This is a genomic window from Pseudomonas sp. S2_C11, from assembly GCF_054668395.1.
The window spans coordinates 4,463,629-4,578,971 of sequence record NZ_CP162765.1; the positions used below are offsets into that span (position 1 = coordinate 4,463,629).

Consider the following 115,343-nt stretch of genomic DNA (forward strand, 5'->3'; position numbering starts at 1 on the left):
AGCACGCCGGACCAGCCGGAACCCAGCACCACTGGCAAGGTACCGGCCGGCGCCGGAATCGCTTCAAGGTTGACCAGTGCCTGGCGCAGCGCTTCGCGGGCATAACCCATGGCGCGGTCTTCGGCGAGGAAGTAGCGGTAATCGGTACGCCCACCGCCGCCGTGCCCGCCGCGTTCGCGACGGCCATTCTGTTCGACGATGACGCTTACGTTGAAACGCACCAGCGGACGCACATCGGCGGCCAGGCCGCCGTCGGTCGAGGCCACCAGAATCCGCTCCCAGACCCCGGCCATGCTCACGCTGACTTGCTGAATCCGTGGGTCGAGCGCGCGGGTGGCGACGTCGATGCGTTTGAGCAACTCGACTTTTTCCGCGCGGCTGAGCACTTCCAGCGGGTTATCCGGCGCGTACAATTGCGCGACGTCCTGGCTGGTGAATGCCTGCACGGTGCCGTTCTGTCCGGCGCGGGAGATCGAACGCGCGGCGCGGGCCGCTGCGCCGAGGGCCTCGAGGGTGATCGCGTTGCTGTAGGCAAAACCGGTCTTCTCACCGGACTGTGCACGCACGCCGACACCCTGATCGAGGTTGAAGCTGCCTTCCTTGACGATGCCGTCTTCCAACGCCCATGACTCGGAAATCTGGCCCTGGAAATACAGGTCGGCGGCATCGATGCCCGGCCCGGCCAGATCGCCGAGCACGCCCTGCAGGCTCTCGATCGTGACACCGCCGGGTGCCAACAGGTGATCACTGACTGAGGACAACAACTCGCTCATAGGTTTACGCCTTAAATTCGTGTTCTGAAGCAGGCCGCTGGGCGCCCTGCGAGAAAAACCGCCGATGACGCGTCACCGGCATGCGCGCCCGGATGGACGCTTGTTCATCGCTGTCGCGGGCGGCCAGCAACACCGCCTCGCCTTGATCCTGTTGGGCCAGTACGCGCCCCCACGGGTCGACAATCGCCGCATGCCCGAAGGTTTCACGCGGTCCGGGATGGCTGCCGCCCTGCGCGGCCGCGAGGATATAACACTGTGTTTCGATGGCCCGCGCGCGGATCAGTACATCCCAGTGCGCGGCGCCGGTCACGGCCGTAAACGCCGACGGTGCGGTAATCAACTCGGCACCGGCGGCACGCAATTCACTGTACAGCTCCGGGAAACGCAAGTCGTAACACACGCTCAGACCGACTCGCCCCACCGGCGTATCCGCCACCACTACATTACCGCCATAAGCATAGTCATCGGATTCACGGTACCGGCCGCGATTGTCGGCGACATCGACATCGAACAGATGCAGCTTGTCATAGCGCGCGACCACCTCGCCGTGCTCGTTGATCAGCAATGAGCAGGCATTGGCTTTGGCCGTGGGTTGACCCAACGGTGGCAACGGCAATGTACCGGCGACTATCCATAAGGTGAGGTCGCGGGCGGTCTGTTTCAACCATGGCAGGATCGGCCCTTCGCCCAAGGCCTCGGCGCGGCCGATATCGGCGACGTCGCGACGGCCCATGGCGGCGAAGTTTTCCGGCAGCACCGCGAGTTTCGCTCCGCCGGCGGCGGCCTGTTCGAGCAGGCGCCGGGCCTGGGCCAGATTGGCCGGCACGTCGCTCTGGCTGACCATTTGAATCACCGCTAAAGACATGGCCGCTCCTCGGGATTTGCATATGACTGTGTAGGAGCTGCCGAAGGCTGCGATCTGTTGATTTTTTTTAAGAGCCAGATCAAAAGATCGCAGCCTTCGGCAGCTCCTGCACGGGTAGTGTCTGCTAGTTAAAAAGGCTTGTCGAAGGTGATTTTCGGCTCTTTCCATGGGCCTTTGACGGTGTACTTGACGCTGGCGAAGCGCGCGACGCGGTCGCCGATCAGCTTGTCGATGAGGAACAGCGCGCCGCCGACCGCCGGTGCGCCAACGAGCAGCGCGGCGATCGGCAGGTTGTTGGTCACCGGCAAGGTCACCAGCAATCTCGCATCGACCTTGTCACCGACCAGATCCAGCGTGCCGTCCAATTCCAGGTTGCTCGAAGGCCCGGTCAGGCGAATCGGCTCACGTGTCACGTAGACACCATTGTTCGCCACCAGCAAACCTTTGACCCGGTCGTAGCTCAGGCCTTTGCCGAACAGGTCGGAGAAGTCCAGACGCAGGCGCCGGCCGATCGAGTTGAAGTTGAGCAGGCCGAACACCCGCAGCGCCTGAGCACCGCCTTCCACTTCAACGAACTGGCCTTTGTTCAGCGAGGCATCGAGGGTGCCGGAGAAGCGCTTGGTCGCCAGCCACGCCGGCGAGCCCGGCCAACGGCCGTCGACATCCATATGGAATTCTTCGCTGGTCACGCTCGGCGCGAAGCCCCAGCCTTTGAGCACGTCGGCCAGATTCTTGCCGCCAATGCGGCCCTTGTACCAACTGCTGGTCGCCCCCGGCGCGCCTTCCCAGCCGCCGTTGCCTTGCAGCAGGATACCCTTGAGGCCCATGTCGAGGTTGTTCAGGGCGATGCCCTTGGCGGTCGGCCGCACTTTCAGCGACCAGCCACCGACCAGATCGGGGCCGAGGAACAACTGATTGAGGGTGATATCCAGCGCCGGGATTTTCGTCGGGTCGACCGACGCCAATGGATCCGGTGCATTCTCGTCAGCCTGCACCGCCGGGTCCGGCGCCGGCAGTTTCACGTATTGCAGATTCACCGCAATCGGCACGCCCTTGGCATCCGGCAGGCTGGCGCTGCCCTTGGCCTGTTGGCTGTCGAGCGCCAGGTTCCACGCGCCTGGCTTGCGATTGATCTGCACCGAAGCCTGATCCAGCGTGGTGCCGAACGCGGTCAATTTGCCGACCTTGATGTCAGCACTGCTCAGCAGTTGCTTGGCGCTGCCGCCCGGATCCCCGCCAGCGTACTTGCTGGCCAGATCCTGCCACGGCGCGACGTCCAGTTCCGACAGCACCCCGCGAATGCGCAGGCCCTTGGCGCCCGGCAACACCGCTTCGCCAGCGCCGAGAAACAGTTCGCCACGGCCGTCGGCGAAATTGCTCGGCGGCGCAGCAAAAGTGAAATTGGCCAGTTGATCGTAATTGAACCAGTAACGCCGCTCCTGCCCTTGCAGGGTCATGCGAAACACTGTGTCGCGCCCGACATCGGCGGTCATGCCGAACGGCGCCGGCAGATCCACCGCCACGCCTTTGAGGCTGGAGCTGACCAGCAACTGGCTGTCGGCCCCGGAAAGATTCAGCTGCAACTGATACGGAATCGTCCCGGACACCGGCAACGGCTGGGTCACACCCAGCCAGTCAGTGAGCTTCTTCACTTCGACCTGCCCCGACGCCGCAACTCGGGTCTTGATCTGGTTGGGGCTGCCATCAGCGAAGATCTGCGCAGTGACCGGTTTGTCGAAGGCCCGTGCAGAGATGTTCTGGCCGCTGAGGCCTTTATTGCTGTCGAAGCGGAAATCGCCCTTGAGCTGGCTCAGTTCGAGCTTCGGTTCGGCCAGTTTCAGCCGCGCGTTGGCGGTTTTGAAATCGACGAGGATTTTCGGCTGTTCGCCCTTGGCCAGCGGAATATCCAGCTTGAGCTTGCCATTCAGATCACCCGCACCCTCCCAACCAGCAAAGGTCTCACCAGTGCCGATCGGCGTATCCTGAAGAATCTTCAAGCCGTCGCCGAGACCACCGGCAAATGCGCCATCCAGGAACAAATGCGAGCTCTGCCCGGCCGGTACATGAGGAATATTGACGAAGACATCGCTGACTTGGGTGTCGAGCAACTGGCCTTTGCTGGCCCAGATGCGCACGCCGCTGTCTTCGATGAACACATCGCCGCTGACTTTGCTCACATGCGGCCAGCCCGGCTGAAACGCCAGCTCGGCGTCGTGCACTTTGAAGAACAGGCTGATGCTGCGATCAGCCTCGCCAGCGTTCTTGCTCAGCGAGCCCTGATACTGGAAGAAGCCCTGGTCCACTGCGCCTTTGAGGATCGCTGTGCGCAGCCAATCATCAAGCGCCGGGCTCAACACCGCCGGCAGGTATTTCGCGGTGTAGCGACCGTCGCCATCAACCAGGCCGACGCGCAGGTCCATGTAGTCTTCCTGGCTATGGTCAAAGTGCAGGCGAATGAGGAAATCGCCGGCAATCTTGCCCTCCTCGCCCAATACCTTGAGGTATGGCGCAATCAGGGTGAAGCCATCCTTGTCGAGCTTCCAGGTCAGCCGCGCATTGGCCTGCAGGTATTGCCATGGCTTGGCGAAAATCGGATCGAGGTGCAGGACGAAATCCTTGCTGTCGAGGCGCAACTCGCCGCCGTCGAGGTTGCCGCTCAGGCTGCCACTGACATTGCGCGCCGCCGGAGCGCCGTGGTAGGCATCGAAACCGACATTGTCGAGGTTGGCGGCAAAGCCGAATTTGCTGCCATCGGTGGCGGTCGGGCGGAAGTCCAGCAGCACATTACGCAGGCCGCCGGTTACCTTCAAACGCTCGACCACTGTGGCGAAGCTTTGTGGCAACGGCCCCAGCGCATTGAGCAGCGGCGTGATCGGGGTCAGATCGAGGCGATCGGCCTGCAGATGCCAGAGCTCTTCAGCCTTGGCGCTGGCGCGAGTCTGCTGCACCTGCACATGGGATTCCCAGCGGGTTTCGCCGAAGCTCATCGCCAGTGAATCGAGGGTGACTTTCACCCCTTCGGCTGTGTTGCGGTAATAGGCGTTGAGCGCCAGATTGTTGATCTGGATCGGCTTGCGCTCGGCGTAGGCACCGGTCACTTGCGGCGCATTCAGGCGCAACGCGGCGCTTTGCAAAGCGCCTTCGGACCAATCGACCCAGAGTTCGCCGCCGGCCTTGATCTCGGAAAAATTCCATTGCTGGGTCAGGCGCTCGGGAAGCCATTTCGCCCAGTCGCTCTGCGGCAGGCTGGCATAACCCTCGATGGCGCTGTTCTGCCATTGATCGGGACGCAGCTGGCTGCGCAGGCTCAGCGCGACAGGCTGGCCATCGGGCAAGGTCAGACGCGCGTCGAGACGCTGGCGGCTGGCGCCGGTACGCAGATTGAGGCCGACATAGGTGAGCGTCATGGGCGGGTGATCGAGCGGTTGCAGGGTCACCTGGCTGTCGAGCACCGACAATTGCCTGATCATCTGCGAGCGCTGGAACAGTTGCGCCGCATCGAACGGCTGATCCTTCTGCACCGGCAGCCCTTCCAGCGCCCAGGTACCGTCTTCGGCTTCCTTGAGGCTGATCTTCAAACCGTTGAGTTCGATATGCGCGAGACGGACTTCGCGGGCGAGCAAGCTGCCCCACATATCCGGCACTACCCGTACGCGGTCGAGGCGCAGCGCGTTGGCGCCGTCGCCGACCATCACGTCATGGGCCAGCAGGATCGGCGCGAAACCGCTCCAGTTGCCTTCCAGCTCACCGATCTGCAAGGGCATGCCGAGGGCGGCGCTGGCCTTGTCTTCGATGTCGGCGCGGTATTCGGCCACCAGTGGCGTCAGCTCGCGGCCGAGGCTGACGTACAACGCCATCAACACCAGAACCAACGCGCACAGGCCCAGCCCCCAGCGGGTGAGTGCGGCCAGAATGCGTGTCAGACGCTCCATGTCAGTTGGCTCCCATGGCAAAAAAACTGCGAAAAGCTGAGGCCAGCCGCGTTGAATGAAGGGTGATGCAGGGTTTCAGAGCAGCACCACGTCATATTGTTCCTGGGAATACATGGTTTCCACCTGGAAGCGTATGGTGCGACCGATGAAGCCTTCAAGCTCGGCGACGTTACCGGACTCTTCATCGAGCAGACGATCGACCACCTTCTGGTTGGCCAGCACCCGGTAACCCTCGGCCTGGTAGGCCCGGGCCTCGCGGAGAATCTCGCGGAAGATCTCGTAACAGATGGTTTCGGCGGTCTTCAGCTTGCCGCGTCCCTGACAACTGCTGCACGGTTCGCACAGCACCTGCTCAAGGCTTTCGCGGGTGCGCTTGCGGGTCATCTGCACCAGGCCCAATTCGGTGATGCCGATGATGTTGGTCTTGGCGTGGTCGCGCTCCAGCTGTTTTTCCAGAGTGCGCAGGACCTGACGCTGGTGCTCTTCATCTTCCATGTCGATGAAGTCGATGATGATGATCCCGCCGAGGTTGCGCAGGCGCATCTGCCGGGCAATCGCCGTGGCCGCTTCGAGATTGGTCTTGAAAATGGTTTCTTCGAGGTTGCGATGACCGACGAACGCCCCGGTGTTGACGTCGATGGTGGTCATGGCTTCCGCCGGATCGATCACCAGATAGCCGCCTGACTTCAGCGGCACCTTGCGCTCCAGCGCGCGCTGGATTTCGTCTTCGACACCGTACAGATCGAAGATCGGTCGTTCACCCGGGTAGTGTTCCAGACGATCAGCGATTTCCGGCATCAGTTCGGCGACAAACTGCGTGGTTTTCTGGAAGGTTTCCCGGGAATCGATGCGGATCTTCTCGATTTTCGGATTGACCAGATCACGCAGGGTGCGCAGGGCCAGGCCGAGATCTTCGTAGATCACGCTCGGCGCGGCGATGGTCTTGATCTGCTCGTTGATCTGGTCCCAGAGGCGCCGCAGGTAACGGATGTCCATGAGGATTTCATCAGCGCCGGCACCTTCAGCAGCCGTGCGCAGAATGAAGCCGCCGGCCTCCTTGATGCCTTCTTTGGCCACGCAATCACTGACCACCTGCTTGAGGCGCTCGCGCTCGGCTTCGTCTTCGATCTTCAGGGAAATACCGACATGAGCGGTACGCGGCATGTACACCAGATAACGCGAAGGAATCGACAGTTGTGTGGTCAGGCGTGCGCCTTTGGAGCCGATCGGGTCTTTGGTGACTTGCACCACCAGGCTCTGACCTTCGTGCACCAGCGAACTGATGCTTTCCACCGCCGGGCCTTCACGCAGGGAGATTTCGGCGGCGTGAATGAAAGCTGCACGATCGAGGCCGATGTCGACAAATGCCGCCTGCATGCCCGGCAGGACGCGAACGATCTTGCCTTTATAGATGTTGCCGACGATCCCGCGTTTCTGCGTGCGCTCGACGTGGACTTCTTGCAGCACACCGTTTTCGACCACCGCCACGCGCGATTCCATCGGCGTGATGTTGATCAGAATCTCTTCACTCATGGCAGGATCTCGTTCAGGCATGTTCACGATAGTGGCCGCATCTGGATTCGTACGACGCTCAGGGCGTGTTCAGGTTTTGCCAACAGGGTATGCCGAAATGGCCCAACACCTCGCAGGTTTCGCACAACGGCAAGCCGACCACCGCCGAATAGCTGCCGTCGAGCCCGGCGACAAACACCGCACCCAGGCCCTGAATGCCATAGCCGCCGGCCTTGTCGCGCGGTTCACCACTGGCCCAGTAGGCGCCGGCCTCATCGCAGCTGATGCTGCGGAAACGCACGCGACTGCGCACCACCCGCGACTCGCAGCGCTCACCTTCAAGCACGGCGATGGCGGTCAGCACTTCGTGTTCGTTGCCGGACAACATCATCAGCATGGCGCATGCATCGGCTTCGTCCACCGGTTTGCCAAGAATTTTGCCGTCGAGCACCACAGCGGTGTCGGCGCCAAGCACGCAGAACGGCTGATCAGAGACGACCGAACGGCGACCGGCCTCGGCCTTGCCACGCGCAAGGCGTTCGACATAGGCCGAAGGGGATTCTTCAGGAAGCGGGGTTTCGTCGATGTCCGCGCTGATGGCGGAGAACTGCACGCCGATCTGCGTGAGCAATTCACGGCGACGCGGTGAGCCGGAGGCGAGGTAAAGCAGTTTCATCAAAACATCTCCCTGTTCAGTGCCCTGCTTCACCGGCTCAATAGATTCTGTAGCGTCGGCACATCCCGCGAAGGGCGAAGCTGACCCACGGCCAGAGCAAGGCACTGACCAGCGCCGGCAAGACCAGCGCCAGGGTTGGCTGACGGTTGCCGGTCAGAGCGCTCAGCCACAGTTGCGCCAACTGTGCGAGGCCGAAGATCACCAGGATCACCAGGCACTGCTGCCACATCGGGAACATGCGCAGACGCTGCTGCAACGACAACACGAGGAAAGTAATCAGGGTCAGGATCAGCGCGTTCTGCCCGAGCAGGTCGCCCTGCAGGACATCTTCGGCCAGTCCCAGACAGAAGGCGGTGACCATGCCGACCGTGTGCGGCATGTACAGCGCCCAAAAAGTCACGAGCAAGGCCAGCCACAGCGGGCGAAGGATTTCCATGAAGATCGGCAACGGTGACACGCTGAGCAGGATGCCGACGAAGAACGTCAACCAGATCATCCAGCTGTTTCCGGATTTTTTCGCGCCGACCATTATTCTCGTCCCCCGGTAGTCGCTGGCGGTTTTGCCGGTGGTTTGCTCGCGGCCGGCGGTTTGGCAGCGGCCGGAGCGGCAGCGGGCGGTTTGCTCGCGGCAGGCTTGGCAGGCGTGGTGGCAGGCGCCGCTGCTTCAGCGGCCGGCGCTGCAGTAGCGGTCGACGGCGTGGCAGGCATGATCAACGGTTTCGGCACGCTGGCCGGCAACATCGGGCCGCCGCCGTGGGCATCGAGCTGTTCCTGCGCCTGGGCCGCGTCATTGGCGCGTTCTTCGGCAGTGCGGCTGTCGCTGAACACCAGCAGCAGGTAGCGGCTGCGGTTCAGGGCGGCAGTCGGCACGGCGCGGACAATGGCAAACGGTTGGCCGGAATCGTGGATGACTTCCTTGACCGTGGCCACCGGATAACCAGCGGGGAATCGCTGGCCGAGGCCGGAGCTGACCAGCAGATCGCCTTCCTTGATGTCCGCCGTGTCGGCGACATGGCGCAATTCCAGGCGCTCCGGGTTGCCGGTGCCGCTGGCAATCGCGCGCAGACCGTTACGGTTCACCTGCACGGGAATGCTATGGGTGGTGTCGGTCAGCAGCAGAACGCGCGAGGTGTACGGCATCAATTCGACCACCTGGCCCATCAGCCCGCGTGCATCGAGCACCGGTTGGCCGAGCACCACGCCGTCGCGCTCACCTTTGTTGATGATGATGCGATGGGTGAAGGGGTTGGGATCCATGCCGATCAGCTCGGCCACTTCGACCTTTTCATTGACCAGCGCGGAGGAGTTGAGCAACTCGCGCAGCCGAACGTTCTGCTCGGTCAGGGCCGCGAGCTTTTGCATGCGCCCCTGCAACAGCAGGTTTTCGGTCTTGAGTTTTTCGTTTTCGGCGACGAGCTCGGTGCGGCTGCCGAACTGACTGGCGACCCCTTCCCACAAGCGGCCGGGCAGGTCAGTGATCCAGTAGGCATCCATGAGCACCAGCGACGCTTGTTTGCGCGCGGGCTTGAGCAGGTCGAAACGTGCATCGACCACCATCAGCGCGACCGCGAGCACGGCCAGCACCAACAGGCGCACGCCCAACGAAGGGCCTTTGGTGAAAAGCGGTTTAATAAGCCGCTCCTCCCAGGCAAATGTTCTGTTTATTCATACGGCATCAAACCGGCCTGGATGAAGACTGACAGAAGATAAACGCCAACAGGCAGCACTGCAAAGTGCTGCCTGTGCGCTCACCCACGTATTGCATTCGAAGCTTATTCGCTCGAAAGCAGATCCATGGTGTGCTTATCCATCATTTCCAGCGCACGGCCACCGCCGCGAGCAACGCATGTCAGCGGATCTTCGGCAACGATCACCGGCAGACCGGTTTCCTGGGCCAGCAACTTGTCGAGGTCACGCAGCAGCGCGCCACCACCGGTCAGCACCAGGCCACGCTCGGCGATGTCGGAAGCCAGTTCCGGCGGCGATTGCTCCAGCGCGCTTTTCACCGCCTGAACGATGGTTGCCAGCGACTCTTGCAGAGCCTCGAGCACTTCGTTCGAGTTCAGGGTGAATGCGCGTGGAACGCCTTCGGCCAGGTTGCGACCGCGAACATCGACTTCGCGCACTTCGCCGCCCGGGTAGGCCGTACCGATTTCCTGCTTGATGCGCTCAGCGGTGGATTCACCGATCAGGCTGCCGTAGTTGCGGCGCACGTAGGTGATGATCGCTTCGTCGAAACGGTCGCCGCCGACACGTACGGATTCGGCGTAAACCACACCGTTAAGGGAGATCAGGGCGATCTCGGTGGTACCACCACCGATGTCCACGACCATCGAACCGCGCGCTTCTTCAACCGGCAGACCGGCACCGATCGCAGCAGCCATCGGCTCTTCGATCAGGAACACTTCACGGGCACCGGCGCCAAGGGCCGATTCACGGATGGCGCGACGCTCAACCTGGGTGGACTTGCATGGAACGCAGATCAGCACACGAGGGCTGGGCTGCAGGAAACTGTTTTCGTGAACCTTGTTGATAAAGTACTGCAGCATCTTTTCGCAGACGCTGAAGTCGGCGATCACGCCGTCCTTCATCGGACGAATGGCAGCAATGTTGCCCGGCGTACGGCCGAGCATGCGCTTGGCCTCGGTGCCGACAGCAACGACACTTTTCTGGTTACCGTGTGTCCGAATGGCCACAACCGATGGCTCATTCAGGACGATACCGCGCTCGCGCACGTAAATAAGGGTGTTGGCAGTGCCCAGGTCAATGGAAAGATCGCTGGAAAACATGCCACGCAGTTTCTTGAACATGGGAAAGGGACCCTAGGCAACGCGTGGGTAAAAAAGTGCGGCAAACTCTAACAACGACAGGGATTTTGGGCAAGGCGCCAATATGTTAAATTGGCCGCTTTTCTGTGCACCAAGCCCCACAATCGCGGCCTTATGACCGTAGAAGTGCGGTAGTGTTCCGACAATCTAACACACGGACGCCGTCCGTTCTGTTTTCCACTGGAGAATCCCGATGGCGCTAGAACGCTCCGACGTGGAAAAAATCGCGCATCTGGCCTGCCTTGGCCTCAACGATGCCGATCTTCCGCACATTACTTCCGCCCTCAACAGCATTCTCGGGCTGGTCGACGAAATGCAGGCCGTTGATACCGACGGTATCGAGCCGCTGGCCCACCCCCTGGAAGCCAGTCAGCGCCTGCGCGCCGACGTGGTGACCGAGACGAATAATCGCGAGGCCTACCAGTCCATCGCACCAGCGGTCGAAAACGGCCTGTATCTGGTTCCGAAAGTCATCGACTAAAGGGAAAGAGCCTGCAATGCATCAAATGACTCTGGCCGAGATCGCCCGCGGTCTCGCCGATAAAAAGTTTTCCTCCGAAGAGCTGACCAAAGTCCTGCTGGCGCGTATTACCCAGCTCGATCCGCAGCTCAACAGTTTCATCAGCCTCACCGAGGATCTGGCCATCGAGCAGGCGAAAGCCGCCGATGCACGCCGGGCCAATGGTGAGAGCGGCGCCCTGCTCGGCGCGCCGATTGCCCACAAGGATCTGTTCTGCACCCAGGGCATCCGCACCAGCTGCGGCTCGAAGATGCTCGACAACTTCAAAGCCCCGTATGACGCCACTGTCGTTGCGAAACTGGCCGCTGCCGGCGCCGTGACCCTGGGCAAGACCAACATGGACGAATTCGCCATGGGTTCGGCCAACGAGTCGAGCTGGTACGGCGCGGTGAAAAACCCGTGGAACCTGGAACACGTGCCGGGCGGTTCGTCCGGTGGTTCGGCCGCCGCCGTGGCCGCTCGCCTGCTGCCTGCCGCCACCGCAACCGACACCGGCGGTTCGATCCGCCAGCCGGCAGCATTCACCAACCTCACCGGTTTGAAGCCGACCTACGGTCGCGTTTCGCGCTGGGGCATGATTGCCTACGCGTCCAGCCTTGATCAGGGCGGTCCGTTGGCGCGCACGGCCGAAGACTGCGCGATCCTGCTACAAGGCATGGCCGGTTTCGACCCGAACGACTCCACCAGCATCGATGAGCCGGTGCCGGATTACTCCGCCGGCCTGGGCGAGTCGCTGCAAGGCCTGCGCATCGGCGTGCCGAAGGAATACTTCAGCGCCGGTCTCGACCCGCGCATTGCCGAGCTGATCCAGAACAGCATCCAGCAGTTGCAGAAGCTCGGTGCGGTGATCAAGGAAATCAGCCTGCCGAACATGCAGCACGCCATTCCTGCGTACTACGTGATCGCCCCGGCAGAAGCGTCTTCCAACCTGTCGCGTTTCGACGGCGTACGTTTCGGCCACCGCTGCGAAAACCCGGAAAACCTCATCGACCTGTACAAGCGCTCCCGTGGCGAAGGCTTCGGCGCGGAAGTACAGCGCCGGATCATGGTCGGTGCCTACGCGCTGTCCGCCGGTTACTACGACGCCTACTACCTGAAAGCGCAGAAGATTCGTCGTTTGGTGAAGAACGATTTCATGGCTGCGTTCAATGAAGTCGACATCATCCTCGGCCCGACCACGCCGAACCCGGCCTGGAAGCTTGGCGCCAAGAACAGCGACCCGGTCGCTGCCTATCTGGAAGACGTCTACACCATCACCGCCAACCTCGCCGGCCTGCCGGGCCTGTCGATGCCGGCCGGTTTTGTCGACGGTCTGCCGGTGGGCGTGCAGTTGCTCGCGCCGTACTTCCAGGAAGGCCGTTTGCTCAACGTTGCGCACCAGTATCAGTTGAACACTGACTGGCACACCCGCACCCCAACCGGCTTCTGAGGAGACACACATGCAATGGGAAGTCGTGATCGGGCTGGAGATTCACACTCAGCTCACCACCCGGTCGAAAATCTTTTCCGGTAGTTCCACCACATTCGGTTCCGAGCCGAACACCCAGGCCAGCCTGATCGACCTGGGCATGCCCGGCGTGCTGCCGGTGCTCAACCAGGAAGCGGTGCGCATGGCGGTGATGTTCGGTCTGGCAATTGACGCCGAGATCGGCCAGCACAACGTGTTCGCCCGGAAAAACTATTTCTACCCGGATCTGCCGAAGGGCTACCAGATCAGCCAGATGGAATTGCCGATCGTTGGCAAAGGCCACCTGGACATCGCCCTGGAAGACGGCACGGTCAAACGCGTCGGCATCACCCGCGCGCACCTGGAAGAAGACGCCGGCAAGAGCCTGCACGAAGAATTCAACGGTGCCACCGGCATCGACCTGAACCGTGCCGGCACGCCGCTGCTGGAAATCGTTTCCGAACCGGACATGCGCAGCGCCAAGGAAGCCGTGGCTTACGTCAAGGCGATCCACGCACTGGTGCGTTACCTGGGCATCTGCGACGGCAACATGGCCGAAGGCTCGCTGCGTTGCGACTGCAACGTCTCGGTACGCCCGAAAGGCCAGGTCGAGTTCGGCACTCGCTGCGAGATCAAGAACGTCAACTCGTTCCGTTTCATCGAGAAGGCGATCAACTCCGAGATCCAGCGCCAGATCGAGCTGATCGAAGACGGCGGCAAAGTGATCCAGCAGACCCGCCTGTACGATCCGAACAAGGACGAGACCCGTCCGATGCGTTCGAAAGAGGAAGCCAACGACTACCGTTACTTCCCCGATCCGGACCTGCTGCCGGTGGTCATCGAAGAGTCGTTCCTCGGTGAAGTGCGTGCCACCCTGCCGGAACTGCCACCGCAAAAGCGCGAGCGCTTCCAGAGCCAGTTCGGTCTGTCGGCTTACGACGCCAACGTGCTGGCCACCAGCCGTGAACAGGCGGATTACTTCGAGAAAGTCGCAGCCATCGGTGGCGACCCGAAACTGGCGGCGAACTGGGTGATGGTCGAGTTGGGCAGCCTGCTCAACAAGCAGGGCCTGGACATCGAGGATTCGCCAGTCTCCGCCGAGCAACTGGGCGGCATGCTGCAGCGCATCAAGGACAACACCATCTCCGGCAAGATCGCCAAGGTGGTGTTCGAAGCGATGGCCAATGGTGAAGGCAGTGCTGACGAGATCATCGAGAAGCGCGGCCTCAAGCAAGTCACCGACACCGGCGCGATCTCGGCCGTGCTCGACGAAATGCTCGCGGCCAACGCCGAACAGGTCGAACAGTACCGCGCGGCAGACGAAGCCAAACGCGGCAAGATGTTCGGCTTCTTCGTCGGCCAGGCCATGAAAGCCTCGAAAGGCAAGGCCAACCCGCAGCAGGTGAACGAACTGCTGAAAAGCAAGCTCGAAGGCTGACCACCAATGGAGCCAGATCCAAAGCCTGGCTCCATCCCCTGTGGAAGGGACCTGTGGCGAGGGGATTCATCCCCGTTGGGCCGCGAAGCGGCCCCAATTGCTGAGCTTGATTTGCACCAGATAAACCGAGTTCTCAGTTTTGGGACTGCTGCGCAGTCCAACGGGGATAAATCCCCTCGCCACAGGTCACTCCTACATTTGATCCGGGATACCTTTGAATGAAGCGTCTGTTGCTGAGCAGCGCCCTGCTCTCTCTGCTGGCCGGTTGCGCCAGTACCGACACCATCGACCCGCACGGTTATGACCAGACCGGCGTCGCCTCCTATTACGGAGCCAGGCATCACGGTAAACGCACCGCCAGCGGCGAAGCGTTCAACCAGCATTCCCTGACCGCCGCCCACCGCCAGTTGCCGTTCGGCACGCGGGTGAAGGTCACCAATCTGAAAAACGATGAATCAGTCGTGGTCCGCATCAATGACCGTGGCCCGCACACCCGTGGCCGACTGATCGATCTGTCACGCGAGGCCGCCGATGAAATCGGCATGCTGCGCAGTGGCACCGCACGGGTTCGCGTGCAGGCCCTGGACTGATGGAGCGCCGACCATTTTCGGACTAGCCGATCTGCCGCTGATCAACGTCATCGAACTGCTCAGCGGCCTGTGTCTTTTGCTCATCGGCGCCGAGCTGATGGTGCGCGCCGCCGTGCGTCTGGCCGAGCGCCTGCATGTGCGTCCGTTGATCATCGGCCTGACCATCGTCGCCCTCGGCAGCAGCGCGCCGCAGATGACCGTGAGCCTGCAAGCGGCGTTGACCGACAACCCGGACATCGCCGTCGGCAGCGTGGTCGGCAGCGGCATCTTCAATATCCTCGTAACCCTTGGCCTCTCGGCACTGATCATCCCGCTGCGCGTATCGCGGCAACTGGTGCGCCTGGATATCCCGTTGATGATCGGTGCCAGCCTGCTGGTATTCATCCTCGCCTGGAATAAAGACCTCGGGCGTTTCGACGGCGTCCTGCTGCTCGGGGCGTTGGCGCTGTACCTTGGCTTGTTGTTCCGCCAGTCGCGACACTCGACGCGACCTCATACAGTACGACCAACCGAGACGCAGCAATCCTGGCTGATCAGTGTGCTGATGATTCTCGCTGGCCTGGCCATGCTGGTGTTCGCCGGCCGTCTGCTGCTCGGCGCCGCCGTGGTCGTGGCCACCGACTTGGGCCTGTCCGAACGGGTCATCGGCCTGACCGTGGTCGCGGTCGGCACTTCGCTGCCGGAGCTGGCGACTTCGCTGATCGCTGCGTTGCGCGGGCAGCGCGACATAGCCGTGGGCAACGTGATCGGAGCCAATCTGTTCAACCTGCTCGGGGTACTCGGGCTGACCGCGCTGCTCGCACCGACGCCGCTTTCCGTCTCCCCCAACGCGCTGGATTTTGACTTGCCAGTGATGCTCGGCGTCGCTGCGCTGTGTCTGCCAGTGTTTTACTCGGGCTACCGCGTGACTCGAGCCGAAGGCTTGCTGCTGCTCGGTTTGTATCTGGTCTACGGGCTGCATGTGGTGTCGTTCACCACCGGCATGCCGCTGGCCGGCAAACTCGAGCGCTTGATGCTGTTTTATGTCCTGCCGGCGCTGCTGACGTTTCTGCTGTTCACGTCGATCCGCGCCTGGCGTCGCCAACACCACAAGAGAGATGTGCCATGAGCGAGTCGAAGCAGTCCGGGGTTGAAATCCGTCGTCAGGTCATGGGCGATGCGTTCGTTGATCGCGCCTTGGGCAACGCCACCGAGTTCACCCAGCCGTTGCAGGATTTCGTCAATGAACATGCGTGGGGCGGCGTGTGGAATCGTGAGGGGCTGCCGCTGAAAACCCGCAGCCTGATTACCCTCGCCGCGCTGACCGCGTTGAAGTGTCCGCAGGAGTTGAAGGGCCACGTGCGCGGTGCGCTGAACAACGGCTGCACGGTGGAAGAGATTCGCGAGGCGCTGCTGCATTGCGCGGTGTATGCCGGCGTACCGGCGGCGATCGATGCGTTTCGCGCGGCGCAGGAAGTGATTGATACCTACCAGAAACCTGAGTGATTCAGTGCTGCTGAAATAGCTTTCGCGAGCAGGCTCGCTCCCACACCTGGAATGCATTTCAAATGTGGGAGCGAGCCTGCTCGCGAAGAGGCCCTGACAGACACTGCAAATCCTTGGTCAGATCCACCCACCCCACTGCAACACAAAGATCCCGACATTGGTGGTAATCGCCGCCATCAACGTGGTCATCACGATGATCGCCGCTGCCAGCTCATGATTGCCCTGCGCCGCCCGGGCCATGACGAAACTCGCCGCCGCCGTCGGGCTGCCAAAGTAGAGAAACAGAATCCCCAATTCCGCCCCGCGAAAGCCCCACAGCCATGCCCCCAGTGTCGCCAGCACCGGCAGACCGATCATCTTCACCAGGCTGGAACTGAGCGCCATGTTGCCGCTCTTGCGCAGCGCCGCCAGTGACAGCGTGCCGCCGATACAGATCAGCGCCAGTGGCAAAGTGGTCTGCGCCAGATACTGGCCGGAGGTCTCCAGCCAGCCCGGCAGTCCGATCTTGAAATAGGCAAACGGCGCCGCCGAAATCACGCTGATGATCAGCGGGTTGCTGAACACGCTTTTGCAGATGCTCCAAGGATCGGACTTGATCACCGGGCTGTACACCGCCAGCACGATGGTCGACAGCGTGTTGTAGAACAGGATCACCAGCGCCGCGAGAATTGCCCCGAGGGAAATGCCGTAATCGCCGTACATGCTCGCGGCGAGCGCCAGGCCTATCACGCCGTTGTTGCCGCGAAACGCACCCTGGGTGTAGATGCCGCGATCTTCCCGCGGACACTTGAAAATCGCCCAGCCCCAGGCCACGGCGAAACTCACCAGGGTGGCGAGGGAAAAGTAGATGAGTAGCGAAGGTTGCAGTGCGGCGTGCAGGTCAGCGTGGAGAATGCCGAGAAACAGCAGCGCCGGCATGGTCACGTTGAACACCAGCGACGAGGCGGTGTGGATGAAGTTGTCGTTGATCCAGTCGATGCGCTTGAGCAGCACGCCGAGAAACAGCATGGCAAACACCGGCGCGGTGATGTTCAGGGTTTCAAGAAAGATTGCCAGCATGCCGGAGAGCCTTGGGTGAGCTTAGTCAGGGGGGCAATGATAAAGCAAAAGCCCCTCACCCTAGCCCTCTCCCAAAGGGAGAGGGAACCGATCGGGGGATATTTAAACAATCCACCGACCTGAAATGACATCGTCGAATCCATAATCGACCCGATTTGTCAGGTCGATGTATAGCGCCAAACAACTCGGTCGGCCCCCTCTCCCTCCGGGAGAGGGCTGGGGTGAGGGGCTTTTGATCTTCCATGAAACGATCAGGTAATCGGCGCCGGGTTGAACAAGGTGATGTCGTTGTGCAGCTTGTGCTTCTCCGCCCAGGTCTGTTGCTTGCCACTGGCAACGTCCAGGTAATAGTGAAACAACTCCCAGCCCAGTTCTTCGATGGTCGCGCGCCCGGTGGCAATGCGTCCGGCATCAATGTCGATCAGGTCCGGCCAGCGCTGCGCCAGTTCAGTCCGCGTCGATACCTTGACCACCGGCGCCATGGCCAGCCCGTAAGGCGTGCCGCGACCGGTGGTGAACACGTGCAGGTTCATCCCTGCTGCCAGTTGCAACGTACCGCAGACAAAATCGCTGGCCGGCGTCGCGCAGAAAATCAGGCCCTTGTGCTTGAAACGCTCGCCCGGGCCGAGCACGCCATTGATCGCGCTGCTGCCGGACTTGACGATCGAGCCCAGCGACTTCTCGACAATGTTCGACAACCCGCCCTTCTTGTTGCCCGGCGTGGTGTTGGCGCTGCGATCGGCCTCGCCCTTGGCCAGGTAACGGTCGTACCAGTCCATCTCGCGCACCAGCTCTTCAGCGACGGTTTGCGTTTGCGCCCGTGAGGTCAGCAGGTAGATCGCATCGCGCACTTCGGTGACTTCGGAAAACATCACCGTCGCCCCCGCGCGCAACAGCAAGTCCGAGGCATAACCCAGCGCCGGGTTGGCGGTGATGCCGGAGAACGCGTCGCTGCCGCCGCACTGCATACCGAGAATCAGCTCGGAGGCCGGCACGGTTTCGCGGCGGCGCTGGTCGAGTTTCTTCAAACGCACTTCGGCCAGTTCCATGATCTGCTCGATCATCTCGGTGAAGCCGTGACTGGAGTCCTGCAAACGGTACAGCCACGGATCGCTGAGATCCACCGAGGCATCGTCCTCGTGCATCACCTGCCCGGCCTGCAATTTTTCGCAGCCCAGACCGATCACCAGTGCTTCGCCACCCAGGTTCGGGTTGCGCGCCAGATTGCGCACGGTACGAATCGGGATGTAGGCATCGGTCGCGGTAATCGCCACACCGCAGCCATAACTGTGGGTCAGCGCCACCACGTCATCGACGTGCGGGTACTTCGGCAGCAGCTCTTCCTTGATGCGCTTGACCGCGTGATCGAGCACACCGGTGACGCACTGCACGGTGGTGGTGATGCCGAGAATGTTGCGCGTGCCGACGGTGCCGTCGGCGTTGCGATAACCCTCGAACGTGAAGCCTTCCAGCGGTGCCTGCGCATCCGGCACGTCGGTGGACAGCGGCAAGCTGTCCAGCGGCGGCGCGGTCGGCATGCGCAGTTGATCTTCCTTGACCCAACTGCCGCGACGGATCGGCTGCAACGCATAGCCGATAATCTGCCCGTAACGAATCACCGGGCCGCCCTCAGGAATATCCTCCAGGGTGACCTTGTGGCTCTGCGGTACGAAATCCAGTGTGACCAGGCCATCGGCAAACTCGGTACCGGCCGGTACGCCCTGATCGTTGACCACCACTACAACGTTGTCCCGCTCGTGCAGGCGGATGTAGCGCGGCGAGTCGGAATGTTCAATCAACTGCATGACGCCGCTCCTCAGGAATGCGCTTGAGACAAATTGCCGGTGGCTTCATTGCCGCCCTTGGCTGGCGGCTCTTTCAGGACCACACGCTTGATCGGGCCGACGATCACCAGATAGCTGAACACCGCGACCAGTGCGTTGGCACCGACAAACACCAGCGCCCACTTGAACGAGCCGGTGGAGCTGATGATGTAGCCGATGACGATCGGCGTGGTGATCGAAGCGATGTTGCCGAAGGTGTTGAACAAGCCACCGCTCAGACCGGCGATCTGTTTCGGCGAAGTGTCGGAAACCACCGCCCAGCCCAGTGCGCCAACGCCTTTGCCGAAGAATGCCAGCGCCATGAAGCCCACGACCATCCATTCCACTTCAACATAGTTGCACGCGACGATGCTGCTCGACACCAGCAGGCCGGCGATGATCGGCGCCTTGCGAGCGAAGGTCAGCGAATGGCCCTTGCGCAGCAGGTAATCGGAAATCACCCCGCCGAGCACGCCGCCGATAAAGCCGCAAATGGCCGGCAACGAAGCGATGAAACCGGCCTTGAGAATGGTCATGCCACGCTCTTGCACCAGATACACCGGGAACCAGGTCAGGAAGAAATAGGTGATGCCGTTGATGCAGTACTGGCCCAGATACACGCCGAGCATCATGCGGTTGGTCAGCAACTGACGGATGTAATCCCACTTCGGACCGTCGGACTTCTTGCCCTTCTGATCCATGTCGACCATGCCGCCGTTGTCAGCGATGTGCTTGAACTCGGCCTCGTTGACCCGTGGGTGTTCGCGCGGGCTGTAGATGACTTTCAGCCACACCAGCGAGAACACGATACCGAGGATACCCATGACGATGAACACGTGCTCCCAGCCGAAGCTGTAGACGATCCAGCCCATCAACGGCGCGAACAGCACGGTGGCAAAGTATTGCGCCGAGTTGAAGATCGCCGAAGCGGTACCGCGTTCAGCGGTCGGGAACCACGCCGCCACGATGCGCGCGTTGCCGGGGAACGATGGCGCTTCGGCCAGGCCCACGAGGAAGCGCAGCATGAACAGCGCAACCACTGCCGTGGACATGCCGAATTCACCGACGAAGCCTTGCAGCACGGTGAACAGCGACCAGGTGAAAATGCTCAGGGCATAGACTTTTTTCGAGCCGAAGCGATCGAGCAGCCAGCCACCGGGAATTTGCCCGGCCACGTAAGCCCAACCGAATGCGGAGAAGATGTAGCCGAGGGTGACGGCGTCAATGCCAAGGTCCTTTTGCAGGCTGGAGCCGGCAATGGCGATCGTGGCACGGTCGGCGTAGTTGATCGTGGTCACCAGAAACAGCATGAGCAGGATCAAATAGCGGACGTGAGTCGGCTTGGAGGATTGCATGCAGATGTACTCCCACTGATTATTTTTATGCGGGGTGAAGCTTCTTTGGTCTTGCATTTATTGCCTGTAGGAGCTGCCGAAGGCTGCGATCTTTTGATCTTGATCTTGAAAAAAAAGATCAAAAGATCGCAGCCTTCGGCAGCTCCTACAGGGGTATTGCGTGTATCAGGAGCCTACATAGGCGGTTTTCACCACGGTGTAGAACTCTTGTGCATAGCGGCCCTGCTCACGGGAGCCGTAGGACGAACCTTTACGCCCGCCGAACGGTACGTGGTAATCCACACCGGCGGTCGGCAGGTTGACCATCACCATCCCGGCCTGGGAGTGGCGCTTGAAGTGGTTGGCGTACTTCAGCGAGGTGGTGGCGATGCCGGCCGACAAGCCGAATTCGGTGTCGTTGGCCATTGCCAGCGCAGCTTCGTAATCGGCCACGCGGACAATGTTGGCCACCGGGCCGAAGATCTCTTCGCGGCTGATGCGCATCGACGCTTCGCTGTCGGCGAACAGCGTTGGCGCGAGGAAGTAGCCCTCGGTGTCGCATGTCACCACACCGCCGCCGCTGACCAGACGTGCACCTTCGGACTGGCCGATGTCGATGTACTTCATGTCCTGTTCCAGCTGCGCCTGGGAGACCACCGGACCGATGTCGGTGCCGGCCTTCAGCGCGTGGCCGACCTTGATCGACTTCATGCGCTCGGCCATCGCTTCAACGAACTTGTCGTGAATGCCGGCGGTGACGATCAGACGGCTCGATGCTGTGCAGCGCTGGCCGGTGGAGTAGAACGCGCTCTGCACCGACAGCTCGACCGCTTGCTTGAGGTCGGCGTCGTCGAGAATGATCTGCGGGTTCTTGCCGCCCATTTCCAGCTGCACCTTGGCCTGGCGCGAAACGCAGTTGACGGCGATCTGGCGGCCAACGCCCACCGAACCGGTGAAGCTGATGCCGTCGACTTTCGGGCTGTTGACCAACGCCTCGCCAACCACGCGACCGCTGCCCATTACCAGGTTGAACACACCGGCCGGGAAGCCCGCGCGGGAGATGATTTCGGCCAGCGCCCAGGCGCAGCCCGGCACCAGATCGGCAGGCTTGAGCACGACGCAGTTGCCGTAGGCCAGGGCCGGAGCAATTTTCCACGCCGGGATGGCGATCGGGAAGTTCCACGGAGTGATCAGACCGACCACGCCCAGGGCTTCGCGAGTGACTTCGACGTTGACGCCCGGGCGTACCGACGGCACGTAGTCACCGGACAGACGCAGGCATTCACCGGCGAAGAACTTGAAAATGTTGCCGGCGCGGGTCACTTCACCGATCGCCTCCGGCAGGGTCTTGCCTTCTTCACGGGCCAGCAGGGTGCCAAGCTCTTCGCGACGGGCGAGAATTTCCGTGCCGACTTTATCCAGCGAATCGTGACGAGCCTGGATGCCCGACGTGGAGTACGCCGGGAACGCAGCGCGGGCAGCGTCGATTGCGGCGTTGACCTGGGTCAGGTCAGCCTTGGCGTAGTCGCCGATGGTGTCGCTGAGTTCGGACGGGTTGATGTTGGCCGAGTAATCGGCACCGGCGACCCATTCGCCATTGATGTAGTTGTCGTAGCGTTTTGCAGTTGTCACAGGGCAGCCCTCAACTCTAAAAGCCTTCACGCAAAAAGCCGCTGATTGCTCAGCGGCCTCGCTTTTCTCGCTTATTGCGCGCCTTGCTTGTCGATCAGCGCGGCGAGCATTTCGTACTCTTCGCCGGTCAGGTCGGTCAGCGGCGCACGCACCGGACCTGCGTCATAGCCGGCGATTTTTGCACCTGCCTTGACGATACTCACGGCGTAACCGGCCTTGCGGTTGCGGATGTCCAGGTACGGCAGGAAGAAGTCGTCGATGATCTTGCCGACGGTGGCGTGATCTTCGCGAGCGATCGCGTGGTAGAAGTCCATCGCGGTTTTCGGGATGAAGTTGAACACCGCCGAGGAGTACACCGGCACGCCCAAAGCCTTGTAGGCAGCGGCGTAGACTTCAGCGGTCGGCAGACCACCCAGGTAGCTGAAGCGATCACCGAGGCGGCGACGGATCGACACCATCAACTCGATATCGCCCAGGCCATCCTTGTAGCCGATCAGGTTCGGGCAGCGCTCGGCCAGACGTTCCAGCAGCGGCGCGGTGAGACGGCAAACGTTGCGGTTGTAGACGACCACGCCGATTTTCACCGATTTGCACACGGCTTCAACGTGGGCGGCAACACCGTCCTGGCTCGCTTCGGTCAGGTAGTGCGGCAGCAGCAGCAGACCTTTGGCGCCCAGACGCTCGGCTTCCTGAGCGTATTCGATGGCCTGGCGGGTCGAACCACCAACGCCGGCGAGGATTGGCACGCTGGTTGCGCAGGTGTCGACGGCAGTCTTGATGATTTCCGAGTATTCGCTGGCGGCCAGGGAGAAGAACTCACCGGTGCCACCGGCGGCGAACAGAGCCGAAGCGCCATACGGAGCCAGCCATTCCAGGCGTTTGATGTAGCCCGCGCGGTTGAAATCGCCCTGCGCGTTGAAATCGGTCACCGGGAAAGACAGCAGGCCGGCAGAGAGGATGGACTTCAGTTCTTGTGGATTCATTATTCGAACACCCTGGTAGCAACGTTTTATTGTGAGTGGACCGTTCAGCCTTCGCCGAAGTTGTAGGTCATCGTACAACTTAAAAAATAACCGTCAACTGCATTTCATCGTTGGCAGGGCTTTTTTGTCGGACAAGATTGGCTTTTGCGCTTTATGAAATGGCTACAAGGCTCGTGCTTGACGCTTTCGAAGGCTGAAATATCCGGTCTGGATTCGTTTAATTCTGTAGCGACCTGCGGCTCGTAAAGTACGTCGACTGCCACGAAGGATCGTGGCGGACCACTCAAAGGAAGCCGCTATGTCGATGCATTTTGCCGCCCCCACCCTCACCCACGTCGCCCCAGCGCAAGACGATTGCGTGACGCTTCAGCTCTCGCAATTGCCGGACATCCTCACCGTGCAGGTCCCGGATTCCAGCGATTTCGCAGCAAACTGGAGCGTCTACGCGGTCCTCGGCAGCGATGCCGAGGAACCTGAATGGGAAGGTGATGAGGTGGACACTGGCGCCTGGGACGACGCCGAGGATGAAATGGAAAAGTTGCTCGACATCGAGGTGCAGCTGCCGAAAGAGGCATTGCAACCGTACCTGAACCGCGAGGTGGAGCTGCGTTACAAGTTTCGCGATGAGTCGAGCATGGAGCCGTATTCGCTGCCGCTGCGATTGCGCATAGAGGCGTAAGACTCAGCTTCGCTGCGCCTGCGCCTCTTCATGAGCCTGGCGCAGTCTTTCACGGCTATTGGTCAGGTGCAGACGCATCGCCGCACGCGCGGCATCGGAGTCCTGACGGGCAATCGCGTCGTAGATTTCCTCGTGCTCGCGGCTCAGGCGGCTCATGTAGTGCTGTTGATCATCGTGGGCCAGCCGCGCCGAGTTCAGCCGCGTACGTGGAATGATGCTGGTGCCCAGGTGCGTCATGATGTCGGTGAAGTAGCGGTTGCCGGTGGACAGGGCGATTTCCAGGTGGAAAGCGAAGTCCGACGACACCGCATCGCTGGCATGGGACGCGCTTTCGTTCAAGGCGTCGAGGGCGGCGCGCATGGTTGCCAGTTGCTCGGGGCTGCGGCGTTGCGCGGCAAGGCCAGCGGATTCGACTTCGAGGCTGATGCGCAATTCGAGAATCGCCAGCACGTCACGCAGGGTGACAACGGTGGCCGGATCAATGCGGAAACCGCTCGGGCTCGGCGTATCGAGAACAAAGGTGCCGATGCCATGGCGGGTTTCTACCTGGCCGGCGGCCTGCAGACGGGAAATTGCCTCGCGGACCACGGTGCGGCTGACGCCATGGGCTTCCATGATCGCCGACTCGGTGGGCAACTTGTCGCCACGCTTGAGCAGGCCATCGCGGATCTGCTCGCTCAACACCGTAACCAATTCCTGGGCGAGGCTGCGGCGCTTGCGGGGGAGGCGCGGGGTGTCGATCAGCTTTTCCATGGTCTGCATCTTGTCTCGAAAGTTCGGCTTGGCGCCATCATAGCTCAAGCGGGTTGTACGATCACCGTCAACACGACCTCCATGTAGGAGCTGCCGAAGGCTGCGATCTTTTGATCTTGATCTTAAAAACCAAAAGATCGCAGCCTTCGGCAGCTCCTACAAGGGATCCGTGGGGTCAGGCAGTTACGGGTTGCTCCACCAGGTGCCCGCTGTCGATCCGCACGTGCCGTGGATGGAATCGTTTCAAACTGCTTCGGTGACCGACGCTGACAATGCTCAACCCCGGAATCTCATCGATCAACGCCTGATACAAGGTCGCCTCGTCCTCTTCATCCATCGCCGATGTAGCCTCGTCCATGTACAGCCATTGCGGTGCGTAGAGAAGCGCGCGGGCGAAGGCCAGGCGTTGTTGCTCGCCCGGTGAAAGCATGCGCTGCCAGTGATTGGCTTCATCCAGCCGCCCGACCAGGTGTGGCAGACGGCAAGTTTCCAGCACCTGTGCATAACGTTCCGGCGCGTAGGTGTCGCCCGGTTGTGGATAACTCAACGCTTCACGCAATGTGCCGATCGGCAGATAAGGCTTCTGCGGCAGGAACAGATAACGCGCCGCCGGCAAACGAATATTGCCGTGCCCCGCCGGCCACAAATGCCCCATCGCTCGCAGCAGTGTCGACTTGCCGCTGCCGGACCGCCCGCTGAGCATAACGCGCTCACCCGGTTCAACGGTCATGTCGGCGTCGGTCAGCAGGTGACGACCATCGGCCAGATCGAGGCCGAGGTTGTGCACCTGCAACTCACTGCCCTGGTTCTGCACGTCAATGGCCGGGGTGCGTTGTTCGTTGTCGCTCATGGCCTGACGGAAACTCAGCAAACGATCACAGGTGGCGCGCCACGCGGCGAGATCCGAGTAGGCGGTGATGAACCAGCTGAAATTCTCCTGCACGTTGCCGAACGCCGAGTTGATTTGCATCAGCTCGCCCAGTTCGATCTTGCCGGACAGATAGCGCGGTGCGGCGACGACAAACGGGAAAATGATTGCGATCTGCCCGTAGCCGGAGGTGAAGAACGTCAGGCGCTTGGACACGCGCATGATGTCCCAGAAATTGTGCCAGACCAGTCCGAAGCGATTGCTCAAGCGGCGGTTTTCATTCGGTTCGCCGTTGTACAAGGCGATGCTTTCCGCATTCTCACGCACGCGCACCATGGAAAAACGCAGGTCTGCTTCGAAGCGTTGTTGCTTGTTGTTCAGACCGATCAGACGGCGACCGATCAAATGCGTCAGCCAACTGCCGACCGCCGCGTACAACAGTGCGCACCAGAACATGTAGCCGGGAATCTCGATGCCGAACACTTCGATACTGCCCGACACGCCCCACAAAATGATCGAGAACGACACCAGACTGACAATCGTGCGCAGCAGCCCGAGGCCCAGGCTCAGGGTGTTGGCGGTGTAAGTGTTGAGGTCTTCGGAAATCCGCTGGTCGGGGTTATCGGTATAACCGCCCTGCTCCAGCTGGTAGTAATTCTTGTGGTCCAGCCAGCGCTTGAAGTGCTTTTCGGTCAGCCACGCCCGCCAGCGGATCGTCAGCATCTGCGTCAGATACAACCGATACACCGCGCCGAGAATCGCCACGGTCGCGATGCCGCAGAAATACAGAATCAACTGCCAGAACGCGGCTTCATCCTTTCTCTGCAAAGCGTTGTAGAAATCCTTGTACCAACTGTTGATCCACACCGAAATCGCCACGCTGAACAGCGTCAGCGCAATTACGGCAATCAGCAACGTCCAGGCCTTGCCCTTCTCTTCGCTGCGCCAGTAAGGCGTGGTCATCGCCCAGACTTTGCGAAAAAACTGCCCGCGCACAGCATCGTTGACCGCGGAATATTCAGCGTTCTGATTCATGGATAAGGCTCGATAGTAAAAAGAACGGACACGCGCCGATCATAGATGATCGGCGCGATTCATCGCGAGGGCTGGCGATAGTCGTTCAGCGCAGGTTCAGCGACGCACCGGGCGCTTCTGCAGTTTGCGCTGCAGGGTGCGGCGGTGCATGCCCAGCGCGCGGGCCGTGGCGGAAATATTGCCTTCGTGCTCGGTGAGCACGCGCTGGATGTGCTCCCATTGCAGACGATCGACCGACATCGGGTTTTCCGGCACCAGACTGTCGAGATCGGCGTGCTCAGACAGCAGCGCGGCCAGCACGTCGTCGGCATCGGCGGGTTTGCACAGGTAGTTGCAGGCGCCACGCTTGATCGCCTCGACTGCCGTGGCAATGCTCGAATAACCGGTGAGGATCACCACGCGCATTTCCGGATCGAGTTCCAGCAGCTTGGGCAGCAGGACCAGACCGGAGTCGCCGTCCATTTTCAGGTCCAGCGCAGCGTAATCAGGCAGATCGGCCTGGGCGATGGTCAGGCCTTCTTCAGCGGAACCGGCAGTGCTGACGCGAAAGCCACGACGGGCCATGGCGCGGGCCATGACGCGGGTGAAGGTCGCGTCGTCGTCGACCAGCAGCAGATGCGGCAGTTCTTCACCTTCGACTTGGATTTCGTCACTCATGTTGGTCTCCTCGGGCGCCGTGGGGCAGGCGCAGCTCGGTGAGCGTGCCGCCTTCCTCATGACTATAGAGTTTCACTGAGCCGCCGGCGCGTGTCACGCTGGCCTTGCTCAAAAACAGGCCCAGGCCGAAACCTTTGCCCTTGGTGGTAAAAAACGGCTTGCCGATCTGCTCGGCGATGGCCAGCGGCACACCGGCGCCGTGGTCGCGAATGCTGATCGTCAAAGTCTCTGCGTCCCAGTCGAGGGTCACCTGGAGATTTTCCGGGCAGGCGTCGGCTGCATTGTTGAGCAGATTCAGCAATGCCTGGGTCAGATCCGGCGGCGGCGCCATGCGCGGCACCGCCCCCTGACCGAGACGCTGGAAGCGATAACTGGCTTCCGGGCGCATCAGGTGCCAGCGGTTCAGCGCTTCGTCGAGCCAGTCGGTAACGTCCTGCATCTCCACCGCCAGACGCCGATTGGCCTCGGCGGCACGGACCAGTTGCTGCAAGGTTTCCTTGCACAGCTTGACCTGATCCTGCAGCACTTTCAGATCGTCCTGCAGCAACGCATCGGGGTGATCCTGCTGCATTTCCTTGAGCAACACGCTCATGGTCGCCAGCGGCGTACCCAGCTCATGCGCAGCCCCGGCGGCCTGGGTCGCAACGGCGAGCAGCTGCTGATCACGCAGCCCTTCCTCCCTACGAATCGCCCGCAGCTCTTCCTGCCGACGTAGCTCTTCAGCCATGCGCGCGGCGAAGAAGGTGATCACCGCAGCGGCCAGGGCAAAGCTCAGCCACATGCCGTAGATCTGCAGATTCTCACGGGCGACCGGCAAGGTTTCCAGCGGATAGAAACGCGTCAGCATCAGCGTGTACAGCGCCAGCGCGATGCCCGACAGAATCACCGAATAACGCCACGGCAAGGTCACCGCCGCGATGGTCAACGGCACCAGATAATAGGAAACAAAGGGGTTGGTCGAACCGCCGGAGAAATACAGCAGCGCACTGTGAATCACCAGATCGCAGGCCAGTTGCAGCGCGTATTCGAGCTCGGTCACCGGCCACGATGTGCGCAGGCGCACGGCAGTGAACACGCAGAGCAGAATCGAGCAGCCGAGGGTCATCGCCAGTTGCACCCACGGCAACGGCAACAATTGCAGCCAGTAGGCCAAGCCAACGGAGCCGGCCTGCGCGGCGAGCACCAGGGTGCGGATGAAAGTCAGCCGCCAGAGGTTCTGGCGAGTGGCGGAAGTCAGTTGTACGGGGGCGAGCATGAGCTCTCCTGATGAGCGCTCCAGGCGGATCGCACGGAGTATAACCAACGCGCGGGGTTCAGAGGCGAAAGTGCGGCAAACGACCACATGGCGACGATGAAGAATTCATCTGAGTTGAAGAAAATTCCGAGGGCTATTGGAGATCATTGTGGCGAGGGGATTTATCCCCGCTGGGTGGCGGAGCCGCCCCAAATCATGCGACCTCATTTAACCAGACATACCGCATCAGCCGGATTTGCGACTGCTGCGCAGCCGATCGGGGATAAATCCCCTCGCCACAGAAGCACTCCCCACTGCGCGCAGGTATCTGTATAGAAGTTGTAACTGGGCGAACCGGATCATAGAAGTTAGAGTCTGATGGTTCACGCAGGCCGCGACTCATCACCTGCGCCTCATTCAAGGAGCCTTCATGCACACATTTCGCCGCAGCGCCGCCCTCCTCGCCCTGACCGTCGGCAGCGTCGCCAGCCTCCCGGCGCTGGCCGCCGATGAGCTGCACTACAACCAGATTTCCCTGCGCGCCGAAGTCAGCCAGGAAGTGGCCCGCGACCAGATGATCGTGACGCTCTACACCGAAGAGCAGAACACCGACCCGGCCAAACTCGCCGCCGCCATCAGCACCACCATGAACAAGGCCACCGCCCAGGCCAAACAAGTCAAAGACATCACCCTGCGCACGGGCAGCCGCAACAGCTATCCGATCTACGACACCAAAGGCCAGAAGATCACCGGCTGGCGCGAACGCGCCGAACTGCGCCTGGAAAGCACCGACTTCGCCGCTCTGTCCAAACTCACCGGCGAGTTGCTGACCGACCTGAAAATGGGCGGCATGGACTTCGCCATCGCCGACCCGACCCGCAAGGCCAGCGAAGACCAGTTGCTCAAAGAAGCCGTCACCGCCTTCAAGACCCGCGCCCAACTGGCCACCGATGCACTGGGCGGCAAGGGCTACAAAATCGTCAACCTGAACCTCAACAGCAACGGTTATCCACAACCGTACCTGCGCGCGCCGATGATGATGAAAGCCGCAGCCATGGATTCCGCACCAGTCACCCCGGAAGTCGAAGCCGGCACCAGTCAGGTCAGCATGACCGCCGATGGCTCGATTGAAGTGTTGATGCAGTGATTTGAGCTTGGCTGAATGAAGGACCGGCAATCAGCAAATGGTTGCCGGTTTTTTTGTGTCCGGGTTTTGTAGTGAAGGATCCACCGCTATCGCGAGCAGGCTCGCTCCCACAGGTTGAACGCATTTCCATGTGGGAGCGAGCCTGCTCGCGAAGAACGATGACGCGATCTCAAGCGTGCGGATCAACCCGATCCAGCGCCCGATTCACCGCCAGCTCCGCCAGCATGATGATCTGCTGAATCGCCAGCGCCGTATTGCGCTGCGGCCTACCAAGCTGATCGGCGAAATCGCTGGCCAGCGTATTGGCTGAAGCAAGGGACTCACAGGCGTGAGCCAGCAGGCTTTCGGTGTCGATGTCGGGCCGGATCAAAAACATCGTGCTGGGTGGATGGGGTTTGCCGGGTGGCGGGCAGAGATAGAAATCGAGGGCACGCTTGATGGCTTCGCGGTTCTTCGCGAAATCGTCGGCACGCAGCGCGGCTTCAAGGGGGGTTGAGGTTTCTTCGGGTGGGTCGGGGACTGGTTTGCTCATGCGCTTCACCTATGAGGTTGAGCCATCTCGATGCCGTTTCTCACACGACGAAGAGGTGGCAGCTTTGTGCGGGGTGAGAAAACCGGTCATAGGCACCCGGCCGGACATAGGCCCGCCCGCACAGAGCCGCCATAACGCACTTGCAGGCAGCAAACTTGCTGGCGGCAATTATGCGGACCTGGGCACTGAATGACTATGAATGTCGGGTTCTCACACCCGATCGCTGAACAACCAGCGACGACCCAAGCCTAGAGAGCGCACGTCCGACGGACAACCTGAAAACCTTGTGGGAAGGTTCTGGCTGTTTCGCAGCGGATTTAAACAGCCAAAAAGCAAACCCTCACCCTAACCCTCTCCCAGAGGGAGAGGGGACTGACCGAGGTGTTTGGGGGAGATACGCCAATGTGAAACTCCGAGTTGAACTCAGGATTTGAAAAGCACACAAATCAGCCCCCTCTCCTCGGGGAGAGGGCTGGGGTGAGGGGCAAATCCACAACAAAAATAACGCCGAACACCCGCTCTTCACCACTCAATAGGCCGAGTGTCAGCTCGCCTGCTCTTGATCTTGATCCACCGGCGACGTCGGAAGGCTGAGTGGAGGGATTGATCCGGGTGTGGGAGCGCAGCGACCGTTCGACGAAGTCGAACACAGCGGAAGGAGGTGCAGCGAAGCAAACCGGAGCCGCTGCGCCCGGATCAGTCCCGGAGCGAAGGAACCCGAGCCTGCGAGGGCCGAACGCAGGAGCTAGCGTTTTGGGTTACCTTTTTGGCGTTTGAAAAAGGTGACTCGCCGTAAGGGCGAAACCGCCAGCCGCCACACCGCAAAAAACGGATATTCACCTAAACCAACCAACACCCTGGTCGGCCCAAAGGCCGCCAAGGTGCCACCAATCGAAACACCCAGTTGCACCAAGTAAAACTCCCCAATCCCTGCCCCAATCCACCCCACCAAAGCCCACCGCGAAAACCCCTCAACCCCGCCCATCCCCAAGGGTATAAATAAGTAACACCAAGCCCCACCCAAGCGCACCCGACACCTCCAGCGCACCATTTCAGTGCCTCGAATGCACCGCAAAAACCACCCGCAAACGGTCAAATGCGTCAAAAGTTATACGGATGCGACATTAAGGTACGTTCGTGCCACCGTTTAACGCCGCCGACCGCTCTGGATCTTGCATTGGGTATGGGGCCTGCATAAGTATCCGCAGGCACGACTCACGAGGTCGTACCTCACAACTAAAAAATGACAACAAATCATGAGGCCAACATGCTTAAACACGCGGTCATTCCGTTTCTAGTCGGCGCAGGCTTGTTAGCCTCCGCACCTTTCGCCACCGCTGCGACTAACCTGGTGTTCTGCTCCGAAGGGAGCCCGGCCGGTTTTGATCCAGGCCAGTACACCACCGGAACCGACTTCGACGCCTCAGCCGAAACCATGTTCAACCGCCTGACCCAGTTCGAGCGCGGCGGCACCGCCGTGATTCCTGGTCTGGCGACCAAGTGGGACATTTCCGACGATGGCCTGACCTACACCTTCCACCTGCGTGAAGGCGTCAAGTTCCATACCACCCCGTATTTCAAGCCGACTCGTGAATTCAACGCCGACGACGTGCTGTTTACGTTCAACCGCATGATCAACAAGGACGACCCGTTCCGTAAGGCGTACCCGACCGAATTCCCGTACTTCACCGACATGGGGATGGACACCAACATCACCAAGATCGATAAAGTCGACGACCACACCGTCAAGTTCACTCTGAAAGAAGTCGACGCTGCGTTCATCCAGAACATGGCCATGAGCTTCGCTTCCGTGCAGTCCGCCGAATACGCAGCGCAACTGTTGAAAGAAGGCAAACCCGCCGACATCAACCAGAAGCCGATCGGCACTGGCCCGTTCGTATTCAAGAGCTACCAGAAAGACTCGAACATCCGTTACACCGGCAACAAGGATTACTGGAAACCTGAAGACGTGAAGATCGACAACCTGATCTTCGCCATCACCACCGACCCGTCGGTGCGTATCCAGAAGCTGAAAAAGAACGAGTGCCAGGTCACCCTGTTCCCGCGTCCGGCCGATCTGAAAGCGCTGAAAGAAGACAAGTCGCTGAAGATGCCGGATCAGGCTGGCTTCAACCTGGGCTACATCGCCTACAACGTGATGGACAAGGTCAAGGGCAGCAACGAGGCCAACCCGCTGGCTGACCTGCGCGTGCGTCAGGCGCTGGACATGGCCGTGAACAAGCCGCAAATCATCGATTCGGTTTACCAGGGCGCGGGCCAACTGGCCGTCAACGCCATGCCGCCGACCCAGTGGTCCTACGACACCACCATCAAGGATGCCAAGTACGACCCTGAGAAAGCCAAACAGCTGCTCAAGGAAGCCGGCGTCAAGGAAGGTACCGAGATCGTCCTGTGGGCGATGCCGGTGCAGCGTCCGTACAACCCGAACGCCAAACTGATGGCTGAAATGCTCCAGTCCGACTGGGCCAAGATCGGCTTGAAAGTGAAGATCACCAGCTACGAGTGGGGCGAGTACATCAAGCGCTCCAAAGGTGGCGAGAACCAGGCCATGATCATTGGCTGGAGCGGTGACAATGGTGATCCGGACAACTGGCTCAACGTTCTGTTTGGCTGCGACTCGCTGAGCGGCAACAACTTCTCCAAGTGGTGCGACAAGAAGTTCGACGGCCTGGTGAAAGAAGCCAAACGCACTACCGACCAGGGCAAGCGCACCGAGCTGTACAAACAGGCGCAACACGTCCTTAAAGATGCAGTTCCAATGACACCTATCGCTCACTCGACGGTGTATCAACCCATGCGCGCCAACGTGCAGGATTTCAAGATCAGCCCATTTGGCCTGAATTCCTTCTACGGCGTCAGCGTCAGCAAGTAAGACATTGCAACGGCGGCGTTTCTGACGTCGCCGTTGCTTTATCTACCGGGAAAAAAGGAAAAGTCCTACACCCAAATCCGCCGCAGATGATTGCTTCGGTATAGGCGCGTCGACTTTTCCTACGAGCATTAAGGCAATTACGTATTTACTGCCAGAGGCACGGTGCCTACCGTCGCGTACTGACCAGTGTCTGCGTGGGCCACCGGTTTTGCCGTACGTATTTGGATTGAGCTCAATGCGACCAGAAAGTCCCGGGATCGGGATCCAGGTGCATTGCATAACACTAAAAAAAGAGGGAGCGTCATGCGCCATACCTTGGTTTTTTCCGCACTGTTGGGCGCCGGCCTGTTGGCCGCCACGTCTGCAAGCTACGCCGCCAGCGACAGCCTGGTGTTCTGCTCGGAAGGCAGCCCGGCGGGTTTCGATACCGCGCAATACACGACGGCCACCGACAACGACGCCGCCGAGCCGCTGTACAACCGCCTGGTGGAGTTCGAAAAAGGCGCGACCAATGTCGTACCCGGTCTGGCAACCAAGTGGGACATTTCCGAAGATGGCCTGAAATACACCTTTCACCTGCGTGAAGGCGTGAAATTTCACACAACCCCTTACTTCAAGCCGAGCCGCGATTTTAACGCCGACGACGTGCTGTTCACGTTCAATCGCATGCTCGATGCGCAACAGCCGTTCCGCAAGGCCTATCCCACCGAGTTTCCGTACTTCAACGGGATGAGCCTGAACAAGAACATCGCCAAGGTCGAGAAGACCGGGCCGCTGACCGTGGAGTTCACGCTCAACAGTGTTGACGCCGCGTTCATCCAGAACATCGCCATGAGCTTCGCCGCCATTCTGTCTGCCGAATACGCCGACAAGCTGCTGGCCGACGGCAAGCCGAGCGACATCAATCAGAAGCCGATCGGCACCGGACCGTTCGTGTTCAAGAGCTACCAGAAAGACTCGAACATCCGTTACACCGGTAACCCGCAGTACTGGGATCCGAGCCGGGTCAAGCTGAAGAACCTGATTTTCGCGATCAACACCGACGCGTCGGTACGTGTGCAGAAGCTCAAGGCCAACGAGTGCCAGATCACCCTGCACCCGCGTCCTGCCGATGTTGAAGCGCTGAAGGCCGACCCGAAACTGCAACTGATTTCCAAGCCAGGCTTCAACCTCGGCTACATCGCCTACAACGTGCGCCACAAGCCGTTCGATCAACTGGAAGTGCGTCAGGCGCTGGACATGGCGGTGAATAAACAGGGAATTCTCAACGCTGTTTATCAAGGCGCCGGCCAACTGGCCGTCAACGCCATGCCACCGACCCAGTGGTCCTACGACGACACCATCAAGGACGCCGCCTACAACCCGGAAAAAGCCAAGGAACTGCTCAAGGCCGCCGGCGTGAAAGAAGGCACCGAGATCACCCTGTGGGCAATGCCGGTGCAGCGTCCGTACAACCCGAACGCCAAACTGATGGCCGAGATGCTCCAGTCCGACTGGGCCAAGATCGGTCTGAAAGTGAAGATCGTCAGTTACGAATGGGGCGAGTACATCAAGCGCACCAAGAACGGCGAGCACGACGTCAGCCTGATTGGCTGGACCGGTGACAACGGGGATCCGGACAACTGGCTGGGCACGCTGTACAGCTGTGACGCCATCGGCGGCAACAACTACTCCATGTGGTGCGATCCGGCTTACGACAAGCTGATCAAACAGGCCAAGGTCGTCACCGACCGCGACCAGCGCACCGTGCTTTATAAACAGGCCCAGCAATTGCTTAAACAGCAAGTGCCGATCACGCCTGTCGCCCACTCGACGGTCAACCAGCCGTTAAGCACCCGGGTCGAAGGATTCAAAGTCAGCCCGTTCGGCCGCAACGTGTTCTCGGGTGTCAGTATCGATTAAACCAACCGATTAGCCGCAATGCTGAGGGGAGCCGTCTACTCCCCTCACGCAAGCGCTTTGCCTAAATTCGCCAATCCGGCTTTTTGCAAACGTTTGCGATGTGTGAACGAGTTCTAAACCAATAACCGGCATACCAAAAAAAGCCGGGATAAAAAGAAAGTAAAGGAGCTTCACCCATGAAACTGAGCAGCACCGCGATACTGGCCCTGGCCATCAGCAGCATCACCGCCACGGCTTATGCGGAAACCCAGAGCCAGGCGTTCACCCCGGTGACCGTCAACACCAAGAGCGCCCAGGCTGAGGCCACTGGGTTCGTCGAAGGACAGTCGATCACCGGTACGACACGTAACTGGTACGCCAACGAGCAACTGAAGCGCGGCGGCAAATTCTCCTATAAAAAAAATGGTTCTCCGGCCGAAACTGACCGTCGGATCAACTGGGTGCAAGGGACCATCGTCAAGTACAACTCGGGTTTCACCGAGGGCACTGTAGGTATCAGCACCGAAGTTGCGGCATATAACGCAATTGCGCTTGAACGTGATCGTGAAAATCTGGCTTCCGGAAATGGCGGCGCCCCAAAGACGGGCGTGGGATCGGGTAACAACCGCACCCTGACGCACAAGAATAACGGTGAAGCCGTAGATCAGTGGAGCAAGGTAGGCCTTGCCAACATCAAGGCGCGCGTTTCCAACACCACTCTGACTGCCGGTCGTATGAGCTTCAGCAGCCCGCAGGTCGACGTGATCGGCAACCGTGCACTGCCTTCGAGCTTCGAGGGTGTCTCCCTGCACAGTGAAGAGTTGAACAATATGTCCTTCGACTTGGCCACTTTTGATCGCGTCTCGCCACGATCGGAACAAAGCCTGCAGAAATTCCGCGCCGAGTATGCCAACGGCCGTGTCGAATCCGACAAGGTCAACACCGCCGGTATCAGCTATCAGCCGCTCGAAAGTCTGAAAACCAGTCTATGGGGCACGCAAGTTGAAGATCTGTGGAACCAGTACTACTTCGGCGCCACCCATGAACTGGGTGACAGCAGCGTCCTCGCCCTGACTACCGGTTTCAACTACTACAAAACCGTCGACGAAGGTAAGAAGCTGCTGGGCGACATCGACAACGACACCTACTCGCTGTCGTTCGGACTGACCCACCAAGCGCATAACCTGACCTTCTCCTACCAGCAAGTAAACGGTAACGAGTACTTCGATTACCTGCACGAGACTAACGGTATCTACCTAGCCAACTCCCTGCTGTCGGACTTCAACGGCCCGAACGAGAAATCCTTCCAGGTTTCATACGCCATCAATATGGCCGAGTACGGTGTGCCGGGCCTGAAATTCAACATCTATCAAGCTCGCGGCTGGGGAATCGATGGCACGCACTACAACGGCAACAAAGGCGTTGAAGGCAAAGGCTACGACGGCATCCAGGAACAGGATGGCGAGCACCACTATGAATACGGCATCGGTGCGACCTATGCGGTACAAAGCGGTCCTCTGAAAGCCACCACGATTCGCGGCACCTACACAGCCCACCGTGCGAGCGAGTTCCAATCGGACGGCAGCATCAACGAGTTCCGCCTCGTAACCACCATCCCGTTCAACATTCTGTAAAAACGCCAACCAACGGCTGACTCATGATGAGTCGGCCGTTCGGTTTTCTGTCTTCAACCGATTGCAGAGGGTTATCGATGAAAATGCTTCCCCTACGTGCGGCCATCGCGGCTGCGTTGCTGAGTGTCGCTGTCGGCGCCTCGGCCAAACCCTTGGTGGTCTGCACCGAAGCCAGCCCGGAAGGCTTCGATATGGTCCAGTACACAACTGCAGTCACGGCGGACGCTGTGGCCGAAACCATCTTCAATCGCCTGGCCGATTTCAAGCCCGGCACCACCGAAGTGATCCCGGCGCTCGCCGAGTCCTGGGACATCAGCGAAGATGGCCTGACCTACACGTTCCACCTGCGCAAAGGCGTCAAGTTTCACACCACCGAATATTTCAAGCCGACCCGCGACATGAACGCCGACGACGTGGTCTGGAGCTTCCAGCGTCAACTGGACCCGAATCACCCGTGGCACAAACTGTCCAGCGTGGGCTTCCCGTACTTTGAAAGCATGGGCTTCAAGGAACTGCTCAAAAGCGTAGAAAAAGTCGACGACAACACGGTCAAGTTCACCCTGACCCGCCGCGAAGCGCCGTTCCTGGCCGACATCGCCATGGCGTTCTCGTCGATCTACCCGGCCGAATACGCCGACCAGTTGCTCAAGGCCAACAAAACCGGCGATCTGAACAACAAGCCGATCGGCACCGGCCCGTTCATCTTCCAGCGCTACGCCAAGGATGCGCAGGTGCGCTTCAAGGCCAACCCGGATTATTTCCGTGGCAAGCCACCGGCCGACGCGTTGATCCTGGCGATCGCCACCGACAACAACGTGCGCCTGCAAAAGCTCAAGGCCAACGAGTGCCAGGTCGCGCTGTATCCGAAACCGGATGACATCCCGAGCATCAAGAAAGACAGCAACCTGAAAGTCGACGAGCTGGACGCGATGACCGTTTCGTACATCGCCATGAACACCCAGCACAAGTACATGAGCGACGTACGCGTGCGCAAAGCCATCGACATCGCGTTCGACAAGGAAGCCTACGTCAACGCGCTGTTCGGCAAGGGCAACGCGTCGGTGGCGGTCAACCCGTACCCGCCGACCCTGCTCGGCTACAACCATGATCTGAAAAACCCGCCACGCGACCTCGACAAGGCGCGCGCGCTGCTCAAGGAAGCCGGGGTTCCGGAAGGCACTACCTTCACCCTGTTCACCCGTAACGGCGGCGGTCCGACCAACCCCAACCCGATGCTTGGCGCGCAAATGATGCAGGCTGACCTGGCGAAAGTCGGGATCAAGATCGACATCCGCATGATGGAATGGGGCGAGATGCTCAAGCGCGCCAAGGCCGGCGAGCACGACATGGTCTCGGCCGGATGGGCGGGCGACAACGGCGACCCGGATAACTTCCTGACGCCTATGCTCAGTTGCGAGGCCGCCAAGAACGGCGAAAACTACGCACGCTGGTGCAACGAGAAATTCCAGGCACTGCTGGATGAAGCGCGGGCTAAAGTAGATCCGGCCGAACGCGCCGCGCTCTACGAACAGGCTCAAGTGCTGTTTAATCAGGACCAGCCATGGATCAGCATGGCCCATACTCGGATGTTCACTGCAATGCGCAACAATGTAGAGGGCTACCACATCAGCCCTCTCACCACTAATAACTTCGCCACCACCCAGGTGAAGTAGATAAGAAACGCCCGGCGTCCCTTACCTGAGGGACGCCGGACACGCCTAACCGGCTGATGAGGTACCACACAAGATGTTTAGTTTTATTGCCCGCCGACTGGGGTTGTTGATCCCCACGTTTTTCGGCATCACCTTGCTGACTTTCGCGTTGATTCGCATGATTCCGGGCGACCCCGTGGAAGTGATGATGGGCGAACGTCGGGTCGACCCCGAAATGCACGCTCAGGCAATGGAACGCCTGGGGCTGAACAAGCCGCTGTATGCCCAGTATCTGGACTACATCGGCAAACTGGCCCAGGGCGATCTCGGTGAGTCGTTGCGTACCCGTGAAAGCGTGTGGACCGAGTTCACCTCTCTTTTCCCGGCGACCCTGGAACTGTCCATGGCCGCCCTGCTGTTCGCTGGCATCCTCGGGCTTCTGGCCGGGGTGATCGCGGCACTCAAACGAGGATCGCTGTTCGACCACGGGGTGATGGGCATCTCCCTCGCGGGCTATTCGATGCCGATCTTCTGGTGGGGCCTGATCCTGATCATGTTCTTCTCGGTGAGCCTGGGCTGGACCCCGGTGTCCGGGCGCATCGACCTGCTGTATGACATCGAGCCGAAAACCGGCTTCATGCTGATCGACACGCTGCTGGCCGATGACGTCGGCGCGTTCTTCGACGCCCTGCACCACCTGATCCTGCCGGCCATCGTGCTCGGTACCATTCCGCTGGCGGTAATCGCGCGGATGACCCGTTCGTCGATGCTCGAAGTGCTGCGCGAAGACTACATCCGCACCGCCAAGGCCAAAGGCCTGTCGCCGTCGCGCGTGGTGTTCGTGCACGGTCTGCGCAATGCGCTGATTCCGGTGCTGACCGTGGTCGGCCTGCAGGTCGGCACGCTGCTGGCCGGTGCGGTCCTGACCGAAACCATCTTCTCCTGGCCCGGCATCGGTAAATGGCTGATCGAAGCCATCGGCGCCCGAGACTACCCGGTGGTGCAAAACGGCATCCTGTTAATCGCCTGCCTGGTGATTCTGGTCAACTTCGTGGTGGACATCCTCTACGGCTTTGCCAACCCACGCATCCGTCATCAGCGCTGAGGTCAATACCCATGAGCACTCCAACATCCTCAGTAGCCACCGCCACGTCCGCCGTGGATCAAAGCCTGCTGTACCCGTCGCCGTACAAAGAATTCTGGCAAGCGTTCTCGAAGAACAAGGGCGCCGTTGCCGGCCTGCTGTTCATGCTGCTGATCATCTTCTGCGCGATCTTCGCGCCGTGGGTCGCGCCGCATAACCCGAGCGAGCAATACCGTGACTTCCTGCTGACGCCGCCGGCGTGGCTCGAAGGCGGGCAGATGCAGTTCCTGCTCGGCACCGACGAACTCGGCCGTGACCTGCTGTCGCGTCTGATCCAGGGCTCGCGCCTGTCGCTGCTGATCGGCTTGTCGTCGGTGGTGATGTCGCTGATTCCGGGGATCCTGCTGGGTCTGTTTGCCGGTTTCTTCCCGAAAGTGGTCGGCCCGACCATCATGCGTCTGATGGACATCATGCTGGCCCTGCCGTCGCTGCTGCTGGCCGTGGCAATCGTCGCCATCCTCGGCCCTGGCCTGATCAACACCGTGATCGCGATTGCCGTGGTTTCCCTGCCGTCCTACGTGCGTCTGACCCGTGCCGCCGTCATGGGCGAACTGAACCGCGACTACGTCACCGCCGCGCGTCTGGCCGGTGCCGGTCTGCCGCGCCTGATGTTCATCACCGTGCTGCCCAACTGCATGGCGCCGCTGATCGTGCAGGCAACCCTGAGCTTCTCTTCGGCGATTCTCGATGCCGCCGCACTGGGCTTCCTCGGCCTCGGCGTACAACCGCCAACCCCTGAGTGGGGCACCATGCTGGCCTCGGCCCGCGACTACATCGAACGCGCCTGGTGGGTGGTGAGCCTGCCTGGTCTGACCATTTTGCTCAGCGTGCTGGCAATCAACTTGATGGGCGACGGCCTGCGCGATGCGCTGGACCCGAAACTCAAGAACGCCGCCTGAGGAGATTCAAATGTCACTGCTAGAAATCAAGAATCTCAACGTCCGCTTCGGCGACAAGACCGCGACTCCGGTGGTCGACGGCCTCGACCTGAAAGTCGACAAAGGCGAAGTATTGGCCATCGTTGGCGAGTCGGGTTCGGGTAAATCCGTGACCATGATGGCGCTGATGGGCCTGATCGAGCACCCCGGCATCGTCACCGCTGACTCGCTCAGCTTCGACGGCAAGGACATGCTCAAGCTGAGCAATCGTCAGCGTCGGCAGATCGTCGGCAAAGACCTGTCGATGGTCTTCCAGGACCCGATGACCGCGCTGAACCCGAGCTACACCGTCGGTTTCCAGATCGAGGAAGTGCTGCGCCTGCACCTGAAAATGTCCGGCAAGCAAGCGCGCAAGCGTGCCATCGAACTGCTGGAAAAGGTCGAGATCCCGGGCGCCGCCAGCCGCATGGACGCCTACCCGCATCAACTGTCTGGCGGTATGAGCCAGCGCGTCGCGATCGCCATGGCGATTGCCGGCGAGCCGAAACTGTTGATCGCCGACGAACCGACCACGGCGCTGGACGTAACGATTCAGGCGCAGATCATGGATCTGCTGCTGGCGTTGCAGAAAGAGCAGAACATGGGCCTGGTGCTCATCACTCACGACCTCGCGGTCGTGGCTGAAACGGCCCAGCGCGTCTGCGTGATGTATGCCGGCCAGGCCGTGGAAGTCGGTCAGGTGCCGCAACTGTTCGACATCCCGGCGCACCCGTACAGCGAAGCGCTGCTCAAGGCGATTCCCGAGCACAGCCTCGGCGCCTCACGCCTGTCGACCCTGCCGGGCATCGTTCCGGGCCGCTACGACCGTCCGCAGGGGTGCCTGCTGTCGCCGCGCTGCCCGTACGTGCAGGACAACTGCCGCACCCAGCGTCCGGGCCTTGATCCGAAAGCCAACAGCCTCGCCCGCTGCTTCTACCCGCTGAATCAGGAGGTGGCGTAATGGCCGTCGTACTTACCGCCCGCGACCTGACCCGTCACTACGAAGTCTCCCGTGGCCTGTTCAAGGGCCACGCCACCGTGCGCGCGCTCAACGGCGTGTCGTTCGAACTGGAAGCCGGCAAGACGCTCGCCGTAGTGGGTGAGTCGGGCTGCGGCAAATCCACCCTCGCCCGCGCCCTGACGCTGATCGAGGAACCGTCATCGGGCTCGCTGCAGATCGCCGGCCAGGAAGTCGCCGGCGCCGACAAAGCCGAGCGCAAGCAACTGCGCAAAGACGTGCAGATGGTCTTTCAGAGCCCGTATGCGTCGTTGAACCCACGGCAGAAAATCGGTGATCAATTGGCCGAGCCGCTGCTGATCAATACCAAGCTGTCGGCCACCGAACGTCGCGAGAAAGTCCAGGCGATGATGAAGCAGGTCGGCTTGCGGCCCGAGCATTACCAGCGCTATCCGCACATGTTCTCCGGCGGTCAGCGCCAGCGTATCGCTCTGGCGCGGGCAATGATGCTGCAACCGAAAGTGCTGGTCGCGGACGAACCGACTTCGGCACTGGACGTATCGATTCAGGCCCAAGTGCTGAACCTGTTCATGGATTTGCAGCAGGAGTTCAACACCGCCTACGTGTTCATCTCGCACAACCTCGCGGTGGTGCAGCACGTGGCCGATGACGTGATGGTGATGTACCTCGGCCGCCCGGTGGAACTGGGACCGAAAAACGACATCTACGAGCGCCCGCTGCACCCGTATACCCAGGCGCTGCTGTCGGCGACCCCGACGATTCACCCGGACCCGAACAAGCCGAAAATCAAGATCGTCGGCGAACTGCCCAACCCGCTGAACCCGCCACCGGGCTGCGCTTTCCACAAGCGCTGCCCGTACGCGACCGAGCGTTGCACCACGGAAGAACCGCTGTTGCGTGAGCTGGATAATCGGCAGGTGGCCTGCCACTACGCCGAGCAGTTTCTCGACGGCGCGGCGTAGGCCCACGAAATATCTCATGTGGGAGCGAGCCTGCTCGCGAAGGCGTCATTTCGGTCAACATCATCGGTGACTGATTAACCGCTTTCGCGAGCAGGCTCGCTCCCACAGGGAATTCGTGTTGATTCAAGAGTTCACGCGATAACAAAACCCCTTCCACCTCCATTGCGCATCAGTCGAGGCAGAAGGGGTTTTTCTTTGGCCGGCGATCTATGTCTGGCTATCGCCTTCGTCACCCGGATCATCGGTGTCCGGCTCGTCGGTCGTCGAGTCATCATCTTCGGCGCTGCCACCCTGATTCATATCCCCCGGCTCCGACTCGGATTTGGCCAGCATCAGCCCGCTATGCCCGACCTGCCCATTGAACGCCTGAGATTCGTGATCCTCGCACTCGGCCCAGGCCGTTGCCGTGCCGAGGGACAGCATCACCATCACTTTCAACAACATCAAAACCCGTAGCAATCTGCTTTTCATGGCCGACTCCATCCTGTTGCGCTAAGACATGCTTGCCGGACTGGCTCCGTGTGAAATCTAGTCGCGATCCGACCGGCTCACCACTTAGGACGCGGCGGTGCGGGGAGAAATGCCCTCGATGCACAGATTGCTTTCGAATAACCCCGATAACCGATACTGCTAAGCGCCGCGTGTGGCCTGCCAGGTCAGTGGAATGGACATCAGCACCAGCAGCGCACTCATCAGCCAGACGCTGTGCCCGCCAAACTGGCCATACAGCTGACCGCTGAGCACCGGCGACAACAACGCGCTGGCACTCCAGCTCATGAAGAACAGCCCGAAGTACTGACCGCTCTTGCCGCTCTGCGCAAAGTGCATCGCCAGCACATTCAGTGGAGGCATGAACAGCGCCTCGCCCAGCGTCCAGATCAGCGTCGACAGACAGACAAAAGCCAAGCCGGAACCGAACGGCAACATGCCCAGCCCACAGGCCAACAGGACACTGCCAACGAGCATCTGCCAACGCGAGCCCCAACGCTCGACCGCGTGCGATAGCGGGATTTGTAAAGCGATCACCAACAGCGCATTGAGCCCGAACTGCCAGCCGATCGCCTCTGTGCTCAGGTGGTAGTAGTCACGCAGATAATTACCCAGCGTGCTGTAGACCGTGTCGAACGCGATGCCGAGCACGGCCGTCGCCGCCAGCAACCAGAGGAACGGCTTGTCGCGAAGCGGCACGCTCGAGCCATCGGCGGATTCGTCTCCAACCACCAGCACCGGCCGCCGCCACGTCGTGCGCGCGAACCACAGCAACGCCAGCATCGTCATCGCTGCACTGGCAAAAAACACCCAACGAAAATCCGCCTGCGCCAACACCCCACCCGCCACCCCGGCAGCGGCCATGCCCAGATTACGCGCGACCCGACTAAGGGCCTGCGCACGCGAGCGTTGCGCGACTTCGCAATACTCCATGATCAGCCGCTGATGCAACGTCCGAATCGCCCCATCGATGACACCGCTAAGCAATAGCAAACCGGCGAGCCAAGGCACCTGCGTCACCAGCCCCAACAGCATCAACACCCACACCGAAACGAAAAACAGCGCCGCCGTCAGCCGCGCCGTGCGCACGTGATCACTGAGCCAGCCACCGAGCATCGAACCGACCAACAACCCCCCGCCATAGGCCGACAGCAACCAGCCGACGGTTTCAATCGCCAGCCCCAGTTCCTGACGCAAGTACAACGCCATGAAGAGTTTGACCATGGCGCTGAGGCGGTTGATGAACAATAGAGCCGCGAGGACCCAGGCCATGGGGGTGAAATAGCCTTTAAGAAGCAACAGGGGATTCAGCCGACTTGTCACTCCATTGACCTCTTCGAACGACTTGCAGGGATTGAAACACTAACGATCAACACGGCGGTTGTCGCACACCTGCACACCAAAACCAGGAAAAAAAGGATTCGCCCTACAACCTGCTGTAGGACATGCCGCAGGCTGAGAACTTTTGACCTTGCTTTTCAAGCTCGCACTCTCCAACAGCCGAGCTGGATTGATTGCATCAAACAGAAAATCGTCGGCTCGCAGATCGCCTTCGCGAGCAGGCTCACTCCCACAATTGGAGTGGGGACGACCTCAAGAAACAGGCCGGCTGTCAGGCCGCCATCGCGAGCAGGCTCACTCCTACAATTTGACCGCGTACCTCCTCAGAAACAGGCCGGCTGTCAGGCCGCTTTCGCGAGCAGGCTCGCTCCCACAATTGGATTGGGGACGACCTCAAGAAACAGGCCGGCTGTCAGGCCGCTTTCGCAAGCACGCTCGCTCCCACAAAAAAGCAAAGCAGCGCAGCTGCACGCGGCAAAGCCGCCCCACTCAAAACAATGAGCGCAAGCTCGAGTGCCTTTGATCTTGCTTTTGATCCACGGGCGACGTCGGAAGGCTGAGTGGAGGGATTGATCCGGGCGAGGGAGCGCAGCGACCGTTCGACGAAGTCGAACACAGCGGAAGGAGGTGCAGCGAAGCAAACCGTAGCCGCTGCGCCCGGATCAGTCCCGGAGCGAAGGAACCCGAGCCTGCGAGGGCCGAACGCAGGAGCAAGCCTTTTCGGTTACCTTTTCGGCGTTTGGAAAAGGTGACTCGCCGTAAGGGCGAAACCGCCAGCCGCAGCCCCCGCAGCAACGGATATTCACCCAAAACCCCAACAGCCTGGTCGGCCCAAAGGCCGCCAAGACCAAAACCGGCAGCCCATAAAAAAGCCCCCAAGGCCTACACCTCAGGGGCTTTCAATGATGCTCACGCGTCGCGCGGAATAAAGTGATCGGCTCATATGAGCACTCGACCTTGTATTCCTCTTTCAAACGGCTGGCGACCACATTGAACTGCAGCACAGGCGCGACGCTGAGCATGATGTCGTTGCTGCGCTCCGGGAAGAACCCCTGCGTCGCGCCGTCTTCCGCCAACTGCTGCAGACCCTGACGCAACTGCCTGGAGACGCAACGATGTTATAAGGCATAGGCCCTGAAGTCGTTGCTGTCGCGAATCAGTAATTGCATCAGCCTGGGATGGATGAACAGCTTTTCCTTACCGACCTGCACTTCTTGCAGAACGCCAATGGCGACCAGCTCTTTGAGGTAGCGGGAGGCGGCTTGACGCTGGGCAATCTGTTTATCAACGACGTTGCTGATGCGGCAGTAGGGTTGCTCGAAAATGACGTCCACCAGCTCGCGGGAATATGTTTTTGGTAGTTGCTCTCGAACAAACTGGGTGGTGTGCTCGGACAGGCTGCGGATGGCGGCGATTTTGGCGCTGGTCCAGCGGGCGGTTTCCTCCACAGCGCTGAGCATGTAAAGCAGCCAGGGTTCCCATGCTTGCTCGCGAGTGACATCGAGCAGCAATCGATAGTACTCGGCGCGGTGCGCGATGATGTAACGGCTGAGGTAAAGGATCGGCAGGTTCAGCAAACCTTCTTGAATGAGGTACAGAGTATTGAGCACTCGTCCGGTACGGCCGTTGCCATCGGTAAACGGGTGAATCGCCTCGAACTGGTAATGCCCAACGGCCATACGCACCAGTGGATCCAGATCCGTCTCGTTGTGCAGAAAGCGTTCCCAATTAGCGAGCAGATCACGCAGGTGATCCTCACCTTCGGGAGGTGTGTAGATGATCTCACCTGTACGGTCGTTGGCTAACTGAGTACCGGGCACACGGCGTATGTCCATATCCACACCTTTGAGAGTGCGACAAATCTCGACTGCCGTACCAGTGGAAAGTGGGCGTTCGGCCAAAGACTGGAAGCCATGATGGAGAGCCTTGCGATAGCGCAGAGCTTCTTTAGTAGCGGGGTCGGCGTGATTTTCGCCATCATGGGCGTGCTGAAAGAGCAAATCCGTGGTGGTGACTATGCTTTCGATTTCGGAGCTGTCCTTCGCTTCCAGCAATGGGATGGTGTTGATTAACACCGTTTGGTTCGGAATGAGCTCGGCTGCCTGCTTCAACTCCGCAAGCGCTGTGCGGGCCTCGATGCAGCGCTTGAGCACTGCTCGAGTCTCCAGCTCTGCTTTGGGTGGTAAGGTCGGAAGCTGGTTATACGGCTTGTCCGCCGTCCAAGGAAGTGCGTGTATGGTCATGGATGAAGGGCCTGATCCTTGGGATAAACATTAAGGTAAGGACACCTGTATGCGCCCCCTTATGGCGTCAGTGTAAACATGTGCGCTCTACGTGTCGCTTTTTTGAGATTTTGACGACACGTCATGATCTCATGTCGCTGACGACGACATGTGCGCATGTCGTGTCTTCAAAATGGATTTCAAGCGACGTATTGTTCTCCAACCCAGCGCACGTTATGAAGACAGACCATGCTCGGCCCAAAAGCCAAGACCAAAACCGGCAGCCCATAAAAAAGCCCCCAAGGCCTACACCTCAGGGGCTTTCAGAAAAACACCTCAAACCTTAATGATGCTCCCGCGTCGCGCGGAATTTCACATCCGGCCAGCGCTCTTCCATCAACGCCAGATTCACCCGCGTCGGCGCCAGGTAAGTCAGGTGACCACCGCCATCCAGCGCAAGGTTCTCCACCGCCTTGTTGGAAAACTCCTCAAGCTTCTTCTTGTCGTCGCACTCGATCCAGCGCGCCGAATACACAGTGATCGGCTCATACGAGCACTCGACCTTGTATTCCTCTTTCAAGCGGCTGGCGACCACATCGAACTGCAGCACACCGACGGCGCCAAGAATGATGTCGTTGCTGCGCTCGGGGAAGAACACCTGCGTCGCGCCCTCCTCCGCCAACTGCTGCAGCCCCTGACGCAACTGCTTGGATTTCAGCGGATCACGCAGACGCACGCGACGGAACAGTTCCGGGGCGAAGTGCGGAATACCGGTGAAACCGAGGACTTCGCCTTCGCTGAAGGTGTCGCCGATCTGGATCGTTCCGTGGTTGTGCAGACCGATGATGTCGCCAGCGTAGGCTTCTTCGAGCTGTTCACGCTCGGAGGAGAAGAACGTCAGGGCGTCGCCGATGCGCACGTCCTTGCCGGTGCGCACGTGGCGCATCTTCATGCCTTTCTCGTACTTGCCGGAGCAGATACGCATGAAGGCGATGCGGTCGCGGTGTTTCGGGTCCATGTTCGCCTGGATCTTGAAGATGAAGCCCGAGAACTTCTCTTCCACCGGCTCGACGGTACGCTCATTGGCCACACGGGCCAGCGGACGCGGCGCCCAATCGACGACAGCATCGAGCACGTGGTCGACACCGAAGTTGCCCAATGCGGTACCGAAGAACACCGGGGTCAGTTGGCCGTCGAGGAATTCCTGCTGGTTGAATTCGTGACAGGCGCCCTGCACCAGTTCCAGCTGTTCGATGAAGCGCTCGTACTCATCGCCCAGGTGCGCGCGCGCCTCGTCGGAGTCGAGCTTCTCGATGATCTTGGTTTCGGTGCGCTCGTGACCGTGACCGGCGGTGTAGACGATGATGTAGTCGTCGGCCAGGTGATACACGCCCTTGAAATCGCGGTAGCAACCGATCGGCCAGGTGATCGGCGCAGCCTTGATTTTCAGAACGGCTTCGATCTCGTCGAGCAGTTCGATCGGGTCGCGAATGTCACGGTCGAGTTTGTTGATGAAGCTGACGATCGGCGTGTCACGCAGACGGCAGACGTCCATCAGCGCAATGGTCCGTGGCTCTACACCCTTACCGCCGTCGAGCACCATCAAGGCCGAGTCCACCGCTGTCAGGGTGCGGTAGGTGTCTTCGGAGAAGTCTTCGTGGCCCGGGGTGTCGAGCAGGTTGATCATGTGCTCGCGATAGGGGAACTGCATGACCGACGTGGTAATGGAAATACCCCGCTGCTTCTCCATCTCCATCCAGTCGGATGTCGCATGGCGATCGGATTTACGGGATTTCACCGTACCGGCCACTGCAATCGCCTTGCCCATCAACAGGAGCTTTTCGGTGATCGTGGTTTTACCGGCATCGGGGTGGGAAATAATGGCGAAAGTGCGGCGTTTCGCGACTTCGGCGGCCTGTTGGGTCATGGGAAATCGCCTGGCGGTGATTCAAAAAAGGGCGGCGAGTATAGCTTAAAAAGTGATCGCCGAACCACCGTCCCTCGGCCGCGCAAAACCCCGTAGGAGCTGCCGAAGGCTGCGATCTTTTGATCTTGTTTTCAGCAGCAAAGTCAAAAGATCGCAGCCTTCGGCAGCTCCAACAGGGTGGCCAAATAGTGTCTAACGTGGGAACCTTTTAAGGCACGGAGACGTCCATCCCCTGTTACGAACTTTCGTCAGGGGCTGAAAAATCAGCAAGTTAGCCTGACGAGGCTGCGCTCATGGCTCGCTTTCAGACCGCTTTGCCGGCTCTGAAAAACGGCTACTTTTCGCGAACGACGCTCCCGGCAGCCAAGGCTTGGCATGCCACACGGGACTGCGCTCGCCGACTACAAAAAAAGGAGTCCGCCTGTGGCTATCCGCTATGGCAAAGGGCTGATGGGAGGTGCGGTGGTGATCGCGCTCCTGGCCCTGCTGGTCCACTGGATCGGCATCAACACGATCGAACACTACCGCGACGATTTGTTGTTTTACCTGCAAGCTCATCTGATTCTCGTCCTCGCTTCCATGCTGGCCGCCCTTGTCGTGGGCATTCCCGCCGGTATCTTCCTCAGCCGCCCGAGCATGGTCGGCCGCGCCGAACGCTTCATGCAAATCTTCAATATCGGCAATACCGTGCCACCGCTTGCCGTGCTCGCGATTGCGCTGGGCATCCTCGGCATCGGCAGTGGCCCGGCGATCTTCGCGCTGTTCCTCGCCTCGCTGTTGCCGATCGTGCGCAACACCTATGAAGGCCTGAAAAATGTTCAGGGCTCGCTGAAAGAAGCCGCTGTCGGCATCGGCATGACGCCGCGCCAAGTGCTGTGGAAAGTCGAATTGCCCAACGCCGTGCCGATCATCGTCGGTGGCGTGCGTGTCGCACTGGCGATCAACGTCGGCACTGCGCCGCTGGCGTTCCTGATCGGCGCCAACAGCCTCGGCAGCCTGATCTTCCCTGGCATCGCCCTGAACAATCAGCCACAACTGCTGCTCGGCGCCGCGTGCACCGCGCTGTTGGCGCTGTTGCTCGATGGCGTGGTCACCCTCGCCAGCCGCCTATGGCTGGAACGCGGTTTGCGCCCGTCTTAAGGCTTTGCGAAGGAATATTTATGAAACGACTTAGCTTGATCTTAGGCTGCGTCCTGCTGTTCGCAGGAGTCGCGCAAGCCGCTGAAAAACCGGTCATCCGCCTCGGCGCCCGGGTCTTCACCGAGCAGACCCTGCTCGCCGAAATCACCGCGCAATACCTGCGCAGCAAAGGCTATGACGCGCAGATCACCGGCGGTCTGGGCAGTAACCTCGCCCGTAGCGCCCACGAAAGCGGGCAACTGGACATGCTCTGGGAATACACCGGCGTGTCGCTGGTGGCCTACAACCATGTCACCGAGAAACTCGACAGCGCGCAGTCCTACGCCCGGGTCAGAGAGCTCGACGCGAAGAAAGGCCTGATCTGGCTGACGCCGTCGAAATTCAGCAACACCTACGCCCTCGCTCTGCCGAAAAAAATCGCCGAGCAATATCCGCAGATCGGCAACATCAGCCAGCTCAACGAAGTGCTGCGCGCCGAGGCCAAGACCAACCACTTGGTGGCGCTGGACACCGAGTTCGCCAACCGCTCCGACGGTCTCGACGGCATGGTCAAGCTCTACGACATGAACCTGACCCGCAAGAACATCCGGCAGATGGACGCCGGCCTGGTCTACACCGCGCTGCGTAACGGTCAGGTGTTTGCCGGTCTGGTCTACACCACCGATGGCCGCCTCAAGGCCTTCGGCCTGAAATTGCTGGAGGACGACAAGCATTACTTCCCCGACTACACCGCAGCTCCCGTGGTGCGTCAGGCCACGCTGGACGCCAACCCGAAACTGGCCGAACAACTCAAGCCGCTGGCCGAACTGTTCGACGACGAAACCATGCGCCAACTCAACGCGCGGGTCGATGTCGATCATGAAAGCCCATCGTCCGTTGCCGCCGATTTCCTGCGCCAGCATCCACTGAATTAAGAGAGGAGAAGTCATGGAATTTCTGAACGCCTTTTCCCATCTCGACTGGCAGCAGGTGATGCACCTGACCTGGCAGCACATCACTCTGGTCGGCATCGCCGTGACCCTGGCGATCGTCATCGGCGTGCCGCTGGGCATCCTGATGACACGCTTTCCCACCCTCGCCGGCCCGCTGCAAGCCAGTGCCACGGTGCTGCTGACCGTGCCGTCGATCGCCCTGTTCGGTCTGCTGCTGCCGTTCTATTCCAAGTTCGGCCAGGGCCTGGGGCCGCTGCCGGCGATCACCGCCGTGTTCCTTTATTCGCTGCTGCCGATCATGCGCAACACCTACCTCGCCCTGACCGGCGTTGAACCGGGCATCCGCGAAGCCGCGCGCGGCATCGGCATGACCTTCGGCCAGCGCCTGCGCATGGTCGAACTGCCGATTGCGGTGCCAGTGATCCTCGCTGGCGTGCGCACCGCCGTGGTGATGAACATAGGCGTGATGACCATCGCCGCGACCATCGGCGCCGGCGGCCTCGGTGTGTTGATCCTCGCCTCCATCAGCCGCAGTGACATGTCGATGCTTATCGTCGGCGCGCTGCTGGTCAGTCTTCTGGCGATCTTCGCCGACCTGTTTCTCCAATGGCTGCAACGCTCGTTGACTCCAAAAGGACTCCTGAAATGATCGAACTTCAAAACCTCAGCAAAACTTTCCAAAGCAACGGCAAAGATGTCAAAGCCGTGGATTCGGTAAGCCTGACCGTCAATGAAGGCGAGATCTGCGTGTTCCTCGGGCCATCGGGTTGCGGCAAAAGCACCACGCTGAAAATGATCAACCGCCTGATCAAACCGACTTCGGGCAAGATCCTCATCAACGGTGAAGACACCACCGATCTCGACGAGGTGACCCTGCGCCGCAACATCGGCTACGTGATCCAGCAGATCGGTCTGTTCCCGAACATGACCATCGAAGAAAACATCGTCGTGGTGCCAAAACTGCTCGGCTGGGACAAACAGAAATGCCACGACCGCGCCCGCGAACTGATGAGCATGATCAAGCTCGAGCCCAAGCAGTATCTGCATCGCTACCCGCGTGAACTGTCCGGTGGTCAGCAACAGCGTATCGGCGTGATCCGCGCCTTGGCCGCTGATGCGCCGCTGCTGTTGATGGACGAGCCGTTTGGCGCGGTCGACCCGATCAACCGCGAGATGATCCAGAACGAATTCTTCGAGATGCAGCGCGCGCTGAACAAGACCGTGATCATGGTCAGCCACGACATCGACGAAGCCATCAAACTGGGGGACAAGATCGCCATTTTCCGCACCGGCAAGCTGCTGCAGATTGATCATCCCGACACCCTGCTGGCGCATCCGGCGGATGATTTCGTCAGCAATTTCGTCGGTCAGGACAGCACGCTCAAACGCCTGCTGTTGGTGAAAGCCGAAGACGCGGCGGACAACGCGCCGTCGGTCAGCCCGGAAACGCCAGTGGCCGATGCGCTGGAATTGATGGACGAGCACGACCGTCGCTACGTGGTGGTCACCTGCGCCGAGAACAAGGCGCTGGGTTACGTGCGCCGTCGCGACCTGCATCGTCAGACCGGCACCTGCGCGCAGTTCCTGCGTGAGTTCAACGCCACCGCAGCGTACGACGAGCACCTGCGCATCCTGTTGTCGCGCATGTACGAGTTCAACCGCGCCTGGCTGCCGGTGATGGATGCCGAACGGGTATTCCTCGGTGAAGTGACGCAGGAGTCGATTGCGGCATACCTGAGTTCGGGACGTTCACGGGGGATGAAGACCAGTATCGTCTCGCCGGCTGAGACCGTGGTCGCGTAAACCATCTACGCGGTTGAAACCCGATCCCTGTGGGAGCGAGCCTGCTCGCGAAAGCGCAATATCAGTCGACGCTGATGGCGGCTGTGAAAATGCCTTCGCGAGCAGGCTCGCTCCCACAGGATCTACGTAATTTTGTTGATCTTCACTGGGTGACAAAGAATCTCAACAGCCTCTCCTGCAAGAGCGTCGTCAACTCAGCTTCTTCAAGGTTCAAATCCCCCTTCAAAAGACTCTCTCGCTGCCAACGTCGCCGATGTTGCCGCCATCACACTTACCAACGATCTAGCCGACAAAAGCCACGAACGTGCAGGTATTTTTAACACTCGAAAATTCGCCGGGAACATCTGCCCGTCATCTCGGTCGGGTAGAAGGAGTGATGAACGCGACGCACGTCAGAAGCGTGCAAAAACGCGACATTTTTAGTTGATCTCGCGCCCCTCACGCCCTAAAGTTCGCGCCGAACGTCCATGCTGGAAACGATCCATCCGGCTCAAGTACTGACGACGAGACAGCAAGGCCAAGGGATAGCTGCACATCTCTGGGCCTTTTTGCTTTCGGCGGCAATGCCTTGGGAAGTAGGCGAACCAAAGTGGGGATACGGAGGGCGTTCATGCACCCATTGTTTTTACGAGTTTGCCCATAGGAGCACCCAGCATGTCGATCCAGGTCGAAGACTATTTCGCGCGCGCTACATTCGACAAAATGAAGGCGTTCGCCGACAAACAGGAAACCCCGTTCGTGGTGATCGACACCGCCATGATCGCCCAGGCCTACGATGACCTGCGCGCCGGTTTCGAATTCGCCAAGGTCTACTACGCGGTCAAGGCCAACCCGGCCGTCGAGATCATCGACCTGCTCAAAGACAAGGGCTCGAGCTTCGACATCGCCTCGATCTACGAGCTGGACAAAGTCATGGATCGCGGCGTCAGCCCGGACCGTATCAGCTACGGCAACACCATCAAGAAATCCAAGGACATCCGCTACTTCTATGAGAAGGGCGTGCGTCTGTTCTCCACCGACTCCGAAGCCGACCTGCGCAACATCGCCAAGGCTGCACCGGGTTCGAAAGTCTATGTGCGCATCCTCACTGAAGGCTCGACCACTGCTGACTGGCCGCTGTCGCGCAAGTTCGGCTGCCAGACCGACATGGCCATGGACTTGCTGATCCTCGCCCGCGACCTCGGTCTGGTGCCGTACGGCATCTCCTTCCACGTCGGTTCGCAACAGCGCGACATCAGCGTCTGGGACGCGGCGATCGCCAAGGTCAAAGTGATCTTCGAACGTCTGAAAGAAGAAGACGGCATCCACCTCAAGCTGATCAACATGGGCGGCGGCTTCCCGGCCAACTACATCACCCGCACCAACAGCCTGGAAACCTACGCCGAAGAGATCATCCGCTTCCTGAAAGAAGACTTCGGTGATGACCTGCCGGAAATCATTCTGGAGCCTGGCCGCTCGCTGATCGCCAACGCCGGTATTCTGGTCAGCGAAGTGGTGTTGGTTGCGCGCAAGTCGCGCACTGCTGTCGAGCGTTGGGTTTACACGGATGTGGGCAAGTTCTCCGGCCTGATCGAAACCATGGACGAAGCGATCAAGTTCCCGATCTGGACCGAGAAGAAAGGCGAGATGGAAGAAGTCGTCATCGCCGGCCCGACCTGCGACAGCGCCGACATCATGTACGAGAACTACAAGTACGGCTTGCCGCTGAACCTGGCGATTGGTGATCGTCTGTACTGGCTGTCGACCGGTGCGTACACCACCAGTTACAGCGCGGTCGAGTTCAATGGCTTCCCGCCGCTGAAGTCGTTTTACGTTTAAGAGGCAGCGGCAAGTTTCTAGCTGCTAGCTGCAAGTGAAAAGCCCATGACGTGTCATGGGCTTTTTTGTGTCTGTGCGTTCGACTTGAAGTTTTGCGGGGTACTTGAAACCGAGGCCCCTCACCCCAGCCCTCTCCCAAGGGAGAGGGAGCCGACCGAGGTGTAGCGCATCATGCACCGACCAGAAGGATCGAGTCGATTATGGATTCGGCAAAGCACTTTCAGGTCGGCGTACCTCTTAAACATCCCCCAATCAGTCCCCTCTCCCTCCGGGAGAGGGTTAGGGTGAGGGCTTGCGAATTCAGACGCGCTGCAATTCTGCATAGCGAAGCGAGAACCGAGCAGCCATCCCCTGGATTTTTGGATCTGTAGCACTTAACAGCGTTTCACTCGCCACCCGCAGAAAATTAAGATTGCCCCCGGCCAAGGCTTTCTCAAGCCAAACAACTGCTTCATCAATCCGCCCCTCATCCGCTAAAACTGCAGCGAAACTGAACTGCCCACGAAAATCCCCTCCCTCAGCCGAACGCCGATACCAGTCACGCGCCGCCAGCGGATCCGCCGGACACACCTGCCCTTCCTCCAGATAGCGCCCCAGCAGATTCATCGATTTCGCATGGCCCAACTCAGCCGCGCGCCGATACAACGCCAGCGCATGCTGATGATCAACCGTCACCCCGCGCCCGGTGGCCAGTAGATTGGCAAAGTTGTACATCGCCCAGTCCAGCCCCGCCTCGGCAGCGATTCGATAATGCTGCGCCGCGACCGAGGCATCCGCCGCACAACCCCAACCATGCTCATGACAACGCCCGAGCATGTTGCGCGCCATCAGATGCCCGCGACCGGCGGCGATGCCGAACCAGCGCAATGCAAGCGGTTGATCCTGCGCGATGCCCTGACCGTCCAGCAGGATCTGCCCAAGCAGCGCCTGCGCTTCAACCTCGCCCTCGCCCGCCGCCAGCAAAATCGCCTGCGCAGCGCGGGCCGGGCTTTCTTCAAGCATTGCCGTCAACCCGGCGGCGTCGAGAACTTCCTCGCGGCGCAACTGGAAACTCATACCTCGACCCAGCGCCGCAGCAGGTTGTGATAAGTGCCAGTGAGGCGGATCAGCGAAGGGTGATCAGGCATGTCCTGCGTAAGCTGCTGAATCGCCCCGTCCATTTCGAACAGCAGCGCGCGCTGGCTGTCTTCGCGCACCAGGCTCTGCGTCCAGAAAAACGAGGCATAACGCGCACCACGTGTGACCGCATTGACCTTGTGCAAACTGGTGCCCGGATACAACACCATGTCGCCGGCCGGCAGCTTCACGCGCTGGGTGCCGTAGGTGTCCTGAATCTCCAGTTCGCCGCCGTCGTAATCTTCCGGCTCGCTGAAAAACAGCGTAGCCGACAAATCGGTGCGCACCCGCTCGATGCTGCCCTTGGGCTGGCGCACGGCGTTGTCGATGTGAAAATCGAAACTGCCGCCGGCCGTGTAGCAGTTTACTAGCGGTGGGAAGACTTTGTGCGGCAGTGCGGCAGACATGAACAGCGGATTCTTCCACAGCCGCTCGAGCATCGCCGCGCCGATTTCCTTGGCCAGCGGGTGGCCTTCGGGCAGTTGCAGATTGTGCTTGGCCTTGGCCGACTGGAAGCCGGCGGTGATCTTGCCGTCGGCCCAATCCGCTTGCTCCAGGGCCTGGCGGATGCGCTGCACTTCGTCTTTTGCGAACAGCCCGGGTATGTGCAACAGCATGGCGATGTCACCTGATGGCAAGAAGGCGGCAATGGTATTGATTCTTATTGACTGTGTAAAACCCCCGAGACGAACGAACAGGCAGAGACCGTAAGAGCAAATTGTAAAGAATGTAAATTCAATGCGAATAACAATGTTTCGCAATTGATACGAATACCTGTTTACCCTATATTCCGCCGCCTCAAATCCTTGGGGAGGGGAATAAAAATGGCACGTCAACACGCACAATTACCGGTCAGTTCACCACGTCTGCTCGCCTCGGCAATCGGTGTCGCAATCACCGCCGGCTCGGCTGGGCAGATGGTCTTCGCGGCGGAAAAAACCGAGAGCAAAACTTCCGGCAACGCCATTGCCCTGGACGCCACCGCCATCACTGGTGAAGCCCAGGACTCGACCTCCTACCAGGTCGAAAAAGCCTCCTCGCCCAAGTACACCGCACCGCTGGTCGACACGCCGCGCTCGGTCACCGTCATCCCGCAGCAAGTGCTCAAGGACACCGGCGCGCTGAATATGCAGGACGCCCTGCGTACCGTGCCGGGCATTACCTTCGGTGCCGGTGAAGGCGGCAACCCGCAGGGCGACCGTCCATTCATTCGCGGCTTCGATGCTCAGGGTGACACTTACCTGGACGGCGTGCGCGACACCGGTTCGCAGAGCCGCGAAATCTTCGCCGTGGAAAACATCGAAGTCAGCAAAGGCCCGAACTCGGCGATTGGCGGTCGCGGCGCCGCCGGCGGCAGCATCAACCTGGTGAGCAAGAAAGCGCACCTGGGCAACTCGTTCGACGGCGGCTTCACCTACGGCTCCGACCAGACCCAGCGCTACACACTCGACGGCAACTATCAGTTCAGCGACAGCGCTGCCGGCCGTCTCAACCTGATGAGCCACGAGAGCAACGTCGCCGGTCGCGACAAGGTCGATTACGACCGTTGGGGCATCGCGCCGTCGCTGGCCTTCGGCCTGGGCACCGATACCCGTGTAAACCTCGACTACTACCATCTGGAAAGCAACGACACCCCGGACTCGGGCATCCCGTACACCATCCCAACCGGTGGTTCGGCCGCACGCACCAAGTCCAATCCGGACAAGCCGTACGCCGGTGGCGATCACGACAACTTCTATGGTCTGGATCGTGACTTCCGCAAGGGCCGCACCGACACCGCGACCTTCGCCATCGAGCACGACCTCAATGATGCGCTGACCATCAAGAACACCCTGCGCCACGGCAGCAGCATGCAGGATTACATCCTCACCCAGCCGGACGACAGCAAGGGCAACGTCAACAACGGCAGCGTCTGGCGTCGGGCCAACACGCGGGTGAGCAACACCGAAACCACCACCAACCAGACCGATCTGTTCGGCACCTTCTACGTGGGCGGTTTCAAGAACAGCTTCTCCACCGGTGTCGAATACACCCGTGAGCAGAGCGAGAAATCCTCGTACAACGTCAACACCGACACCACGCCGCGCACCAGCACCGTCACCACCAATTGCAACCCGGGCCTGATCGGCGCCGCCAGCGGTTACAACTGCACCTCGCTGTCGAACCCGAACCCGAACGATCCGTGGAACGGCGCGATCTCGCGTAACTACGCCGGTACCGACACCCAGGCCGACACCTACGCGCTCTACGTGTTCGACACGCTGGAATTGTCCGAGCAATGGCTGGTGAACATGGGCCTGCGCTACGACCACTTCGACACCGATTACAAAACCTACAACGCCGCAGGGACCACCACCTCCAAGGGCGATGACACCAGCGAATTCGTCACCGGTCAGTTCGGCGTGGTCTACAAGCCGGCGGAAAACGGCAGCATCTACGCCTCTTATGCGACCTCGGCGACACCGCCGGGCAACACTTTGGGCGAAGGTCAGGAAGGCAACCCGCTGGGCGGCACACCGGATCGCAGCGGCAACCTGCTGAGCAGCGACATGGAGCCGGAAACCACCAAGAACTACGAGATCGGCACCAAGTGGGATCTGCTCAATGATCGCCTGTCGCTGACCGCCGACATCTTCCGCACCGAGAAGGAAAACGCTCGCGTGCAAGTCGATACCAGTTCCTACGAAAACGCCGGCAAGACTCGCGTGCAAGGCTTCGAACTGTCGGCCAGCGGCAAGATCACCGACAAATGGCAAGTCTTCGCCGGTTACGCCTTCATGGACAGCGAACAGGTTGATGGCGGCCCGCTGGGTCGTGCCAACGACGGCAACGATCTGCCGAACACACCGAAAAACAGCGCCAGCCTGTGGACCACGTACCAGGTCACGCCAAAGCTGACGATCGGTGGTGGCGCGTTCTACGTCGACGACGTCTACGGCAGTGTCGCCAACACGACGATGGTCGATTCGTACGTGCGTTACGACGCGATGGCGGCCTACAAGCTGACCAAGAACGTCGACCTGCAACTCAACGTGCAGAACCTGACCGACGAAACCTATTACGACAAAGCCTTCTCGACCCACTTCGCCAATCAGGCGGCGGGACGTACGGCGCTGTTGAGCACCAATTTCCACTTCTGACGATTTGGAACCTGTAGGAGCGAGCCTGCTCGCGAAGGCAATCTTTCAGCAACATCGATGCTGACTGACACACCGCTTTCGCGAGCAGGCTCGCTCCCACAGGGAATGTGCCGCGAGGCTCGGCCCCGTTCATTCAGTTGAACGGGGCTTTTGTGTGTTACGCAAAACGCTTCTTGATAACCCACGGCATAATGCGCGCCGTGATGACAATTTCCGAACGGACGGCGAGTGACGTGTTGAAGAAAACCCTGTTCCAGTTGCACTGGTTTTTTGGCATCACCGCAGGGCTGGTGCTGGCCCTGATGGGCATCACCGGCGCGGCCTATTCGTTTCAGGACGAGATCCTGCGCGCGCTCAATCCGTCCGTTCTGCAGGTGGAAAAACAAGTCGCTGGAGTGCTGCCGCCAGTGGAACTGGTGGAGCGCATCGAAGCTGCGTCCGGCAAGAAAGTCGCGATGCTCTGGGTCGAGACCGACAGCGGTCACGCCGCACGGGTGTTCTTCACCCCGCCCAAGGGCGAACGACGTGGCGAAATGCGCTACTTCGACCCGTACACCGCCGAGTTCAAGGGCGATGCCACCGGCCAGGACTTCTTCGGCCTGATGCTGCAACTGCACCGTTTCCTCGCCATGGGCGATACCGGGCGCAACATCACCGGCGCCTGCACCTTGATGCTGCTGTTCTTCTGCCTCTCCGGCCTTTATCTGCGCTGGCCACGCCAGTGGAACAGCTGGCGCGTGTGGTTAACCCTGGACTGGAAAAAGAAGGGCCGCGCGTTCAATTGGGATCTGCACTCGGTGGCCGGCACTTGGTGTTTGCTGGTGTATCTGCTGCTGGCGTTGACCGGGTTGTCATGGTCGTACGAGTGGTACAACAAGGGCCTGACCCGACTGCTTTCCGACGCGCCGCAAAACGAACGCGTACGCGGCGGTCGCGGCCCGGCGCCGGAAGGTCCGGCACCGACCGCCGACTACGCAGCGATGTGGAGCAGCATCTACAGCGCTGCCGGCCCGGGTCTGGCCGCGTACAACATTCGCATGCCGGCGGTGGCCGGCCAGCCGGCGACGGTGTTCTACCTGCTCGACAGCTCGCCCCATGACCGCGCGCTGAACCAGATCACCCTCGACCCGGCCACCGGCGTGGTCAAACGCGTCGACCGCTATGCCGACAAAAGCTTCAAGGCCCAACTGCTGACCAGCATTTATGCGCTGCACGTCGGCAGCTATTTCGGCCTTGTCGGGCGCATCATCGTGACGATCGCGGCGGTGTGCATGCCGCTGTTTTTCATCACTGGCTGGCTGCTGTATCTGGACCGTCGGCGCAAGAAAAAGCAGATCAAGGATGCCCGCCAGGGCCTCGCACAACCCTCCGCCGATGCTTCGGCATGGCTGATCGGTTTCGCCAGCCAGAGCGGTTTCGCCGAACAATTGGCGTGGCAGACCGCCGGACAATTGCAGGCCGCCGGGTTGCCGGTCAACGTGCAGCCGCTGGCCAATCTCAGCGAACAGGATCTGCGGGATTCGAACAACGCCTTGTTCGTGGTCAGCACCTTCGGCGACGGCGAAGCGCCGGACAGCGCGCGCGGTTTCGAACGCAAAGTGCTGGCCAAGGCCTCGACACTCGACGGCCTCAACTACGCCGTGCTCGGCCTCGGCGATCGGCAGTACGCGCACTTCTGTGGCTTCGCCAAACGCTTGCATCAATGGCTCGGCGAGCACGGCGGCAAGACGCTGTTCGCCCCGGTGGAGGTCGATAGCGCCGATCCCTACGCGCTGCGTCATTGGCAAACGCAACTCGGCCAGCTCACCGGACAGGCGCCTAGCGAAACCTGGCAAGCACCCAGCTACGACAACTGGACGCTGGTGCGGCGCGAACTGATGAACCCCGACAGCAGCGGCGCGCCGGTCTATCTGCTCGGCCTCAAAGCCCCGGACACCCGCAGCTGGCTGGCTGGTGACCTGGTCGAAGTGTTGCCACGCAATTGCCCGTGGGCCATCGAGCATTTCCTCGACGGCCTCGGCATCCGTGGCGAAACACCGGTGAAGGTCAACGGCATCGACGAACCACTGGAAGTGGCCCTCGCCTCACGGCAACTGCCCGAACACCGCGCGCATCTGGTCGGCCTGCATGCGCAGTCGCTGGTCGACGCGATGGTGCCGCTGGCCATGCGCGAATACTCCATCGCCTCGATTGCCGCTGACGGCGTGCTGGAGCTGATCGTGCGTCAGGAACAGCACAGCGACGGCAGCCTCGGCATAGGCTCCGGCTGGCTCACCGAGCATGCGCCTGTGGGCGGCAGCATCAGCCTGCGCGTGCGGCGCAACAGTGGTTTCCACCTGCCGAACGAACCCGTGCCGATGATCCTGCTGGGCAACGGCACAGGCCTCGCCGGCCTGCGCAGCCTGCTCAAGGCACGCATTGCCGATGGTCAGCAACGGCAGTGGCTGCTGTTCGGCGAGCGCAACCGCGAGCACGACTTCCTCTGCCGCGCCGAGCTCGAGGAGTGGTTGGTCAATGGCGATCTGGTCCGGCTGGATCTGGCGTTTTCGCGGGATCAGGCTGAGAAGGTTTATGTGCAGGATCGCTTGCGTGAGTCGGCGGATGAACTGAAGAAGTGGTTGGCTGATGGTGCCGTCATTTATATCTGCGGCAGCCTTCAAGGGATGGCCTCAGGCGTAGACCAGGCCCTCAACGATATCCTCGGCAGCGCCGAAGTCGAACGCCTGATCGAACAGGGCCGCTATCGCCGGGACGTTTACTAACGCCTGCGAAAAGCCCCTCACCCTAGCCCTCTCCCAATGGGAGAGGGGACCGATTGGGGGATGCTCGAGATCGACGCCGACCTGAGCGTTCTTCACTGAATCCATAGCCATAATCACCTCGGTCGGCTCCCTCTCCTCCTGGGAGAGAGCTGGGCGGGCGGCGTTCCGATGAGGGAAATGGGCTACTGTTAAATCTCCACTCAACTTCACAAGGACCGTGAAGCCATGCCAAGCCGCCCGACCCTCGCCCAATTCGCCCGCCACTTGCGCACCAACCAGACAGATTGCGAACACCTGCTCTGGCAGCGCCTGCGTTCCCGGCAGATCGCCAACCTGAAATTTCGCCGACAGTTTCCATGTCCGCCGTTTGTGCTGGATTTCTATTGTGTGGAGTTGAGATTGGCGATTGAGCTGGATGGTGGCCAGCATTATGAGACGGCCGGGGTGGTTCACGATCGGCGCCGGTCGAACTTCCTGTCTCAACAAGGCATCGACGTCGTGCGATTCAGCAATCTTGAGGTGCTTCAGCAGATGGATGACGTGTTGGAGCAGATCATCAGAATTGCGGCAGAGCGGAAAATGCCCTCACCCTAGCCCTCTCCCAGAGGGAGAGGGGACTGATTGGGGGATGCTCGAGATCGACGCCGACCTGAGCGTTCTTCACTGAATCCAAAGCCACAATCACCTCGGTCTTCCAGGTCGATGCATGACGCAAGACACTTCGGTCGGCCCTCTCCCTCCCAGAGGGCGAGGTGACTGATTGGGTGATGCTTGAGATCGACGCCGACCTGAGCATTCTTCACTGAATCCAAAGCCACAATCACCTCGGTCTTCCAGGTCGATGCATGACGCAAGACACTTCGGTCGGCCCTCTCCCTCCCAGAGGGCGAGGTGACTGATTGGGTGATGCTTGAAATCGACGCCGACCTGAGCGTTCTTCACTGAATCCAAAGCCACAATCACCTCGGTCTTCGAGGTCGATGCTTAACGCGAGACACCTCGGTCGGCTCCCTCTCCCTCCGGGAGAGGGCTGGGGTGAGGGGCTTTTGATCCAGCGTGATTAAACAGGCTGCAACTTCTGCTCAAACACTGCTACACCATCCAGATCCCGCAACACCACGCTCATCTCCCCGCTCTGCCCTTCGATATTCACCTCGCCAAAAAACTGAAACCCGGCAAACGGCGAGGTGTTCTGTGCGGGCGGTGCTTTCTCGAACACCACCTCTGGGCCAAACGTCTTGTCCAGTGGGTTCGGCCCGAAACTGCCGGCGTTCAACGGTCCGGCGACAAATTCCCAGAACGGTTCGAAATCCTGAAACGCCGCGCGGTCCGGATGATAGTGATGCGCCGCGCAGTAGTGCACGTCCGCCGTCAGAAACACGAAATTGCGCACCTGCTGCGCACGTAAAAATCCGAGCAGCTCGGCGATTTCCAGCTCTCGCCCCTGCGCCGGGCCGGGGTCGCCGTTGGCCACGGCTTCCCAACGCGCAACGCCCGCACTGACCTCGCCGTCCGGCACGCCAAGGCCGATGGGCATGTCGGCGGCGATGACTTTCCACTGCGCCGTCGATGCCTGCAACTCACGCTTGAGCCAGTCCAGCTGCTCGCGGCCGAGAAACGGTTTTGCCGCGCCCAGGTTGGCATCGTTGGCCTCGCGATAGCTGCGCATATCCAGCACGAATACGTCGAGCATCGGCCCGTAGCTGAGCTTGCGATAAATCCGCCCGCCGCCGTCCGCCGCTTGCAAACGCATCGGCGCATATTCCAGCCACGCCTGCCGCGCGCGGCCGACCAGCTTGTGGATATCTTTCTCCTGATAGCGTTCATCCAGCTGCTTGCCCGGCGACCAGTTGTTGACCACTTCGTGGTCGTCCCACTGCCAGATCTGCGGCACCTCGGCGTTGAAGCGGCGGATGTTTTCGTCCATCAGGTTGTAGCGATAGTTGCCGCGATAATCGTCGAGGGTCTGCGCGACTTTGCTTTTGGCTTCAGTGGTGACATTGCGCCAGATGCGCCCGCTTTCTGTGGTCAGTTGCGCGGGCACCGGGCCGTCGGCGTAGATGGTGTCGCCGCTGTGGATAAAGAAGTCCGGCAGACGCAGGCGCATGGCTTCGTAGATGCGCATGCCGCCGATGTCCGGGTTGATCCCGAAGCCTTGGCCTACGGTGTCACCGCTCCAGACAAAACGGATGTCGCGTTTTGTCGTTGGCACGCTGCGCAGATGGCCGAACCACGGTTCGCTGGCGACGCCGCTCTGGGCGTCTTCGAAGTGCACGCGATAGAAAATTGCCTGGTTGGCCGGCAGGCCGGTGAGTTCGACGCGGGCGGTGAAATCGCTGCGCGCATCGGCCAGTGGCGAGACGAATTTGCGCGGGTTGCCGAACAGGCTGCCGGTGTCCCACTCGACCACCATGCGCGCCGGCCGATCGCTGCGACTCCAGATCATCGCGCGGTCGCCGAGCAGGTCGCCGGACTGCACGCCGTCGGTGAGCTGCGGACGATCCTTGACCGAGGCAATCACCGCCGGCGCCAGCCCCGGCAGCAACAGCCCGGCGCCGACCGCTTGCATGACGCGACGCCGACCGAGATTGAAATCGCTCATGGTGTTCTCCCTGCAAAAGGGAAAACTTAAGCACGGGTGTATGAATCCGCTATGACAATGCAGACTCCTGTGGGAGCGAGCCTGCTCGCTCCCACAGGGATTTGGTGTTGTCGGTCAGGCCTTGGCGGGCTCCAGCGGTAGCTCGACAGCCTCAGGCCGTTTGAGCAGCGCATACACCACCGCCGTGACCAGGCTCCCCGCAACGATCGCCAGCAGATACAGCAGAGCATGGTTGATCGCATTGGGGATCGCCAGCACGAACAAGCCACCGTGCGGCGCCATCAGTTTGCAGCCGAAGTACATCGACAAGGCACCGGTCAGCGCGCCGCCAGCGATGCTCGCCGGGATCACCCGCAGCGGATCTTTCGCAGCAAACGGAATCGCCCCTTCCGAGATAAAGCACAGGCCCAACACGAAAGCCGCTTTGCCGGCCTCCCGTTCAGTCTGGGCGAACTTGCGCCGGGCAATGAACGTGGCGATACCCAGGCCAATCGGCGGCACCATGCCGGCGGCCATGGTCGCGGCCATCGGTGCGTAACTCTGCGAGGCCAGCAGCCCCACCGAAAACGCATAGGCGGCCTTGTTGATCGGCCCGCCGAGGTCGACGCACATCATGCCGCCGAGCAGCACGCCGAGCAGAATTGCGTTGGTGGTGCCCATGCTGTCGAGGAACTGGGTGAGCGCGGCGAGCATGCCGGCGACCGGTTTGCCGACCACGTAAATCATCACCAGGCCGGTCACCAGACTGGCCAGCAACGGGATGATCAGAATCGGCTTCAGCGCTTCCAGGCTCTGCGGCAATTTCACATAGCGGGCGATGGCTTTGGCGGCGTAACCGGCAATGAAACCGGCAATGATCCCGCCGATGAATCCGGCGCCCAGAGTGCCTGCGAGCAAACCGCCGATCATCCCCGGCGCAAGGCCCGGGCGATCGGCGATCGAGTAGGCGATGTAACCGGCGAGTAACGGCACCATCAGCTTGAACGCGGTGTCGCCGCCGATCTGCATCAGCGCCGCCGCCAGCGTGCCTTCTTCCTTGTACGCGGTGATGCCGAACACGAACGACAATGCGATCAGCAAACCACCCGCCACCACCATTGGCAGCATGTACGACACACCCGTGAGCAGGTGCTTGTAGACGCCGGTTTTCTCGGACTTGGCCGGGGCCTTGCCGTCGCTTGCCGCACTTTCGACAGCGCCTTCGGCCAAGGCTTTTTTCAAAGTCGCTTCAGACTGCTTCAGCGCAACGCCCGTGCCGCAGCGATAGATTTTCTTGCCAGCGAAACGCTCGGTAGCGACGTCGATATCCGCCGCCAGCAGTACCACGTCAGCCTCGGCGATGGCCGTTGCGCTGAGCGGGGTTTTCGCGCCGACCGAGCCTTGGGTTTCGACCTGCAATTCATAGCCCAGACGCTTGGCGGTCTGCTGCAACGCTTCGGCGGCCATGAAGGTGTGGGCGACGCCGGTCGGGCAGGCCGTGATGGCGACGATGCGCGGCGCACGTGGCGCGTCAATCGCCGGTTCGACTGCGCTGGCCACGTAGACTTCGGCTTCTTCAGCACCGCGACGCAGTACCGCTTCGACATCCTGCAGCGCCTGCGCCGGAGCGATCTGGAACACGCGCTTGCCGACGAAGCGACTCATGTCCACCGCGCCAGTGGTGACCAGCAAGACCCACTCGGCGGCTTCGATGGTCGCCGCCGACAATTCGCGTTCCGGGTGTGCCGGATCGACCACTTCAACGCTGGTGCTCCAGCCCTGGCGCTGCGCCGCTGCATCGAGCAGGCGCGCGCACAGCACACTGGTGACCATGCCGTTCGGGCAAGCCGTAACAATGGCTAACTTCATCACAAACCCTCTTATTGTTCTGTCAGGGGGCGCACGCGCACGCCCTGTTCGAGCTGCGCCAGTTGCGCAGCGTCGTTGATGCCAAAACCGATCTGGGTCACCGCCATTGCCGCAATCGCGGTGGCGGTGCGCAGGGTTTGCTCCGGCGTATCAGCACTGAGCAGACCGTGGAGCATGCCAGCCAGCAATGAATCGCCGGCACCGACCGTGCTGGCCACGCTGACTTTCGGCGGCGAGGCATGCAGGGCCGAGCCGACACTGAACCAGTTGACCCCGTCAGCGCCGTGAGAGATCACCACGTGCTCGATGCCTTGCGCATGCAAACGTGCGGCGGCTTGTGCTTCGGCGATCGGCGACACCACTTCGCAGCCGAGGGCGTGGGCCAATTCTTCGGTGTTCGGTTTGATCAGCCAGGGGCTGGCCTGCAACGCGGCGCGCAAAGCCTCACCACTGGAATCAAGGGCGACTTTCAAGCCGAGCGCGTTCAGCCGTTCAATCAGCTCGCGCAACCATTGCGCAGTGACGCCACGCGGCAGACTGCCGGCGACCACCACCGCATCGTGCCCCGGTGCGATCTGCAGCAAGCGATCAAGCAAAGCTTGCTGCGCCATTGCATCGACCATTGGCCCCGGACCGTTGATGTCGGTAATGCGCCCGTCCTGTTCGGCGACCTTGATGTTGCTGCGCGTCTCGCCCGGCACGCGGATGAACGCGTCGATAAAACCACGCTTGGCGAACAGGGTTTCGAACGCTTGCAGATTGTCTTCGCCGAGAAAGCCGCTGACGGTGACCTGATGGCCGAGGTCCGCCAGCACCTGGGCGACGTTGACGCCTTTGCCCGCAGCGTGGGTGTGCATCTCCTCGCTGCGATTGACCTGACCGGCATCGAGCCGTGACAGCTCGACGGTGAGGTCGAGTGCCGGGTTGAGGGTCAGGGTGAGAATCTTGGCCATTACAGGGCCTCCACTAATGCGCGCACTTCATTCGCGCTGCCCACGGCCAGGGCCTGTTGAGCGAGGGTTTGCGCCTGGGGCAGGCTGAGTTCACGGATGCGCGCCTTGACTTCGGCAATGCTGCGCCCGGACACGCTGAGCTCGTCGACACCGAGGCCAACCAGCACCGGCACCGCCAGCGGATCCGCCGCCAGCTCGCCGCAGACACCCACCCATTTGCCATGGGCATGGGCGGCACGCACGGTGATGTCGATCAGTTGCAGGACCGCCGGGTGCAAGCCGTCCGCTTGTGCAGACAGCGTCGGATGACCACGGTCGATGGCCAGGGTGTATTGGGTCAGGTCGTTGGTGCCGACGCTGAAGAAATCCACTTCCTTGGCCAGCACTGGCGCAAGCAATGCGGCGGACGGCACCTCGATCATGATCCCCAGTTGCAGGTCGGCGACTGGAATTTCCAAACGCAAGCGTTCGGTCATGTCGCGGGCCTGGCGCCACTCTTCGACGCTGCCGACCATCGGGAACATGATCCGCAGCGGACGGTTGTCGGCCGAACGCAGCAAGGCGCGCAGTTGCGCTTCCATGATCTGCGGCCGCTGCAGGGTCAGGCGAATGCCGCGCACGCCGAGGAACGGGTTTTCTTCCTTGGCGATCGGCCAATACGGCAGCGGTTTGTCGCCGCCGACGTCGAGCGTGCGCACCACCAGCGGCCGTCCGGCCAGACCATCGAGGACGCGACGGTATTCGGCTTCCTGGGTTGCCTCATCCGGTGCCTGCGGGTGGGCCATGAAAATCAGTTCGGTGCGCAGCAAGCCAATGCCTTCAGCGCCCTGCTCCACCGCGCTGGTCACCCCAGCGCTTTCGCCGATGTTGGCGAACACTTCGACGGCGTGGCCGTCAGTGGTGTGCGCTGGTTGATGGCGTTGTTCGGCGGCGATCTTCAGGCGTTGCTCACGGGTGTCGCGTTCTTCAGCAGCACGCTTGAGGGTCGCGGCATCGGCGTCGACATGCAGACGGCCACGCTGACCATCGAGCAACAGCGGCGTGCCCGGTTCGAGCAACAGCACTGCCGCCCCCGCACCGACCAACGCTGGAATCCCGAGGGCACGGGCAACGATGGCGCTGTGCGCGGTAGCGCCACCGCGCGCGGTGAGAATCCCCGCCACTCGCGCAGGATCAAGCCGCGCGACATCGGACGGGCCGACTTCGTCCATCACCAGAATGTACGGTTGCTCAGGTTCGTTCGCGGTTTGCACGCCACACAATTGCGCCAGCACTCGACGGCCGATGTCACGCAGATCCGCGGCACGCTCGGCGAGCAACGCGTCCTGCAGCGACTCCTGCTGTTTGGCGGCGGCTTCGATCACTGCCATCCACGCCGCTTCGGCGCTTTCGCCTTGCTTGAGGCGGGTGTCGACTTCGTCGGTCAGATCCGGGTCGTCGAGCATTTCCTGGTGAGTGATGAAAATCTCGCGAATCGCCTTGGCCTTGCTGCGTTCGATCAAGCCTTGGATGTCGCGGCGCACGTCGCTCAGCGCTTGCTTGAGGCGCTCGCGCTCGATCGCGGCAGATTCGCCGCGCAACGGGTAATCGATGGCTTGCAGCACCTGAATGTGCGCAGGGCCGATGGCGATGCCCGGTGCGGCAGGAATCGCCTGCAACAGGCTGCCGGAGGCCGGGGCGATCAGCACTTCGGCGATGTCGGCGATCACTTCGCGCTGCTGACTCACGGCCGGCAGCGGCTCGACTTCCTCACCGAGGCCTTCTTCAATCGCCGCGAGCAGGGCCGGCAAGGCATCGGCGGCGATGCTCGGTTCGGCAATCAGCTCCAGCACCTGACCGCGCCGGGCGCCGAGGCTGAGCAGTTTGCTCAGGCTCTTCACCGATACGGCGCTGTCTTGGCTGTCGACGATGCGCACGCGAATTTCGCCGTCAAAACTCTTCGCCAGTTGCGCAAGGATCTTCGCCGGCCGTGCGTGCAGACCGTGGGCGTTGGCCAGGGCAATACGTGCACTCGGCCAGTCGGCCGGCAGTTCACCGCCGAGCACTTCAAGGACCTTGCGGCTGCTGGTGGCGCGGCCCAGTTCGTGGCCGCGACCTTCGATCAGCAACGCGCACAAACGCTCGAGCAGCGCCTGATGCGCTTCGCCCAGACTCGCCAGGCAGAAGAGACCGCTAAGCGGCTGGCCGAGGTAGCGCATCGGTTTGTCCGGGGTGACGAACGCCAGTCCCGGACGCTTCACGGTCTGCTCGCTGTGCAGCCACCACAGGCCGTCGCCCAGTGGCAGCGCTTCAACCTGCTGCAACACGCCGGCAAAGCCGTTGCTCACACAATCGGCCTGACGCAGCAGACGTGCGCCGCGCCAGACCAGTTCTTCGAAATCATCGGCCGACACGCCGAGGCCGATCATCTGCGCATCAAGCGCCAGTTCCTGCGGCGCGCCTTGCAGCAGTTTCAACAGCGCTTCGGGCGAGCTGGCGCGACGCAGGGCCTGGCCCAGATCGGTCTCGCCGAGGGCGCGGGTCAGCAGTTGCAGCAGGCGCAGGTGTTCGTCGGATTTCGCCGCGATGCCAATCGCCAGATAAACGATTTGGCCATCGCCCCAATCGACGCCGTCGGGAAACTGCATCAGGCGCACGCCGGTGGCGAATACCTGATCGCGGGTTTCCGGCGTACCGTGGGGAATGGCGATGCCTTGACCGAGAAAGGTCGAGCCCTGGGCTTCCCGGGCCTGCAGGCCGGCGAGGTAGCCGTCGGCAACCAGACCATCGGCGACCAGATGACTGGCCAGCAATTGCAGGGCAGCGGGTTTATCCACGGCCGACTGGCCCATGGATATCTGCTCTATAGTGAGCTCGAGCATGCGATCTCCTTTTTGGCGCAGTTCAACGCCAGGTATTGTTTTGAATGGTTCACAGCTTAGGCGCTCTGCCGCGCTTTTCAGCGGCAGTTTTGGCGGTTTCACGGCAGGACCGGCCAAAGGCGTCTAAAACGTAGAAAATACGCTTGCTGAAACGTTTAATCTAGATTGATCGGCACGTTACTCGATAATGTCTCATCCTTGAAGTCCAACTGGTCGGATCTGCCCAGGCAATAAGTCGACTGCCCTTATCGGGTAGGATTGGCGAAAATGTCGCGGCATGCTCGAAAAAACAAGGAAATACCGGGTTGAAACTCAGTGATATCGCGCGGTTGGCCGGCGTCTCCGTCACCACCGCCAGCTACGTCATCAACGGCAAGGCCGAACAGCAACGCATCAGCAACGCGACCGTCGAGCGCGTGCGCGCGGTGGTCGATCTGCACGGCTTCACGCCCAATCCGCAAGCGGCCGGCCTGCGCAGTCGGCACACGCGCACCCTGGGCTTTATCCTGCCGGATCTGGAAAACCCCAGTTACGCGCGGATCGCCAAGTTGCTCGAACAAGGCGCGCGGGCTCGCGGTTATCAATTGCTGATCGCCAGCTCCGACGACGCGCCGGACAGCGAGCGCCAGTTGCTGCAACTGTTCCGCGCGCGCCGATGCGATGCGCTGATCGTCGCCAGTTGCCTGCCGGCCGGTGATGACAGCTATCGCCAGTTGCAGGCCAAGGGTCTGCCGATCATCGCCATCGACCGGGTCATGGAACCGGAGCATTTCTGCTCGGTGATCAGCGACGACCGCGAGGCCAGCCTGCATCTGACCCAGAGCCTGCTCGATCCGCAGCCAAAGCAGATCGTCCTGCTAGGCGCACGCCCGGAGCTGAGCATCAGCCAGGAGCGTGCCGCCGGTTTCCGCGCAGCGCTCAAAGACTTCAAAGGTGAGGTGCTGATCGAGCACGCCGAGTCGTTCAGCCGCGAGTGCGGCAAGCAATTGATGGAAGAACTCCTGCAGCGTCTGGGGCATTTGCCTGACGCACTGGTGACCACTTCCTACGTACTGCTGCAAGGCGTGTTCGATGCGCTGCATGATTTCCCGCTGAAATCGCGGCCGCTGCGCTTGGGCACGTTCGGCGACACGCAGTTGCTGGATTTCCTGCCGTTGCCGGTCAACGCCATGTCCCAGCAACACCAATTGATCGCCGACAAGGCCCTGGAACTGGCCCTGGCCGCCGTGGAGCAGGACGACTACCAACCGGGCGTGCAAGCCATTGCGCGGACCTTCAAGCAGCGTATTCATCGGGACTGAAGCGTGGAGCTGATCGACAGCCACACCCACCTCGACTTCCCCGACTTCGACGGCGATCGCGCAGAGTTGCTGGCCGAAAGCCGCGCCCTCGGCGTGCGGCGCATCGTCGTGCTGGGGGTGCATCAGGGCAACTGGCAACGGGTGTGGGATCTGGTGCAGAGCGATGCCGACTTGTACGCGGCGTTCGGTCTGCACCCGGTGTTTCTCGATCAGCATCGCCCCGAGGATTTGCACGTGCTGGGTGACTGGCTGACGCGCTTGCGCGGGCATCGGCAGTTATGCGCGGTGGGCGAGATAGGCCTGGATTACTTCCTCGAAAACCTCGATCGCGAGCGGCAACAGTCGTTGTTCGAAGCGCAGATGCAACTGGCGGCGGACTTCGAGCTGCCGGCGCTGATCCACGTACGCCGCAGCCACGCGGCGGTGATCGCCACGCTCAAGCGCTTCAAGCTCAAACGCGCCGGCATCATCCACGCCTTCGCCGGCAGCCGTGAGGAAGCGCGGGAATACCTCAAGCTCGGGTTCAAACTGGGTCTCGGCGGTGCTCCGACCTGGCCGCAGGCATTGCGCATGCATCGGGTCCTGCCGGAACTGCCGCTGCAATCCGTGGTGCTGGAAACCGACTCACCGGACATGGCCCCCGCCATGTTCCCCGGCCAGCGCAACAGCCCGGCGCATCTGCCGGCGATTTGCGCGGCGCTGGCCGAGCTGATGAATATAACGCCTGAACAACTCGCCGCTGCCAGCACCGCCAACTGCTGCGAAGTCTTCGGCTGGTAACACGTACCCGGGTAGGAGCTGACGAGTGCAACGAGGCTGCGATCTTTTGATCTTCAGAGGCAAAGTCAAAAGATCGCAGCCTCGTTGCACTCGTCAGCTCCTACAAGGATTGTTTGGGGCTCAGACGCGAAATGCGCTGATCAGTTGTTTGAGCTCAACCACCTGCGCCGACAGCGCGCGGCTGGCATCTTCGGTCTGGTGCGCGCCTTGCGCTGTGCGTTCGCCGGCACGGTTGATTTCGACGATGTTCTGGTCGATGTCATGGGCCACGGCGGTCTGCTGTTCGACGGCGGCGGCGATCTGCTGGTTCTGATCGACGATCATGCCCACCGCGCCAAGGATGTTTTCCAGCGCCTGCTGGACCTTCTCCGACTGGCCCACCGTGCCGTTGGCCATCTGATGGCTGACGCCCATGGCCTTCACCGCCGCGCCGACGCCGCCATGCAGTTTGGCGATCATCTGCTCGATTTCTTCGGTCGATTGTTGGGTGCGTTTGGCCAAGGTGCGTACTTCGTCGGCGACCACGGCAAAACCGCGCCCCTGCTCGCCGGCTCGCGCGGCTTCGATCGCCGCATTGAGCGCCAGCAGGTTGGTCTGTTCGGCGATGCTCTTGATCACCTCAAGCACACGGCTGATCGACTGGCTGTCGCTGGCCAGTTGATTGATCACCAGCACCGACTGATCGATTTCGCTGGCCAGCGCGGCAATGCTGCCCTGCTGCGATTCCACCAGCCCGCGTCCGCTGAGGGTTTCGTCGTTGACGCTGTGGGCGCTGCTCACCGCGGCCGCAGCACTGCGAGCGACTTCCATTGAGGTCGCCGACATCTGGTTCATCGCCGTCGCCACTTGTTCAATCTGCGAGCGCTGCCCGGCCACGGCCTGATTGCTCTGCGCCGACACGCTCTCCACCTGCCCGGCCTGCCGCTCGACCTCACCCACGGTATGCCCGACACGTTCGATCAAGTCGTGAATCTTCTTCACCGTACCGTTGAACACCTCGCCCAACTCGCCCAGTTCATCACGGCTGCTGGCCTTGAAGTTGACGGTCATGTCACCGGCCGCGACCTTGTCCATCATCGCGCCCAGGCTTTTCAGGGTGGTCCGGGTCGAGGCGTAGAAACCGCCATAAAGATAGAAAATCAGCACAAACACCACCGACAGCGCAGAGGCTTGCAGAATCATGTGCGTGCGGTTCTGCGCCAGGCGCTGCTGCAACTGGTTGTCGAGGAATTTCAGCGTGGCCTGATTGAGCTGGTAGGTGTGCTCCATCAGCCCGGTGACCTGATCGTAGAATGCCTGCCACGGCGCATCGAGGGTGTCGGCCATCACCACTTGCTCTTCGAACAGTTCGCTGGCCTGCTTGAGCGAAGCCTTGCTGGTGTCGGCCTGGGCACTGAGGGATTCGCGCGCAGCACTGCTGGAACCGAGGGCGTCTTGCAGTTTCAGAGCGTACTCGGCCTGGAGTTTTTCGATCTGCACCAGCAACTCGTCGAAACGCGTGCTGGAGGAACTGTTGAGAAAACCCTGACCCAACGAATACGAACCCATCGCCCGGCCTTCGCCGAGGGTTTGCGTGACGCTCGGGGTGATCAGCGTGACCAGTTCGCTGAGCTGACGAATGTCGCTCTGGTTGTCGCGGCTCAACCCGGCCTGACTGGTGATGATCTGGCTGAAAATCTGCGCACTGGCCAACAACTTGCCGATCAACGCGCTTTTGCTTTGCAGCGAGCTCTCCGCTTGCTGGGCCTTGAACGCCGCGATCATTTCATCGCGTTTGGCCTCGAATTGCTTGATCTGCTCGGGGTCTTCGGTCATCGCCGTCAGCCCTTCGAGCCGCGCGAGCACGGCTTGCTCCAGCGCCTGGATCTGCGCCTCGACATTGCCGGCCTTGCCGGACTGGCCGAGGGTGACGTCGATCTGCACCAGATTGTTCAGGGTCTCCAGATCCCGGCGCAGGGTCAGGCTGCTGCCCAGCAGGTCGAGGCTTTGCAGTTCGACGCGTGTGCCCTGAAATTCGCGATAGGAATCGCGTACCAGATAGAAATTGGTCACCAGCATCGGCACCAGGAACAGCACGCTGATCAGACTGAACTTCATGCCGAAGCTCAGACGGTTCATCAGCGAGACGGCGGGATAGAGCAAGCTCTTCACTGGAAGTCTCCCTTGGTTTTTCTTGTTTTTATTGGCTGGCGCGGGACGAGAGCAGATAGCCACTATCGGGCGCTATCTCTGTATAGCGTAAATCGGCGGGAGGTTTTGTAACTTAAGGTTAATGGCAATGCAGTGATCGCCAAATCAAAAGCAAAAAGATCGCAGCCTTCGGCAGCTCTTACAGGGAAATGCGTTCCAAGGTAGGAGCTGCCGAAGGCTGCGATCTTTTGATCTTGCTGTAATCAGTGAACCAGAACCGTCCACAAGGCAAACCCGGCATACCACAGCACCGCCGCACGCAGCAGCAGTTCCCACAGACAATCGAGGGTGTTGATGCCGTCCGGGCCGACCACTGGCGGTGGAACTTCCCCGGCTGCCAGGCCGACCTTGTTGATCAACTGCGCAGCGCTGATGTTCCAGTTCAGCAGCTCATGCAGCATCACCCGGCTGACCGCAACGAAGTTGCCGACCAACGCAAGACTCGCCGCCAGCAAGCGCACCGGCACCCAATCGAAGGCATGACGCAACTGCGCAGCACGCTCGACCAGCGCCGGATTGCAGCCGTGCTCTTCGGCTAGCGCCAGCAGGCGATAGGCCAATGCCGCCACGGGGCCGAGGAGGAAATACCAGAAGATCACCGCAAAAAAACTCTGATAGGCCTGCCACAGCAGATGCCCTTGCACCCGCTCGAGCAACTGCTCGCCGTTGTCGGCGCAGATATCCAGGTCGCGCTTGGCGACGTGCGCCGCCGCTTGCAGATCCTCACGGCGCCAGGCATCGCGGAACGGGCCGAGGCCGCCGAGCAGATCGCCGCGTCCGAGGCTGTAGATCACCACCAGCAAATGCACCGGCAGCGCCAGCAAACCGTAAGCCACAGGTTCCAGCACCAGCAGCAACAGCGCCAGCAACGCCACCGGGAACAGCACCAGAATCGTCAGCACCAGCCACGGTTGCCTGGCCAGCCGTTTGCTGTTTTCGAGTTTGTGCAGTTCGCGGATCCATCCGCCGTCGCGTTGAAGCCGATGGCGCAGGGCCGAAAACTTCTCGATCCACAGCGCCAGCAGTAACACCAGAAAACTCATTGTTCTTCCTCTTTTGCCAGGGCGGCGCGGTAGCGTGCCCAGTCGAATGCCGGTCCCGGATCAGTCTTGCGCCCCGGCGCGATATCGCTGTGGCCGCAGATGCGCTGATCGGTGATCGCTGGAAAGCGTTTCTGCAACTGCCGGGTCAGCGCAGTCAACGCGCGATATTGCTCGTCGGTGAACGGCAGATCATCGGTGCCTTCCAGCTCGATGCCGACGGAAAAATCGTTACAGGTTTCACGACCCTCGAACACAGAAACACCGGCATGCCACGCCCGCGCAAGACAAGAGACAAACTGGGTGACCTTGCCGTCACGTTCGATCAGAAAATGCGCCGAGACGCGCAGGTCAGCGATGCCTGCAAAGTACGGGTGTTCGGTGACATCCAGACGATTCTGGAAAAATTCCTGCACCTTGCCCGTGGCGAATTGCGCCGGCGGCAGGCTGATGTTGTGGATGACCAACAGGGACACTTCGCCCGCCGGGCGCTCATTGAAGTTGGGCGACGGGCAGATCTGCACGCCATGACACCACCCGCTCGCGGGATCCAACTGCATACCGATTCCTTCAACGCCGACCATGTGGGCGCCCAGTATGCCGCGATCCGCCCCCACCGCGCGATCACTTGCCGCGATTGAGTCGCCGCAGGTCGCCCAGCACCGATTCCAGTGCGCGGTCGAACAGCAAGGTGTCATCCAGTGCGCGCGCGACGCCACGGCTGAATGCCAGGGCCAGATCGGTGCTGCTGTGCTCCAGCACTTTCATGCCAGTGCGGTCGACGAAGACATATTTGCCGGTCTCTTTGATGATCGCGGCGAGTTTGCAACGCAAGGTCTGTTCCTCGTCTGCGTCGAAGACCACCCAGTTGCCCACACGCAACTGCTCGACCTGAGACAGACCGGCAGCGTCTTGCGCCAGGCGCGGCGCCGGGGTCGCTGCCGTCTGGCCGGCACTGTGCTGCAAGAGCTCGGGGGTAATTTCGATCAACGGCATGGCGCTGTGATCGGCATCGTCGGAACGCTCCAGCACGCGCACGTGCAGAGCCTCCAGCTCACTGAAAAATTCACTGGTGGCAAACGGGTCGAACGCGGTGCTGCTCAGGCCATCGCGCAGCGACTTGAGCAAACCCGGCACCAGTGCCAGCAGGCGCAGGCTGGATTCGCCGTCGTCATGGCGCTGCACGCTCCAGACCAACTGTTCCATGGTCTGCACGTCGGCGTGCCATTCGGCGGACTGATCACCGTGCTTGAGGCAGGTCAGCAACAGCACTTTGCTCCAGGCCTGCTGGACGAAACTCACCACCGTCGCCGGCAGCACTTTGCCCAGTAGCGCCTGTTGCAACGCCTGCGCGACACGCCGCTGAGCCAGCTCGGCCTTCGCCCGGCCTTCCTCGGCGTCCCGCAAGCGTTGTTCCAGCAGTTCGGTGCGGCGGCGCTCTTCCTGAGTGAAGGCGAGGAAGTCGGCGAGCAGTTCGGAGAAGATCGCCGGGTCATCCACAAAATCACTCAGCAAGCGCTGCACCACTTGTTCGATGCGCACGTATAGGTTGTCGCGCTCAGCGCCGTCGCAATCGCTCCAGCCCATTGCGGCCTCGGCGATTTCGTTGAGCAGGCGCCGCGCCGGGTGCGTGCTGCGGCTGAAGAAACTCTTGTCCAACACCGCAACCTTGAGCATCGGAATCTGCAATCGGCCGATCAGCGCCTTGAGCGCATCGGGCACATTGCGATCGTCGAGGATGCAGTCGAAAACCATGGCGATCAGGTTGATCACATCTTCGTCGGCAGTCGCGACAACGCGGGACCTGCCGCTTCTGACGCTGACCCGGGTCAGCAACTGTTCGAGCTGATGACGCAGATCGAAATCTTCCTGAGCCTCCAGCGCCGGTACGTATTGCTGCAAGTGCGACAACAACCGCAGCAGGTCGCGGGTGTTGATCGGATGCGCCGGTGCGCCGGGCTCCAGGGTCGGTGTGACGCGGCCGCGGACCTGGGCGAGCAATTGCTGCATCGCGGCGAACACTTCCTCGATGCCTTCGTCCGCTGGCGGCTCGTCGAGATCTTCAATCAATGTGTCGCTGTCCGCAGGCTCGACCATGCGACGAGCCACGGCGGGCTTCAGATGTGGCAACACGCCGGTGGCGAGCAACAGCTGATTGGCCTCGCCATACAACTGCTCGGTGTCAGCCAGCACATAGCGTTCGAACAACTTGAGCAGGATCAGCTTGACCTTGATCTCGACGCCGAGGTTACGTCCGGCCTGCAGGAAATATTCGCAGAGCATCGCCGGACTCAGCGGATTGTGCTGATCGTCCAGGCGCTTGCCGAGCATCGAGCTGAAGCGTGCGGTCAGTTGGTCGAGAGCGAAGCCGTCGCGCTTGAGCACACGGCTGACCATGGTCTGCACGGCCACGGTGCGCTCCATGGCATCGGTGCGCGGCGCCGACTCTTCGACCACCGGCGTGCGTGGCAGGGTGTTGGCGGCGGGGTCGTATTGGGTAAGGCCGGCGAAAGCCTCAAAGAACAGTTCAAGAAAGCCGCGCTCGATGTTCTTGCGCTTGAGGCGCAGATCGCGCATGGCTTCGAAAAAGATGTTCTGATCGACATCGTTGCGCGCCCGGTCGGCCATTTCGAACAGCGTGTCGTCGGCGTTATCGAACAGCTCCTGCAAATCGTGGCGCAGCTGCTGGGCAGCCTTGTCGCGAACCTGCAGCAGAATCACCGGCAAGCGGGCAAGCGGCGAGTGGTCCGCCAGATCGGCAGTCGCCCGGTGCAAAGGCACCACTTTCCCGTCGTTGCGCATCCAAGCCTCCTGGAACGGTGATTCGGTTCGTCGCTTTGACACTGCCCAACTGGACTCGTTCGTCAAAGCCATGACGTCAAATACAAGGCGGATTATCTGGCAAAAGAGGCCAGCGATGCTATAGGCCTCAGGGTTTCCCCTATACACCATGCCTCTCGCACTCAGCGCAGGAAAATCGACCAGATGCGTCAGGCACGAACGTTCTCGCCTTGGGTTGGCTCGCGCCCTGCCCCTATAATCGAACCACTTTGTTTGTGGAGTCCGTTATGCCGAATCTACGTCTCGCCGATCTGACCGCCGAAATCGAAAACAACGTGCGCCGTGCGTTGCTCGAAGACGTCGGCAGCGGCGACATCACCGCGCAACTGATCCCGGCCGAACGCCTGGCCAAAGCCACCATCATCACCCGTGACGACGCCGTCATCTGCGGCACCGCGTGGGTCGATGCGGTGTTTCGCCAGCTCGATCCGCGCGTGGCGGTGCATTGGCAAGTGGTCGACGGCCAGCGGGTCAAAGCCAATCAGCCGCTGTTTCACCTGGAAGGCCCGGCGCGCTCACTGCTGACCGGTGAACGCAGCGCGTTGAACTTCCTGCAGTTGCTGTCCGGCGTAGCGACGCGCGCGCAGTACCTGGCGGACTTCGTCGGCGAGACGCAGGTCAAGTTGCTCGACACGCGCAAAACCTTGCCGGGCCTGCGGATGGCGCAGAAATACGCAGTGACCTGCGGCGGCTGTCACAACCACCGGATCGGTCTCTACGATGCCTTCCTGATCAAGGAAAACCACATCGCCGCCAGTGGTGGCATCGCCGAAGCCGTGGCCGCCGCGCACAAGATCGCCCCGGGCAAACCGGTGGAAATCGAAGTGGAAAGTCTTGAGGAATTGAAGCAAGCGCTGGAAGCCGGCGCCGACATCATCATGCTCGACGAACTGAGCCTGGATGACATGCGCGAAGCCGTACGCCTGACCGCCGGCAAGGCGAAACTGGAAGCCAGCGGCGGCATCAACGAAAGCACGCTGCTGCCGATCGCCGAAACGGGCGTGGATTACATCTCGATCGGCGCGATGACCAAGGATGTCAAAGCGGTGGATCTGTCGATGCGACTAAGCCTCTAAACGCAGCGGCAAGCGGCAAGCTGCAAGCCAAGCGACTCTGCTTTGACTGGCAGCTTGTAGCTAGAAGCTCGCAGCTGCTCTTATACGACGAGATTGTTCATCTCGCAGTACTCTTCCCACTCGACACCCAATACTTCCGCCGCTTCCTTGTGCAGCACGAGGCGCTGCGCCTCGAACTCTTCTGGCGTGCTCGTGTACTTGAGCGTCAGCTCCCACGGCTGCAAGCCCTGCGCTTCGGCTTCGTCTTCGAAGGCCCACTGGATCTGGTCTTTTTGATCATCGGGACTCAGGTCCTTGATCTCATCCTTCAGGTCCGGCACATCCAGAAGGTATTTTTCCAGCGCTTGTTCGTGGCGTTGCTCTTGGGTCAATTCAGTCATGGGGTTCTCGCTGATCTTAGGAATGGAGGATGGATCTGGATCATCAAGGATCTCTCTGACGCGGACTGGCCGGCCTTCGGAACCATTCGGGATCATCTGAAAACTGCTAAGCGATGCTCATGCAGGCACCGAATATAGGACTTTTGCATGACGAATTACACGGCTCTTTACATCTCTTGCACAAAAAGCTGACCTGCGGAACATGAATCGATGTGGCGCGCTGAGGAGTTGGTGCCCGAGACAGGAATCGAACCTGCGACCTTCGCGTTACGAGTGCGCTGCTCTACCGGCTGAGCTACACGGGCGGTGGGCTAAACCTAGCACCGGTCTCGAGCTGCGGCAAATTTGTGGGTTGTCTGATGGTTTTCTTTTGAGAACCACATTTGTGGCGAGGGGATAAATCCCCTCGCCACAATTTCTTTATTTCAGATAAAAAAATGCCCCCGCCGTTTGCACGGCGGGGGCATCTTTATTGCGCTAAAGCGTTGGGGTAATTAAACGCCCGAAGCTTTGGCAGCTGCCACGTCTTTGATGGACAGCTTGATACGGCCGCGGTTGTCCACGTCCAGTACCAGCACTTCCACTTCCTGGCCTTCCTTCAGGATGTCGGTCACTTTCTCAACGCGAGCGTCGCTCAGCATCGAGATGTGCACCAGACCGTCCTTGCCCGGCAGGATGTTGACGAATGCGCCGAAGTCGACGATGCGCTCAACCTTGCCGACGTAGATCTTGCCGATCTCGGCTTCTGCCGTGATGCTCAGAACGCGCTGACGCGCTGCTTCTGCGGCATCCTTGGTTTCGCCGAAGATCTTGATCGAGCCGTCGTCTTCGATGTCGATCGAAGCCTTGGTTTCTTCGCAGATCGCACGGATGGTCGCGCCACCTTTACCGATAATGTCACGGATCTTGTCGGTGTCGATCTTCATCGCGATCATGGTCGGAGCGTTGGCCGACAGTTCGGTACGCGACTGGCCAATGATCTGGTTCATCTGGCCGAGGATGTTCAGGCGCGCTTCAAGGGCCTGGCCCAGAGCGATTTCCATGATCTCTTCGGTGATGCCCTTGATCTTGATGTCCATCTGCAGCGCAGTAACGCCTTTGGCGGTACCGGCTACCTTGAAGTCCATGTCGCCCAGGTGATCTTCGTCGCCGAGGATGTCGGTCAGGACGGCGAACTTCTCGCCTTCTTTAACCAGACCCATGGCGATACCGGCTACCGGTGCCTTCATCGGTACACCAGCGTCCATCAGTGCCAGGGAAGCACCGCACACGGAAGCCATCGAGCTCGAACCGTTGGATTCGGTGATTTCCGACACCACGCGGATGGTGTACGGGAACACGTCAGCGGCTGGCAGCATGGCCGAAACCGAACGACGGGCCAGACGGCCGTGACCGATTTCGCGACGACCGGCGCCACCCATGCGACCACACTCGCCTACCGAGAACGGTGGGAAGTTGTAGTGCAGCATGAACGGGTCTTTCTTTTCGCCTTCCAGGGTGTCCAGCAGTTGCGCGTCACGGGCGGTGCCCAGTGTTGCAACAACCAGTGCCTGGGTCTCGCCACGGGTGAACAGAGCCGAACCGTGAGTCTTTGGCAGGACGCCGACTTCGATGTTCAGCGGACGTACAGTCTTGGTGTCGCGACCGTCGATACGTGGCTTGCCGTTAACGATGTTTTCGCGAACGGTGCGGTATTCGATTTCGCCGAAGGCTGCTTTGACTTCAGCAGCGCTTGGCTGGCCTTCCTCACCGGACAGCTTGGCGACCACTTGGTCCTTCAGCTCACCCAGGCGAGCGTAACGGTCGGCCTTGATGGTGATGGTGTAAGCCTGGGAGATCGCTTCGCCGAACTCGGCACGGATAGCGCCCAGCAGTTCGGTGGCTTCTGGCGCAGGAGCCCAGTTCCAGGTTGGCTTGGCAGCTTCGGCAGCCAGTTCTTTAACAGCGTTGATCACAACCTGGAATTCGTCGTGAGCGAACAGTACCGCGCCCAGCATCTGGTCTTCGGTCAGCTCTTTGGCTTCCGATTCAACCATCAGCACGGCGTCGGAAGTACCGGCAACGACCATGTCCAGGCTCGAAGCGGCCTGCTGCTCGTAAGTCGGGTTCAGCAGGTAGCCGGTGCTTTCGTGGAAAGCCACGCGAGCGGCGCCGATCGGGCCGTCGAACGGAATGCCGGAAATGGCCAGGGCAGCCGAGGTACCGATCATCGCAGCGATGTCCGGATCGGTCTTCTTGCTGGTGGAAACGACGGTGCAGACAACCTGCACTTCGTTCATGAAGCCTTCTGGGAACAGTGGACGGATCGGACGGTCGATCAGTCGGGAAGTCAGGGTTTCTTTCTCGGAAGGACGGCCTTCACGCTTGAAGAAACCGCCAGGGATCTTACCGGCAGCGTAAGTCTTTTCCTGGTAGTGCACGGACAGAGGGAAGAAACCCTTGCCCGGATCGGCTTGCTTTGCACCGACAACAGTCACCAACACGCTGACGTCGTCGTCAACGGTGACCAATACTGCGCCGGAGGCCTGACGGGCGATACGGCCTGTCTCGAGGGTAACGGTCGATTGACCGAACTGGAATTTTTTGATTACCGGGTTCACGGTGTCCTACCTTCTTTGTGGCTCTTGGGGGAAACGGTTTCTTGCGAATTCTTGGGCAATCTCGGGAATCGGCCCGATGGCAATTGTCCGGGTGCTACAGGTAAAGCCATGCTGCAGATAAAACTTGAGGCTGGGAGCCTGCAAGGCGCCAGCGGAAAACCGCTGACGCCCGACAGACCACCAACCTCATAGCGCAATCGCTGATTAGCGACGCAGACCCAGGCGAGCGATCAGCGCGGCGTACCGGCTTACGTCCTTGCCTTTCAGGTAGTCCAGCAGCTTGCGACGCTGGTTAACCATGCGGATCAGACCACGACGGGAGTGGTGATCTTTACCGTTGGCCTTGAAGTGACCTTGCAGTTTGTTGATGTTGGCGGTCAGCAGTGCAACCTGCACTTCTGGCGAACCAGTGTCACCAACAGCTTGCTGGTAGTCAGCAACGATTTGAGCTTTTTCTTGAACGTCGAGAGCCATGAGGCAATCCTTCCTTATCAGGAAACTGTTTCAGGGAAACAGCTTCAACAGGCCAGGGACAAATCCCTGTATCTATAAATGAGTAGTGACCATGCCTGTTAACAGCCACACTCGCCGGCCCGCTTAACGCAGACCGGTTCCGGTCATTCTGACCGAATCAAGCGACGCGGCGCGATGCGCCCGTCTTCGCTCACTTCACCGATACCGATGAAGCGACCATTGTGATCCTGTACCCGCACCATGCCGAACTTCGGCGCATCCGGGGCACGTACTGGCTGGCCGTTGAGCCAGTAGAACGCGCTCGCTTCGGAAAAGTGCAGCAACGGCCAATCCTGCAGGCCGCTGTCCGATGGCATCAGGAAGCGATCGACCGCTTCATTGCCGCCTTCGGCATGTACCGCTTCCAGCTCTTCGAGGGTAACAGTCTGCGCCAAGGTGAAAGGCCCGGCCTGGGTCCGACGCAATTCTGCGACGTACGCACCACAACCGAGTTGCTCACCGATATCCTCCACCAGGGTCCGAATATAGGTGCCCTTGCTGCAGTCCACCGCAAGCCGCGCAGTATCGCCTTCGAAGGCCAGCAATTCCAAGCGCGCAATAGTAACAGAACGCGGTTCGCGCTCCACTACTTCGCCTGCACGTGCCAGTTTGTACAGCGGCTGGCCATCACGCTTGAGTGCCGAGTACATCGGCGGTATCTGACTGATTTGCCCACGAAATTTCGGCAGAACCGCTTCGACATCGGCGCGACCAACGGTCACCGGACGCTCCTGCAAAACCTCACCTTCGGCATCGGCCGTGGTGGTGGTCTTGCCCAGTTGCGCCAGGGTCTCGTAGCCCTTGTCGGAATCGAGCAGGTATTGCGAGAACTTGGTCGCCTCGCCGAAGCACAGCGGCAACACGCCGGTGGCCAACGGGTCAAGGCTGCCGGTGTGTCCGGCCTTCTCGGCATTGAGCAGCCAGCGCACTTTCTGCAAGGCAGCGTTGGAGGTGAACCCCAACGGCTTGTCGAGCAGAATGATGCCGCTGACGTTACGACGGATACGTTTGACCTGAGCCACCGAATTACTCCTTGGTGTCTTCAGGTGCTGGAGCGGCAACGTGCTGATTGTCTTCAGCGACGGCGCGCTCAATCAGCGCCGACAGGTGCGCGCCACGCACGACGGATTCGTCGTAGTGGAAGTGCAGTTGCGGCACGCTGCGCAGCTTCATTTCGCGGGCCAATTGCATGCGCAGGAAGCCTGCGGCGGCATTGAGCACCTTGATGCTTTGCGCGATGTCTTCAGCGTTGTCCTGACCCATCACGGTAATGAAAATCTTCGCGTGACCGACGTCACGGGACACTTCCACAGCGGTGATGGTGACCAGGCCGACGCGCGGGTCTTTGACTTCGCGACGGATCAGTTGCGCCAGCTCGCGCTGCATCTGATCGCCGATACGTTGGGTACGGCTGTATTCTTTTGCCATGATTTGTTACCTGTTACTGCCCAGCGGTGAAACCCGCAAGGTCTGAAAGCGGCAAACGCCCGGCCTGACAAAAGCCAGACCGGGCGTTGCGTTTAGAGTCCGGACGCTGTGCCGTGCATTTGCATGCTACGGCCCATCGTGGCCCTTGAAGTGCGCGAGTCAGAGGCTGCGAGCAACCTGAACCTTCTCGAAGACTTCGATCTTGTCGCCGACTTTGACGTCGTTGTAGCTCTTCACGCCGATACCGCATTCCATGCCGGCACGTACTTCGGAAGCGTCATCCTTGAAGCGGCGCAGGGATTCCAGCTCGCCTTCGAAGATAACGATGTCTTCACGCAGTACACGGATCGGACGGTTACGGTGCACAACACCTTCGATCACCATGCAACCGGCGATCGCGCCAAACTTCGGCGAACGGAACACGTCACGCACTTCGGCGACACCCAGGATGTTCTCGCGAACGTCGCTGCCGAGCATGCCGGTCAGGGCTTTCTTGACGTCTTCGATGATGTCGTAGATCACGTTGTAGTAACGCATATCCAGACCTTCCTGCTCGACGATCTTGCGAGCGCCGGCATCGGCACGCACGTTGAAGCCGAACAGTACAGCGTTGGAAGCCAGTGCCAGGTTGGCGTCGGATTCGGTGATACCACCGACACCGCCACCCACGACGCGCACTTGTACTTCGTCGTTGCCCAGGCCATTCAAGGCACCGTTCAACGCTTCCAGCGAACCACGGACGTCGGATTTGAGGACGATGTTGAGCGTCTTCTTCTCGGCCTGACCCATGTTTTCGAAGATGTTTTCCAGCTTGCCGGCGTGAGCGCGAGCCAGTTTGACTTCGCGGAACTTGCCTTGACGGAACAGAGCCACTTCACGGGCTTTCTTCTCGTCGGCAACCACGCTCATCTCGTCGCCAGCGTCCGGCGTACCGTCCAGGCCGAGGATCTCGACAGGGATGGATGGACCGGCTTCCTTGATTGGCTTGCCGTTCTCGTCGAGCATGGCACGTACACGGCCGTAGTTCGAACCGACCAGGACCATGTCGCCTTGACGCAGCGTACCGTCCTGAACGAGCACGGTTGCCACCGGGCCACGACCCTTGTCGAGACGCGATTCAACCACCACACCACGGCCAGGAGCCGACGGTGTAGCTTTCAGTTCGAGAACTTCGGCCTGCAGCAGAACGGCTTCAAGCAGCTCGTCCACGCCAGTACCCATCTTCGCCGAAACCGGTACGAATGGCGTGTCGCCACCCCAGTCTTCGGAAGTCACGCCGTGAACCGACAGCTCGCTGCGGATGCGATCGAGATCGGCGCCCGGCTTGTCGATCTTGTTCACTGCAACCACCAGCGGCACGCCAGCTGCCTGCGCATGCTGAACCGCTTCGATGGTTTGCGGCATCACGCCGTCGTCCGCTGCAACCACAAGGATCACGATGTCGGTCGCCTTGGCACCACGGGCACGCATTGCGGTAAACGCAGCGTGACCCGGGGTGTCGAGGAAAGTGACCATGCCGCGATCAGTCTCAACGTGGTATGCACCGATGTGCTGGGTGATACCGCCGGCTTCGCCAGCAGCTACCTTGGCACGACGGATGTAGTCGAGCAGGGAAGTCTTACCGTGGTCAACGTGGCCCATTACGGTCACGACTGGTGCACGGGAGAACGACTCACCTTCAAACTTCAGGGACTCGGCCAGGGAATCTTCCAGAGCGGTGTCGCTGACCAGGGTCACTTTGTGGCCCAGTTCTTCGGCTACCAGTTGAGCAGTTTCCTGATCAAGCACCTGGTTGATGGTCGCTGGGGTACCCAGTTTGAACATGAACTTGATGATTTCAGCCGCTTTGACCGACATCTGATTGGCCAGATCGCCAACCGTGATGGTCTCGCCGATCTGCACATCACGCACGACAGGGCCGGTCGGGCTCTGGAAACCGTGGGCGTTGCGCTTCTTCAGCTTGGCCTTGCCGCGACCACCACGACGGAAGCCATCGCTTTCTTCGTCGGTAGTGCGTGGCGCCACACGTGGTGCCGGGGCTTTTTCTTTGACCGATGCGCGATGCGGAGCGTTTTTGCGCTCGCCATCACCGCCGCCGCTGCGACGGTTGTTATCGTCGGCACGTGGCTTGTCCGGACGGCGCTGTTCGTTCTGCTTGTTGCGAACGTCAGCCGATGGAGCAGGAGCAGCAGCCACCGGTGCGCTTTCGCGAACAGGTTCGGCAGCAGCCGGTGCCGCAACGGCGTCGCTGGCAGCGGTTTGCGCAGCAGCAGGCTGGCGACGCGCTTCTTCTTCGGCGCGTTGCTTGGCTTCTTCTTCAGCCTTCTGACGGGCAGCATTTTCTACTGCGCGACGCTCATCCAGTTCACGCTTGCGCTCGGCTTCGATTTCTTCCGGGCTGCGCTGTACGAAAACTTTCTTCTTGCGAACTTCAACGCTGATGCTCTTGCTACCAGCCACACGCAGGGTGCTGGTGGTTTTACGCTGCAGCGTGATCTTGCGTGGTTCTTCCACTTTCGCCTTGTGACTGCTCTTCAAGTGAGTCAGCAGGGATTGCTTCTCACTGTCAGTCACATTTTCGTCGGCGGCGGTGTGCGGCAGACCTGCCTCACGCATCTGCTGCAACAGGCGCTCTACCGGTGTTTTGACCTCATCGGCCAGTTGTTTCACCGTGACTTGCGTCATGCACTTCTCTCCTCAGGCCGCGCCTAATTACTCGAACCAGTGGGCTCGGGCGGCCATGATCAACTTGCCGGCACGATCATCGTCAATGCCGTCGATGTCGAGCAGGTCGTCAATAGACTGCTCGGCCAGGTCTTCGCGGGTAATTACGCCGCGCACCGCCAGTTCCATCGCCAAATCCTTGTCCATACCCTCAAGCGAGAGCAGGTCTTCGGCCGGATGGGCGTCTGCCAGCTTTTCCTCAGTAGCGATGGCTTTGGTCAACAAGCGATCCTTGGCGCGAGCACGAAGCTCGTTGACGATGTCCTCGTCAAAGCCGTCGATGTTGAGCATTTCCTCCACCGGTACGTAGGCAATCTCTTCCAGGCTGGTGAAGCCTTCATCTACCAGCACCTGAGCCAGTTCTTCGTCGACTTCCAGCTCGTCGATGAAGTTGCGCAGGATGTCGCCGGTTTCTGCTTGCTGCTTAGCCTGGATGTCCGATTCGGTCATCACGTTCAGGGTCCAGCCAGTCAACTGGCTCGCCAGACGCACGTTCTGACCACCGCGACCGATGGCCTGAGCCAGATTGTCTGCGCCAACGGCGATGTCCATGGCATGGGCATCTTCGTCAACGATAATTGCCGCAACCTCGGCCGGGGACATGGCGTTGATCACGAACTGGGCCGGGTTGTCGTCCCACAGCACGATATCAACACGCTCACCGCCCAACTCACCCGATACCGCCTGAACGCGCGAACCGCGCATACCGATACAGGCACCTTGCGGGTCGATGCGCTTGTCCTTGGAACGGACGGCGATCTTGGCACGCGAACCCGGATCACGGGAGGCGGCCATGACCTCGATGAGGCCTTCGGCGATTTCCGGCACTTCGATACGGAACAGCTCGATCAGCATTTCCGGCGCGGTACGCGACAGGATCAGCTGCGGGCCGCGGTTCTCGGTGCGGATTTCCTTGAGCAGCGCACGCAGACGCACGCCGACACGGAAGGTTTCGCGAGAAATGATGTCTTCACGGGCCAGCAATGCTTCAGCATTGTTGCCCAGATCGACGATCACGTTGTCGCGGGTAACTTTTTTCACGGTGCCAGAGATGATTTCTCCCAGGCGCTCGCGATAGGCGTCAACCACTTGAGCGCGCTCGGCTTCGCGAACTTTCTGCACGATGACCTGCTTGGCAGTCTGTGCAGCGATGCGGCCGAACTCGATGGATTCGATTTTCTCTTCGACGACGTCACCGACCTTGGCACCAGGATGCGTTTCGGCAACCTTGCTTGGCCAGGTCTCGATGGCCGGATCGTCGAGATCATTCTCTTCGACGACCGTCCAGCGACGGAAGGTTTCGTAAGAACCGGTGTGGCGGTTGATTTCCACACGCAGGTCCACTTCGTCTTCAAAACGCTTTTTGGTAGCAGTGGCCAGAGCCAGCTCCAGCGCTTCAAAAATTACGCTTGCCGGTACACCCTTTTCATTGGATACCGACTCAACAACCAGCAGTACTTCTTTGCTCATCGTACGCCTCGCCTTTCGCAAGCCATTGGATCCGCGGGATCCGCGTCTCAGTCAAAACTGGGAATAATGTTGGCCTTGTCGATCATATCGATCGGCAACAGGAACTCGTGGTCTTCTACCTGCACCACGACGTCCTGCTCTTCTACACCGCGCAGAAGGCCCTGAAAGTTGCGTCGACCTTCGAAAGGCGAGCGCAGCTTGATCTTCACTTGTTCACCGGCAAATTTGGCAAACTGCTCAAGAGTGAACAGCGGGCGCTCCATGCCAGGCGAGGAAACTTCAAGGGTGTATTCAACGGAGATTGGATCTTCAACATCCAGGACACCGCTGATCTGACGGCTGACAATGGCGCAGTCGTCCACCAGCACGCCACCCTCTTTATCGATATAAACGCGCAACATCGAGTGCCGACCCTGAGCCGAAAACTCGATACCCCAGCATTCATAGCCCAGGGCCACGACCACCGGGGCCAGCAAGGCCTGCAACTCTTCTAGCTTGCTCGACACCTGAACCCCCTAGTGCATGATATGTGCATGCTTTGCAAAATAAAAAAATGGGCATAACGCCCATCCTTGAAACGCCGTCGAACAGCGGCGTTGAAAGTATCCAGCTAACAAAAAGCCCCTTAAAAGGGGCTCCTTAAACTGGTTGCGGGGGCCGGATTTGAACCGACGACCTTCGGGTTATGAGCCCGACGAGCTACCAGACTGCTCCACCCCGCGACAAAGCTGGGGCGGAAGTATACGACCGATCCCTTTTAGGGTCAATGTAACCTTCCACCTGCAAGAAAGCCCGCAACAGCGGGCTCTCCTGACTAATTGGTACCGAGAAGGGGACTCGAACCCCTACACCCTATGGGCACAACCACCTCAAGGTTGCGTGTCTACCAATTCCACCACCTCGGCAATACTACGTTTGAAACCCTTCTTACTTCTGCTCTTGAGCTGGAGGCACGTCAGTCGCTGGAGTAGCCGACTTTTGCTCTTGAAGCACCGGGACATCATCAGAAGCCGGTTGTTGCTTAGGTACTTCCAACACTGCTGGATCTGGAAGACCTGCTTGAGTCAGCTGATGAGCTTTCTCTTTAGCAAAGTAACCTAACCCCAAGCTGGTTATGAAGAAACCGGCGGCAAGTATAGCAGTAAACTTACTAAGAAAGGTAGAGGAACCTTGGCTTCCGAACACAGTATTTGAAGCACCTGCTCCGAAAGACGCGCCAGCGTCCGCACCCTTACCCTGCTGCAGCAAAACCAGAGCAACTACGCCCAATGCACCCAGCAGATGAAAAACGACTACGACTGTTTCCAGCATTTTTTCAGTTTCCCGCGGCGCGACAAATCGCACCGAACTCATCTGCATTCAGGGAAGCTCCACCAATGAGCCCCCCATCGATATCCGGCATGCCGAACAGTTCGACCGCATTGGCCGCCTTCACGCTGCCGCCGTATAGAAGCCGCACACCTCGTGCGACTTCAGAATTCTCTGCCGCCAACTGCTCGCGAATGGCCTTATGCACATCCTGAGCCTGTTGCGGCGTTGCAGTCAGCCCGGTACCAATGGCCCAGACCGGCTCGTATGCAATCACTGCCTTGGCAAAGGCACCGACACCCAGCTCCTCGATGATGCTGCCCAGCTGACGCCCGACAACTTCAAGAGTTTTTCCGGCTTCGCGCTGCTCGAGGGTCTCCCCTACACACAACACCGGAATCAAGCCACATGCCTGTGCCGCTGCGAACTTGCGATTCAGCATCCCGTCTCGCTCGCCGAGAATCTGGCGGCGTTCGGAGTGCCCGACAAGCACCAGGGAACAACCTGCATCCACCAGTTGGCTGGGAGCAATCTCACCAGTCAACGCACCTTGCATGGCTTCCACCGCAGAATTCTGCGCGCCGACCGAAATCGACTTGCCTTTCAAGCCATCAATCACTTGATTGATATACAAGCAAGGCGGGAACACCGCGACATCAACACCGCTAGGCAAGGCCAGATGACGAAGGCCGTTGATCAGCTCAGCGACGCTGGCGCGGGTACCGTGCATCTTCCAGTTACCAGCTACCATAGGGCGACGCATGCTGTACCTCGTCGGTCAAAGTGGGCGCAGATGTTACCCAACACAATCATGGCTTGCAAGCCGTATCAGGCAGAAACTTCGGTTACCAGTTTTGCCAGCTCTTCGGCATAGCCGCGAACCTGGTTTTCGTCCTCGCCTTCGACCATTACGCGCACCAAAGGCTCTGTGCCGGACTTGCGCAGAAGCACGCGACCGCGCCCCGCCATCGCCTGAGTTACACGGGCACTGGCTTCCTTGACAGCCGGATGCTCCAGAGGGCTTTCACCGCCGCCAAAGCGAACGTTGATCAGCACCTGAGGGCACTTGCGCAACGCCTGCCGCGTTTGAGCCAGACCTTCGTTGCGGGATTTCAGAGCCATCAACACCTGCAGAGCCGCGATGATCGCGTCGCCCGTGGTGGTGTGGTTGAAGCAGACCACATGCCCGGAGTTTTCCCCACCAACGAGCCAGTTGCGCTCTTGCAGTTCGGCAATCACGTAGCGGTCACCGACATTGGCGCGAACGAACGGGATCGACAGATCCGCAAGGGCCAATTCGAGACCAAGATTGCTCATCAACGTACCGACGACGCCACCCTGCAACTTGCCACGCTCATGCAGATCGCGGGCAATGATAAACAGCAGGTCGTCACCATCAACAATGGCGCCGGTGTGATCGACCATCAGTACCCGATCGCCATCACCGTCGAAGGCGATACCCAGGTCCGCATGCTCAGCCAGAACGGCGGCCTGCAACGGCCCCATATGCGTGGAACCGCAGTTATCGTTGATGTTCAACCCATTCGGCTGGGCAGATAGCACGACAACTTCGGCACCCAGCTCACGGAAGACGCTAGGTGCAACCTTATAAGTCGCACCATGCGCGCAGTCGATGACGATCTTCAGGCCGGCGAAATTGGAGCCAGTAGGAACGCTGCTTTTGCAGAACTCGATGTAGCGACCCGATGCGTCATTGATTCGCGACACCTTGCCGATCTTGCTCGACTCGACAACGGTCATCGGCGTGTCGAGCAATTCTTCGATCATCAACTCCAACTCATCCGGCAGCTTGGTGCCTTTACCGGAGAAGAACTTGATGCCGTTGTCATCATGCGGGTTGTGCGAGGCACTTATCACGATACCGGCTTCAGCCTGGAACGTACGCGACAGATAAGCGATGGCAGGCGTCGGCATCGGGCCGAGCAGCATCACATCGGCGCCCGCCGAGGTCAGCCCGGCCTCGAGTGCCGATTCGAACATATAACCGGAGATCCGCGTGTCCTTGCCGACCAGCACCTTGCAGGCCCCCATCTTGCGGAAAGCCATACCAGCCGCCCAGCCGAGCTTGAGCATGAAGTCAGGCGTGATCGGGTATTCACCAACACGACCGCGAATGCCGTCGGTACCAAAATATTTCTTGCTCATAAGTGCTCCATCATTCTTATTCGGCTGATTCAACGGCCGCGATCATTCGCACAACATCGACGGTTTCCGCCACATCGTGGACGCGCAATATACGTGCGCCTTTAACTGACGCCAGCGCCGCCAGCGCCAGTCCGCCGTGCAGGCGCTCGCCCACGGGACGGTTCAACGCGTGGCCAATCATACTCTTGCGCGAAACACCTACCAGCAATGGCCGCCCCAGCGCATGCAGGGCCTCCATGTGTTTGAACAAGCTTAGATTGTGCTGCAGGGTCTTGGCGAAGCCGAAGCCGGGATCAAGAATGATCCGCTCGGCAGGAATGCCCGCTTGGGCGCACTGATCCATGCGCTCGGCGAGAAACTCGCCGACCTCGCGGGTGACATCCTGATACTGCGGATTATCCTGCATATCGCCCGGTTCGCCGAGCATGTGCATGAGGCAGACCGGCAATCCGGTAGCCGCCGCCGCATCCAGCGCACCATCGCGACGCAACGAACGCACATCGTTGATCAGGCCGGCACCGAGCCGTGCGGTTTCGCGCATGACTGCCGGGGTGGAAGTATCGACCGAGATGATCACATCCAGCTCGCGATTGATCAGCTCGACAATCGGCGCGACGCGCTCGAGCTCCTCCAGAGGAGAAACCGCTCGCGCGCCTGGCCGGGTCGATTCGCCGCCGACATCAATCAGCGTCGCGCCAGCCAGCACCATCGCTTCGGCATGGCGCAAAGCCGCATCGAGCTGGCTATAGCGGCCGCCGTCGGAAAAGGAATCAGGAGTGACATTGAGAATGCCCATAACATGCGTCTGGGCCAAATCAAGAACCCGGTTGCCACAAGGCAACCGGGTCAGGGACTGTACAGAAGTCATTTCAAGCCTTAAACGTCAGCAGCCGGACCGCCAATCGGTTTTTCCGGACGCTCATCCTGCACGACAGGCGGCGGAGGCGTACCGGTGCCACCCGACCAGTCGCGAGGTTCGCGAGGTGTGCGGCCGGCCATGATGTCGTCGATCTGCTCGGCATCGATGGTTTCGTACTTCATCAGCGCATCAGCCATGGCATCCAGCTTGTCACGGTTATCCGTGAGGATCTGCTTGGCGGTGCCGTAGCACTGATCAATGATGCTGCGCACTTCGGAGTCGATCAGTTTGGCTGTCTCACCGGAGAAGCTGGCAGCCTGACCACCACCGCCACGACCGAGGAACACTTCACCCTCTTCTTCGGCATACATCAGCGGACCGAGTTTTTCCGACAACCCCCATTTCGTCACCATGTTCCGGGCAATCTGACTTGCACGCATGATGTCGTTGGAGGCCCCGGTAGTCACACCATCGAAGCCCAGGGTCATTTCTTCAGCGATACGGCCACCGTACAACGAGCAGATCTGGCTGATCAGCGCACGTTTGGACAGGCTGTAGCGATCTTCTTCCGGCAGAAACATGGTCACACCCAGCGCACGACCGCGCGGAATGATAGACACCTTGTAGACCGGATCATGCTCGGGAACAACGCGACCGACAATGGCATGGCCAGCTTCGTGGTAGGCCGTGTTCTGCTTTTCTTTCTCGGACATGACCATGGATTTGCGCTCGGCGCCCATCATGATCTTGTCTTTCGCCAGTTCGAACTCTTTCATCTCGACGATGCGTTTGCCGCTACGTGCAGCGAACAACGACGCTTCGTTGACCAGGTTTGCCAGGTCAGCACCCGAGAAGCCCGGAGTACCACGTGCGATCACTGCCGGAGCAACGTCGTCGCCCATTGGCACTTTGCGCATGTGGACTTTGAGAATCTGCTCGCGACCGCGAATGTCTGGCAAGCCAACCACCACCTGACGGTCGAAACGGCCCGGACGCAGCAGCGCAGGGTCGAGTACGTCCGGACGGTTGGTCGCAGCAATCACGATGATGCCGTCATTCATTTCGAAGCCGTCCATCTCCACCAGCAACTGGTTGAGAGTCTGCTCACGTTCGTCGTGACCACCACCCATGCCGGCGCCACGATGGCGACCTACGGCATCAATTTCGTCGATGAAGATGATGCAAGGGGCGTGCTTCTTGGCCTGCTCGAACATGTCGCGGACGCGGCTGGCGCCGACACCGACGAACATTTCGACAAAGTCGGAACCGGAAATGGTGAAGAACGGCACTTTCGCTTCGCCGGCAATCGCCTTGGCCAGCAAGGTTTTACCGGTACCCGGTGGGCCGACCATCAATACGCCGCGCGGAATACGACCGCCCAGACGCTGGAATTTGCCCGGATCACGCAGGAACTCAACCAGCTCGCCGACTTCTTCCTTGGCTTCGTCGCAACCGGCAACGTCAGCCAAAGTGGTTTTCACCTGATCTTCAGAGAGCAGGCGTGCCTTGCTCTTGCCGAAGCTCATCGGCCCGCCCTTGCCACCGGCACCACCCTGCATCTGGCGCATGAAGAACATGAACACCGCGATGATCACCAGGATCGGGAAGCTGGCCACCAGGAGCTGAGTCCAGATGCTTTGCTGTTCAGGCTGCTTGCCTTCAACCACAACGTGATTGTCGACCAGATCGCCGATCAGGCCATTGTCCTGAATTGCCGGACGAATGGTCTTGAAGCTGTCGCCATCGGTGCGCTTGCCGGTAATCACATAGCCGTCAACGGCTACGCGTTCGACCTTGCCATCCTTGACCTGCTGGATGAAGTCGGAATAGTTGAGGGTCTGCGGCTCGTTAGGGCTGGAGAAGTTGTTCATCACCGTCACCAGGACTGCCGCGATGATCAACCACAGGATCAGATTCTTTGCCATATCGTTCAATTAACTACCCTCTGAAGCAAGCTCCGCTACTGGCGCGCGCTTCGCATGATATTCACCGGCCTAACTTACTACATTACCTACAACTCTGGCAGGCGCCGTCTGTAACCCTTTGTGAAACACTTTCTACACAATATTCGCTTATGCCCGCAGAGCGAAATATGAAAAACCTATCGCCCCGCCGAAAAACCTCGTTTCACGCATCACCACCGCGATAACCCCAGGCCAGCATGTACTGCTCACGGGAGCTGCCACGGGAAGAGTCTGGCTTGATCATCTGGATCTTGTCGAATTTCTTCCGAGCATCCTTCAGATAAACGTCGAAGCCCTCGCCCTGGAAAATCTTGATGACGAAGTTGCCACCGGGCTTGAGGATCCGTTCCGCCAGGTCCAGCGCCAGCTCGCACAGGAACATGGCCTTGGGCATATCCACTTCGGGCGTACCACTCATATTGGGGGCCATATCGGAAATCACAAGGTCCACCTGCGAATTACCCACGGCCTCCAGGATTTCAGCGAGCACCGAGTCCTCCGTGAAGTCGCCCTGGATAAAATGCACGTCCGGAATGCTGTCCATTTCCAGGATGTCCGAAGCGATCAGACGCCCTTGGCCACCGATGAGCCGACTGGTCACCTGCGACCAGCCACCCGGCGCCGCGCCGAGGTCGACCACGCTCATGCCCGGACGGATCAATTTGTATTTTTCCTGGATCTCGAGCAGCTTGTAACTTGCACGCGAGCGGTAGCCATCCTTCTGCGCCTGCTTCACATAAGGATCGTTGACATGTCTTTTCAGCCAACCAAGGCTTGTCTTGGAACGCGCCATTGGGCACCTCGATGATTAGGGTCGTGATTAGTTGGGCGGATCCACGAACCCTCGGGTAAAATGGCCGCCATTTTACAGAATCCAGACGAAAGGGTCAGATTATGCCGCTCACTCCAGAGCAGAAGAAACAGTACAAATCCATCGGCCACCACCTCAAACCAGTGTTGACGGTGGCGGACAACGGTTTGACTGAAGGTGTTTTAGCCGAACTTGAACGCGCCTTGGCCGATCACGAGCTGATCAAGATCAAGCTCAATATCCTTGATCGCGAGTCGCGCCTCGCGCACATCGCCGAGCTGTGCAAGGTCGGCAAAGCGGACCTGGTTCAGGTCATCGGCAAGATGGCTCTGGTCTACCGCAAGAACTTCAGCGTCAACAAGCAGCTGTCGAACGTTCATCGCTTCAAGTGATGCGCAGGGTCAAGGGTGTGCTTCGCGCACCCTGCCACCCCATCCCGGCACCGGCTGCATGACCAGCACCAGCCCGGAAAATCCCAGCACCAGATAACTGAATACCTGCCAGCGCTGCGCATCCGGCCAGCCGACACGCACAGCGACATACATCGCGCACGCGTACAACGCCATCAACAGCACCTGCCCGCGAAAATCCCGCCATAGACTGGCAAGGCCCTCGGCCTGTACCAGCACCAAAGTCTGAAAGATCACGCACAGAGCGGCGAATCCCACCACCAGCACTTCGAAAGCACTGGCCACTTCGTCGATCAACAGCGGCGCCAGACCGATCCGGCCCAGCGCCGGCTGCAAACCGACATGAATCAACCATAGGCCACCGACCCAAAGCATCTGGGTCAGTTGCCAAAGCATGGCGCCCGCATGCAGCGGGCGCCTTCTTTCAGATGTGACGAACTTCGACAATCTCGTACTCGATCACGCCGCTTGGCGTTTTGACGGCGACAACGTCACCCTCTTCCTTACCAATCAAGGCGCGGGCCAGCGGCGAACCGACGGAGATCTTGCCGAGTTTGAAGTCAGCCTCATCCTCACCCACGATGTGGTAAGTGACGCTTTCATCAGTCTCGACGTTGGCGATCTCGACGGTGGTACCGAAAATCACTTTACCGGTGTGAGGAATGGTCGTGACGTCGATGATGACCTGATTCTGAATCCGGCCCTCGATATCACGAATACGCGCTTCGACCATGCCTTGCTGTTCGCGGGCAGCATGGTATTCAGCGTTTTCCTTCAAGTCACCCAACTCGCGGGCCGTACCGATGTCCTGGCTGAGCTTCGGACGGACGACCTTGGTCAGGTGAGCATGCTCCTCTTCCAGGGCGCGAGCGCCCTGAACAGTCATTGGGTACTTGGTTATGCTCATGCCTTCAATCCTGCGTGTAGATCCTGCAAGCGGCGCACGGTCTTTTCCGGACCGAACTTCAGCGCTTCGCAGATCGCTTCGCCCGCAGCAATAGTGGTGGTGCAGTAGATCTTGTGCTGCAGGGCGTTGCGACGAATGGAGTACGAATCGGCGATCGACTGACGACCCTCGGTGGTGTTGATGATCAGCGTGACTTCGTCATTCTTGATCATGTCGACCACGTGCGGACGACCCTCGGTCACCTTGTTCACGCGGCGCACTTTCAGGCCTGCGGCTTCGATCAGCTTGGCAGTGCCGGCAGTGGCGACCACTTCGAAGCCCAAGTTGATCAGATCACGGGCCACGCCTGCAACCAGTGGCTTGTCGTCATCGCGCACGCTGATGAACGCGGTACCGCCGGTCGGCAGAACTTCGCTGGCACCCATCTGCGCCTTGGCGAATGCTTCGCCGAAGGTATCGCCGACACCCATCACTTCACCGGTCGACTTCATCTCTGGGCCGAGGATCGGGTCAACGCCAGGGAACTTGGCGAACGGGAACACCGCTTCTTTAACGCTGTAGAAGTTCGGGATGATTTCTTTGGTGAAGCCGATTTCCTTCAGGGTCTTACCGGCCATCACGCGCGCAGCGATCATCGCCAGGGAGACACCGATGCACTTGGAAACGAACGGCACGGTACGCGAGGCGCGCGGGTTGACTTCGATGACGTAGATGTCTTCGCCCTGCAAAGCCAACTGCACGTTCATCAGGCCGACAACGCCCAGTTCCAGAGCCATTTTCTTGACCTGTTCGCGCATCTCGTCCTGGATGTGTGCCGGCAGCGAGTACGGCGGCAGCGAGCAAGCGGAGTCACCGGAGTGAACGCCCGCCTGTTCGATGTGCTGCATGATCGCGCCGATCACTACATCTTTGCCGTCGCAGACCGCATCCACGTCCATTTCGATGGCGCAGTTGAGGAAGTGGTCGAGCAGCACCGGGCTGTCGTTGGACACTTGCACCGCGTCACGCAGATAGCGCTTGAGTTCGTCTTCCTTGTAAACGATTTCCATCGCACGGCCGCCCAACACGTAGGACGGGCGCACCACCAGCGGATAACCGATCTTCGCCGCAGCACGAACGGCTTCGTCTTCGCTGCGCACAGTGGCGTTTGGCGGCTGACGCAGGTTCAGACGCTCGACCATTTGCTGGAAGCGCTCACGGTCTTCGGCGCGGTCGATGGCGTCAGGGCTGGTGCCGATGATCGGCACGCCAGCAGCTTCCAGAGCACGAGCCAGTTTCAGCGGAGTCTGGCCGCCGTACTGGACGATCACGCCTTTCGGCTTCTCGACGCGGCAGATTTCCAGTACGTCTTCCAGGGTTACCGGCTCGAAGTACAGACGATCGGAAGTGTCGTAGTCGGTGGAAACGGTTTCCGGGTTGCAGTTGACCATGATGGTTTCGTAGCCGTCTTCGCGCAGGGCGAGCGCAGCGTGAACGCAGCAGTAGTCGAACTCGATGCCTTGGCCGATACGGTTCGGACCGCCGCCCAGAATCATGATTTTGTCGCGACCCGACGGCGCTGCCTCGCACTCTTCCTCGTAGGTCGAGTACAGGTAAGCGGTGTCGGTAGCGAACTCGGCGGCGCAGGTGTCAACGCGCTTGTAGACCGGGAACACTTCCAGCTTCTGACGATGCGTACGCAGGTTTTTCTCGGTGACGCCCAGCAGTTTCGCCAGACGCTGATCGGAGAAGCCTTTGCGCTTGAGCTTGAACATCAGGTCGCGGTCGATCGAGGACAGACCGAGGGTCTTGACCTTCTCTTCGTCCTTGATCAGGTCTTCGATCTGCACCAGGAACCACGGGTCGATCATATTCATGCCGAAGATGTCTTCGACCGACAGACCGGCGCGGAAGGCGTCAGCCACGTACCAGATACGCTCGGCGCCCGGCACGGTCAGTTCGCGCTTGAGCACGCTCATGCTGTCCGGGTTGCTCAGATCGAGCTTCTCGTCCAGACCGCAAACGCCGACTTCCAGACCGCGCAGGGCTTTCTGCAGGGATTCCTGGAAGGTCCGGCCGATGGCCATGACTTCACCGACCGACTTCATTTGCGTGGTCAGGCGCGCGTCAGCCTTGGCGAATTTCTCGAAGGCGAAGCGTGGCAGCTTGGTAACGACGTAGTCGATCGACGGTTCGAAGGACGCCGGGGTCTTGCCGCCGGTGATGTCGTTCGACAGCTCATCAAGGGTGTAGCCCACAGCCAGTTTGGCCGCGACCTTGGCGATCGGGAAACCGGTGGCTTTCGAAGCCAGTGCCGAGGAACGCGAAACACGCGGGTTCATTTCGATCACGACCATACGGCCAGTGTTCGGGCAGATACCGAATTGAACGTTGGAACCACCGGTCTCGACGCCGATCTCGCGCAGTACCGCCAGCGAGGCGTTACGCAGGATCTGGTATTCCTTGTCGGTCAGCGTCTGGGCTGGAGCTACGGTGATCGAGTCGCCGGTGTGCACGCCCATCGGGTCGAAGTTTTCGATCGAGCAGACGATGATGCAGTTGTCCTTTTTGTCGCGGACAACTTCCATCTCATATTCTTTCCAGCCGATCAGCGATTCGTCGATCAGCAGCTCTTTGGTCGGCGACAGGTCCAGGCCACGGGCGCAGATTTCTTCGAACTCTTCACGGTTGTAAGCGATACCACCACCGGTGCCGCCCATGGTGAAGGACGGACGGATGATGCACGGGAAACCGAGGGTTTCGAGGACCGCGTTGGCTTCTTCCATGCTGTGGGCGATGCCGGAACGCGGGCACGCCAGGCCGATGGATTTCATCGCCTTGTCGAAACGCGAACGGTCTTCAGCCTTGTCGATGGTGTCGGCGTTGGCACCGATCATCTCTACGCCGAACTTCTCGAGAACGCCTTCGCGCTCCAGGTCCAGGGCGCAGTTCAGAGCGGTCTGGCCGCCCATGGTTGGCAGCACGGCGTCCGGACGCTCTTTTTCGATGATCTTGGCCACGGTCTGCCACTTGATCGGTTCGATGTAGGTGGCGTCGGCCATGTCCGGGTCGGTCATGATGGTGGCCGGGTTGGAGTTCACCAGGATGACGCGGTAACCCTCTTCGCGCAGGGCCTTGCAGGCCTGGGCGCCGGAGTAGTCGAATTCGCAGGCCTGGCCGATCACGATCGGGCCAGCGCCGAGAATCAGGATGCTTTTAATGTCTGTACGTTTTGGCATGGTTTGTCACTCAAATCCGCAGGTCAGTCGGCAAGCCGTCTTGATCGATTTCTGAAGTCCCGAAGGGGCCGCCGGAACCGGGGCCGCCCTCGAGGGCTTCTCTCTACAGTCTCAAGGCGAACGCTTAGCGTCGCTTGGCCATCTCGTTGATGAAGCGGTCGAACAGTGGCGCGACATCGTTCGGGCCAGGGCTCGCTTCAGGGTGACCCTGGAAGCTGAACGCGCTCTTGTCGGTGCGCTCGATGCCTTGCAGGGTGCCGTCGAACAGCGATTTGTGGATCGCGCGCACGTTGGCTGGCAGGGTGGCTTCGTCTACCGCAAAACCGTGGTTCTGGCTGGTGATCATCACCACGCCTGTATCCAGATCCTGCACCGGGTGGTTGGCACCGTGGTGGCCGTGGCCCATTTTCAGGGTCTTGGCGCCGGAGGCCAGAGCCAGCAACTGGTGACCGAGGCAGATGCCGAATACCGGCGTCTCGGTTTCCAGCACTTCCTTGATCGCCTGGATCGCGTAGTCGCATGGCTCCGGATCACCAGGGCCGTTGGACAGGAACACGCCGTCCGGCTTCAGCGCCAGCACATCGGCGGCTGGAGTCTGCGCCGGCACCACGGTGACGCGGCAGCCGCGCTCGACCAGCATGCGCAGGATGTTGACCTTGACGCCGTAGTCGTAGGCGACCACGTGGTATGGCAGTTCGGAGGCTTCGATGGTCGCGTGGCTGTCGGTTTTCAGATCCCAGACAGTCGAGCGCCATTCGTACTGGGTCTTGGTGCTGACGACTTTCGCCAGGTCCATGCCCTTCAGGCCCGGGAAGCCTTGCGCAGCGGCGATGGCTGCTTCTTCGGAGATGTTGTCGCCGGCCATGATGCAGCCGTTCTGAGCGCCTTTTTCACGCAGGATGCGGGTCAGGCGACGGGTGTCGATACCGGCGATTGCCACTACATTGTTGGCTTTCAGGTAATCAGACAGGGACATCGTGTTGCGCCAGTTGCTCGCTACCAGCGGCAGGTCACGGATGACCAGGCCAGCGGACCAGACGCGGTCGGACTCGGCGTCTTCCGGCGTGGTGCCGGTGTTGCCGATGTGCGGGTAAGTCAGGGTAACGATCTGCTGGGCGTAGGAAGGATCGGTAAGGATTTCCTGATAGCCGGTCATTGCGGTGTTGAACACCACCTCACCAACGGTCTGACCGTCGGCTCCAATGGCTTCGCCGCGAAAAATGCTGCCATCAGCAAGGGCGAGTATGGCTGGCTTAGTCAAGAAGACCTCCCGTAAATAACGCATGAAAGGGCAATCGCAGGTTGTAAAAAAGCGGAGTGACGTATGGACACGTCACCCCGCTTCTTCACTGAAATTATTCTGCGCGCTTTTAGTGGACACACTAAAGCTGTAGCTTACAGAAAAGGGCGTTTTTGGTCCACCGCTAAAGAGCCTTAAAGGCCGGAGAATGCGACAGGTCGTCGCCAAGCGGTAAAAACCGGCGCAAAACGGGACGTTTGCGCCGGGTTCAGCAACGACTCAACGCAGGTCGAGCACGTCTTGCATGTCGTACAGGCCCGGCTCGCGACCATCCAGCCACAGCGCCGCACGCACCGCGCCCTTGGCGAAGGTCATGCGGCTCGATGCCTTGTGGGTAATCTCGACGCGCTCGCCATCGGCAGCGAACAGCACGGTGTGATCACCGACGATATCGCCAGCGCGCACGGTGGCGAAACCAATGGTTTCACGCTCCCGCGCACCAGTCTGGCCCTCGCGACCGTAGACCGCGACCTTCTTCAGATCACGCCCCAAGGCATCGGCAATCACTTCACCCATGCGCACCGCGGTACCGGAGGGAGCATCGACCTTGTGGCGGTGATGGGCCTCCATGATCTCGATATCGACATCGTCGCCCAGCACGCGCGCAGCGGTGTCGAGCAACTTCAGGCACAGGTTGACGCCGACGCTGAAGTTGGCGGCGAAGACGATCGGAATGTCCTTGCCCGCATCGGCCAGCAATTGCTTCTCTTCAACACTGAAACCGGTGGTGCCGATGATCATCGCTTTGCCGTGCTTGCGGCAGAACGCGAGATTCTTCAGGGTCACGGTCGGGTGAGTGAAGTCGATCAACACATCGAACTCTTCAACCACACGATCCAGATCACCGGACAGCGGCACGCCTATACGGCCCAGCGCTGCCAGCTCACCGGCATCCGCGCCGACCAGCGTGCTGTCGGGACGATCGACCGCCGCCGTCAGACCGGCGCCCGGCGTCTGCTGCACCGCTTCAATCAGGGTCTTGCCCATGCGCCCGGCGGCGCCCATCACTGCAATACGTCGCATGCCGACTCCTTACAAATCGCCGAAGAAACGCTTCACACCGTCGAACCAACCGGTGGTTTTCGGCGAGTGGCTGTTGTCGTCGGCCAGGGAGCTGCGGAATTCTTCCAGCAGTTCACGCTGACGACGGTTGAGGTTGACCGGCGTTTCCACAGCGACACGGCACATCAGGTCGCCGGCACCGCCGCCACGCACTGGCGCAACGCCCTTGCCGCGTACGCGGAATTGCTTGCCGGTCTGCGTGCCTTCAGGGATTTTCAGTTTGACGCGACCGTCGAGGGTCGGAATCTCCAACTCGCCGCCCAGTGCAGCGTCGACGAAGCTGATCGGCACTTCGCAGAACAGATGCTTGCCGTCACGCTGGAAGATGTCGTGTTCGCGCACATTGATCACAACGTACAGGTCGCCAGTCGGCCCGCCCTGGGTACCCGCCTCGCCTTCGCCGGACAGACGAATGCGGTCGCCAGTATCAACACCGGCAGGCACTTTGACCGACAGGGTTTTGTACTCTTCGACACGACCGTCGCCGTGGCAGGAGTCGCACGGATCGGAAATGATCTTGCCCTGGCCATGGCAGCGCGGGCAGGTCTGCTGCACCGAGAAAAAGCCCTGCTGCATGCGCACCTGACCGATGCCGCCGCAGGTCGGGCACGTCGTCGGCGACGAGCCTTTCTTGGCGCCGGAACCATCGCACGGTTTGCAGTTGACCAGTGTCGGAACGCGGATATTCACCGACGTACCGCGCACCGCTTCTTCCAGATTCAGTTCCAGGGTGTAGCGCAGATCGCTGCCACGCTGAGCGCCGCCACGGGCACCGCCGCGACCGCCACCGAAGAAATCACTGAAGACATCGCCGAAGATGTCCGAGAAGTTCTGGCCACCGAAACCGGCACCGCCGCCACCCATGCTCGGATCGACGCCGGCATGACCATACTGGTCGTATGCGGCGCGCTTGCTGGCGTCGGACAACACTTCATAGGCCTCGTTGGCCTCTTTGAATGCTTCTTCCGAAGCTTTGTCGCCGGGATTACGGTCGGGGTGGTGCTTCATGGCCAGGCGGCGATAGGCCTTCTTCAGGTCCGCTTCGCTCGTGCCCCGCTCGACACCCAATACTTCGTAATAGTCACGCTTTGCCATAAGTTCTTTGCACTCTTAAGGACGTTCGGCAAACCCCTCCTGAGCCTCGCCAAACTCGTTGAGCCCCCATTAAGGCCCGGACCCAACTCACGTCAATTCAACGATCCTGGTCTTGATTGATGCGGTATCTGCGGCGCGAAAAGCAGGAGCATTCCCGGCCATACCGCCAACATCCGAACGGTGTCGCATGCTGTAAAAATTCGCGTATTCCAGATACGCCAACGCGGGAGGCAAGCTCCCGCGCGGCGACATCCTACCAGTCACCGCCGCAAGGCAGTCAACCGGGCGACCAACAACTTACTTGTGGTCTTTGACTTCTTCGAACTCGGCGTCGACAACGTCGTCAGCCTTCTCAGCCGATTCGCCTTGCGGGGCCGCGCCATCAGCTGGCTGAGCCTGTTCGGCGTACATCTTCTGAGCAACCGGAGCGGAGACTTTCGACAGCTCTTCAACCTTGGCTTCGATGGCAGCCTTGTCGTCGCCTTTGACGGCGGCTTCCAGCGCAACCACTGCAGCTTCGATTGCAGTCTTCTCTTCAGCGGTGACCTTGTCGCCCGCGTCAGCGATCATCTTGCGAGTCGAGTGCACCAGTGCGTCACCCTGGTTACGGGCAGCGGCCAGCTCTTCGAACTTGCGGTCTTCCTCGGCATTCGCCTCGGCGTCACGCACCATGCGCTCGATTTCTTCGTCGGACAGACCGGAGTTGGCCTTGATCACGATCGACTGGGTCTTGCCGGTAGCCTTGTCTTTCGCGCCGACGTGCAGGATGCCGTTGGCGTCGATGTCGAAGGTCACTTCGATCTGCGGCACGCCACGTGGAGCTGGTGGAATGTCGGCCAGGTCGAACTTGCCCAGCGATTTGTTCTGTGCAGCTTGCTTGCGCTCGCCCTGCAGAACGTGAATGGTCACAGCACCCTGGTTGTCGTCGGCAGTCGAGAACACTTGCGATTTCTTGGTAGGAATCGTGGTGTTTTTCTCGATCAGCGCGGTCATCACGCCACCCATGGTTTCGATACCCAGGGTCAGCGGGCTGACGTCGAGCAGCAGCACGTCTTTAACGTCACCGGCCAGAACAGCGCCCTGAATCGCAGCACCCATGGCAACGGCTTCGTCCGGGTTGACGTCTTTACGCGCTTCTTTACCGAAGAAATCGGTAACCAGCTTCTGTACCAGCGGCATACGAGTCTGACCACCGACCAGAATCACGTCGTTGATCGCGCTGACGTCGATACCGGCGTCTTTCATGGCAATGCGGCAAGGTTCGATGGTGCGCTGAACCAGGTCTTCAACCAGTGCTTCGAGCTTGGCACGGGAGATTTTCACGTTCAGGTGCTTAGGACCGGTCGCATCTGCAGTGATGTACGGCAGGTTGACGTCGGTCGACTGAGCGGACGACAGCTCGATCTTGGCTTTCTCAGCGGCTTCTTTCAGGCGCTGCATGGCCAGCGGGTCACCTTTGAGGTTCATGCCGCTTTCTTTCTTGAATTCGTCAACGAGGTAGTCGATCAGACGAATGTCGAAGTCTTCACCGCCGAGGAAGGTGTCACCGTTGGTGGCCAACACTTCGAACTGGTGCTCACCGTCAACTTCAGCGATTTCGATTACGGAAACGTCGAAAGTACCGCCACCCAGGTCATAAACGATCACGGTGTGATCGCCCTTGGCCTTGTCCATACCGTAAGCCAGAGCGGCTGCGGTTGGTTCGTTGATGATGCGTTTTACGTCCAGACCAGCGATGCGGCCGGCGTCTTTGGTGGCTTGACGCTGGCTGTCGTTGAAGTAGGCCGGAACGGTGATCACCGCTTCGGTCACTGCCTCGCCGAGGTAGTCTTCGGCGGTCTTCTTCATCTTCTTCAGAATTTCAGCCGAGATCTGTGGCGGTGCCATTTTCTGGCCGTTCACTTCTACCCAGGCGTCGTTGTTGTCAGCCTTGACGATCTTGTAAGGGACCATCTGGATGTCTTTCTGCACAACTTCTTCGTCAAAACGACGACCGATCAGACGCTTTACCGCGTACAGGGTGTTGTGCGGGTTGGTTACAGCCTGACGCTTGGCCGACTGACCTACCAGAATTTCGCCATCGTTGGCGTAAGCGATGATCGACGGCGTGGTACGCGCGCCTTCAGCGTTTTCAATAACTTTGGCTTTGCCGTTTTCAAGCACGGAGACGCAGGAGTTGGTAGTCCCCAGGTCGATACCGATAATTTTGCCCATGTTCACTCTCCCGAAACTTTGGATTTTGTTGCCGCAGCAGTGGTGGCTGACTGCGGTAGCACTTAAACGCTTGACTTCTAAATGGGGGCCTTGCGGCTAATTTCAAGCCTGCTCGTCAATCGAAGGCGAAACCGGTGCCGGCGCCTTGCTGACCACGACCATCGCCGGGCGCAGCAGGCGACCATTGAGCTGGTAGCCCTTCTGGAAAACCTTCAACACGCTATTCGGCTCGACGTCGGCACTTTCCTGCATGGCCATCGCCTGATGGTGAACGGCGTTGAACGGTTCGCCATGCGGATCGATCGCTTCAAGCTGGTAGCGCTTGAGGGTGTCGTGGAACATTTTCAGGGTCAGCTCGATGCCTTCGCGCATCGGACGGATGCTTTCATCGTCCGGGCTCGACAGCTCGAGGCCGCGCTCCAGGCTGTCGACGATCGGCAGCAGGTCGCTGGCAAATTTCTCAAGGGCAAACTTGTGCGCCTTCTCGACGTCCTGCTCGGCACGGCGGCGAACGTTCTGCAGATCGGCAGCAACACGCAGAGACTGATCCTGCGCGGCGGCCAATTGCTCTTCGAGCACTTGCACACGGGTCGCCAGGTCGTCACCCGAACCTTCGGGCGCCTGATTGGCATCTGGGTTTTGCGTATCTACTGTCTGTTCGTCAGCCATAGAATTCTCCTTTCAATTTCGTCCGCGAGCCTGACTCGCGCTTCTGCCCCGATATATGGGGCCGCAAAATCAGGCTTCAAGGGCTGAAAACAATTGTCCCTACAAAAAAGTGCTGAATACTCATTCTTGAATGCGCTAAGAAAACTTTTCGACCAAGCAAATCGAGCTAAGGGCGGGCATTGTCAGGCCTGAACAAAACACTGTATAAATAACCAGACCTCAAGCCTGGGAGCTGCCTTTATGCTGGTGCACCTGTCCGTACACAACTACGCCATCGTTGAACATCTCGATCTCGAACTTGATCGCGGGATGAGCGTGATCACAGGGGAAACCGGCGCCGGCAAGTCGATCATGCTCGATGCCCTGGGCCTCACCCTGGGTGATCGCGCCGACAGCGGCGTGGTTCGCCCGGGCGCTGATAAAGCCGACATTCTCGCCACCTTCGATCTCGCTGATATCCCTGAAGCCAGCGCCTGGCTGGCCGAGCGCGATCTGGAAAACGACGGGCCTTGCATCCTGCGCCGGGTCATCACATCGGAAGGTCGTTCGCGCGGTTATATCAACGGCACGCCCTGCCCGCTTGGCGACCTCAAAGCCCTCGGCGAGCTGCTGATCGATATCCACAGCCAGCACGAACATCAGTCGCTGCTGAAGACCGACACCCATCGCCGCCTGCTTGACGAGTATGCGGGTGCCACCGATCTGGCGCGTCAGGTGCAGCTTGCCGCGCAACGCTGGCGTCAGACCCGCCAGGAACTGGAGCGGCTGTCCAACTCCGGCGACGAACAACGCGCACGTCATCAGTTGCTCAGCTATCAGCTTGAGGAATTGGAGAACCTCGGCCTCGGCGAAAATGAACTGGAGCAACTGGAGCAGGAACACAAGAACCTGACCAACGCCGAAACCTTGCTGGGCATATGCCGGCAAGTGGTCGAGCAGTGCAGTGAAAGTGATTCAGGGAATGTCCTGAATGCACTGACCGCCAGCCTCAATCGTCTGTCCAGTGTGAACAGCTCGGTGGGGGCGCTGGGTGAAGCCAGCAGCCTGCTGACCAGCGCACAGATTCAGGTAGAAGAAGCGGTCGGCGAGCTCAATCGCTTCCTCGACAACTTCGATGCCGACCCGGCTCGCCTGCAATACCTGGAAGAGCGCCTCGACGCGATCTACACCCTGGCGCGCAAACACCGGATTCAACCGACCGAAGTCGGCGAGATGCAGCAAAAGCTGCTCGATGAAATCGAAACCCTCAACGCCAACGATGAATCCATCGAGCGCCTGGGCGAAGAACTGGCCTCCTACGCCCGCCACTACCAAGAGAAAGCGCGCGAGCTGAGCGACCTTCGTCATCAAGCTGCCGGTAGCCTCGCCAGTGCAGTGGAGCAGGAAATCCAGCGCCTGGGCATGCCCGGCGGCCGCTTTACCATCGAACTGAAAGCCAACAGCAGCGATGAGTTGCTGCCGAACGGGCTGGAACAGGTCGAACTGCTGGTCAGCGCCAACCCCGGCCAACCGCTCAAGGCACTGGCAAAAGTCGCCTCCGGTGGTGAGCTGTCGCGGATCAGTCTGGCGATTCAGGTCATTACCGCCCAGACCTCCCGCGTGCCGACGCTGGTGTTCGACGAAGTGGACGTAGGTATTGGCGGTCCGACTGCCGAGATTGTCGGCCAGTTACTGCGCCGTCTCGGTGATCGCGGCCAGGTCCTGACCGTGACGCACTTGCCGCAAGTGGCGGCGCAAGGGCATCAACATCTGTTCGTGCACAAGGTTCGCGACGAGAAGGCGACTCACACCGCTGTCGCGAAGCTGACAAAGAACGAGCGCATCGAAGAAGTCGCGCGCATGCTCGGCGGCATCGATCTGACCAAGGAATCCCTGGCTCACGCGAAAAAAATGGTGGTGACCGCCAAGGCGTAATAAATAGTAGAAAGCACGAAGGCGACCCTTGGGTCGCCTTCGTTCGTTTAGCGAATGTGAAATTCGCGCGACATGCTTACTTTTTCTTGCGTACGTACAGCACCAGGTTGTGATCAACCATCTCGAAGCCATGCTTCTCGACGATCGATTTCTGAAGTTTTTCGATTTCTTCGTCGAAGAATTCGATCACTTCACCCGATTCCACGTTGACCATATGGTCGTGGTGGCCACCGTCAGCCAGTTCGAAGACCGCGTGGCCGCCGTCGAAGTTGTGGCGGACCACGAGGCCGGCCGCTTCGAACTGGGTCAGTACACGGTAAACCGTGGCCAGACCAACGTCCTCACCAGCTTCCATCAACGCCTTGTAGACGTCCTCGGCACTCATGTGGCGCTGCTCGGTAGAGTCGAGCATTTGCAGGATCTTGACCCGTGGCAGGGTCACTTTGAGGCCGGCTTTGCGTAGTTCGCTATTTTCAACCATGGTCAGCTTTCTCGCGATGCTGCTTCGCAGCTTCTCTTAATGCGGGTATGATCGGCGTTTACGTTGTCCCAGCCAAGATAGTGGAAGTCGCCCACCGATGCAAAACACCAAGCTCTTGCTAACCAGTTTCACCTTTGTGGGACTGCTCGCACTCGCCGGTTGTTCATTCCCCGGGGTTTACAAAATCGACATCCAGCAGGGCAATGTCGTCACGCAGGACATGATAGACCAGTTACGCCCGGGAATGACCCGGCCGCAAGTACGGTTTATCATGGGCAACCCTCTGCTTGCCGACACGTTCCATGCCGATCGCTGGGATTATCTGTACAGCCTGCAACCGGGTGGCGGTGAACGCCAGCAGGAACGAATCAGCGTTATCTTCAACTCCAATGACCAGCTTGTCAGCCTGTCCGGTGACTTCATGCCCGGCGTGAGCCGTGATGAAGCCATTCTCGGCAAGGACAGCGGTACTACCGTGACCGCGCCTGCTGAAAACGCCGACAAGCCAGAAGCCGAGAAGCCAGCCAAACCAGGCTCCTTGCTGGATCAGATCCAGAAGGACGTCGATGGTGTGGAAACCGTACCGGTTCCGACACCAGAGCCGCTGGACACCTCGCCGCAGTAATAGGCGAGGCAATAAAAAACCCGGACATTCCGGGTTTTTTATTGCCTGCCGTTTGGCCTGATCAAGAATTGCGTGCTTTGGCCTCGGCAGCCTTGGCCGCACGCAAACGTCGAACTTCTTTGGGATCAGCCAGCAGCGGTCGATAGATTTCGATCCGGTCGCCCGCCTGCAGAGGGCGAGAATCCGCGTCAGCCACGACCTTGCCAAAAATCCCCAGCGGACACTCCGCCAGATTCAGCTCAGGAAACTCGGCTGCGATGCCCGATGCATGCACCGCCGCCCGAACGCTAACGCCTTCAGCCACACTGATCGCACGCAGAACCTGGCGATCAACCGCTGCATACACCACTTCTATCTCGATCACCGGCTTAACCATGCATCTGCTTGGCGCGCTGGCAGAAAGCATCCACCAACTGATTGGCCGCCTGATTGAACAATGGCCCCAGAGTTGCGCGCACCAGCGGCCCGGCATAATCGAACGACAGATCCAGACTGATCTTGCAGGCCTTTTCATTCAGCGCCTTGAATACCCAGATGCCGTGCAACTGAGTGAACGGGCCTTCTTCAAGATTCATCTCGATCGACTGCCCCGGCACCAGCGTGTTGCGCGTGACGAAATGCTGACTGAGGCCACCCTTGGCCACGCCGACACTGGCGCGCATGTGTTCCGGGGAGCTTTCCAGCACTTCAGCCTCCGAGCACCACGGCAGAAACTCCGGGTACCGCGCGACATCGTTGACCAGGTCGTAGAGAAATTGCGCCGGGTACGGCAGGAGCGCGGATCGTTGGATATGTGTCGTCATGTAAGCGTTACTTCCAGAGCTGAGCGGCAAAGACTACAAGAATGCCGATAGGCGCCACGTAGCGCATCAAGAACAGGGACAGAGCAAACAGAACCGGGTTACGGATGGACAATTCATCCCGCACCGCTTCACGCCCCATCACCCATCCCGCGAACAGCACGAAACACAAGCCACCGAGGGGCAACATGATCCGCGAGGTGAAGAAATCGATCACGCCGAAGAAGTCGAGACCGCTCTGCGCACCCCATTGATAGAGGCTGAACGCCCCGCCTTCGTTCACGAAAAACTTGGCTTCCTTCCAGATATTGAAAGAAAACACCGTGCCCAGACCAACGAACCAGCAGGTGAACGCCAGCCAGAACGTGACCCAGATGCGGCTGATTTTAGTGCGTTCAACCAGGTAAGCCACCATTGGCTCAAGCAGCGAAATCGCCGAACTCCACGCTGCCACCGCGACCAGCACGAAGAACACCACGCCCATCAACTGGCCGAAAAATACATTACCAAAAGCAAATGGCAGGCTGACGAACATCAGTCCCGGACCTTCGCTTGGGTTCAGGCCAGCAGCGAACACAATCGGAAACAGCGCCAGACCAGCGACCAGCGATACGAAAGTATCCAGCAGCGCAACGCCGACCACCGTGCCCGACAGCGAGGTGTTCTTCGGCATGTAGGCGCCGTAGATCATGATCGAACCAACGCCGACGCTCAGCGAGAAGAATGCGTGCCCCATCGCCGGCAGCAGACCGTCGAGGACTTTTTCCGGGTGGAAGTCGAACATGAAATGCACGCCTTCCATGAAATGCCCGGTGGTCATGCTGTAACCCAGCAGCACCAGAATCATCACGAACAGCAGCGGCATCATGATCCGCAGGCTACGCTCAAGCCCGGCGACCACGCCTTTGGCGATCACGAAGGCCGACAGCAGCATGAAAATCGTGTGCCAAAGTGTCAGGCGCCATGGATTGGAAATGACATTGCCGAAATAGGCGCCGACCTGATCAGCCGTCGCGCCCTGGAAATCGCCACGACCCATGTCGACGATGTAGTCCAGCGACCAGCCGCCGACCACACTGTAGAAAGACAGGATCAGCAGGGCCGTGATCATCCCGGCAAACGCGCCCCAAGACCATTTGGCCGAGTGTCCGGCTTCCAGTGCCAGCACTTTCAAGGCGTTCGCCGGACTTTGCCGGGCGCGCCGGCCGATCAGGGTTTCCGCGAGCATGACCGGCACGCCGATGAGCGCGATGCACGCCAGGAACATCAGCACGAAAGCGCCGCCGCCGTAGACCCCGACCATGTAGGGGAACTTCCAGATACTACCCAGTCCCACGGCCGAACCGGTCGCGGCGAGTATGAATACCCAGCGGCTAGCCCAACTGCCGTGGACAGAAACCTTGTCTGTCGACATCGTTTATCACGCCCAAGCGTTAGAAAAAGAGGCCGCATTGTCCGGGATTCACTCAACCTGCTCAAGCACGCAGCAACACCGTAGCCGACAGCCGAACAACTCCATATAATGCCGCCCCTATGGCTAAACAGAAGAAACACCCAACAGGGACCATCGCGCAGAACAAAAAGGCGCGACACGATTACTTCATCGAGCACAAGTTCGAGGCTGGTCTGGTCCTGGCCGGCTGGGAAGTAAAAAGTCTGCGGGCGAGCAAGTTGCAGCTGGTCGACAGCTATGTGCTGCTCAAGGACGGCGAAGCATGGTTGCTCGGCAGCCACATCACGCCGTTGATGACCGCAAGCACCCACGTCATCGCCGACCCGGTGCGCACGCGCAAACTGCTGCTCAACCGCCGCGAGCTGGACAAGCTTGCCGCCGCCGTGCAGCAAAAGGGTTACGCCTGCGTCTGCCTGTCCTGGTACTGGAGCAAGCACATGGTCAAGTGCGAGATCGCTCTGGGCAAGGGCAAGAAGGAATACGACAAGCGTGACACCGAGCGCGAGCGCGATGCCGGTCGTGAATTGCAGCGTGCGGTGCGCAACAAGGGCAAGGAAGACTGATCTTCCTCCTTTAGCGCCAATTCGCGAGCAGGCTCGCTCCCACCTTGGAATGCATTTCAAAGGTGGGAGCGAGCCTGCTCGCGAAAGCTATTTCAGCATCAACACAAACACACCTGATCACATCCCCTTGCGCCGCTCCGCCCGAGCCATGCGCTGCACCTCCTGACGCACCTCTTCCAGCACTTCCTGCACATACAGAATATGTCGGCTGGACACTTCCCTCGCCTGCTCGGCACGCCCTTCGATAATCGCCAGATACAATTCCCGGTGCTGCGAGATCAGCATGTCGCGAGTTTCCGTGCGCTGTTTGTACATGCCGCCGATGTTGGTCACGACGTTGCGCTTGAGCAGATCGAACAGTCCGCGAATCGTATGCAGCAACACCGCGTTGTGGCTGGCTTCGGCAATCGCCAGATGAAATTTTGCATCTGCCGCGCCTTCTTCCGCCCGGCTGACTTCTTCATGGCGCGAGTAGCAATCCTGCAGCTCTTCGAACGCAGCGGTCAGGCGCTCACGATCGACATCGGTGGCGCGCAAAGCGGCGTAGTAGGCACACGATGCCTCCAGGGTGTGCCGGAATTCGAGCAAATCACGCTGCGCTTCGGGATTGCTTTCAAGCAATTGCAGCAGCGGATCGCTGAACGTCGAACCCAGGCCCTCCACCACATAATTGCCGCCGCCCTGGCGACTGACCAGCAAGCCTTTGGCCGCGAGTTTCTGAATCGCCTCGCGCAACGACGGGCGTGATACGCCAAATTGTTCGGCCAGCGTGCGCTCGGCCGGCAGACGTTCGCCCGACTTCAGCGTGCCCTCGAGGATCATCCCCTCGAGGCGCTCGACAATATCGTCAGACAAACGGCGCTGACGTATCTGATCAAAGCCCATAACTCATTTCTCCACGATCCCGACCGCTCGCCGGGGTGTCTATTCTGGCCTATCCGCGCGCCGCCGACACCTGCCAGACGCCACTTCGCCAAAGCGGATCAGTTGCCCTCTGCACCGCATCTTCGACGAAAGTTTCAGAGCGGCAAATTGACACACCGCTACCAAGGCTTTTACCCTAGCCAACAGCGCTTGTAAATTGGTATTACCAATTACCCAAGATTGCTCACAGTGCCTGACCAACAACAATTAGGGGCCACCCCACCATGCAAACCTGGCAACAGCTCTACAGTCCGCTCGGCAGTCTCGGCGTCTCCGCTCTCGCGGCCGTCATTCCCATCGTGTTCTTCTTTCTCGCCCTGGCGGTGTTCCGTCTCAAAGGCCATGTGGCCGGCAGCATCACCCTCGCGCTTTCGATTGCCGTGGCCATTTTCGCCTTCCAGATGCCAGTGGACATGGCGTTCGCCGCCGCTGGTTATGGTTTCGCTTATGGTCTGTGGCCGATTGCCTGGATCATTGTCGCGGCAGTGTTCCTCTACAAGCTGACGGTGAAGAGCGGTCAGTTCGAGGTCATCCGCAGCTCGGTTCTGTCGATTACCGATGACCAGCGCTTGCAGGTGTTGCTGATCGGTTTCTGCTTCGGCGCATTTCTGGAAGGTGCCGCCGGTTTCGGCGCGCCGGTAGCGATTACTGCCGCACTCCTTGTAGGACTGGGCTTCAACCCGCTGTACGCCGCCGGCCTGTGTCTGATCGCCAATACCGCTCCGGTGGCGTTCGGCGCGCTGGGGATTCCGATCATCGTGGCGGGCCAGGTCACTGGCATCGACGCCTTCAAGATCGGCGCGATGACCGGTCGCCAGCTGCCACTGCTGTCGCTGTTCGTGCCGTTCTGGCTGGTGTTCATGATGGACGGCCTGCGCGGTGTGCGCGAAACCTGGCCGGCCGCGCTGGTGGCAGGTCTGAGTTTCGCCATCACCCAATACTTCACCTCCAACTTCATCGGCCCGGAACTGCCGGACATCACCTCGGCACTGGCCAGCCTGATTTCCCTGACCCTGTTCCTCAAGGTCTGGCAACCACGTCGCGCCGCCGGCCAGCACATCGTTGGTGCCGTATCCGCTTCGGTGGTCAGCGCCAGCGTCGGCGGTTTCGGCCAGAAGCGCACTACCGTCGCGTCGCCCTACAGCCTCGGGGAAATTTTCAAGGCGTGGTCGCCGTTCCTGATCCTCACTGTGCTGGTGACGATCTGGACGCTGAAGCCTTTCAAAGCGATGTTCGCCGCCGGCGGTTCGATGTACAGCTGGGTGTTCAACTTCGCGATTCCGCACCTTGATCAACTAGTGATCAAGACTGCGCCAATCGTGGCCAATCCGACTGCCATTCCAGCGGTGTTCAAACTTGACCCGATTTCCGCCACCGGCACGGCGATTTTCTTCTCCGCGCTGATTTCGATGCTGGTACTGAAGATCAATTTCAAAACTGGTCTTACCACTTTGAAAGAGACCTTCTACGAACTGCGCTGGCCAATCCTGTCGATCGGCATGGTGCTGGCATTCGCCTTCGTCACCAACTACTCCGGCATGTCCTCGACCATGGCCCTGGTGCTGGCGGGTACTGGCGCCGCGTTCCCGTTCTTCTCGCCGTTCCTCGGTTGGCTGGGCGTGTTCCTCACCGGTTCGGATACGTCGTCGAACGCACTGTTCAGTTCGTTGCAAGCGACCACCGCCCACCAGATCGGCGTCAACGACACCTTGCTGGTGGCGGCCAATACCAGCGGCGGCGTGACCGGCAAGATGATCTCGCCGCAATCGATCGCCGTGGCCTGCGCCGCGACCGGTCTGGTCGGCAAGGAATCGGATCTGTTCCGCTTCACCCTCAAGCACAGCCTATTCTTTGCAACGATTGTCGGTTTGATCACCCTGGCTCAGGCCTACTGGTTCACCGGCATGCTGGTGCACTAAACCTACAAGAAAGACGGAAATAACCGACGCCGGCCCGTGATCCGGCGTCAGCAATTCACCACCGGGTCTGTAAGGCTGCTGAAAGCAATGCGCTTTATATTCGGCAGCCGCAGCAGACGGATAACCGGGCCCACCCGGAGACACGCCTGATGAGCGAGCTTTTTTACAACGCTGTGCCGAACGCGACCCGCGTGGCACCGCCACTGCCCGAACCTCGGCAATACCCCGGCGAGAAACCGTCGCGGGTCTACCTGTTCGGCACGTGTGTGGTCGACCTGTTCTACCCCGAAGCCGGGATGGACGCGATCCATCTGCTGGAGCGCGAAGGGATCCGGGTCGAGTATCCGCAAGGCCAGAGTTGCTGCGGCCAACCGGCCTACACCTCGGGTTACACCGAGCAGGCGCGGACGGTAGCGCGCTCGCAATTGGCGTTGTTTGCCGGAGATTATCCGGTGGTGGTGCCCTCGGGTTCCTGCGCCGGCATGCTGCGCGAGCATTACGCCGACATGTTCAAGGACGAGCCGGAGACGTTGAAACAGGTGCAGGCCCTTGCGGCTCGTACTTATGAGCTGGCCGAGTTTCTGCTGTTCGTCTGCAAGGTGCAGCTCAAGGACAGCGGCGAACCGGTGAAAGTCGCGCTGCACACCTCGTGTTCGGCACGCCGCGAAATGAACACCCACCTGCACGGCCGCGAGTTGTTGGCGCAGTTGAGCAACGTGGAGCGGGTTAATCACGACCACGAAAGCGAATGCTGTGGCTTCGGTGGGACATTCAGCGTCCGTATGCCAGACATTTCCGGCGCGATGGTGGCTGACAAGACCCGTGCGTTGAAAGAGTCCGGCGCGCACAAGGTACTGAGTGCCGACTGCGGCTGTTTGATGAACATCAACGGCGCGCTGGAGAAACAGCAGGAGGCGTTGCGCGGGCAACATCTGGCGAGCTTCCTCTGGCAGCGAACCGGAGGTGCGCAATGAGCACCTCGACGATTATTCCTACGGTCGCCGTAGAAGAAGATTTCCGCACCCGGGCACACAACGCCCTGGGTGATCAGCAGCTGCGGAACAACTTCCGCACTGCCATGGATTCACTGATGACCAAGCGGGCAGCGGCTTTCAACGATGCCCACGAAAGAGAACACTTGCGCGCACTGGGCAATTCGATCAAGGCCCGCGCGCTGTCCAAGTTGCCCGACCTGCTCGAGCAACTGGAACAGAACCTGACCCGCAACGGTGTGACAGTGCACTGGGCGGAAACGGTGGACGAAGCCAATGGCATCGTCTTATCGATCATCCGCGCTCACGAGGCGCGGCAAGTGATCAAGGGCAAATCGATGGTCAGCGAAGAGATGGAGATGAACCATTTCCTCGAGGCTCGGGACATTGAATGTCTGGAGTCCGACATGGGGGAGTACATCGTCCAGCTCGACCACGAGAAGCCTTCACACATCATTATGCCGGCGATCCACAAGAATGCCGGTCAGGTCGCGTCCTTGTTCCACGACAAACTTGGCGTGGAATACA

General features: G+C 60.1%; 93 protein-coding genes, 3 tRNA genes and 2 pseudogenes (2 of these 98 only partly in view). 34 read left to right on the top strand and 64 right to left on the bottom strand.

All coding sequences use genetic code 11. The annotated features are described in order from the left end of the window. The 8 genes from tldD to mreB form a co-directional block, all read right to left on the bottom strand. On the bottom strand, nt 1–773 hold the 5' portion of the coding sequence (tldD, locus tag AB4N48_RS20265; RefSeq protein ID WP_016771693.1) for a metalloprotease TldD. 670 nt of this gene lie to the left of the window's left edge; 773 of the gene's 1,443 nt are visible here — the first part of the coding sequence; its start codon is at nt 771–773; its stop codon lies off the left edge, out of view. 4 nt (nt 774–777) lie between these two features. Further along, nucleotides 778–1,638, bottom strand: a complete 861-nt coding sequence (locus AB4N48_RS20270) for a carbon-nitrogen hydrolase family protein (protein ID WP_056782936.1) — start codon at nt 1,636–1,638, stop codon at nt 778–780. A 128-nt stretch (nt 1,639–1,766) separates the two neighbouring features. After that, on the bottom strand, nt 1,767–5,570 hold the full coding sequence (locus AB4N48_RS20275; protein WP_460094219.1) for a YhdP family protein: 3,804 nt from the start codon (nt 5,568–5,570) through the stop codon (nt 1,767–1,769). Nucleotides 5,571–5,645: 75 nt separating this feature from the next. Continuing rightward, nucleotides 5,646–7,103, bottom strand: coding sequence for a ribonuclease G (rng, locus tag AB4N48_RS20280; protein ID WP_016771696.1), 1,458 nt, complete (start codon nt 7,101–7,103; stop codon nt 5,646–5,648). Nucleotides 7,104–7,161: 58 nt separating this feature from the next. Beyond that, nucleotides 7,162–7,758: a Maf family protein gene (locus AB4N48_RS20285; RefSeq protein ID WP_375123124.1), complete on the bottom strand. Its 597-nt coding sequence runs from the start codon at nt 7,756–7,758 to the stop codon at nt 7,162–7,164. A 37-nt stretch (nt 7,759–7,795) separates the two neighbouring features. After that, nucleotides 7,796–8,287 (bottom strand): rod shape-determining protein MreD, encoded by a 492-nt coding sequence (gene mreD, locus AB4N48_RS20290; RefSeq protein WP_056782930.1) that lies wholly within the window; start codon nt 8,285–8,287, stop codon nt 7,796–7,798. Then, entirely contained in the window at nt 8,287–9,354 is a 1,068-nt protein-coding gene (gene mreC / locus AB4N48_RS20295; protein ID WP_231507578.1) for a rod shape-determining protein MreC, read from the bottom strand. Before mreC ends, mreD begins: the two co-directional genes overlap by 1 nt. Nucleotides 9,355–9,530: 176 nt before the next feature. Beyond that, entirely contained in the window at nt 9,531–10,568 is a 1,038-nt protein-coding gene (gene mreB, locus AB4N48_RS20300) for a rod shape-determining protein MreB (RefSeq protein WP_002555108.1), read from the bottom strand. A gap of 211 nt (nt 10,569–10,779) precedes the next feature. Between mreB and gatC the strand changes: the two genes are divergently transcribed. The 6 genes from gatC to AB4N48_RS20330 all read left to right on the top strand — a co-directional run bounded on the left by gatC (nt 10,780) and on the right by AB4N48_RS20330 (nt 16,066). Beyond that, nucleotides 10,780–11,067 carry an Asp-tRNA(Asn)/Glu-tRNA(Gln) amidotransferase subunit GatC gene (gene gatC, locus AB4N48_RS20305; protein WP_024011606.1) on the top strand — a complete coding sequence of 96 codons (288 nt, stop codon included), beginning with the start codon at nt 10,780–10,782 and terminating at the stop codon, nt 11,065–11,067. Nucleotides 11,068–11,083: 16 nt separating this feature from the next. After that, nucleotides 11,084–12,535 (top strand): Asp-tRNA(Asn)/Glu-tRNA(Gln) amidotransferase subunit GatA, encoded by a 1,452-nt coding sequence (gatA, locus tag AB4N48_RS20310; protein ID WP_460094221.1) that lies wholly within the window; start codon nt 11,084–11,086, stop codon nt 12,533–12,535. A gap of 10 nt (nt 12,536–12,545) precedes the next feature. Next, nucleotides 12,546–13,991, top strand: coding sequence for an Asp-tRNA(Asn)/Glu-tRNA(Gln) amidotransferase subunit GatB (gene gatB / locus AB4N48_RS20315; protein ID WP_460094222.1), 1,446 nt, complete (start codon nt 12,546–12,548; stop codon nt 13,989–13,991). 218 nt (nt 13,992–14,209) lie between these two features. After that, entirely contained in the window at nt 14,210–14,581 is a 372-nt protein-coding gene (locus AB4N48_RS20320) for a septal ring lytic transglycosylase RlpA family protein (RefSeq protein WP_056782925.1), read from the top strand. 97 nt (nt 14,582–14,678) lie between these two features. Further along, a complete protein-coding gene (locus AB4N48_RS20325; protein WP_460095572.1) occupies nt 14,679–15,689 on the top strand; it encodes a calcium/sodium antiporter in 1,011 nt (336 codons plus the stop codon). Then, a complete protein-coding gene (locus AB4N48_RS20330; RefSeq protein WP_071174380.1) occupies nt 15,686–16,066 on the top strand; it encodes a carboxymuconolactone decarboxylase family protein in 381 nt (126 codons plus the stop codon). The genes AB4N48_RS20325 and AB4N48_RS20330 overlap by 4 nt, the downstream gene beginning before the upstream one ends. A gap of 117 nt (nt 16,067–16,183) precedes the next feature. On the opposite strand, the gene AB4N48_RS20335 is transcribed toward AB4N48_RS20330, so the two are convergent. The 5 genes from AB4N48_RS20335 to kdgD form a co-directional block, all read right to left on the bottom strand. Continuing rightward, complete coding sequence (locus tag AB4N48_RS20335) at nt 16,184–17,125, bottom strand: AEC family transporter (protein WP_041477966.1); 942 nt, start codon at nt 17,123–17,125, stop codon at nt 16,184–16,186. A 251-nt stretch (nt 17,126–17,376) separates the two neighbouring features. Next, entirely contained in the window at nt 17,377–18,930 is a 1,554-nt protein-coding gene (gene garD / locus AB4N48_RS20340) for a galactarate dehydratase (protein ID WP_016771706.1), read from the bottom strand. Between the two features lie 11 nt (nt 18,931–18,941). Continuing rightward, a complete protein-coding gene (locus tag AB4N48_RS20345) occupies nt 18,942–20,303 on the bottom strand; it encodes an MFS transporter (protein WP_051600602.1) in 1,362 nt (453 codons plus the stop codon). A gap of 165 nt (nt 20,304–20,468) precedes the next feature. After that, nucleotides 20,469–21,914 carry an aldehyde dehydrogenase family protein gene (locus AB4N48_RS20350; RefSeq protein ID WP_041477963.1) on the bottom strand — a complete coding sequence of 482 codons (1,446 nt, stop codon included), beginning with the start codon at nt 21,912–21,914 and terminating at the stop codon, nt 20,469–20,471. 71 nt (nt 21,915–21,985) lie between these two features. Further along, complete coding sequence (gene kdgD / locus AB4N48_RS20355) at nt 21,986–22,897, bottom strand: 5-dehydro-4-deoxyglucarate dehydratase (RefSeq protein ID WP_039759443.1); 912 nt, start codon at nt 22,895–22,897, stop codon at nt 21,986–21,988. A 298-nt stretch (nt 22,898–23,195) separates the two neighbouring features. Here kdgD and AB4N48_RS20360 point away from each other — a divergent pair, with 298 nt between their 5' ends. Further along, on the top strand, nt 23,196–23,576 hold the full coding sequence (locus tag AB4N48_RS20360) for a hypothetical protein (RefSeq protein WP_150636096.1): 381 nt from the start codon (nt 23,196–23,198) through the stop codon (nt 23,574–23,576). 3 nt (nt 23,577–23,579) lie between these two features. Here the strand turns inward: AB4N48_RS20360 and AB4N48_RS20365 are convergent, their stop codons facing one another. The 4 genes from AB4N48_RS20365 to AB4N48_RS20380 form a co-directional block, all read right to left on the bottom strand. Next, nucleotides 23,580–24,329, bottom strand: a complete 750-nt coding sequence (locus AB4N48_RS20365; RefSeq protein WP_177327011.1) for a FadR/GntR family transcriptional regulator — start codon at nt 24,327–24,329, stop codon at nt 23,580–23,582. A 175-nt stretch (nt 24,330–24,504) separates the two neighbouring features. After that, a complete protein-coding gene (locus AB4N48_RS20370; protein ID WP_041477961.1) occupies nt 24,505–26,232 on the bottom strand; it encodes an ABC transporter ATP-binding protein/permease in 1,728 nt (575 codons plus the stop codon). 96 nt (nt 26,233–26,328) lie between these two features. After that, nucleotides 26,329–26,889, bottom strand: coding sequence for a response regulator transcription factor (locus AB4N48_RS20375; protein WP_003221630.1), 561 nt, complete (start codon nt 26,887–26,889; stop codon nt 26,329–26,331). Next, entirely contained in the window at nt 26,882–28,144 is a 1,263-nt protein-coding gene (locus AB4N48_RS20380) for an ATP-binding protein (RefSeq protein ID WP_016771713.1), read from the bottom strand. The genes AB4N48_RS20375 and AB4N48_RS20380 overlap by 8 nt, the downstream gene beginning before the upstream one ends. Nucleotides 28,145–28,553: 409 nt before the next feature. On the opposite strand from AB4N48_RS20380, the gene AB4N48_RS20385 reads away from it, so the two are divergent. Further along, nucleotides 28,554–29,270 carry an SIMPL domain-containing protein gene (locus tag AB4N48_RS20385; protein ID WP_016771714.1) on the top strand — a complete coding sequence of 239 codons (717 nt, stop codon included), beginning with the start codon at nt 28,554–28,556 and terminating at the stop codon, nt 29,268–29,270. Nucleotides 29,271–29,439: 169 nt separating this feature from the next. Here the strand turns inward: AB4N48_RS20385 and AB4N48_RS20390 are convergent, their stop codons facing one another. Beyond that, the gene (locus tag AB4N48_RS20390; protein WP_273528982.1) at nt 29,440–29,802 is read right to left on the bottom strand and encodes a DUF6124 family protein; all 363 of its coding nucleotides are present in this window, start codon (nt 29,800–29,802) and stop codon (nt 29,440–29,442) included. Between the two features lie 1,267 nt (nt 29,803–31,069). Here AB4N48_RS20390 and AB4N48_RS20395 point away from each other — a divergent pair. From AB4N48_RS20395 to AB4N48_RS20430, 8 genes are all read left to right on the top strand, one after another. Then, nucleotides 31,070–32,695: an ABC transporter substrate-binding protein gene (locus AB4N48_RS20395; RefSeq protein WP_041477957.1), complete on the top strand. Its 1,626-nt coding sequence runs from the start codon at nt 31,070–31,072 to the stop codon at nt 32,693–32,695. A 303-nt stretch (nt 32,696–32,998) separates the two neighbouring features. Next, a complete protein-coding gene (locus AB4N48_RS20400; protein ID WP_041477956.1) occupies nt 32,999–34,597 on the top strand; it encodes an ABC transporter substrate-binding protein in 1,599 nt (532 codons plus the stop codon). Nucleotides 34,598–34,773: 176 nt separating this feature from the next. Beyond that, entirely contained in the window at nt 34,774–36,210 is a 1,437-nt protein-coding gene (locus AB4N48_RS20405) for an OprD family porin (RefSeq protein ID WP_460094223.1), read from the top strand. 77 nt (nt 36,211–36,287) lie between these two features. Continuing rightward, a complete protein-coding gene (locus AB4N48_RS20410) occupies nt 36,288–37,883 on the top strand; it encodes an ABC transporter substrate-binding protein (protein WP_460094224.1) in 1,596 nt (531 codons plus the stop codon). 73 nt (nt 37,884–37,956) lie between these two features. After that, nucleotides 37,957–38,967 (top strand): ABC transporter permease subunit, encoded by a 1,011-nt coding sequence (locus tag AB4N48_RS20415; RefSeq protein WP_016771720.1) that lies wholly within the window; start codon nt 37,957–37,959, stop codon nt 38,965–38,967. Nucleotides 38,968–38,978: 11 nt separating this feature from the next. Next, the gene (locus AB4N48_RS20420) at nt 38,979–39,905 is read left to right on the top strand and encodes an ABC transporter permease subunit (RefSeq protein WP_016771721.1); all 927 of its coding nucleotides are present in this window, start codon (nt 38,979–38,981) and stop codon (nt 39,903–39,905) included. A gap of 10 nt (nt 39,906–39,915) precedes the next feature. Then, nucleotides 39,916–40,884 carry an ABC transporter ATP-binding protein gene (locus AB4N48_RS20425; protein WP_016771722.1) on the top strand — a complete coding sequence of 323 codons (969 nt, stop codon included), beginning with the start codon at nt 39,916–39,918 and terminating at the stop codon, nt 40,882–40,884. Continuing rightward, a complete protein-coding gene (locus tag AB4N48_RS20430; RefSeq protein ID WP_016771723.1) occupies nt 40,884–41,864 on the top strand; it encodes a peptide ABC transporter ATP-binding protein in 981 nt (326 codons plus the stop codon). Before AB4N48_RS20425 ends, AB4N48_RS20430 begins: the two co-directional genes overlap by 1 nt. Before the next feature lie 207 nt (nt 41,865–42,071). On the opposite strand, the gene AB4N48_RS20435 is transcribed toward AB4N48_RS20430, so the two are convergent. From AB4N48_RS20435 to AB4N48_RS20455, 5 genes and pseudogenes are all read right to left on the bottom strand, one after another. After that, a complete protein-coding gene (locus AB4N48_RS20435; protein ID WP_056782908.1) occupies nt 42,072–42,335 on the bottom strand; it encodes a hypothetical protein in 264 nt (87 codons plus the stop codon). Between the two features lie 159 nt (nt 42,336–42,494). Beyond that, on the bottom strand, nt 42,495–43,625 hold the full coding sequence (locus AB4N48_RS20440) for an MFS transporter (protein ID WP_460094226.1): 1,131 nt from the start codon (nt 43,623–43,625) through the stop codon (nt 42,495–42,497). 986 nt (nt 43,626–44,611) lie between these two features. Then, a pseudogene (gene prfC / locus AB4N48_RS20445) lies at nt 44,612–44,800 on the bottom strand (peptide chain release factor 3); the annotation flags it as partial. A gap of 12 nt (nt 44,801–44,812) precedes the next feature. After that, a complete protein-coding gene (gene fic, locus AB4N48_RS20450) occupies nt 44,813–45,937 on the bottom strand; it encodes a protein adenylyltransferase Fic (RefSeq protein ID WP_252868795.1) in 1,125 nt (374 codons plus the stop codon). A 322-nt stretch (nt 45,938–46,259) separates the two neighbouring features. Beyond that, entirely contained in the window at nt 46,260–47,843 is a 1,584-nt protein-coding gene (locus AB4N48_RS20455; RefSeq protein WP_016771727.1) for a peptide chain release factor 3, read from the bottom strand. A 450-nt stretch (nt 47,844–48,293) separates the two neighbouring features. On the opposite strand from AB4N48_RS20455, the gene AB4N48_RS20460 reads away from it, so the two are divergent. The 5 genes from AB4N48_RS20460 (at nt 48,294) to AB4N48_RS20480 (ending at nt 53,536) form a co-directional block, all read left to right on the top strand. Further along, nucleotides 48,294–48,983 carry an ABC transporter permease gene (locus AB4N48_RS20460; RefSeq protein ID WP_166554532.1) on the top strand — a complete coding sequence of 230 codons (690 nt, stop codon included), beginning with the start codon at nt 48,294–48,296 and terminating at the stop codon, nt 48,981–48,983. Nucleotides 48,984–49,003: 20 nt separating this feature from the next. Beyond that, the gene (locus AB4N48_RS20465; RefSeq protein ID WP_460094227.1) at nt 49,004–49,897 is read left to right on the top strand and encodes a glycine betaine ABC transporter substrate-binding protein; all 894 of its coding nucleotides are present in this window, start codon (nt 49,004–49,006) and stop codon (nt 49,895–49,897) included. A 13-nt stretch (nt 49,898–49,910) separates the two neighbouring features. Further along, complete coding sequence (locus AB4N48_RS20470; protein ID WP_039759484.1) at nt 49,911–50,564, top strand: ABC transporter permease; 654 nt, start codon at nt 49,911–49,913, stop codon at nt 50,562–50,564. Continuing rightward, nucleotides 50,561–51,718 (top strand): osmoprotectant ABC transporter ATP-binding protein OsmV, encoded by a 1,158-nt coding sequence (locus AB4N48_RS20475; RefSeq protein WP_460094228.1) that lies wholly within the window; start codon nt 50,561–50,563, stop codon nt 51,716–51,718. Before AB4N48_RS20470 ends, AB4N48_RS20475 begins: the two co-directional genes overlap by 4 nt. 654 nt (nt 51,719–52,372) lie before the next feature. Continuing rightward, entirely contained in the window at nt 52,373–53,536 is a 1,164-nt protein-coding gene (locus AB4N48_RS20480) for a type III PLP-dependent enzyme (RefSeq protein ID WP_016771733.1), read from the top strand. Between the two features lie 300 nt (nt 53,537–53,836). On the opposite strand, the gene AB4N48_RS20485 is transcribed toward AB4N48_RS20480, so the two are convergent. Together AB4N48_RS20485 and AB4N48_RS20490 are read right to left on the bottom strand one after the other, a co-directional pair. Beyond that, on the bottom strand, nt 53,837–54,592 hold the full coding sequence (locus tag AB4N48_RS20485; protein WP_460094229.1) for a tetratricopeptide repeat protein: 756 nt from the start codon (nt 54,590–54,592) through the stop codon (nt 53,837–53,839). Continuing rightward, on the bottom strand, nt 54,589–55,269 hold the full coding sequence (locus AB4N48_RS20490) for a Fe2+-dependent dioxygenase (RefSeq protein WP_130928102.1): 681 nt from the start codon (nt 55,267–55,269) through the stop codon (nt 54,589–54,591). Before AB4N48_RS20490 ends, AB4N48_RS20485 begins: the two co-directional genes overlap by 4 nt. Nucleotides 55,270–55,476: 207 nt before the next feature. Here AB4N48_RS20490 and AB4N48_RS20495 point away from each other — a divergent pair, with 207 nt between their 5' ends. The 3 genes from AB4N48_RS20495 (at nt 55,477) to AB4N48_RS20505 (ending at nt 61,148) form a co-directional block, all read left to right on the top strand. After that, entirely contained in the window at nt 55,477–57,792 is a 2,316-nt protein-coding gene (locus AB4N48_RS20495) for a TonB-dependent receptor (protein ID WP_056782900.1), read from the top strand. Nucleotides 57,793–58,025: 233 nt separating this feature from the next. Beyond that, nucleotides 58,026–60,554 carry a PepSY domain-containing protein gene (locus tag AB4N48_RS20500; RefSeq protein WP_460095573.1) on the top strand — a complete coding sequence of 843 codons (2,529 nt, stop codon included), beginning with the start codon at nt 58,026–58,028 and terminating at the stop codon, nt 60,552–60,554. A 225-nt stretch (nt 60,555–60,779) separates the two neighbouring features. Next, nucleotides 60,780–61,148: an endonuclease domain-containing protein gene (locus tag AB4N48_RS20505; RefSeq protein WP_056782898.1), complete on the top strand. Its 369-nt coding sequence runs from the start codon at nt 60,780–60,782 to the stop codon at nt 61,146–61,148. A 466-nt stretch (nt 61,149–61,614) separates the two neighbouring features. Here AB4N48_RS20505 and AB4N48_RS20510 read toward each other — a convergent pair whose 3' ends face one another. The 4 genes from AB4N48_RS20510 to ptsP form a co-directional block, all read right to left on the bottom strand. Beyond that, nucleotides 61,615–63,156 carry an alkaline phosphatase D family protein gene (locus AB4N48_RS20510; RefSeq protein ID WP_252885358.1) on the bottom strand — a complete coding sequence of 514 codons (1,542 nt, stop codon included), beginning with the start codon at nt 63,154–63,156 and terminating at the stop codon, nt 61,615–61,617. A gap of 114 nt (nt 63,157–63,270) precedes the next feature. Further along, nucleotides 63,271–65,004, bottom strand: coding sequence for a PTS fructose-like transporter subunit IIB (locus AB4N48_RS20515; protein ID WP_095180358.1), 1,734 nt, complete (start codon nt 65,002–65,004; stop codon nt 63,271–63,273). Between the two features lie 11 nt (nt 65,005–65,015). After that, a complete protein-coding gene (pfkB, locus tag AB4N48_RS20520) occupies nt 65,016–65,957 on the bottom strand; it encodes a 1-phosphofructokinase (RefSeq protein WP_150743380.1) in 942 nt (313 codons plus the stop codon). After that, complete coding sequence (gene ptsP, locus AB4N48_RS20525; RefSeq protein WP_122610853.1) at nt 65,957–68,818, bottom strand: phosphoenolpyruvate--protein phosphotransferase; 2,862 nt, start codon at nt 68,816–68,818, stop codon at nt 65,957–65,959. Before ptsP ends, pfkB begins: the two co-directional genes overlap by 1 nt. A 305-nt stretch (nt 68,819–69,123) precedes the next feature. On the opposite strand from ptsP, the gene cra reads away from it, so the two are divergent. Then, entirely contained in the window at nt 69,124–70,119 is a 996-nt protein-coding gene (gene cra / locus AB4N48_RS20530; RefSeq protein WP_122699955.1) for a catabolite repressor/activator, read from the top strand. A 3-nt stretch (nt 70,120–70,122) separates the two neighbouring features. After that, nucleotides 70,123–70,899 carry a TatD family hydrolase gene (locus AB4N48_RS20535; RefSeq protein WP_460094230.1) on the top strand — a complete coding sequence of 259 codons (777 nt, stop codon included), beginning with the start codon at nt 70,123–70,125 and terminating at the stop codon, nt 70,897–70,899. Between the two features lie 120 nt (nt 70,900–71,019). Here the strand turns inward: AB4N48_RS20535 and AB4N48_RS20540 are convergent, their stop codons facing one another. The 5 genes and pseudogenes from AB4N48_RS20540 to AB4N48_RS20560 form a co-directional block, all read right to left on the bottom strand. Continuing rightward, a complete protein-coding gene (locus tag AB4N48_RS20540; protein WP_371915159.1) occupies nt 71,020–71,949 on the bottom strand; it encodes a methyl-accepting chemotaxis protein in 930 nt (309 codons plus the stop codon). Further along, nucleotides 71,926–73,017, bottom strand: a pseudogene (locus AB4N48_RS20545) (methyl-accepting chemotaxis protein); the annotation flags it as partial. The gene AB4N48_RS20540 and the pseudogene AB4N48_RS20545, both read right to left, overlap by 24 nt. A 275-nt stretch (nt 73,018–73,292) precedes the next feature. Further along, nucleotides 73,293–74,132 carry a regulatory signaling modulator protein AmpE gene (gene ampE / locus AB4N48_RS20550; RefSeq protein WP_041477938.1) on the bottom strand — a complete coding sequence of 280 codons (840 nt, stop codon included), beginning with the start codon at nt 74,130–74,132 and terminating at the stop codon, nt 73,293–73,295. Next, a complete protein-coding gene (ampD, locus tag AB4N48_RS20555) occupies nt 74,129–74,689 on the bottom strand; it encodes a 1,6-anhydro-N-acetylmuramyl-L-alanine amidase AmpD (protein WP_460094231.1) in 561 nt (186 codons plus the stop codon). Before ampD ends, ampE begins: the two co-directional genes overlap by 4 nt. Before the next feature lie 64 nt (nt 74,690–74,753). Further along, nucleotides 74,754–76,931 carry a DUF1631 domain-containing protein gene (locus AB4N48_RS20560; RefSeq protein WP_460094232.1) on the bottom strand — a complete coding sequence of 726 codons (2,178 nt, stop codon included), beginning with the start codon at nt 76,929–76,931 and terminating at the stop codon, nt 74,754–74,756. A gap of 266 nt (nt 76,932–77,197) precedes the next feature. Here AB4N48_RS20560 and nadC point away from each other — a divergent pair, with 266 nt between their 5' ends. Further along, the gene (gene nadC, locus AB4N48_RS20565; protein ID WP_076565789.1) at nt 77,198–78,046 is read left to right on the top strand and encodes a carboxylating nicotinate-nucleotide diphosphorylase; all 849 of its coding nucleotides are present in this window, start codon (nt 77,198–77,200) and stop codon (nt 78,044–78,046) included. Nucleotides 78,047–78,126: 80 nt separating this feature from the next. Here nadC and AB4N48_RS20570 read toward each other — a convergent pair whose 3' ends face one another. The 17 genes from AB4N48_RS20570 to rlmE all read right to left on the bottom strand — a co-directional run bounded on the left by AB4N48_RS20570 (nt 78,127) and on the right by rlmE (nt 94,251). After that, on the bottom strand, nt 78,127–78,426 hold the full coding sequence (locus tag AB4N48_RS20570; protein WP_076565788.1) for a DUF6388 family protein: 300 nt from the start codon (nt 78,424–78,426) through the stop codon (nt 78,127–78,129). A 229-nt stretch (nt 78,427–78,655) separates the two neighbouring features. Next, nucleotides 78,656–78,731: transfer RNA gene (locus AB4N48_RS20575), tRNA-Thr, on the bottom strand. Between the two features lie 189 nt (nt 78,732–78,920). Then, the gene (gene pnp / locus AB4N48_RS20580) at nt 78,921–81,026 is read right to left on the bottom strand and encodes a polyribonucleotide nucleotidyltransferase (protein ID WP_460094233.1); all 2,106 of its coding nucleotides are present in this window, start codon (nt 81,024–81,026) and stop codon (nt 78,921–78,923) included. 204 nt (nt 81,027–81,230) lie between these two features. Then, nucleotides 81,231–81,500 carry a 30S ribosomal protein S15 gene (rpsO, locus tag AB4N48_RS20585; RefSeq protein WP_016771751.1) on the bottom strand — a complete coding sequence of 90 codons (270 nt, stop codon included), beginning with the start codon at nt 81,498–81,500 and terminating at the stop codon, nt 81,231–81,233. Between the two features lie 143 nt (nt 81,501–81,643). Further along, complete coding sequence (truB, locus tag AB4N48_RS20590) at nt 81,644–82,561, bottom strand: tRNA pseudouridine(55) synthase TruB (RefSeq protein ID WP_024011571.1); 918 nt, start codon at nt 82,559–82,561, stop codon at nt 81,644–81,646. Nucleotides 82,562–82,565: 4 nt separating this feature from the next. Then, entirely contained in the window at nt 82,566–82,967 is a 402-nt protein-coding gene (rbfA, locus tag AB4N48_RS20595) for a 30S ribosome-binding factor RbfA (RefSeq protein ID WP_016771753.1), read from the bottom strand. A gap of 159 nt (nt 82,968–83,126) precedes the next feature. After that, complete coding sequence (gene infB, locus AB4N48_RS20600; protein ID WP_041477933.1) at nt 83,127–85,652, bottom strand: translation initiation factor IF-2; 2,526 nt, start codon at nt 85,650–85,652, stop codon at nt 83,127–83,129. Nucleotides 85,653–85,679: 27 nt separating this feature from the next. Then, nucleotides 85,680–87,161: a transcription termination factor NusA gene (gene nusA, locus AB4N48_RS20605; protein WP_024011569.1), complete on the bottom strand. Its 1,482-nt coding sequence runs from the start codon at nt 87,159–87,161 to the stop codon at nt 85,680–85,682. Between the two features lie 47 nt (nt 87,162–87,208). Next, a complete protein-coding gene (gene rimP / locus AB4N48_RS20610) occupies nt 87,209–87,667 on the bottom strand; it encodes a ribosome maturation factor RimP (RefSeq protein WP_007973115.1) in 459 nt (152 codons plus the stop codon). 139 nt (nt 87,668–87,806) lie between these two features. After that, nucleotides 87,807–87,883, bottom strand: a tRNA-Met gene (locus tag AB4N48_RS20615). 97 nt (nt 87,884–87,980) lie between these two features. Next, nucleotides 87,981–88,066 (bottom strand) — tRNA-Leu (locus AB4N48_RS20620). Nucleotides 88,067–88,088: 22 nt separating this feature from the next. Further along, a complete protein-coding gene (gene secG, locus AB4N48_RS20625; protein ID WP_016771756.1) occupies nt 88,089–88,472 on the bottom strand; it encodes a preprotein translocase subunit SecG in 384 nt (127 codons plus the stop codon). Nucleotides 88,473–88,476: 4 nt separating this feature from the next. Continuing rightward, nucleotides 88,477–89,232, bottom strand: a complete 756-nt coding sequence (gene tpiA / locus AB4N48_RS20630; protein ID WP_041477932.1) for a triose-phosphate isomerase — start codon at nt 89,230–89,232, stop codon at nt 88,477–88,479. Nucleotides 89,233–89,297: 65 nt separating this feature from the next. Further along, nucleotides 89,298–90,635 (bottom strand): phosphoglucosamine mutase, encoded by a 1,338-nt coding sequence (gene glmM / locus AB4N48_RS20635; RefSeq protein WP_041477931.1) that lies wholly within the window; start codon nt 90,633–90,635, stop codon nt 89,298–89,300. A gap of 16 nt (nt 90,636–90,651) precedes the next feature. Beyond that, on the bottom strand, nt 90,652–91,503 hold the full coding sequence (gene folP, locus AB4N48_RS20640) for a dihydropteroate synthase (RefSeq protein ID WP_056782869.1): 852 nt from the start codon (nt 91,501–91,503) through the stop codon (nt 90,652–90,654). 8 nt (nt 91,504–91,511) lie between these two features. Continuing rightward, nucleotides 91,512–93,419 carry an ATP-dependent zinc metalloprotease FtsH gene (gene ftsH, locus AB4N48_RS20645; protein ID WP_016771759.1) on the bottom strand — a complete coding sequence of 636 codons (1,908 nt, stop codon included), beginning with the start codon at nt 93,417–93,419 and terminating at the stop codon, nt 91,512–91,514. Between the two features lie 202 nt (nt 93,420–93,621). Beyond that, nucleotides 93,622–94,251, bottom strand: a complete 630-nt coding sequence (gene rlmE, locus AB4N48_RS20650; protein ID WP_016771760.1) for a 23S rRNA (uridine(2552)-2'-O)-methyltransferase RlmE — start codon at nt 94,249–94,251, stop codon at nt 93,622–93,624. 101 nt (nt 94,252–94,352) lie between these two features. Here rlmE and AB4N48_RS20655 point away from each other — a divergent pair, with 101 nt between their 5' ends. Then, on the top strand, nt 94,353–94,661 hold the full coding sequence (locus AB4N48_RS20655) for a YhbY family RNA-binding protein (protein WP_003221534.1): 309 nt from the start codon (nt 94,353–94,355) through the stop codon (nt 94,659–94,661). A 9-nt stretch (nt 94,662–94,670) separates the two neighbouring features. Here the strand turns inward: AB4N48_RS20655 and AB4N48_RS20660 are convergent, their stop codons facing one another. The 8 genes from AB4N48_RS20660 to grpE all read right to left on the bottom strand — a co-directional run bounded on the left by AB4N48_RS20660 (nt 94,671) and on the right by grpE (nt 105,144). Further along, nucleotides 94,671–95,075, bottom strand: coding sequence for an MFS transporter (locus AB4N48_RS20660; RefSeq protein WP_460094234.1), 405 nt, complete (start codon nt 95,073–95,075; stop codon nt 94,671–94,673). 28 nt (nt 95,076–95,103) lie between these two features. Then, nucleotides 95,104–95,580: a transcription elongation factor GreA gene (gene greA, locus AB4N48_RS20665; RefSeq protein WP_038861135.1), complete on the bottom strand. Its 477-nt coding sequence runs from the start codon at nt 95,578–95,580 to the stop codon at nt 95,104–95,106. Between the two features lie 2 nt (nt 95,581–95,582). Next, entirely contained in the window at nt 95,583–98,804 is a 3,222-nt protein-coding gene (carB, locus tag AB4N48_RS20670) for a carbamoyl-phosphate synthase large subunit (RefSeq protein ID WP_016771764.1), read from the bottom strand. A 124-nt stretch (nt 98,805–98,928) separates the two neighbouring features. Further along, nucleotides 98,929–100,065: a glutamine-hydrolyzing carbamoyl-phosphate synthase small subunit gene (gene carA, locus AB4N48_RS20675; RefSeq protein WP_016771765.1), complete on the bottom strand. Its 1,137-nt coding sequence runs from the start codon at nt 100,063–100,065 to the stop codon at nt 98,929–98,931. 258 nt (nt 100,066–100,323) lie between these two features. Then, a complete protein-coding gene (gene dapB, locus AB4N48_RS20680) occupies nt 100,324–101,127 on the bottom strand; it encodes a 4-hydroxy-tetrahydrodipicolinate reductase (protein WP_041477928.1) in 804 nt (267 codons plus the stop codon). Between the two features lie 9 nt (nt 101,128–101,136). Continuing rightward, the gene (dnaJ, locus tag AB4N48_RS20685) at nt 101,137–102,261 is read right to left on the bottom strand and encodes a molecular chaperone DnaJ (protein WP_016771767.1); all 1,125 of its coding nucleotides are present in this window, start codon (nt 102,259–102,261) and stop codon (nt 101,137–101,139) included. A 297-nt stretch (nt 102,262–102,558) separates the two neighbouring features. Next, nucleotides 102,559–104,475 (bottom strand): molecular chaperone DnaK, encoded by a 1,917-nt coding sequence (dnaK, locus tag AB4N48_RS20690; protein ID WP_042608859.1) that lies wholly within the window; start codon nt 104,473–104,475, stop codon nt 102,559–102,561. 102 nt (nt 104,476–104,577) lie between these two features. Beyond that, nucleotides 104,578–105,144 (bottom strand): nucleotide exchange factor GrpE, encoded by a 567-nt coding sequence (gene grpE, locus AB4N48_RS20695; RefSeq protein ID WP_039759570.1) that lies wholly within the window; start codon nt 105,142–105,144, stop codon nt 104,578–104,580. 240 nt (nt 105,145–105,384) lie between these two features. On the opposite strand from grpE, the gene recN reads away from it, so the two are divergent. After that, nucleotides 105,385–107,058, top strand: a complete 1,674-nt coding sequence (gene recN / locus AB4N48_RS20700) for a DNA repair protein RecN (RefSeq protein ID WP_016771769.1) — start codon at nt 105,385–105,387, stop codon at nt 107,056–107,058. A gap of 76 nt (nt 107,059–107,134) precedes the next feature. Here recN and fur read toward each other — a convergent pair whose 3' ends face one another. After that, a complete protein-coding gene (fur, locus tag AB4N48_RS20705; RefSeq protein ID WP_016771770.1) occupies nt 107,135–107,539 on the bottom strand; it encodes a ferric iron uptake transcriptional regulator in 405 nt (134 codons plus the stop codon). Nucleotides 107,540–107,636: 97 nt separating this feature from the next. Here fur and AB4N48_RS20710 point away from each other — a divergent pair, with 97 nt between their 5' ends. After that, complete coding sequence (locus AB4N48_RS20710) at nt 107,637–108,164, top strand: outer membrane protein assembly factor BamE (RefSeq protein WP_016771771.1); 528 nt, start codon at nt 107,637–107,639, stop codon at nt 108,162–108,164. Between the two features lie 61 nt (nt 108,165–108,225). Here AB4N48_RS20710 and AB4N48_RS20715 read toward each other — a convergent pair whose 3' ends face one another. From AB4N48_RS20715 to AB4N48_RS20725, 3 genes are read right to left on the bottom strand one after another with little or no spacing between them, the layout of a single operon-like run. Next, on the bottom strand, nt 108,226–108,540 hold the full coding sequence (locus tag AB4N48_RS20715) for an RnfH family protein (protein ID WP_460094235.1): 315 nt from the start codon (nt 108,538–108,540) through the stop codon (nt 108,226–108,228). After that, the gene (locus tag AB4N48_RS20720) at nt 108,533–108,967 is read right to left on the bottom strand and encodes a type II toxin-antitoxin system RatA family toxin (RefSeq protein ID WP_016771773.1); all 435 of its coding nucleotides are present in this window, start codon (nt 108,965–108,967) and stop codon (nt 108,533–108,535) included. Before AB4N48_RS20720 ends, AB4N48_RS20715 begins: the two co-directional genes overlap by 8 nt. Before the next feature lie 7 nt (nt 108,968–108,974). Beyond that, nucleotides 108,975–110,378, bottom strand: a complete 1,404-nt coding sequence (locus tag AB4N48_RS20725) for a sodium-dependent transporter (RefSeq protein WP_016771774.1) — start codon at nt 110,376–110,378, stop codon at nt 108,975–108,977. 119 nt (nt 110,379–110,497) lie between these two features. Here AB4N48_RS20725 and smpB point away from each other — a divergent pair, with 119 nt between their 5' ends. Beyond that, nucleotides 110,498–110,980: an SsrA-binding protein SmpB gene (gene smpB, locus AB4N48_RS20730; protein ID WP_007953781.1), complete on the top strand. Its 483-nt coding sequence runs from the start codon at nt 110,498–110,500 to the stop codon at nt 110,978–110,980. A gap of 117 nt (nt 110,981–111,097) precedes the next feature. Here the strand turns inward: smpB and AB4N48_RS20735 are convergent, their stop codons facing one another. Further along, nucleotides 111,098–111,865 carry an FCD domain-containing protein gene (locus tag AB4N48_RS20735; protein WP_016771775.1) on the bottom strand — a complete coding sequence of 256 codons (768 nt, stop codon included), beginning with the start codon at nt 111,863–111,865 and terminating at the stop codon, nt 111,098–111,100. 263 nt (nt 111,866–112,128) lie between these two features. Here AB4N48_RS20735 and AB4N48_RS20740 point away from each other — a divergent pair, with 263 nt between their 5' ends. The 3 genes from AB4N48_RS20740 to AB4N48_RS20750 all read left to right on the top strand — a co-directional run. Beyond that, entirely contained in the window at nt 112,129–113,823 is a 1,695-nt protein-coding gene (locus AB4N48_RS20740; protein WP_016771776.1) for a lactate permease LctP family transporter, read from the top strand. Nucleotides 113,824–113,972: 149 nt separating this feature from the next. Then, nucleotides 113,973–114,797: a (Fe-S)-binding protein gene (locus AB4N48_RS20745; RefSeq protein WP_460094236.1), complete on the top strand. Its 825-nt coding sequence runs from the start codon at nt 113,973–113,975 to the stop codon at nt 114,795–114,797. Further along, on the top strand, nt 114,794–115,343 hold the 5' end (the start) of the coding sequence (locus AB4N48_RS20750) for a LutB/LldF family L-lactate oxidation iron-sulfur protein (protein ID WP_460094237.1). Its footprint extends 908 nt past the window's final position; 550 of the gene's 1,458 nt are visible here — the first part of the coding sequence; it begins with the start codon at nt 114,794–114,796; its stop codon lies off the right edge, out of view. Before AB4N48_RS20745 ends, AB4N48_RS20750 begins: the two co-directional genes overlap by 4 nt.

Bases quoted from the DNA above. Each gene is read 5' to 3' on its own strand.
- AB4N48_RS20270 (WP_056782936.1), bottom strand. From the start codon at position 1,638: ATGTCTTTAGCGGTGATTCAAATGGTCAGCCAGAGCGACGTGCCGGCC.
- AB4N48_RS20275 (WP_460094219.1), bottom strand. From the start codon at position 5,570: ATGGAGCGTCTGACACGCATTCTGGCCGCACTCACCCGCTGGGGGCTG.
- rng (WP_016771696.1), bottom strand. From the start codon at position 7,103: ATGAGTGAAGAGATTCTGATCAACATCACGCCGATGGAATCGCGCGTG.
- AB4N48_RS20285 (WP_375123124.1), bottom strand. From the start codon at position 7,758: ATGAAACTGCTTTACCTCGCCTCCGGCTCACCGCGTCGCCGTGAATTG.
- mreD (WP_056782930.1), bottom strand. From the start codon at position 8,287: ATGGTCGGCGCGAAAAAATCCGGAAACAGCTGGATGATCTGGTTGACG.
- mreB (WP_002555108.1), bottom strand. From the start codon at position 10,568: ATGTTCAAGAAACTGCGTGGCATGTTTTCCAGCGATCTTTCCATTGAC.
- gatC (WP_024011606.1), top strand. From the start codon at position 10,780: ATGGCGCTAGAACGCTCCGACGTGGAAAAAATCGCGCATCTGGCCTGC.
- gatA (WP_460094221.1), top strand. From the start codon at position 11,084: ATGCATCAAATGACTCTGGCCGAGATCGCCCGCGGTCTCGCCGATAAA.
- gatB (WP_460094222.1), top strand. From the start codon at position 12,546: ATGCAATGGGAAGTCGTGATCGGGCTGGAGATTCACACTCAGCTCACC.
- AB4N48_RS20320 (WP_056782925.1), top strand. From the start codon at position 14,210: ATGAAGCGTCTGTTGCTGAGCAGCGCCCTGCTCTCTCTGCTGGCCGGT.
- AB4N48_RS20325 (WP_460095572.1), top strand. From the start codon at position 14,679: ATGGTGCGCGCCGCCGTGCGTCTGGCCGAGCGCCTGCATGTGCGTCCG.
- AB4N48_RS20330 (WP_071174380.1), top strand. From the start codon at position 15,686: ATGAGCGAGTCGAAGCAGTCCGGGGTTGAAATCCGTCGTCAGGTCATG.
- AB4N48_RS20335 (WP_041477966.1), bottom strand. From the start codon at position 17,125: ATGCTGGCAATCTTTCTTGAAACCCTGAACATCACCGCGCCGGTGTTT.
- garD (WP_016771706.1), bottom strand. From the start codon at position 18,930: ATGCAGTTGATTGAACATTCCGACTCGCCGCGCTACATCCGCCTGCAC.
- AB4N48_RS20345 (WP_051600602.1), bottom strand. From the start codon at position 20,303: ATGCAATCCTCCAAGCCGACTCACGTCCGCTATTTGATCCTGCTCATG.
- kdgD (WP_039759443.1), bottom strand. From the start codon at position 22,897: ATGAATCCACAAGAACTGAAGTCCATCCTCTCTGCCGGCCTGCTGTCT.
- AB4N48_RS20360 (WP_150636096.1), top strand. From the start codon at position 23,196: ATGTCGATGCATTTTGCCGCCCCCACCCTCACCCACGTCGCCCCAGCG.
- AB4N48_RS20365 (WP_177327011.1), bottom strand. From the start codon at position 24,329: ATGGAAAAGCTGATCGACACCCCGCGCCTCCCCCGCAAGCGCCGCAGC.
- AB4N48_RS20370 (WP_041477961.1), bottom strand. From the start codon at position 26,232: ATGAATCAGAACGCTGAATATTCCGCGGTCAACGATGCTGTGCGCGGG.
- AB4N48_RS20375 (WP_003221630.1), bottom strand. From the start codon at position 26,889: ATGAGTGACGAAATCCAAGTCGAAGGTGAAGAACTGCCGCATCTGCTG.
- AB4N48_RS20380 (WP_016771713.1), bottom strand. From the start codon at position 28,144: ATGCTCGCCCCCGTACAACTGACTTCCGCCACTCGCCAGAACCTCTGG.
- AB4N48_RS20385 (WP_016771714.1), top strand. From the start codon at position 28,554: ATGCACACATTTCGCCGCAGCGCCGCCCTCCTCGCCCTGACCGTCGGC.
- AB4N48_RS20390 (WP_273528982.1), bottom strand. From the start codon at position 29,802: ATGAGCAAACCAGTCCCCGACCCACCCGAAGAAACCTCAACCCCCCTT.
- AB4N48_RS20395 (WP_041477957.1), top strand. From the start codon at position 31,070: ATGCTTAAACACGCGGTCATTCCGTTTCTAGTCGGCGCAGGCTTGTTA.
- AB4N48_RS20400 (WP_041477956.1), top strand. From the start codon at position 32,999: ATGCGCCATACCTTGGTTTTTTCCGCACTGTTGGGCGCCGGCCTGTTG.
- AB4N48_RS20405 (WP_460094223.1), top strand. From the start codon at position 34,774: ATGAAACTGAGCAGCACCGCGATACTGGCCCTGGCCATCAGCAGCATC.
- AB4N48_RS20410 (WP_460094224.1), top strand. From the start codon at position 36,288: ATGAAAATGCTTCCCCTACGTGCGGCCATCGCGGCTGCGTTGCTGAGT.
- AB4N48_RS20415 (WP_016771720.1), top strand. From the start codon at position 37,957: ATGTTTAGTTTTATTGCCCGCCGACTGGGGTTGTTGATCCCCACGTTT.
- AB4N48_RS20420 (WP_016771721.1), top strand. From the start codon at position 38,979: ATGAGCACTCCAACATCCTCAGTAGCCACCGCCACGTCCGCCGTGGAT.
- AB4N48_RS20425 (WP_016771722.1), top strand. From the start codon at position 39,916: ATGTCACTGCTAGAAATCAAGAATCTCAACGTCCGCTTCGGCGACAAG.
- AB4N48_RS20430 (WP_016771723.1), top strand. From the start codon at position 40,884: ATGGCCGTCGTACTTACCGCCCGCGACCTGACCCGTCACTACGAAGTC.
- AB4N48_RS20435 (WP_056782908.1), bottom strand. From the start codon at position 42,335: ATGAAAAGCAGATTGCTACGGGTTTTGATGTTGTTGAAAGTGATGGTG.
- AB4N48_RS20440 (WP_460094226.1), bottom strand. From the start codon at position 43,625: ATGGCCTGGGTCCTCGCGGCTCTATTGTTCATCAACCGCCTCAGCGCC.
- fic (WP_252868795.1), bottom strand. From the start codon at position 45,937: ATGACCATACACGCACTTCCTTGGACGGCGGACAAGCCGTATAACCAG.
- AB4N48_RS20455 (WP_016771727.1), bottom strand. From the start codon at position 47,843: ATGACCCAACAGGCCGCCGAAGTCGCGAAACGCCGCACTTTCGCCATT.
- AB4N48_RS20460 (WP_166554532.1), top strand. From the start codon at position 48,294: ATGGGAGGTGCGGTGGTGATCGCGCTCCTGGCCCTGCTGGTCCACTGG.
- AB4N48_RS20465 (WP_460094227.1), top strand. From the start codon at position 49,004: ATGAAACGACTTAGCTTGATCTTAGGCTGCGTCCTGCTGTTCGCAGGA.
- AB4N48_RS20470 (WP_039759484.1), top strand. From the start codon at position 49,911: ATGGAATTTCTGAACGCCTTTTCCCATCTCGACTGGCAGCAGGTGATG.
- AB4N48_RS20475 (WP_460094228.1), top strand. From the start codon at position 50,561: ATGATCGAACTTCAAAACCTCAGCAAAACTTTCCAAAGCAACGGCAAA.
- AB4N48_RS20480 (WP_016771733.1), top strand. From the start codon at position 52,373: ATGTCGATCCAGGTCGAAGACTATTTCGCGCGCGCTACATTCGACAAA.
- AB4N48_RS20485 (WP_460094229.1), bottom strand. From the start codon at position 54,592: ATGAGTTTCCAGTTGCGCCGCGAGGAAGTTCTCGACGCCGCCGGGTTG.
- AB4N48_RS20490 (WP_130928102.1), bottom strand. From the start codon at position 55,269: ATGCTGTTGCACATACCCGGGCTGTTCGCAAAAGACGAAGTGCAGCGC.
- AB4N48_RS20495 (WP_056782900.1), top strand. From the start codon at position 55,477: ATGGCACGTCAACACGCACAATTACCGGTCAGTTCACCACGTCTGCTC.
- AB4N48_RS20505 (WP_056782898.1), top strand. From the start codon at position 60,780: ATGCCAAGCCGCCCGACCCTCGCCCAATTCGCCCGCCACTTGCGCACC.
- AB4N48_RS20510 (WP_252885358.1), bottom strand. From the start codon at position 63,156: ATGAGCGATTTCAATCTCGGTCGGCGTCGCGTCATGCAAGCGGTCGGC.
- AB4N48_RS20515 (WP_095180358.1), bottom strand. From the start codon at position 65,004: ATGAAGTTAGCCATTGTTACGGCTTGCCCGAACGGCATGGTCACCAGT.
- pfkB (WP_150743380.1), bottom strand. From the start codon at position 65,957: ATGGCCAAGATTCTCACCCTGACCCTCAACCCGGCACTCGACCTCACC.
- ptsP (WP_122610853.1), bottom strand. From the start codon at position 68,818: ATGCTCGAGCTCACTATAGAGCAGATATCCATGGGCCAGTCGGCCGTG.
- AB4N48_RS20540 (WP_371915159.1), bottom strand. From the start codon at position 71,949: ATGACCGTCAACTTCAAGGCCAGCAGCCGTGATGAACTGGGCGAGTTG.
- ampE (WP_041477938.1), bottom strand. From the start codon at position 74,132: ATGAGTTTTCTGGTGTTACTGCTGGCGCTGTGGATCGAGAAGTTTTCG.
- ampD (WP_460094231.1), bottom strand. From the start codon at position 74,689: ATGCAGTTGGATCCCGCGAGCGGGTGGTGTCATGGCGTGCAGATCTGC.
- AB4N48_RS20560 (WP_460094232.1), bottom strand. From the start codon at position 76,931: ATGCGCAACGACGGGAAAGTGGTGCCTTTGCACCGGGCGACTGCCGAT.
- nadC (WP_076565789.1), top strand. From the start codon at position 77,198: ATGCCGAATCTACGTCTCGCCGATCTGACCGCCGAAATCGAAAACAAC.
- AB4N48_RS20570 (WP_076565788.1), bottom strand. From the start codon at position 78,426: ATGACTGAATTGACCCAAGAGCAACGCCACGAACAAGCGCTGGAAAAA.
- rpsO (WP_016771751.1), bottom strand. From the start codon at position 81,500: ATGGCTCTCGACGTTCAAGAAAAAGCTCAAATCGTTGCTGACTACCAG.
- rbfA (WP_016771753.1), bottom strand. From the start codon at position 82,967: ATGGCAAAAGAATACAGCCGTACCCAACGTATCGGCGATCAGATGCAG.
- infB (WP_041477933.1), bottom strand. From the start codon at position 85,652: ATGACGCAAGTCACGGTGAAACAACTGGCCGATGAGGTCAAAACACCG.
- nusA (WP_024011569.1), bottom strand. From the start codon at position 87,161: ATGAGCAAAGAAGTACTGCTGGTTGTTGAGTCGGTATCCAATGAAAAG.
- secG (WP_016771756.1), bottom strand. From the start codon at position 88,472: ATGCTGGAAACAGTCGTAGTCGTTTTTCATCTGCTGGGTGCATTGGGC.
- tpiA (WP_041477932.1), bottom strand. From the start codon at position 89,232: ATGCGTCGCCCTATGGTAGCTGGTAACTGGAAGATGCACGGTACCCGC.
- glmM (WP_041477931.1), bottom strand. From the start codon at position 90,635: ATGAGCAAGAAATATTTTGGTACCGACGGCATTCGCGGTCGTGTTGGT.
- folP (WP_056782869.1), bottom strand. From the start codon at position 91,503: ATGACTTCTGTACAGTCCCTGACCCGGTTGCCTTGTGGCAACCGGGTT.
- ftsH (WP_016771759.1), bottom strand. From the start codon at position 93,419: ATGGCAAAGAATCTGATCCTGTGGTTGATCATCGCGGCAGTCCTGGTG.
- rlmE (WP_016771760.1), bottom strand. From the start codon at position 94,251: ATGGCGCGTTCCAAGACAAGCCTTGGTTGGCTGAAAAGACATGTCAAC.
- AB4N48_RS20655 (WP_003221534.1), top strand. From the start codon at position 94,353: ATGCCGCTCACTCCAGAGCAGAAGAAACAGTACAAATCCATCGGCCAC.
- AB4N48_RS20660 (WP_460094234.1), bottom strand. From the start codon at position 95,075: ATGCTTTGGCAACTGACCCAGATGCTTTGGGTCGGTGGCCTATGGTTG.
- carB (WP_016771764.1), bottom strand. From the start codon at position 98,804: ATGCCAAAACGTACAGACATTAAAAGCATCCTGATTCTCGGCGCTGGC.
- dapB (WP_041477928.1), bottom strand. From the start codon at position 101,127: ATGCGACGTATTGCAGTGATGGGCGCCGCCGGGCGCATGGGCAAGACC.
- dnaJ (WP_016771767.1), bottom strand. From the start codon at position 102,261: ATGGCAAAGCGTGACTATTACGAAGTATTGGGTGTCGAGCGGGGCACG.
- dnaK (WP_042608859.1), bottom strand. From the start codon at position 104,475: ATGGGCAAAATTATCGGTATCGACCTGGGGACTACCAACTCCTGCGTC.
- grpE (WP_039759570.1), bottom strand. From the start codon at position 105,144: ATGGCTGACGAACAGACAGTAGATACGCAAAACCCAGATGCCAATCAG.
- recN (WP_016771769.1), top strand. From the start codon at position 105,385: ATGCTGGTGCACCTGTCCGTACACAACTACGCCATCGTTGAACATCTC.
- fur (WP_016771770.1), bottom strand. From the start codon at position 107,539: ATGGTTGAAAATAGCGAACTACGCAAAGCCGGCCTCAAAGTGACCCTG.
- AB4N48_RS20710 (WP_016771771.1), top strand. From the start codon at position 107,637: ATGCAAAACACCAAGCTCTTGCTAACCAGTTTCACCTTTGTGGGACTG.
- AB4N48_RS20715 (WP_460094235.1), bottom strand. From the start codon at position 108,540: ATGGTTAAGCCGGTGATCGAGATAGAAGTGGTGTATGCAGCGGTTGAT.
- AB4N48_RS20720 (WP_016771773.1), bottom strand. From the start codon at position 108,967: ATGACGACACATATCCAACGATCCGCGCTCCTGCCGTACCCGGCGCAA.
- AB4N48_RS20725 (WP_016771774.1), bottom strand. From the start codon at position 110,378: ATGTCGACAGACAAGGTTTCTGTCCACGGCAGTTGGGCTAGCCGCTGG.
- smpB (WP_007953781.1), top strand. From the start codon at position 110,498: ATGGCTAAACAGAAGAAACACCCAACAGGGACCATCGCGCAGAACAAA.
- AB4N48_RS20735 (WP_016771775.1), bottom strand. From the start codon at position 111,865: ATGGGCTTTGATCAGATACGTCAGCGCCGTTTGTCTGACGATATTGTC.
- AB4N48_RS20740 (WP_016771776.1), top strand. From the start codon at position 112,129: ATGCAAACCTGGCAACAGCTCTACAGTCCGCTCGGCAGTCTCGGCGTC.
- AB4N48_RS20745 (WP_460094236.1), top strand. From the start codon at position 113,973: ATGAGCGAGCTTTTTTACAACGCTGTGCCGAACGCGACCCGCGTGGCA.